We start from the raw sequence: 106,247 nt of genomic DNA on the forward strand, positions 1-106,247 counted from the left end.
TGTGTGTGTTTTTTTTTTTTTTGTTTTGTTAAATACACAATATGATTTGTGGGTGTGGGTTTTTGGGGGGGGGGGGGGGGGGGGGCGCCCCCGGCCCCGCCCCCCCCCCCCCCCCCGACCGGTCATCTTTCAATACCGTTGACGGCGCTAAGGGCCGGGCGTGTTTCGTCACCGGTGGGCTGGATCACGTCAATTTCGATACCGCGCGCCATGGTGGCCATGGGCAGTCCGTGCGGCATGCCCGCAAAAGGTTCCTGCAGGTCCTTGGCGCTTTTATCCAGCACCAGAAACAGGCAGCCCACAAGGGAAGACCCGAGCGGCGTAATCCATTCCAGCGTCTGAACCATGGAAAGCGGCAGGACGATACAGAAGATATTGACCAGAACCCGTGGCAGGACCGAAAACTGTATGGGCAGGGGCGTGTTGCGGATGCGTTCGAGCCCGCCCTGCGCATTGGCGATATCGGACAGGATACGGTCGATCTGCCCATGTACTGCGCCGTCTATGTTTTTCTTGGCGACTTCGGCCGCGACCCCAAGCCCGATCTGGTAGAGAATGGCGTTGGGCTTGTTGCGGTATCGTGCAATGGCCTCCAGCATGTGTGGCGGCAGCAGGCGGGCGATATCGGCTGATGCGTCGTCCTTGCCCAAAGCCATGCGCAACGCATGCGGGTAGGCGGCTATGGCATACATGAGGTCGTGCCGGTCCCCCAGCAGGGTGCCTGCCTGCCGCCCGAAAGACCGGCAGTTGTTGGTAATGGCCCCCCACAGGGTGCGTGCCTCCCACCACCGGTTATAGGCGCTGTTATTGCGAAAGCCCATGAAAAGAGCCAGTGCGGAGCCGATCAGGGATACGGGGAGGCTGGGCTGCTCCATCCATTCCTGATGGAAAACCTGATAGAGAATGACGACGACTATATCCCAGGTCGCCATAAGCAGAATAATGCCTCGGACTTCATAGGCTATCGTGCGTAGACCCACACGCTGGTCAACAATCATATTAGAAATTCTCCAGTTCTGTCAGACCCGTATTGCCCGCGCCCATTCTAACATGACACAAGGGATATGGTTTTGTGTCGTGACAAGTTTTGTGGCCCTCGAATTATTTTAGGGTCACTTCATGGCGAAAGGTTGAAGGATCGGGTGAGCATGGGCGAACAATCTGCACTGAAGCTGAGAGAAGAACATCGCTGTCACGGTGGCGCTGTCCGGTTTTACGAACATCCATCCACCGCCCTGGGGCTTACGGCCCGGTTCGGCCTGTTCCTGCCGCCCGCCGCCCTGGCGGGGGAGAAAGTGCCCGTTGTCTACGTTCTGGCGGGCCTGACCTGCACGGATGAAACATTTCTGATCAAATCCGCCGTGCTGGCCGAAGCGGCAAGGCTGGGTCTGGCCCTGGTCACGCCCGATACCTCGCCGCGCGGTGCGGGTGTCGCGGGGGAAGATACCGACTGGGATATGGGGACGGGTGCGGGTTTCTACCTGGATGCCACACAGGAGCCCTGGCGCACCCATTACCGGATGGAAACCTACATTACCGAAGAACTGCCCGCCCTGGTTGAGGCGACGTTCCCTCTGGACGGGACAAGGCGCGGTATTACGGGGCATTCCATGGGGGGGCATGGGGCGCTCGTTCACGCCCTGCGCGCACCGGATTTCTGGAAATCGGTTTCGGCTTTCGCGCCCATCGTCCACCCCGCTGCCGTGCCGTGGGGCGAAAAGGCGTTTTCCGCCTATCTGGGCCCGGACCGGGCGAGCTGGCGCAAATACGATACGGTCTGCCTGCTTGAAGACGGTTTTCGCCATCCCTCGACCATTCTGGTCGATCAGGGGGATGCGGACCAGTTCCTCGAGCGCGAACTCCAGCCCTGGCATCTTGAAAAAGCGGCCCAGGCGGCAGGGCAGGCCATTACGCTCCGGCGTCATGCCGAATACGATCATTCCTACTGGTTCGTGCAGAGTTTTGCCGCCGATCACCTGCGCCATCACGCGGCGATCCTGGGGCGTGCGGGATAAAGCTGTTATTCTTGGCTGGCGGGGTTGCGTGCCGCCCCCACCAGCGCGCCCAGCCATTTGATGTATTCTTCGGCCAGAATCCGCAGGGATGTCGGCTGGAACGGGTGCCGCATGGCAGGCGGCGTGACCGGGTAGGGGTATAGGGCCACGTCGGGCAGGGTGCGGCTGAGTTCCAGCATGGCCCGGCGCATATGGTAGCCCGCGGTGACAACAATCAGGCTGCCGATATGGTTGTCTGCAACCCAGGTCGCTGTCTCAGCCGCGTTTTCTATGGTGGAGCGTGCCTGGTAGCCCAGCGTCACGCGCGCTGCCAGATCCTGCGGCGCGGCTGCGGGCAGAAGTGCCCGCAGCGAAGTCTGGGTATCCACGCCTGAAATCAGCAGCAGTCTGGCCCGGTTCTGGGCCAGCAGGCGCAGCGATGTTTCAACCCGGCCGGTCCCCCCCGTCAGGGCCACAATGCCATCGGCGGGGGGGAGTGCCCCTGCGGGCCTGAGCGAATCCCACGCGAACCAGACCAGCCCCGCCAGCACCGCGCAGGCGAGCAGGGCCAGCATACGCGCCGCACGCCGCAGCAGGCTGTTCCTGCGGCGCGGGCCGCGCTTTATGGCAGACGACGCAGCCATAACCGGACCATGACCTGTGTTGTCAGCCAGCAGATCAGTGCTGCGGCCACGGGCAATATCGCAAGCCCTGCCAGCAGGCCCCGCGGCACCATGTCGAAACTGGCTAAAACGGTGCCGGTCAAGGTTGCGTCGAGCGGCGTGTTCAGGGCGGCTCCCTCTGCCATGGGGGCGAAGCTTGCGAAGGGCTGCGCCATGCGAAGCAGAAAAAGCAGGGGCGGGCAGGCCAGTACCGTGCCCACAAAACCGCCGCCCAGCGCGAGTGAGGCGGTTCTGCGGGCAAAGCGCCCGGCAATGTAGCCGTCAGGCGCGCCAAGGCTGTGCAGGGTGGCAATAATGTCGCGCCGTGTCGCAAGGCCGGTATGGGCCGCCTGTCCGGTAATCAGGGCGGCAATGCCGCCTACCGTCAGCAGGGCCAGACCGGCGCAGGTCAGCAGGCTGTTGGCCAGGCTGTGCAGGCGTTCGCTCCACAAGGCGTTCTGTTCCACGATCACGCCGGGCACGGTGGCGGAAAGTGTCTGCTCCAGTGTGGCGGGCAGGTGTTCGGCCTGTGGCAGCGTGACGCGGATCACGGCGGGCAGGGGCAGGGCCGAACGGTCGGATGGACCAAGCCACGGAGCAAGAAGGCGGCTGATTTCCTCAGTGCTGAGGCGGTGTACGTCCGTGCCGGGGGGCAGGCTGGCAAGCTGGGCAAGAACAGCCTCGGCCCGGCTTTGCGCGCCCGGGCGCTGTGCGGGTTCAGTCGCAGGGGCATCAGGTGCGGCTACCTGCGTACCGTCAGCCAGCGCAGGAGCCGATGCCGGGGCGGACACCGGCGCAGGGGCAGGCTGGTCTGGGTCGGGCACCTGGATGGTTACCAGTTGTGCGGCCCCGGCCGCCCAGCGCGCGGCCAGGGCCCGCGCGCCGCTTGCCCCCGCAAGGGTCAGGGCCGCCAGAAAGCCCATCATGGCTACAAGCACGAACAGGCTGCGATCGGGCAGCGCCTCGGACAGGGAAAGGCCATCGCGCCGTTTCGAGAACAGGCCGGTCACGTCTGGGGGTGTCCTTCATCCGCGACAAGCTGGCCGTTTTCCAGCACCAGGGCGGGGCGTGCCAGACGGCGGATCAGCGCCTCATTATGGGTTGCGACAATAACGGTCGTTCCCATGGCGCTAAGCTGGGCGAACATGTCCAGCAGGCGGTGGGCTTGGCTTTCCTCCAGCGCGTTGGTGGGTTCATCAGCCAGGATCAGGCCGGGGCGGTGGATGATGGCGCGCGCAATGGCCGTGCGCTGCTGCTCCCCCCCTGACAGATGTGCCGCCGAGACCCCCATGCGCCTGCCCAGCCCCACCCATTTGAGAATGGCCTCCACCTCGGTCCGGATTTCGTCTTCGCCGCGTTTTTGCAGGCGTAGCGGCAGGGCGACGTTATCGGCAACCGACAGGTCGGGCATGAGCCGGTAGTCCTGATGAACCATGCCGATTCTTTGCCGCAGCCGGACAAGGGCCGCGCGCTTGGTCTGTGTGCTGACAGGCTGGGCCAGAATATCCATCCGCCCGGCGGAGGGCAGGGTTTCGACATGCAACAGGCTGAGCAGGCTGCTTTTACCCGCCCCCGAAGGCCCTAAAAGCCAGCGGAACCCTCCCTGCGGTACACTGACCGACAGGTGGGACAGAACCGGCGCATGATCTTTTTTGCCGCGCCGCCACGAAACATGGTCGAGCCGGATCATCGGTTCGGACCTGAATACGGGGGGGCTTGAACAGGCGTGTGGCGCATGGACCGAGTTTAGCGGACAGAGCCCGTCGCTGTCGATTGTCTGTGGTGCTGCGGCAGGGCGGCGAACACGCTCACCGCTTTGCAGGACTTTGCCCCATGGCACGCAAAGGGACGACTGTGCTATGCCCGTGGCAGAAAAGCATATTTCTGCAAGCAAGCCGCAGCCGTATTGTGCATGGTCAGGTCCAGGCCATGTCGACGCGGGCGAAAAGCCGTGCCAAGAGAGTAGTTATGAAGATTGTCTGTCCTTCCTGCGGCGCGGTCTATCAGGTGCCTCAGGCCCTTCTTGCCAGGCGGCATGCGCTGAAATGTTCAGCCTGTGGCGTCAAATGGCGGATCGGCCCGCCAGATCATGACGGAGCGGCACCCGCCAAGGCCGAGCCGGCACCTGTTGCAGCCCCCGTCGTGGCAGGGGCGGCGGCGGTGGCCGACATGCCGCAGCCACACGCTACGCCGCCAGCCGTACCGCCCGAGCCAGAAACGCAGCCCGCGGAGCCTGAACCCGAGCCAGAACAGGCTGCGGTGCATGATGCCGCTCAGCCCGAGGCAGCGGGGTCGCAGGCAGGTGAGCCCGAACAGCCGGAACAGGTTGCTCCGCCAGAACCGGTAGCCTCTGCGCCTCTGTCATCAATCGTCTTTCCGTTGGTGGAGCAGCCCACTCAGGCCGCCCCCACCCCGGAACCTGCTGAACCGGCAGAGACTGTCGCGGTGGTTCCCGCCGAGCCAGAGGCTCGTGCGCAGGAAGAAGAAAACGCTCAGCAGACGGGTGGGGTGGCGCCGCTGGTCGAGGAACCGGAGCCACCTGAACATACCGGGCCTTCGGCCCCTGCCACCCGACAGGAAAGTGCGGCGGAACCGGTGGCGCCTGTCGTGGCTGAAAGCCCGGCCCAGCCTGTAACGCCAGCGTTTACTCCCGTTGCGCGGAGTGTGTCCCCCGCTGCGCCGCAGGCTGCCGCCACCCCGGTTGCGCAGGACACGCCAGCGCGGGAGCCGTTGGATGAAGTGCCGGTTGCAGAGCCCGAGGCGGTTCAGCCCACTAAGCTATACGCGGCCCCCACGGATGAAGCGGAGCCGGTCGCGCCAGCCGAGCCAGCCGTGCGGGAGGGCCCATATCAGCCGACTGTCAGGCCTGATGCTGGGCATGCCGTCATCGAACATGCCCCGGACGGGTCGTCGGTTTCAGATCATCATGCGGATGCGCATGTCGTGGATGAGGCGGATGTGCCGGGTGACGGGGCATGGCCTTTCGATGCGCCGTCCACCAACCGACGCCTTGACGGGGCCAGGCTGGACCTGCGCCAGCTTGTGCAGAGCCCCCGCTTCTGGTGGGGCGCATGGGCGGGTAGCGTTCTGCTCAGCGTGTTCGCACTGTTCCTCATCTGCCACTGGTGGAACGGGGTTGTGCAGATCTGGCCCGCAGCCGGGCGTCTGCATCTGCCCGGTTGACGTAAGGCTGATCCCCGCAGGCAGTACCTGCGGGGAAACCCCTAGAGGTTGCGGGCGGAAAGGGCCGCCAGTGTGGCCCCGGCGGCGGCCAGCGCCATCAGTTCCACGCCATACCAGATCAGCCCGCTGGCGGTCAGCACATGACCGGCTACAACCAGTTGCTGGGGAATGGCTCCTGCGGCGGATGCGATGGCGTCGCGTGCCTGGGGGTCGGCGGAGGCGGCGGAGCGTGACAGCGTTGCGATCAGCGTCGGCAGGGCAGACCAGGCCACCCCGCCAATAAGCAGGAGCGGCGCGAACAGTTCGGCCACCTGCTGGATGAAATAGAACACGAAGTGGCACACCATCCACACGGCCGTGCGTACCAGCTTGAGGCCCGACAGATGCCATGCCTCGGATGACAGGGCCGCCGGTCGGGGGGCGGAAAGGGGAGAACGCTGGTCCATGGGCCTGTTTTTCCTTCGGGCGGGGTCGCATGCGACCGTGCCGGGTGGGGTGGGTCAAAAAATACTTCTGTCTGTCAGGCCCGTTGGCCTTGGCGGCGTAGTCGTTACGGCCCTTATATAGCGCTTGGCGCGCCCGTGCCACACCCCGCGCCGAGGGTGTTTGCCGCGCTGGCGGAAACACGCGGCGATCACGCAGTCGAGAGCAGACGGCTGGCTGCGTGGGTGGCTATGGTGGGTAACAGGACTTTTTGCGAAAGGCAGCCAGTTGTGGCGGTAGTCGGGACATCATGGATTTTCACGCCTGTAATGTAATGTTCGCCGGTGTCGACGCGGCGCTGGAAACCCGCCTGGGCGAGGTACTGGCCCAGACCGGGCTCAAGCTGCGTTCAAGCGTGGATGGCCGTTCGGTGTTCGCAGGTTTCGACGAAGAACTGCCAGACCTGCTGCTGGTGCCCGAAAGACTGCCCGACATGACCGCCGTGCAGCTTTGCCAGCACCTGCGCCTGAACGCCGCCACACGGGGTATTCCCGTAGTGGTGCTGATGCAGGCCGGGCATGAGGGGCATGAGCGCGAGGTGCTGGAACGCGGGGCGGATGTCTGTTTCTGCGTGACCGATGACCCGGCTTTTCTGCTGTTCCGTATCCGCACCCTGCTGCGCGAATACGGCGCCGATTCAGCCGAGCGCGAGGGCGTGGTTTTCCGCCAGCCCATGGTGGCCGTCGTGACGGCGGTGGGGGGCGCATTATGGACATGGCCGGGAGAAAGTGCGGAGCCAGCGTCTGCGGCGTCACTCCAGTCCAATGGGGGTTTGCCCGCAATGGGCGCTGCCCCGGCCCTGGTGGAAATGCTGCGTCGCAACGGCCAGGAGGCGACCTTGGTGGACGACCCCGAGCGCCTGGAACTGACGGGGGGCAACACCGGCTGCGCGCAGGCGGACTGCATGGTGGTGGATCTGGCCTGTCCGGCGTTCGACGGGTTGGCTCTGGTGCGTACGATCGCGGCTTTCAGGCGGCGTACCCGCCAGTGCACCCGCATATTGGGCATGGTGGAAAGAGGGCAGTTGTCCAGCCTGAAAGTGCGGCAGGTGTTCGAAGCCGGAATAGACGATCTGGTGGATACCGATATCAGTCCCGACCTGCTGGTGGCGCGTATTGCAACCCTTGTCCGCCGCAAAAGCCTGCAGGACGAAGTGCGGCGGGAGGAAGCGCATATCGAAAGTGCCCGTGCCCGTATGGCGCTGGCGGATGCCCTGCGCCGCGTGAACGAGGATCTGGCCGCCGCCAACCGCAAGCTGATCGACGCGCAGGCCAAACTTGTCCAGTCCGCCAAAATGGCGTCGCTGGGGGAACTGGCGGCGGGGATCGCGCATGAATTCAACAACCCGCTGGCGTTCGTGCTCGCCCATGAAAACACCGTCAAACGCAGCATGGAACAGGCCCTTCAGGCCGTGCGCGAGGCCGATACGGCCGCGGCGGAAATGGCTCTTTCAAAAGGGTCCGAACGGCTTGCATCCTCGTTGGTGGGGCTTTCGCGGCTGCGGGAACTGGTGGCCAGCCTGCGTCGTTTTTCCCGGCTGGAGGAAGGCGAGTTCCGGCGGCTGGACGTGCCCGAAACCATGGCCATGGTGCTGACCCTGCTGGCCCCCAAGTTCGGGCAGGAAATAGACGTGACATGCGATCTTGCGGCCCCGCCCGAACTGGTGTGCCAGGCGGCTCTGGTCAATCAGGTTGTCATGAACATTGTCAGTAACGCGGCTGACGCCATTGAGGAAAAGCGCGAACGCAGTTTTGGCGGGGGCAGCGGCGCTGGCGGGCGGAACCGCATTCTCATCCAGTCCATGCTGGAACGGCGCGAGGGCGAAGGCGGCATGGATTACGTGGTGCGGGTCAGCGATTCCGGTCCGGGCGTGCCGCCGGACCTGCAGGAACGCGTTTTTGAACCGTTTTTTACCACAAAACCCGTAGGTTCGGGCACCGGACTGGGACTGGCCACCGCTTATGGCGTTGTGCAGGCGCACGGTGGGAGTATTGTTATAACACGGTCGGAGGTCCTCGGTGGGGCCTGTTTCACCATTCGTGTGCCGTATAGAGCAGCAGAGGAGAGGCGCGGTGAGTACGTTGCCTGAAACGGTGGAGCGTCCTGTCGTGCTTGTCGTGGATGACGAGCCTGAAATTCTGGTCGCCCTCGCGGACCTGCTGGAGGGCAGCTACAGCGTTCTGACCGCATCCTCCGGGGAGGAGGGACTGGCTCTGCTGCGTGCCAATCCCGATGTGGCGGTCATGATCTCGGACCAGCGCATGCCGGGCATGACGGGGGATGTGTTCTTTGCCCATGCGCGGGAACTGACCGGTGCGGGCGCGATCCTGCTGACGGGATATGCGGATATTTCGGCAATAGAGGCGGCCCTCAATCGGGGGCAGATTTCCTTTTTCGCCTACAAGCCATGGGATGATGAAACCCTGCTGTCCATGGTGGGGCAGGCGGCGGATCGCTACCGGCTTGAAAACGAACTTGCCCGTGAGCGCCTTCTGCTGCGCGGCCTGCTGGAAAACCTGCCGTTCGGGCTGGCCTTCAAGGATCAGGATGGCTGCTTTATCCGGCTCAACCAGCAGATGGCGCGCCAGTTCGGCCTGTCGGTGGCCGATTGCCTCGGCCGCCGGGAAGAAGACCTGATCGATGGCGCGAGGCTTGAAAGCCTGACCCAGGCCCAGGCCGATCTCGCCGCCTCGGGACGGGACCAGCAGGTGCTCCAGCTTCCGGGGGAAGACGGGCAGACCCGCTGGCATGACCTGACCCGCGTGCGGCTGTACAGCCTGCGCAACGAACCCGTGGACCTGCCGGCCCTGTCCGATTATTCCATCCTGATCGATCGGGATGTGACGGAACTGCTCAGCCTGGAACAGCGGTTGCGGCAGGCGCAGAAAATGCAGGCCATCGGCACGCTGGCCGGCGGTATCGCGCATGATTTCAATAATCTGCTCACCGCGATCCAGGGCTCGCTCGAACTGGTGCAGGATCTCGAACCCCCGCGTGAACCCAACGTGGCCCGGCTTTACCACAACGCGATGGAAGCGGCGCGCAGGGGCGCGGTACTGACCGGCAAGCTGCTGGACTTCAGCCGCCCGCGGCATCTGTCCTGCCAGCGGGTGGATGTGGTCGAGGCCATGGAAAACCTGCAGGGCTTCATGCGGCAGGGCAAGGTGCCAACGGAAATTCGTGGTGCGCTGGATACGGCCATCCCCGAAGGCAACAGCCGCCTGAGCAGCGTGCAGTTCATTCTGCCCCAGGACCCGCTGCCCCCGGTATGGACCGATGCCGTGCAACTTCAGCTTGCGGTGTTCAGCCAGTGCATCAACGCGCTGGATGCCCAGCCGGAAGGTGGCAGCACCAGTGTTATCGTGCGTCTGGCTCCGCGCCTGCTGGGGCGCCATGTCGGCAAGGCCCATGCGGAGGCCTGGGTGGTGGTGCAGGTGCTGGACCGGGGCGTGGGCATGACGGAGGAAATGCAGGCCCGTATTTTCGACCCGTTCTTTACCACCAAGGATGTCGGGCAGGGATCGGGGCTGGGCCTGTCCATGATCTACGGCTTTATCAGCCATTGCGGGGGCGAGGTGCGGGTGGAAAGCGTGCCCGGAGGAGGCACCTCGGTCGAGATGTGGCTGCCGGCCATGGACCAGGCGCTGGCCGAGGCCATTCCGCCGCAGCCGGTCCAGAAGGTGCGGCAGGTGGCGCGGGTTCTGTCTTCGAACGGTGCGGGTGAGGTCATTCTGGTGGTGGATGACGAACCGGGGGTGCGGGCTGTCACGGCCGGGTTCCTCAAACGTGCGGGATATGACGTAGTGGAATCCGCCAGCGGGGCGGACGCGCTGGAGGTGGTGAAGACCCGTGCGGATATCGCCCTTGTGGTGATGGATGTGATGATGCCGGGCATGAACGGGGGCGAAGCCGCCCGCCATATCCATGCCCTGCGGCCCCAGCTACCGGTCCTGTTTGTAACCGGCTACGCGGATTATGGCCTGTTGCCCGACGGAGTTTCCATCCTGCACAAGCCTTACACGCGTGACGCATTGCTGGGCGATGTCAGGGCGATGCTGGCCGCATAGGTGTTTCCCCCTTGTGCTGGCGGCAGGAAGACCTATCTTTCTGGACATCATGGAAAATACACATCTTTCATCACACGACCCTGTTGGCTGGCACGGAACGACCATTCTGTGCGTGCGGCGGGGGGCTCAGGTCGCCATGGCCGGTGACGGTCAGGTCACGCTGGGTGCGACTGTTATCAAGGGCAACGCCCGCAAGGTCAGGCGCATTGGCCCGTCGGGCAGTATTCTGGCCGGGTTCGCGGGGGCTACGGCCGACGCGTTCACCCTGCTTGAACGGCTTGAAGCCAAGCTGGAGCGCTATCCCAACCAGTTGGAACGCGCCTGCGTGGAACTGGCCAAGGACTGGCGCACGGACCGCTACCTGCGCCGGCTGGAAGCCATGATGGCGGTGGCGGACGCCGAACATTCCTATACGCTGACAGGCAATGGCGACGTGCTGGAGCCAGAGGACGGCGTGATCGCCATCGGTTCGGGCGGAAATTACGCGCTGTCGGCTGCCCGGGCGCTGCTGACGGTCGAAGGGCTGGATGCGGAAGAAATTGTCCGCCGCTCCATGAAAATCGCGGGCGATATCTGCGTTTATACCAACCATTCCGTCAGGGTGGAAACGCTGGAAAACTCACGCAGCACGGGAGACGCCTGATGGACGCCGCCAATCTGTCCCCCCGCGAAATTACCGCTGAACTCGACCGCTTCATTGTCGGGCAGGCCGACGCCAAGCGCGCCGTGGCCATCGCCCTGCGCAACCGCTGGCGGCGGGCGCAACTGCCCGAAGGCCTGCGCGAGGAGGTCGTGCCCAAGAACATTCTCATGATCGGGCCAACGGGCTGCGGCAAGACCGAGATTGCGCGCAGGCTGGCAAAGCTCGCGCATGCCCCGTTCCTTAAGGTCGAGGCCACCAAGTTTACCGAAGTCGGCTATGTGGGCCGCGATGTGGACAGCATTGTCCGCGACCTGGTGGATGCGGCTATTGTCATGCTCAAGAACGACCGCCGCAAAGGGGTGGAGGAGCAAGCCGCCCATGCGGCGGAAGAACGTATTATTACCGCGCTGGTGGGGGAGGCATCGTCCGCCGACACCAAAAGCCGGTTCCGTTCCATGCTGCGCAGCGGGCAACTGGAAGACAAGGAAATCGACATCGCGGTTGCCGAAGCGCCGCCAGCCGGTGGCGGTGAAATGCCCGGTGTGGTTCCCGGCCAGGTCATCAATTTCGGGGAGATGATGAAGTCGTTCATGAACCGTGCCCCCCGCCAGCGCAAGCTGACGGTGGCGGCGGCGCGTGAACTGCTCCAGCGCGAGGAAGCGGAAAGACTGCTCGATAACGAGGCCCTCACGCGGGAGGCCGTGGCCATCGCGCAGGATAACGGCATCGTTTTCCTCGACGAGATCGACAAGGTGTGCGCGCGTTCGTCCGAAGGTGGCATAAAAGGCGGCGATGTCTCGCGCGAAGGGGTGCAGCGCGACCTGCTGCCCCTGATCGAGGGCACGACGGTTTCGACCAAACACGGTCCGGTCAAGACCGATCATATCCTCTTTATCGCCTCGGGCGCGTTCCATCTTGCAAAGCCGTCCGACCTGCTGCCGGAATTGCAGGGGCGGCTTCCCATTCGTGTCGAGCTTCAGCCTCTCACACGCGAGGATCTGCGCCGAATCCTGACCGACCCCGAACATTCGCTGATCAAGCAGTATGTCGCCCTGCTCGGGACAGAAGACATTGCGCTGGACTTCACGGATGGCGCGGTGGACGCTCTGGCCGAACTGGCGGCGGATGTGAACGAGCGCGTGGAAAACATAGGCGCGCGCAGGCTGGCCACGGTTCTGGAAAAACTGCTGGAGGACGTGTCCTTCACGGCCAGCGAACGCAAGGGCGAGCGCGTGGAAATTACCGCCGCCATGGTCCATGACAAGGTGGCTCCCCTGGCCCATAAGGGCGATCTGAGCAGGTTTATTCTTTGATGGAAGCACCTTTTATTACCCCGCCCGAAGCAACGGCGGCGGAGGCGATCGATGCCATTCGCGATGAACTGGACGTTTTTGACGACTGGATGGAGCGCTACCAGTACATCATAGAAATGGGTCGCAAGCTCCCGCCTTTTCCGCCGCAATGGTGTAATGACGCCCACCGGGTGCCGGGGTGCCAGAGCCAGGTCTGGCTGGAGGAAAAACAGGAGGGTGACCGCCTGTATTTTGCCGGCCTGTCCGATGCGGCCATTGTCAGCGGGCTGGTGGCGTTGCTGCTGCGGGTCTATTCCGGCCGAACCCGTGCTGAAATCGAGGCTACAGACCCTTCGTTTCTGCGCGAACTGGGGCTGGTGCAGGCTCTGTCCACCAATCGCGGAAACGGGGTGGAGGCCATGGCGCGCGCGATCCGTTCCGCCGCCATGGTGTAAGGCGGGGCAACCAAGCCTGAAAAGGAATAAAAGTTTTTGGTGAAGCTTTTTTCAAAAAGCTTCGAGAAACTTCGCCTTTTAAAAAAGGGGACGCTCGGAAACTTTTCTATGTAGCCGCCCCATTCCATAGGCTGGCGTTTAAAACATAAGCGGCACAAAGAAAAATAACGGCGGCCCGATCTGATCGGGCCGCCCTTTTTCGTATCATGGTGGTGTCGGGCAGCTCAGGTCGTAGCGCCGCCCTTGGCCTGCAACGCCTTGAGCACATCCGCCGGGCGAATGGGCAGGTGACGCAGGCGCACGCCCACGGCATTGAAAATGGCGTTGCCAATGGCCGGGGCAATGGTGGTTACACCCGGTTCGCCAAGGCCCATGGGTTTTTCCGTGCTGGGCAGGAATTCGATCTCCATTTCCGGCACGTCGGCAATGCGCAGCGGTGTGTAGGTGTTCAGGTTCCGGTCGCGCACGTTGCCGTTCTCGATTTCGGTCCCTTCGAACAGCGCCATGCTCAGCCCCCACAGCGCACCGCCTTCGGTCTGGGCAATCGCACCGTCGGGGTCGATGATCGTGCCTGCATCCAGCACCAGCCAGATTTTCTCGCACACTACCACGCCGGTCTTGCGGTCCACCCGTACCCGTGCGGCACCCGCGGTCCAGGTCGGCATGCCGCGTTCCTGGCCGAAGGTGGTGGCAATGCCGATAGCCGTATCCTTGGGCAGTTCCGTCCTGCCGTAGCCGCATTTTTCCGCCAGGTGCCGCAGCACATTGGCCTGGCGGCTTGCCCCGCCCACGGAATCAGGCGCGCTGCCGGCATTGCGACCCGTGCTTTCGAGTATGGACAGCCGCAGGGTAACGGGGTCCTTGCCCGTGGCATGGGCCACTTCGTCCAGAAAGCTTTCATGCGCCCAGGGCGTCCAGCCGGAACTGACCGAACGCAGCCAGCCGGGGCGGAACGTGTCATCCGCCAGATCGTTGTCCAGTGCGCGCACCAGCATGGGGCCGACGGTGTACCAGTGATCCGCCCCGGCAATGGCGAACTGGTCGTAAGGCTTGCCGTCCTCACCTTTCTGCATGAACGGCTCGGCCATGACGCGTGTGGGCCACCCGGCCGAGGCATGGTGTTCCCAGCCGTTGATCGTGCCATCCTTGCCCAGTCCGGCCCGGACTGTCTGGATGGAGGGCGAGCGGATGGAATCGAACTGCGCATCGTCCGAGCGGGTGAAGATCAGCTTGACCGGCTTGCCGCCAATCGCCTTGGAAATCAGCGCCGCAGGTACCGCATAGTCGCCGTTCAGACGCCGCCCGAAGCCCCCGCCCAGCAGGTAGCTGCGCATGACGACCTTCGATTCAGGCACATCGAGCGCCTTGGCGATAACCGGCAGGAACAGGGACTGCCACTGGTTGCCGCAATGCACTTCCCATACGCCGTCATGCAGTCGGGCCAGCGCATTCATGGGTTCAAGCTGGTAATGCAGCACGGATGAGCAGGTGTAGGTCTGCTCGAACACGTGATCGGCCTGCGCCAGCGCCTTGTCCACACCCGGATCGTTGAACACGCGTGTGCCGCCGGTCTTGTCGGCAATCTGCTTGCGACCGTGTTCGATAATGTCACTTTCGGTCACGTTGGCGGTCTTGCCCGCGGTCCACGTGACTTTCAGCGCATCGGTCGCGCGGATGGCGGCCGGGTAGGTGGAGGCCAGCACCGCCACCCAGCCCGGCACCGTGCCCGACGGGTCATGGAGCACAACGTAGCGGATATAGCCCTTGACCTTTTTGGCCTCCGTATCATCGACCGAGACAACTTTGGAGCCATAGCGCGTAGGCGGCAGCTTGGGGCGGGCATAGACCATGCCATCAAGCTTGGCGTCGATCCCGTAAATGGCCGTGCCATCGGTCTTGGAGGGAATGTCCAGCGCCTTGACATCGCGCCCGATCAGCCGTCGTTCGGCTGGGGGCTTAAGCGGCAGCTTGGCCATTTCCTCGGGCGTGAAGCGACGGTCGGGATGCGCGCGGCTGACAATGTCGCCATAGGTAATGGAACGCTCACCCGCGATCACGCTGCCGTTGCGCGCGGTGCAGGCTGTGGGGGACACCCCCAGCAGCTTGGCACCTTCTTCCACCATGACAGTGCGCGCGGCGGCGCCGGCCTGGCGGAACTGGTCCCATGTCATCCACACGGACCACGACCCACCCGTGACCATCAGGCCCCATTTGGGGTCCGTGTCCACGTAGGTAATGCGTACCTTGTTCCAGTCGGCTTCCATTTCATCCGCGATGATCCGGGCCAGTGCCGTGCCGACATGCTGGCCCATTTCCGCGCGGATGATGTTGACGTTCACCCACCCGTCCGGGGCGATGGAACACCAGATGGTGGGTTCGAACACGCCACCGGCGGGCTGGTCGGCCGCCATCTGCGGGAAAACCTGTGCCGCCTGGCCCGGTCGCGCGAACCCGAACAGGAAGGACGTGCCGGCCGCGGTCAGCAGAAAACCGCGGCGGGTGGGGCCCAGCCCCGCCGCGCGGTCCTGGCGCGCGGCCATGCGTTCGAGCTTACCCATGAGACGTCTCCTCCCGCAGGGTGGCGGCTGCTTTCTTGATGGCCTTGCGAATACGGACATAGGTCATGCAACGGCACAGGCTGCCGCCCATGACACCGTCGATCTGCTCGTCCGTCGGGTCCGGGTAGTCCTTGAGCAGGCTGACCACCTGCATGATCTGCCCCGACTGGCAGTACCCGCATTGCGGAACCTGGATGTCTTTCCAGGCTTCCTGCACGGGGTGCTGGCCCTGCGGGTGCAGCCCTTCGATGGTGGTGACGTCCGCCCCTTCTATGGAACTGAGCGGCGTTATGCACGAACGCGTGGCGCGCCCGCCCACCAGCACGGTGCACGCACCGCACTGGCCAACGCCGCAGCCGAACTTGGTGCCGGTCTGGTCCAGCTCGTCCCGCAGGGCCCAGAGCAGGGGGGTGTCTTCTGGCACATCGACGACAACGTCACGGCCGTTGAGTTTGAACTTGGTCATCTCTTGCTCCGCGGTCCGTCTTAATGCGAGGAATTGACAGGAACGGTCTGGACGGTCTTGCGCACGGCCGCCGCCTTTTTCTCCAGGTCGGTCCATGGCGGTAGCGTTGTGCGCGTGCGGCGCAGATAAGCTGCGATACGGGCCATATCCTGATCGGAAAGGGCATTATAGAAACTGGGCATGGCAATGCCCGTCTGGCCTTCCTCGGCGGTGAGACCGCGCAGGATCACCTGGTAGAGGTTCGTGGGTTCATCCAGCCACAGCGCGTTGTTCAGCGCGAGGTCGGGGCGACCCAGAACGGGCATGGGGGCTGCGTTGTAGTGGCAGGCGGCACATGCGCCCTGGTACAGTTTGGCGTCCGGGTCGGTATCGGGGCCGATCAGCCCGGTCTTGGACTGTTCCATGGCCAGGGCAAGGGCAGCCTTGTCATGACCCTGGCGTTCGGCCGCATGGCCAACATCCGCGAAGTAATGGGCGATGGCGTGCACGTCTTCCTCGGGCACGGTGCTCAGGAAGCGGTGCGGCACGGGGGACATGGGGCCGCCGGCCGGTCCATGCAGGGGGGCTACGCCAAAGCGCAGGTACTGGAACAGTTCGTCCTCTGTCCAGGTGGTGGGCGTGGGGTTGTGTTCGTTCAGGGGCGGGGCGATCCAGTTGTCCACCACGGCGCCGTCATAGGCGGAGCCTTTCTTTTCGGCCCCCATGAAGTCACGCGGCGTATGGCACGCGCCGCAATGGGCATTGCCTTCGGCCAGATAGGCGCCACGGTTCCACAGTGCATCATGCTTCGGGTCGGGCTGGTATACGCCGGGGCGGAAATACAGCAGCTTCCAGCCAGCCTGGAGAATACGCAGGCTGAGCGGGAAGGGCAGTTCGTTGGGGCGCTGCGCCATGGACACGGCAGGCCGCGTCATGATGTAGGCATACAGATCGGAAATGTCCTGATCCGTCATTTTGGTGAAATGATCGAACGGGAAGGCGGGAATAAGGTGTTCGCCCTCGCGCGATACGCCAAGGTGCATGGCGCGGTGGAACGCGGCCTCGGACCAGTTGCCGATACCCGTTTTTTCGTCGGGTGTGATGTTGGAGGAATAAATGGCCCCGAACGGGGTCTCCATCTTGTAGTCACCCGCCAGTTCCGGGCCACCGCCCATGTCGGTGCGGGTATGACATTCCGCGCAATAGCCTTCAGCGGCGACAATGCGGCCGCGCTCGATCTGGGCTGCGGAAAAACTGCTGGCCGCCGGGCGGGGTACGGGCGCTATCGCCGGATACCAGGCATAGTACAGGAAGCCCAGCCCCCCCAGGGCGCCGGCTGCCGCCACGCCTGCTAGAATACGTTTGATCACTCGACCCCCAATCCCATTCCCATGCGGCCTGTTTTCATGGCGGGCAGCCATGCATAAGGCCTGCGTCATGAAAAACAGTGTTTGATCAGACTTTTTAAGGCCACGCCAACGGTGGATGAACGCTGCCAGTGGGGTTTTTCGGGGCTGAATGCGCGGGCGTCGTGCCTGCGCGGCAGGGCGGTACCGAAACCGCCTGCCCAACCCCTGAAATGCCCCGCCGGACATGCGCTATCGCGCCGTGATGCAAGCCTCTCAGAATTGATCCAAGTTTTATCCGGGTTTGCGTTATAAATAAACGCATGGATTATAGCTTATTGCCACGAAAAAACGAATAAGATTTATTAGTCCGGTAATGTTGTATCATAGAATTGAACGTCTGGTGTCTAACTATATACGGCCGTATATAGACGAATTTGCTGGAATATACTCTCGGGGTTACTTGGCACGGGGTGCCATATGCGCGTGAGAGGCGGGGCAGGGTGCGTGTTCCCGCGCGCGGTCCGCGGGCTCTGGGGCTTGCATGTCCCGGCACTTTCTTCTAAGGGAGCGCATTCGCGCACGCGTCCAGGCCTGTGGGGCATGCCTGGCCGTGCAGAAAGGTGCCACCTGTTCTTGCAACGGGTGCATCCATGGTAAAGCGTTATGCAGGAGTTATGAAATGCCCAAGATGAAGACCAAGTCGTCGGTCAAGAAGCGGTTCAAGATCACCGCGACCGGCAAGGTGCTCTCCGGCCCGTGCGGCAAGCGTCACGGCCTGATCAAGCGTACGCAGAAGATGAAGCGCACCGCTCGCGGTACGCAGGCTCTGACCCCGCAGGACGGTCGTACGGTAAAACAGTGGGCCCCCTACGGGCTGGCCTAAGGAGCATCTGAAATATGGCACGTGTCAAACGCGGCGTAACAACCCACGCCCGCCACAAAAAAGTTCTGGACCTGGCCAAGGGCTATCGCGGCCGGTCTTCCACGAACTACCGTATCGCTCTTGAGCGCGTCGAAAAGGCACTCCGCTACGCCTATCGCGACCGCCGCAACAAGAAGCGCGATTTCCGCGCCCTGTGGATCCAGCGTATCAACGCAGCAGTGCGCGAACATGGCCTGACCTACAGCCGTTTTATCAACGGTCTGGACAAGGCTGGCATCGAGATCGACCGCAAGGTGCTGGCCGCCATCGCTTATGATGACGCAGCAACCTTCGCCGAAATCGTCAAGCAGGCCCAGGCTGCCCTGGCTGCCTGAACTGCGGTCTGACTGACCCGGTTTGAAAAAGGCCGTCCGGTTCCGGGCGGCCTTTTTTGCATGATGGCACGGGGCTTTCCGGCCTGTGGCCCGTCATGGGGTATTTGTCCCGGCCATATTTGTCCCGGGCAAGGGTTTGGGTGTATTGCCTGCTGGTTCCACCTGTGCCGCGTGCGCGCCTGTCCGGTTGTTTTCGTGTGGCAGGGCTTTTCTCCGCTGGCGGGAAATTGTATCCGCCTGTTAGCATTTTCTCCCGCGTGAGGTTTCATGAGCGACGATCTTGAAGTTCTTCGGCAGGACGTTGTGTCCGAACTGGCAGCCGCCACGGACCTGCGGGCCTGGGACGCCGTGCGTGTCGCAACGTTAGGCAAGTCCGGCAGGCTGACAGGGCTGCTCAAGGCGCTGGGCAAGATGCCGCCCGATGAACGCAAGACGCGCGGCGTGGCCCTGAACCGCCTGCGCGACACCCTGACCCAGGCGGTGGAAGCCCGCGGGCGCGAGCTTGAGGCCGCCGCCCTGCAGGCCCGCCTTGTGGCCGAACGGGTCGATGTCAGCCTGCCCCCGCCTGCCACGGCGCAGGGCTACCTGCACCCCATCAGCCGCACGATCGAGGAAATGACCGCCATTTTCGGGGCCATGGGCTTTGGCGTGGCGCAGGGCCCGGATATCGAGACCGACTGGCATAACTTCTCGGCCCTGAACACGCCGGCCCACCACCCCGCCCGCACGGACCATGACACGTTCTACCTGCCGCCCCAGCCGGGGCTGGATGTGACACGGGTGCTGCGCACCCAGACATCGGGCGTGCAGATTCGCACCATGCTGGGCCAGAAGCCGCCTTTGCGCATTATCGCGCCGGGGCGCACCTACCGGGCCGATCATGACGCCACCCATTCCCCCATGTTCCACCAGTGCGAAGGCCTGGTCGTGGGGCATGACATCACGCTCGGGCACCTCAAGGGCTGCCTGATCGAGTTCCTGCGGGCGTTCTTCGGCAAGCCGGACCTGCCCGTGCGGTTCCGCTCGTCCTATTTCCCGTTCACCGAACCCTCGCTCGAGGTGGATATCGGCTGGTCGCGCAGGACCGGGGAGATCGGCGGGGGTGAAGACTGGCTGGAAGTGCTGGGGGCGGGCATGGTGCATGCGCGCGTGCTGGCCAATTGCGGGCTGGACCCGCGCGAATGGCAGGGCTTTGCCTTCGGCATGGGGATCGAACGCCTGGCAATGCTCAAGAACGGCATTCCCGACCTGCGTTCATTTTACGAAAGCGATATCCGCTGGCTGCGGCATTACGGGGCCGACCCGCTTGCGCCCGCGCTGCTGCACGAGGGGGTGTAAGCAATGAAATTCACGCTATCCTGGCTGTATGACCACCTGGAGACCCAGGCGACACTGGCCGAAATCTGTGCCGCTCTCAACCAGATCGGGCTTGAGGTCGAAAGTGTTGAAAGCCGCGGTGCGGCTCTCCAGCCGTTTTTGACCGCGCGCATCACGCAGGCGGTGCAGCACCCCAATGCCGACCGGCTGCGGGTGTGCACGGTCGATGCCGGGCCGGGTTTCGAAACCGTGCAGGTGGTCTGCGGCGCGCCGAATGCGCGCACGGGGCTTGCGGTCATTTTCGCGCCGCCCGGCACGTATGTTCCGGGGCTGGACATTACCATCAAGGCAGGGGCGATCCGGGGCGAGAGCAGCGGCGGCATGCTGTGTTCCCTGCGTGAACTGGGCATTGGCGAGGAAAGCAACGGCATTGCCGAACTGCCCGAAGACACGTTGCCCGGTGAATCCTACGCCGATTTCGCCGGGCTGGACGACGTGGTGATCGATATCGCCATTACGCCCAACCGGGGCGATGCGCTGGGTGTGCGCGGTATCGCGCGCGATCTGGCCGCAGCCGGTCTGGGCACGCTGCGGCCGTGGCTGGCCGAAACGGTGGAAGGCACGTTTGCCTCTCCCATCGAGTGGGCCATTACCTACCCCGAGGCCTGCCCGTGGATTCTGGGTCGCACCATCCGGGGCGTGCGCAACGGCCCCAGCCCCGAATGGCTGCAACGCAAACTTGAAAGCATCGGGCTGCGTCCGATTTCCGCGCTGGTGGATATCACCAACTATTTCTGCTTCGATCTCGGCCGCCCCCTGCATGTGTTCGACGCGAACAGGATCGCGGGTTCCCGCCTGACGGTCTGCCGCGGTGGCAAGGAAAGTTTTGTCGCCCTGGATGGCAAGACCTACACGGTCACGGCCGATGACTGCGTGATTGCCGACCAGGCGGGCGTGCAGTCTGTTGCCGGTATCATGGGGGGGGAGGCCACGGGCGCTGACGATGCGACGACAGACGTGTTTGTCGAATGCGCGCTGTTCGATCCCGTCAAGGTCGCGCTGAGCGGGCGCAGGCTGGGGCTGTTTTCCGATTCCAGCTATCGCTTCGAACGCGGCGTGGACCCGGCTCTGCCCGTTGCCGCGCTGGAAGCCGCCACGCGCATGATCGTCGATCTGTGCGGGGGGGAGGCAAGCGAGGTTGTTTCCGCCGGTCAGCAGCCGGAGTGGCAGCGCACGGCGTCGCTGCGCTTCGATCGGCTGGAAAGCCTGGGCGGGCTGGCCGTACCGGCGGATGAAAGCGTGGCCCTGCTCGAAAAACTGGGGTTTGAGGTCCGTTCGCGCGATGACCGGAGTGTTGTTGTGGCCGTGCCGTCCTGGCGGAACGATGTCGCCCAGTCTCCGCTTCTGTCCCAGGGGGTGGACCTGCCGGCCGATGTCGCCCGTGTGGCTGCTGAAGGGGTCGCGGCCATAGAGGCCGAGAGCGATCTGGTCGAGGAAGTTCTGCGGCTCAAGGGACTGGATGCGGTTCCCGCCGCCAGCCTGCCGTCGTTCAGCGTGGTGCCCGGTGCCGCGTTGACCCCGCGTCTGGCCCGTACCGAACTGGCCCGGCGCATGCTGGCCGCACGCGGCCTGACCGAGACAGTGGGCTTTTCCTTCGTCTCGAACGAGGCAGCGCGGAGTTTCGGCGGTGCGCCCGAGAGCCTGCGCCTGCTCAACCCCATTGCCTCTGACCTGGACCAGATGCGGCCTACGCCGCTGGTGAACCTGACGGCGGCGGTCAAGGCCAACAGCGCGCGTGGCTGGGCCGATCTGGGGCTGTTTGAAATCGGCCCGGCCTTTGCCGAGGACGGCCAGCAGGCCGTGGCGGCCGGTGTGCGGGCGGGCCATACGCAGCGTTATCCCGGCCTTGCCAGCGAACCGGTTTCGCTCTGGGCGGCCAAGGCCGATGCGCTGGAACTGCTGCGCGCCCTGGGCCTGAACCTTGACGCCATCACGACCACGGCTGACGCACCGGGCTGGTACCATCCCGGTCGTTCAGGTGTCTTGCGGCAGGGGCCAAAACTGGTTGTGGCCCGCTTTGGGGAACTGCACCCCTCGCTGTTGCAGGAGCAGGGCATAGATACGCCTGTGGTGGCGTTCGAGGTGCTGCTTGACGCGGTGCCCGAACCCAAACGGCGTAAAAAGGCGGCGCCCCAGCTTTCCGCCTTCCAGCCGGTGCGGCGCGATTTCGCGTTTGTCGTGGGCGAGGATACCCCCGGTGAGAACGTGCTGCGTGCCGTGCGCGGCGCGGACAGGCAACTGGTTACGGCGGTCAGCCTGTTCGACGTCTATACGGGCCCGCATGTGCCGCAGGGCCAGCGCTCCATAGGGGTGGAGGTCACGCTCCAGCCCACGGAACGCAGCCTGACCGATGCCGAGCTTGAAGCCGTATCCGAGCGGATCGTGGCGGCTGTCACCAAGGCGACGGGTGCGGTTCTGCGCTAGGGGCGCCCGGGCCGTATGCCCGGCGCCCCGGCGCGGCAGGGCCATGCCATGAGAGGGAGCACGATGATGGAGCACACACATCGCACGGCCAGGGCGGGCGGGGCAAAAGTCTGGCTGGCAGTCCTGCTGGGCACGGTGGCCATGGCGCTGCCCGGTTCTGGCCGCGCGGAGGACGACGCGACACGGGTGGACGTAACCGGGGCCGGATCAAGCTTTGCCGCACCGCTTTACGAAGGCTGGTCGGCCAAGGCTGCGGACAAAATCGGCGTGCATGTCAATTACCAGAGCATTGGCTCGGGCGCGGGGCAGAACCAGGTTCTGGCCGGCACGGTCGACTTTGGTGCGTCGGATGCCCCCATGGCGCATGAACGTCTTGTGTCGGGCAGGCTCATCCAGTTTCCCACGGCTATTGGCGGGGTGGTGATTACGGCCAATATCCCCGGTATTGTGGGCAGCGATCTCAAGCTGACTGGCCCGCTGCTGGCCGATATTTTCGCAGGCGTCATCACCCAGTGGAACGACCCGCGCGTGGCCGAGGTCAATCCGGGCCTTGCACTGCCTGACATGCCCATTGCCCCGCTGCACCGGGCGGACGGTTCGGGCACGACATATGTTTTCACGGATTATCTGAGCCGGGTTTCACCCCACTGGCACGAGGCTGTGGGGCATGGCACATCCGTGGCATGGCCCGGTGGGGCCGGTGCGCGCGGGAATGACGGCATTGCCGCCTACGTGACCAACACGGCGGGCAGTATCGGCTATGTGGAATACGCCTATGCCGTTCGTAATCATCTGGCGCTGGTTCAGTTGCGCAACCGGGCGGGTATGTTTGTTGCCCCCACCGTCACCAGTTTCATGCGGACGGCGGAAGCCGCGCAGTGGGACAGCGCGGACATGACCGCATCCCTGTGCGATACGGACGGGGCGGAAAGCTGGCCGATTGTGACCACGACCTACGTGCTGCTGCCCGCACAGGCCACGGTCGACAACAAAGGCCACGCCGCACGTCTGTTCTTTCGCTGGGGGATAACGCAGGGCGATGGCGTGTCACGGGCACTCGATTACGTGCCGCTTCCGCCGTCTGTGCGGGAGAGCGTACTCAAGCGCCTTGGCGGTCCGTAGGGAGCGTTCAGTAACAGGTACCCGGTCCTGTGCGTCAGTCCTGATCGTCAATCACGCACACAAGTCACGGAGCGGCCAGTAGCGGGGCGATCGGTAATGGCCGATCAGGCATTGGGGTGCCAGTCATCCGTTACCCGTTACCCGTTACCCGTTACCTGTCCCCGGTATCGGTCACCCGGTATCAGTCACGGGGCGGCAGTAACCGGGCGGGTATAAGCAGTCTTCCCGTATTGTCCCGGCTTCGTCCTTGAGTTGTCCTGCATTTCATCCACAGATTCTGTGGATAAACCGCTCAGTGCAGCCAGATCAGTGCAGCCAGACCTGCGAGAACAGCAGCCGGTTGACGGGTGTGTAGAAGAAATTTTTCACCCGTGGCGATGTCAGGATCACCGCATCTGTTTCGAAGGCGGGGGCAATGGGCGACAATGCCATGACCCGCATGTTGGCCTGCTGCCACAGGGCGTTACGCTGGGCGGTGGTGAGCGAGGTGTCGGTCTTGGCCCTGTCCATCAGGCTCTGGACGCTGGCATCGCAAAAGCCGGGCATATTGATGGAACTGTCGGAATGAGGATGAAAATTCTCGCAGCCCAGCAGCGCATCCAGGAAATTGGACGGTGACAGGTAGTCCGCCGCCCAGCTTGTCAGGGCGATCTGCATATGGTTGTCGGTGTTCTGGATGTAGGAAAAAGCCAGGCCGGTATTCAGCGGGCGCAGCACAGCATGGTAGCCGATGGCATCGAGCATGTCGCGTGCCCAGTTGCCCATGGCCATTTCAGTGCTTGTATTGCCTGTAATCAGCGTGACTTTCTGGCCCAGCGTTCCACTCTCACGCACGAGGCGGCGCGCGGTCTCCAGATCGGGGGCGTGCCACTGTTCGGCAGGCTGCGTGGGCGATGCGCCCTTGGTGTAGAAGCACTGTGACCCGGCCAGTTCCAGGGATGACGGCACCATGTCGCACAAAGGCCGGGCAATGCCGGGGCCGCCGAACAGAATGACGAGCGCCTTGCGGTTGAGCGCGTAATTGACCGCCTGACGCGCCTTGAGCGAGGTAAAGGGTGCTTCATGCATGTTCATGACCAGGTCATAAAAGGCCGGGTGGCGCATGACATGGGTTTGCGCCGTATAGCGGCTGCCAAGTTCGCCTAGCCGGTCCAGCGGTACGGGGTCGGCCATCCAGTCATACTGGCCGTTTTCCACGGCCGTTACGGCGGCTTCATCGGGTATGCCGAATGTGTAGGTTATGCGATCCGGCAGGCCTTCGGGCTGCGCGTCGGGGTTCCAGACATGAAAATACGGGTTGCGGCTCAGGTCCAGACGGGTGTTGGGATCGTATGTGTCGAGCTTGTAGGGGCCGGTGCCGGGCAGGGGGGTATTGCCGGTGTCGTGGTCGGGGCTGTCGGCTGGCAGGATGACCGCATGCGTGAAAGCCAGCTTGTGCATGAACTCGGTGTCGGGCCGCACGAGGTGGAATGTCACGGTCCGGTTGGCCGGATCGGCCACAAGACCTTGGGCGAGCGTACAGGTGGCGGGTGCGCGCAGGCAGTCATCCGCCCCGGCAATGGCGCCGTAAAAGGCCCCGGCGGTGGGTGAACCCACCCGGAAAATCCGCCTGAAAGACGCTACGACGTCCGACACTGTCACTGGCTGCCCGTTGGAAAAACGAATATCCGGGCGCAGGGTAAAGGTATAGGTCAGCCCGCCATCGGGCGATGTGGGAATGTCCTGTGCAAGATCTGGCACGATTTCGGTGCCGGCCTGCCCGGTGGCTTTGCGGAAACTGACAAGCCCGTCATACACGTTTACGAACAGGTTGATGTATTCGCCCGTATAGTTGATCTGCGGATCGAGCGTGCCGCCGGATGTGGAGGCAACCAGCCTGAGCGTGCCCCCCCGGTGCGGGTTATCAGGCGGCTGGGGGGCTGTGGCAGACGGTGCCGCCTGCTGTGCCAGAAGCGGTTGTGGCGTCAGGCTGCCTGCCAGGAACACGAACAGAAGCAGCGCAGGCAGGCGGGACCGGCGCCATAAGGCTGGACCGGCCTGCGCTGTATTGCGGGTGCGGGCCGTGGCCCTGTTACGGCGTATTATCGGCCGTTCAGTTCGGGGCATGACGGTCAGGAGCCGTCGTCTGGGGCTGGGGGGTGTTCTGGCCCGCAGCGGGGGTGACGGAGACCGCCCGCGTCTGCTCCTGGGCCTGCCCAGGCATCTGGCCGAGCATGAGCGCGCTGAAGCTCTGGTACATGCTGCACAGCATGATGATCCCGACCATGGCGGTGCCCGCGATAATCGCGATACGGATGACCTTGTCAGTATCCCGCATTGTTGCCTGCTCCGCCATAATTCACGCCGTTCACGGCACCCGTGTTCCGGCGCGAATAGGGGTGGTTCCCCTGCTCGGGCGTTGTCGGCGGGCTATACCAGCTCGGCGCTGTCCGCCCACGGTGCGCGTGCGGGTGGTAGTACTGCTGGTGCGGGTCGTCCGCGCAGGCAGCAATGCCCCCGACCAGAGCCAGCAGCACCAGCGCCCCCGGCTGAAAACGGAACATGTTTTTCATGCTTCCAGCATACCCGCAATACGCCTGACCGGGAAGAGCGTTCCTTACGCTCCGCCCACACCATGGCCCACCATGTCGAGCGGGTTGACCAGCCGGTCGAATGTCGGCGCATCCACGTAGCCCGACTTCAGGGCCGCGTCTTTCAGGCTGAGGTCATGTTCCATGGCGATATGGGCGATGCTGGCGGCCTTGTCGTACCCTATGGCCGGGCTCAGGGCTGTGACCAGCATGACGGAGCCGTTCACGTAGCGTTCGATCCGTGCGGCGTTCAGTTGTGTGCCTTCGACCGAAAAGACCCGGAAGTTATGACACCCGTCCGCCAGAATACGGATGCTGTGCAGGCAGTTGGCCAGAATGACCGGGCGCATCACGTTCAGGTCCAGTTGCCCCTGACTTGCCGCGAAGGCGACGGTGTTGTCATGCCCCAGCACCTGCGTCGCGATCATGACCATGGCCTCGCACTGGGTGGGGTTGACCTTGCCGGGCATGATGGAGGAGCCCGGTTCGTTCTCGGGCAGCAGCAATTCGCCCAGCCCGCAGCGGGGGCCGGAGGCCAGCCAGCGCGTGTCGTTGGCGATCTTCATCAGCACAATGGCCAGTGCCCGTAACCCGGAGGATGCACGGGCCATGGCGTCCAGCCCGGCAAGGGCCGCGAACTTGTTGGGTGCGGTTACGAAGGGGCGGCCCGTCAGTTCCGCGATCTTGTCCGCTATGGCCTTGCTGAAGCCCGGCGGCGCATTCAGCCCGGTGCCCACGGCGGTCCCACCAGCCGCCAGTTCGAACAGACCTTCCCGCGCGGTTCTGAGCGTATGCAGGGCGTCGCGGAGCATATGCACCCAGCCCGACCATTCCTGCCCTACCGTCAGCGGAACGGCGTCCTGCAGGTGGGTCCGCCCGATCTTGACCACGTTTTTCCATTCCTGCGTCTTGGCGTCCAGCGCTGCGATCAGTTGCTCGACACGGGGGATCAGCCGGTCCTCGATTTCAAGCAGGGTGACGACATGCATGGCGGTGGGGAAGGAATCGTTGCTCGACTGCCCCATATTCACGTCGTCATTGGGGTGGATGGGCGTTTGCGAGCCGATAACGCCGCCTGCAAGCTGGATAGCGCGGTTTGCAATCACCTCGTTGATGTTCATGTTGGTCTGGGTGCCCGAACCTGTCTGCCAGACGGACAGGGGAAAATGCTCGTCCAGCCGACCTGCCGTGACATCGTCCGCCACCTGCGCGATCAGGTCGGCTTTCCATTGCGGCATGCGTCCTTCGCGCGCATTGACCAGTGCCGCCGCCTTTTTCACGATCCCGTAGGCGTGGTACAGCGCCAGCGGCATGCGATCGGTACCGATGGAAAAATGGACCAGACTGCGCTGGGTCTGCGCCCCCCAGTAACGGTCGGCGGGCACGTCGATCGCCCCCATTGAATCCCGTTCGGCACGGGTGCCCTGGGCTGCAATGCCGATGGGGCAGGGGGTGATACGGGGTGCAGTGCTGTCGGTCATGCTTGGAATCCTTGGCAGTGCCAGCAGGCGGAATGCGGCGGGCTGACAGATGATGTTCTGCAGACATGGGCCTGCCGGGTTGTCTTTGGCAGGCATGCGGGGCTGATAACGCAGTCACGTTCGGGCGATCCGGACCGCATGGCGTGCGTTGCGCGCATGGCATGATGCGTGTCCTGCAAAAAGTGGCAGTGTCGGCGACGCTCTGCTAAAGATAAGAAAAGGTGCCCGCTTGCCATGTCTTTGCCGTACCCGGGCGTTAACACCGCACGATCCGGGTATTGGCCAAATGCCTGCAAGACCAGGAAGACGCACGAACAGGGAGTAAAACGGCATGGCGGTAACGGGTTTGGCTGCGATACTGCTTGTCATTGCACTGCTCCTTGTGGTTGTCAGCGCCGTGCAGCCTCTTGCCCGCAAGATCGAGTTGTCCGAAACCGTGCTGCTGGCTGTCGTGGGCATTATCATCGGCTCTCTGGCCGATTTTGCGTTGCGCAGTTCCTACGCCTCCGCCCTGAGCGGTATTGCCGAAACGCTGCTCGACTTCCCCATCAACAGCGAAGCCTTTCTGCTGATTTTCCTGCCCGCGCTGGTCTTTCAGGGCGCGTTGGCGATCGACGTTCGCCGTCTTGCACATGAAACGGCCACGGTATTGCTGCTGGCCGTGGTGGCGGTGGCGCTGTCGACCGCGCTGATCGGCTTTGCGCTGATGCCGTTCGCGCAGATGCCCCTTGTGGTGTGCCTGCTGCTGGGCTCGATTGTCGCAACGACCGACCCGTCCGCCGTGGCAGGCATTTTCCGAGATATCGGGGCGGCCACCCGTCTGACCCGGCTGGTGGAAGGGGAGGCGCTGCTGAACGATGCGGCGGCAATTTCCATTTTCTCCATCCTGCTGCCGTCGGTCACGCTGCACCGCGCCATCCACCCGGGCGATGCGCTGATTTCCTTTGTCGTATCTTTTGCTGGTGCGCTGGTTGTGGGCGTGGTGTGCGGGCGGCTGACCCTGGCGATGATGTCCGCCATTGGCAGTTCGGCGGCCGAAATCACGCTGACAGTCGCACTGCCTTACGTCGTGTACATTATCTCCGACGAATTTCTGGGGGTGTCGGGCGTGGTGGCCACGGCGGCGGCCGGGCTGACCGTGTCTGTCTATGGCCCGTCGACCGTGCGGCCGCAGACCTGGCTGTTCCTCAACCAGCTCTGGCAGCAGCTTGTGTTCTGGGCGGGGTCTCTGGTGTTCGTGCTGGCGTCCATGCTGGTGCCGCATCTGCTCGTGGGCATGACCCGGTGGGACTGGGTGCTGATCCTGATCGCCAGTGCAGCGGGGCTTGTCGCCCGTGCCGCGGTGGTGTTCGGGCTGCTGCCCCTGCTTGCCCTTACACGGCTGTCGCCCCCTGTGCCTACGCCGTTCAAGGTCACCATGGTCTGGGGCGGGCTGCGCGGGGCCATTACGCTGGCGCTGGCTCTGGCCGTGACGGAGAACGAACATGTCGCAACGCCCATCGCCCATTTTATCGGGATTATTGCAACCGGCTTCGTGCTGATTACGCTGCTGGTCAACGGCACCACGTTGCGCTCGCTCGTGCTGTTCCTCAAGCTCGACCAGCTTTCTCCCATTGATGAGGCCATGCGGCACCAGGTGCTGGGGATCGGCCTTGGCAATGTGCGCGACCGTGCCCGGACCCTGGGCAACGACCTCGGTTTTTGTTCCGATGCGACACGGCCGGTGCTGGACCAGCTTGAACGCCGGTCGGAGGAAGAGCAGGACGCCAACGAGTTCGACCGCGCCCTGTCTGACACGCAGCGCGTCAATCTGGCGCTGATTACCATTGCCAGTCAGGAACGCTCCCTCCTGCTCGACCTGTTCTACATGCAGGGCCTGTCCCGCCGGGTCATGGAAACGCTGCTGCGTTCGGCGGAGTCCGCCATAGACGGGGCACGGCTTGAAGGGCGTCTGGGTTATGTGCGCGCCTTGCGGCGCAGGCTCAGCCCCTCCCTGCGGTTCAGGGCGGCGCAATGGGTGCATAACCACCTGCGCATAGACAAGCCGCTGATGCTGTGTATGGCCGAACGCTTCGAAATGCTCATGGTGGCGCATTTCGTCTCGATTTCCCTGACCCGCTTCATGCGTGAACGGCTGGAGCCCACGCTGGGCAGCCGTATTGGCGATATCGTGGCGGAGGTGCTGTCGCGCCAGCGCAAGCTGCTGGACGAAGCCCTGGCCACGCTGCGCCTGCATTACCATGGCTATGCCGAGGCGCTGGAGAACCGTATTTTCCGCCAGATCACCCTGCGGGTGGAAGGGGAGGAATACGATACCCTGCTGGCGGAATCCCTGATCAGCGACGAACTGAACCGGGAACTGCTCAAGGACCTGGAGCGCCGTCGCCACCGTCTGAACAAGCGCCTGAGCTTCGACCTGCGCAGCGGGATAGAGGAGCGGATCAAGACCGCGACGGTGTTCAAGGGCCTGTCAGGGGCGGAACTGCATGACCTGGCCACAACCACGTCGCTGCGGTTTGTCGCCCCGCAGGAAGTCATCTGCCGCAAGGGGCGGAGAATGCGCTATGTCTACTTCATAAGCGCGGGTCTGGCGGAGGCCCATATTGCCGGGGCGGATGTGCAGTTCGGTGCCGGTGATCTGATCGGCGCGCAGGAAGCAGTGGAAAAATGGCACTGTTCTGGCACGGTCAAGGCCGTGCAGTTCGGCCACCTGATGGCCATTAAAGCCTCGCGCTTCCGCCGTCTGGTCGAGGACTATCCGGTGGTGCTGCGCAATATCCAGGCCAATATGCGCCAGCGCGAGAATGGCGAGCGGCCCATATCCCTGCTGCCGCGCAGCAGGACGCCGGCAGTGGAGCAACCCGGTGTGGCCGCGCAGGCGCTGCTGACGACAGACCCCAAGCGCCTTGCCTTTACGCCGTCTGATACCGAGGCTGAGACAGAATAATAGCCCTGACGTTCGGGCGGGGTAGCGCAGGGGAACAACGGGGCTGCCGTTGCGTGCCCCCGCGCGTGCGGGCTTTTGCTACGCCTGCGGGAAGCCGACGCGGCCCATCCGGCGCAGCGCGAGCCCGAACTGCAACCAGCCAATGCCGCTTGCCATCAGTTCAATGGCCACGAACGTGCCGATCAGCCACAAGGCGGACCAGGGCAGGGTGAAATACAGGCACAGCCCGACAAGCAGGCTGATCAGTCCGCTGCCCAGCACAATCCCCCAGCCCTGGAGTTCACGGTGCTGAAGCGCCATGACCGCGCGGATAACCCCGATCACGACAAAACAGATGGCGGCAAAAAGCGTCAGGGCGACGGACCCGGACACAGGTTCCTTGATCAGCACCACGCCGGCAACAACATACAGGGCCCCGCCAAGCAGGGAAAACAGGAACCCACCCCAGTCCCGCACGGCAAAGGCATGAACTCCCTGCATGATTCCGGCCACGATCAGCAGCGCGCCGATGAAAATGGTGCTGGCCAGGGTGACGAAAACGGCATCGATTGCGGCAATAAAGCCCAGAAGAATAAGCAAAATCCCTATTCCGGTGAACAGGGCCCATTTATTGGCGGATGGCATGGGAGTAATCCTTGTCTGTCATTCAAAATCCGGGCACGGAGCCATGGATCAGTCATAGTCGGTATGGCACCATAAGGAGAAAGAAAAAGTTACGCCTGCTCCGCGCTGGCACGGGTAAGAGAGGTGCCACGGCTTTCTTGACAGGACGGCTGCATTTCCGTAAACGCTGCCACCATTGCCGGGAATGAGGACAGAACGGCTGGCGGGGTTATCCGCCGGTAATGCGTTGTGCGCCCGCTCCGATCCACGGTGGACGGAGACTACCGGTGTAACGACGGAAGACCCTGCGGTTTTCCGCCTGTTGAGAGAAAAGAGCGCCTTATGAGCAAGCGCCTTGAGAGCAAATACAAGATTAACCGTCGCCTTGGCGTGAACCTGTGGGGCCGTGCGAAGTCCCCGGTCAACCGCCGCGAATACGGCCCCGGCCAGCATGGCCAGCGCCGCAAGGGCAAGCCTTCCGACTTCTCCGTGCAGCTGATGGCCAAGCAGAAGCTCAAGGGCTACTACGGCAACATCACGGAAAAGCAGTTCCGCCGCTACTATCAGGAAGCCGTGCGCCGCAAGGGCGATACGTCCGAAAACCTGATCAACCTGCTTGAGCGTCGGCTGGATGCGGTGATCTACCGCATGAAGTTCGCGATCACCCCGTTTGCCGCCCGTCAGTTCATCAGCCACGGCCACATTCTGGTCAATGGCCGCAAGCTGAACGTGCCGTCCTACCTGGTAAAGGATGGTGACGTGATCGAGGTGCGTGAAAAGTCCAAGCAGCTCGCTATCGTGCTGGATGCGACGCAGTCCGCCGAACGCGACGTGCCGGAATACATGGAAGTCGATCATCGCCAGATGAAGGGCACGTTTATGCGTGGCCCGCAGCTTTCCGATGTGCCGTATCCGGTGCAGATGGAACCGAACCTGGTGGTCGAATTCTACTCCCGTTAATCGGGAACTCCGGTTCGATTTATGCTGCGCCGGGTGGAGGGACTGCTCTCCACCCGGCGTTTGCCGTTTTATTCAGGCCAGTTTATTGCTGCCAGTAGTCTCCGAACAGGTTTTTCATGTCTGATACCGTTGCCGCTGAACTGGGTAAGGAAATTGCCCGTCGCCGTACTTTCGCGATCATTTCCCACCCGGATGCCGGTAAGACGACCCTGACGGAACGGATCCTGCGGGCAGGCGGGGCGATCCAGCTTGCCGGCAATGTGCGTGCCAAGGGCGAACGCCGCCGCACCCGTTCGGACTGGATGGCGATCGAGCGCGACCGTGGCATTTCGGTTGTCAGTTCGGTCATGACGTTCGACTACGGCGGTTGCGTGTTCAACCTGCTTGATACACCCGGCCATGAAGACTTCTCCGAAGATACCTACCGCACGCTGACAGCCGTGGATTCAGCCGTAATGGTGATCGACGCCGCCAAGGGGATCGAGGACCGGACACGCAAGCTGTTCGAAATCTGCCGCCTGCGCGATATTCCCATTGTGACGTTCATCAACAAGATGGACCGCGAGGCGCAGGACCCCTTCGCCCTGCTGGACGAAATTGCCTCATCCCTCGCGCTGGACACGGCACCCGCCACATGGCCCGTCGGGCGGGCGGCCACGTTTATCGGCACCTACGATATTCTGAACGCCAAGCTGAACACACTGACCCCGCTGGCAGACAGCGACCCGCGCCTTGAGCAGATGCGCGAGGAACTGGAACTGGCGCAGGCGGCCCTGCCGGAGTTCGATCGTGAGGCATTTGATGCGGGCCACCTTACCCCCGTGTTTTTCGGCAGCGCCATCAAGGAAATAGGGGTGACGGACCTGCTGGACGCGCTGGTGGCCTTTGGGCCATCCCCCCGCGCGCAGGCGGCTGAAAACCGCACCGTCACGGCGGATGAGCCGGGCATGACAGCGCTGGTTTTCAAGATCCAGGCCAACATGGACCCCAACCATCGTGACCGCATTGCCTTTGCCCGTGTATGCTCAGGGCGGCTGACACGTGGCATGAAGCTCAGGCATACCCGCACGGGCAAGAGCTTTGCGGTACACACCCCCCAGTTCTTTTTTGCCCAGGACCGCCACCTGGCGGAGGAAGCTTTCGCGGGAGATGTCGTGGGCATTCCCAACCATGGCACCCTGCGCATTGGGGATACCCTGACCGAGGGGGAAGATATCCAGTTTACGGGTGTGCCGCATTTTGCCCCCGAAATTCTGCGCCGTGTCCGGCTCGATGACGCCATGAAGGCCAAGAAGCTCAAGCAGGCGCTGGTGCAACTGGCCGAGGAAGGCGTGGTGCAGCTTTTCCGCCCGCAGGATGGCGCGCCACCCATTGTGGGTGTTGTGGGGACGCTCCAGCTTGACGTGTTGCAGGCCCGCCTGCAGGCCGAATATGGCGTGGGGATCGGCTTTGATTCCACACCCTATTCTCTGGCCCGCTGGATTACCGGCCCCCGCGCCAAGATCGAAGCGTTTGCCACGGCCAACCGTACCGCCATGGCGGACGATCTGGACGATGACCCCGTGTTCCTGGCGACATCGGGCTTTATGATGCGCCGTACGGAAGAGCAGAACCCCGATATCAAGTTCCACGACATCAAGCAGATCGGGATCGGGGTCGGGTAAGCGCCGCTGGCTTTCTCAGCAAACAGGCGGCTGGCGGTCTTGTGGGCGAACAGGATAACGGCCAGTTGACCTCTGGCGCACCTGAAACTGGGGGCGCAATGAATGAGGCATCCAGACTGAAGTCGTCGTGGTTTGTGGGTGATTCCCCGACTTGCCCGGAAGTCGGGCAGGCTGCTACAGGGGGTGGACATGCCCCTATTTTTTCCTGACCCGGAAGACAAGTATGATAAAAAAAACAATATTAAACTTGGAGGGGAAAAATATTCTCCCTCTGATTGTTGCCGTTGTTATGGGACTGATATCTCTATTTTTGGGTCAGGATATGAATGGAGATATCTGGAACTATCATTTATATAATGCCTACGCTTATTTAAATAACAGGATGTTGTATGATATCGGTCCTGCAGGTGCGCATAGCTACTTCAACCCATATCTGGATACATTCAATTATGAAGTCATCACACATCTGAGGCCAAGATTGGCGGCATTTGTTTTTGGTTTTATTCAAGGTCTTATTGCGTACCCAATATACTTTCTATCCCGCTATTTTATCAAAAATAAACCTGCGTCTTTACTGGTATTTTTTATATGCTGCTTTGGGTCGTCGTTTTTTTTAGGAGAGTTGGGAACGTCGATAAACGATAATATTATATCGATCCCCATTTTATGGTCACTCTACCTTCTGTTGAAATATTTTGACACGCTCGAATTCAGGTTTGTAATTTATTCAGGGTTGTTGGTTGGTATTTCGTTTGGTCTTAAATTAACAGCAGCAACATATATTATAACAATATGGGCTATGATTTTGGTTTTTTCCAAAGCCAGAATCAGAGCGTCATTTTATTTTCTGGTGTCATCAGCATTTTCGGTCATCGCTGTTTCAGGGTACTGGTATTATCAACTTTACGCGGCTTTTAAAAATCCTCTTTTCCCGTTTTTTAATAATATATTCCATTCGCCCTACGCGTCGACAGCCCGAAACGTGACGCGTGACATGCGTTTTTTTCAATTTCACGGTTTGGAAAAAATCTTATATCCGTTTTATTTCGCAGATCATGTTGATAGAGTAGCGGAAGACCCAAAATTATTCCTGATCAATGCTTTGATCTGCTTTGTGTTGTTTCTGGTCTATGTGTCATCCAAAATAACGTCAGGTGGCATTAAATCTCTTGCAGGGACAAAGCTTAATTATCTCATTGTATTTTTCTTTGTATCTTTTTATGTGTGGCAATATAATTTTGGTGTTTATAGGTATTTTATTCCAACAGATATTATTTCACCGATATTGATATATTGCATGATCGGTGAAATTTGCGCGGTTCAAAGGTCGGCTCCGCGCGGTTCTGCCGCGGTGGCAGTGTTTTTAACGTTGGTTATAGTGTCTTTGAATTTCACCAAAGGTATTCCCAACTGGGGCCGTGGACAATACACATTCCCCTATTTTTCCGGAAACGTTCCGCAGGAAATAAAAGAGGCAGATATTATATTTACCGGAAGTTATTTTTCAGCCTGGATCGTGCCGATTATTGATCCGAAAGGACATGTGATACAGATCAACAGGGGGTTGTTTGACTTTGGGACACTCCAGTATTGGAACAGATATTATGAGTTTGCAAAAAATGACTCAAAAAAATACATCATCTTCAGTGATCTGAATGATAGCTGGTCGAAAAACTGGGCTGTCAGCAAACTTCATGATTATTATAAGTTAAAAATAGATTTTTCCAGCTGTAAATCGTTTGATGTCAGGGTTTCCAATGTCAAGGGAACGCAGTTTTATTGCCGTGTAGAAAACGACGAATAATAATATACGTCTTTTAAAGCCATCCGCACTATAAGCCTGCGGGAGAGAGTGTGTGGGTGGCATTGTCATGGCTGACATTGCGGCGTTCAGGACGTTGCGGTCAGCCAGATCTGCCGCGAAGGGAAACACAACGCCTGCATGTGCGTGATGCACATGTCGGTCGGTATGATCGGCTGCCATGACAGCCTGACTCTTTTGCGAACAGGCGTATGGTCATGGCTTCGGCGGCAAGGTTGTGGCAGTCGCATTTCCTCTCATACCGGCTTTATGCGCGGCATGAGGAGGCCGGGAGATGCGGCATCAGCAAGCAGGTTCAGATTACGAACGCGATAGGGATCAGTTTTTACGGGATGCCAGGCGCATGAAGGGGACTTCAATACTGTGATAAGTCAGGATCGAGAGGCCCGTGGCGGGAAGGATAACGAGCAGAAGAGTTTTTAGGGTGTGGTCGAAATGCGTAAAATGGATCCGGTCTCCAAAGTGAGACAGGATAATAATGCCGACAGGGAGATGGAGAAGGTAAAACGAATAGCTGATTTTTCCAAGGTTTGCGATTCCAGTGCCGAGTATTCCTTTTAGACCGCGTAAAATTTGCAGAGAACAAATAATTCCGCCCGAAAGCAATGCTTCTAGAGTAAAGGAAAAAGCGTTGAATGGATAAGAGATCGGGTTGAAAACCTGCATATAGAATACAATGATGGATAGAGTAGCAATCAATATTAACAGAGCTTGGTTTTTATTGATCCTGTTGCCATATCGCATATACAATTCCGCGCAGATGATCCCGATCATGAACTGATCAGCGCGTCCGAGCAGCGTATGGTAGCAGTTATAGTAAGATGCGGCGCCCAGAGACCAGAGCCCCAAGAGAACCCGAAGTATAATAAAAACGGATATAAATAAGATCAGGCGAGGCAGGCGTGTAGTGGGAAGTGCGGCAATAAGGAGTGGGAAAATCAGGTAAAACTGAAACTCTACGCCAATGGTCCATATGGGGCCGATTGGCAGAAAGGCGTGACCAAAGCCCGTCATGGGGTTTCCTGTATTCACCTGCATGAAAAGAAACGTCAGGAAATCGAGAACCGTCCATGTTCCTCGTATCTGCGTCATGAGGAGGAGCATGATGATGATGTACATGGGAAAAATTCTGGCGATGCGTTTCTTGATAAAGACACTGTACTGAATTGGCCTGCGTCCGCCACGACAGTTCATGGTAAAGAGAAAGGCGCTCAAAACCAGGAAAATAGAGACGCCGAAGGATCCCTGTTTTTCTATGTGATAAAAAATGCGTAGAAAAATATTATCGGTGTCGGGAATATTATTGAAGCCACTATAGTGATTCAGGCATACGAGTCCTGCAGCAAAAAAACGCAACTGATCCAGTGCCGGACTGTAGGACCATTTTACCGCTGAAATGTCTGTTTTTTCTATAATCGGGGATGACACATGTGACTCCGGAACAGGCGGCTGGAATTCGTCGAAATCTAAAGATTTTATCCGTCTTGGCAACCGTATGACGAATAAGCCCGAAGATCGTTGGCACCGTCTTTTGTAACCGCAGACGGGCGTGGTAGAGTGGCATGATGGCATTGGTGATTTTGTGAACGGTAATAATACGTGAAATCTATTCCTTCCTCTTCGGCAGCGGCATCCCTACAAGTCGTTGTTCTCATTCCGTGTTATAATGAAGAAGTGGCTATTCCATCCGTTATTCGACAGTTTCGTGCTGCGCTGCCCGATGCGTCTATTTACGTTTACGACAATAACTCCTCAGACCGTACGGTCGCTGTCGCGCGCGAGGCCGGTGCGGTTGTGCGGTCTGAGCCCCTGCAGGGTAAGGGGCATGTTATCCGGCGCATGTTCGCCGATATCGAGGCCGATTTCTATGTTCTGGTCGATGGCGATGCGACGTATGATGCATCCGCCGCGCCGGAAATGGTGAAGCAGGCCTACGAACAGGGGCTGGACATGGTCAATGGTGCGCGCGTGACCGATCGCGAGGCAGCATATCGGCGCGGACATGTTCTGGGCAATCGCGTCTTGACCGGGCTTGTCACCAGTGTGTTCGGGCGTCGGTTATCGGACATGTTATCGGGATATCGTGTTTTTTCGCGCCGATTTGTAAAATCCTTCCCCGCATTGTCGTCCGGTTTCGAGACGGAAACGGAGATGACGGTTCATGCGCTGGAACTGGCAATGCCGATCGGTGAAGTCGCCACAAGCTATGTTGAACGCCCCCCGGGTTCCAGTTCAAAGCTTAGGACATATAGCGACGGGTTCCGAATTCTGCGGATGATAGTCAATCTGGTGAAGCAGGAACGCCCATTGCTGTTTTTTTGCGTTATTGGCGCCATTATCCTGCTGTGCGGGCTTGGTCTGGGCACGCCTGTTGTACTGGAGTTTTTCCGCACAGGCATGGTCCCGCGCCTGCCAACCGCACTGCTGGCGACAGGCCTTGTCATGCTTGCCGCGCTTTCGTTTGTGTGCGGGCTGATTCTGGACAGTGTCGCTTTGGGCCGACGGGAGGCCAAGCGTCTGGTCTATCTCGCTTTGCCGGGTCCACCTCGCCCCTAAAAGGCCTGGACTGGGGGCAGAAACCAGGCGGTTTCAGGTTCATGAAAAGCCCGTGTCGACAAACGTCAAAGGGGGCCGCGTGGGCCCCCTTTGGTCTGTCCGGCTGGGTTGTAGCCGGGCAGGGATCAGACCAGAGCCTGTTTCAGCGCGGCTGTCAGGTCCTTGGTTCCGGCGTTGCCGCCCAGGTCCTTGGTGCGGACCGTACCCTTGGTAATGACCTTGTCGATCGCAGAGTCGATACGGTCGGCCAGGTCGCCACGGCCGACATGGCGCAGCATCATCACTGCTGCCAGCAGCAGGGCCAGCGGGTTGGCAATGCCCTTGCCCGCAATGTCAGGGGCGGAGCCGTGCACGGCTTCGAACACGGCGGCTTTTTCACCGATATTCGCACCCGGTGCCATGCCCAGACCGCCAACCAGACCGGCCGTCAGGTCGGACAGGATGTCACCGAACAGGTTGGTGGTGACAATGACGTCGAACTGCCAGGGGTTGATGACAAGCTGCATGGCGCAGGCATCCACGATGCGTTCGTTGAATGCGATGCGGCCTTTGTATTCCTCGGCAACCTTGCGGCCTTCCTCAAGGAAAAGGCCCGTCAGCAGCTTGAGGATATTCGCCTTGTGAACGATCGTAACCGTCTTGCGGTTGTTCTGGAGCGCATATTCAAAAGCGTATTTGACAATGCGGCGGCATTCCGCGCGCGAGGTAAACCCGGAGCTAAGGGCGATTCCCTTGGGGTCTTCACCCACGGGAATGTAATGCTCCATCGCCGCGTAGTACCCTTCAAGGTTTTCGCGGAACAGAACGAGGTCGATATCCTCGAACTTGCCACCGGGCACGATGGTCTTGGTCGGACGCAGGTTTGCGAACAGGCCGAATTCCTGGCGCAGCGTCACGTTGATGGATTTGAAGCCGCCACCAACAGGCGTGGTCAGAGGACCTTTGAGGGCGAGACCAGTACGGCGAATGCTTTCAATGGTTTGCTTGGGCAGCGGGTCGTTCACGGCATCTACGCCTGCCATGCCGGCCAACTGCGGGTCCCATGCGAACGGGGCGGAAACGGTATCCAGAATTTCGGTGACCGATTCAACAATTTCGGGACCGATGCCATCGCCGGCGATAAGCGTGGCGGGAATGGTCTTGCTATCTGCTGTCATACTGAGAAGCTCCCTTTCACTTCGCTGCCTGTTCTGCGCCTGTTTGCCCCGTGTTGCGATTCCCAATTACGTGACCGGGCCGGGCAGGTGCGTGTTTCACGCCATGTTGAGGGGCAAACATGCCCCTTCAAGCCATTTTCGGGCGTCCTGGGGCAGGTGTGGCCCGATTAGCTGCAAGATACGCGCATGGTAGGTATCCAGTAGGGCGGTATCTTCGGGGCCAAGGGCTGCCGTGTCGATCAGCCGCCGGTCGAACGGCGCCAGGGTCAGGGTCTCGAACTCCAGAAACTGGCGTGTGGAGTCCGGTACCTGCCCCGGTGGTGCGGCAGGTGGGCGGGCCGGGCGGACAAGCAGCAGTGTTTCCAGCCGGATGCCATAGGCCCCCGGCTTGTAGAACCCCGGCTCGTTGGACAGAACCATGCCGTCCTGCAGGGCGACAGCGACAGGGCTTTTGGCAATACGGGCCGGTCCTTCATGCACGGACAGAAAGCTGCCTACGCCGTGGCCTGTTCCATGATCGTAGTCCAGCCCGGCCTGCCACAGGGCGTAGCGGGCCAGCGCATCCAGTGCAAAACCGGCCGTACCCGCGGGAAAACGGGCCTGCCCAAGCCGGATATTGCCTTTGAGCACACGGGTGAAAACTTCCTTCAGGCCAGCCGGGGCGGGCCCCGGGCCGGTCCAGACGGTGCGGGTCACATCGGTCGTGCCTTCGGGGTACTGGCCGCCGCTGTCGATCAGATAGACCTCGTTCTCTTCCAGCCTGCGGTCGCTCTGGGGTGTCACGCGGTAATGGATGATCGCGCCATTTGGCCCGGCCCCTGAAATGGCGGGAAAGGATTCCTCCACATAGCCCGGGTCTTCGGCACGGAACGCATCCAGCGTGGCAGCAGCCTGGAGTTCGGTGGTGTTGCGCCCGTCAGTATCCAGCCAGTGCAGGAAGCGGCACAGGGCCACGCCGTCGCGCAGATGGGCCGAGCGCATGCCTGCCTGTTCCACCTCGTTCTTGCAGGCCTTGGGCAGCAGGCAGGGGTCTGGCGTTTCGCGTACGGTGGCGCCATGGCTGTTCAGGCACTGGGCGAACCAGACCGCATTGCTGGCCGGGTCCACACCCACGGTCCTGCCGCTCAGCCCGGCCAGAATCTGTTCCATGTCCGCAGGGTCATGCTGGCGGATATCAGCCCCCAGCCAGTCACGCACGGGCGGCGGTATCTTGCCCGGGGCAATGAACAGGTCGGCCGAGGCATCGGCGTGGATCAGCGCAAACGCCAGCACGACCGGCGTGCAGGGAATGTCCGACCCGCGAATGTTCAGCAGCCACGCTATGGAGGCGCTGTCGCTCAGCACGGCGGCGTCCTGCCCGCATGCGCGCAGGGCCTGCGCTATGCGCGCGCGCTTGCTGGCGGAACTTTCACCCGCATGGTTCAGCGGGTGGATAAAGGCCGGTCCGTTCGGCAGGGCAGGGCGGTCGGTCCATAAAGTGTCGATCGGGTTGGTTGGGGTCGCAACCAGTGTCACCCCATCCAGTGTTGTAAAAGGCCGCAGTTCCGCCTGGCTCATGACCCGGGGGTCATAACCGATCCGGGCACCGGGCCCTGCTGTGTCCGCAAGCCATGTCGCGGGGGGCGTTTGCTGGCTGTGCAGGCGTTGCCAGCATGCGCCATCCACCTGCTGCTCCAACTGGGTGGTGTAGCGCCCGTCCGAAAAAACGGCTGCATGGTTTTGCAGGACCACCGCACTGCCCGCACTGCCTGTAAAGCCTGTCAGCCAGGCCAGACGTTCGGCGCAGGCGGGGGTGTATTCCCCCAGAAATTCATCGCTGTGGGGAATAATCAGCCCATCAAGCCCCTCATCGGTCAGAAGGGCGCGCAGGGCCTCAAGCCGGGTAGATGATGGGGATGGCATGCGGGTAATCTCCTGCGTGGGGGTCGTGGGACCGGGAACGGGCAGCGGGGCCTGCAAGACGCCCCTTACGGGCGTGGACGGTTGGGGCGGCGGAGGACCAGCGTTGCCCAGTCTCCCTCGGTCAGCAGGTGTTCGAGCACCAGCCCCTGCCGTCTGTGGGCCGAGAGCACCATGCCAACCTGCGTGCGCAGCAGCCCGGCCAGAATGACCGTGCCACCCGGCAGCAGGTTATGCGCAAGGTCCTTGGCCATCAGGCACAGGGGACGCGCCAGAATATTGGCGAATACGAGGTCGAAGGGGGCCGCGCGGCGGATGGCGGGCGTGTTCCAGCCATTGCCCAGCCGGCAGGTCAGCAAAGGGGCAAGCCCGTTACGCTGCGCGTTCCGGGCGGCAACCCGCACGGACCAGGGTTCGATATCCACCGCCAGAACCGGCTGGTGCAAAAGGGCTGCCCCGGCCATGGCCAGAATGCCGGTGCCGCAGCCCAGGTCCAGAATACGGCGTGGCTTGCGGTGGGCAATGCGTTCAAGGGCGCGCAGGCACCCACGGGTCGAGCCATGCTCGCCCGAACCAAAGGCCACGCCCGCGTCAAGCGTCAGCACAATGCGGGTGGCGTCGGGCTGGTCCGGCAGGTGGGTGCCGCGCACCACAAAGCGGCGGCCTACCTGCTGCTCGGGGAATGCCTCGTATGTGCGGGCCAGCCAGCCTTCGGCCTCGGTCGGGGCGCGTTCCAGTGTCGCACTCTCGCCACTGGCCAGTTCCGCCAGCAGCAGGGCCGCTGCCAGTTCGTCCTCACGGTGGCCGGTGTCCTTTACCCCTTCGACACGCCAGAGCGTGCCCTCGGGGTTGGCTTCGAAAAGGCCGATTGTGGTGCAGACACTGCCAATGGCGTTTTCGTAAAATTCGACAGCCGATTCGGGAATGGTAACGGAAATGGTTTCCAGGCTGGTGGCGTGTCGGCGGGCGGGTTGGGCCATTACAGTTTCTCGATAAAGGAGGACAGAAGTCGTTTGGTGCCTGCGTTTTCAAACGCGATTTCGACATGGTGCCGGTCAGCCGCGATCACGATGCCCACGCCGAACCGGGCATGGCGCACGTGGTCACCCAGTTGCAGGCTGGTGGCGTCATCGGCCAGCGGGTCCCGCCTGCGACGGGCCACGACAGGGCCACTGGCAAAGACGGAGTCCGTCATGTGCAGGCCCCGGTGGCGTGTGCCCCCTTCGTCAGCGCGGGTAATATGCTCGTCTGGCAGTTCGTCAAGGAAGCGGCTGGGCATGGATGGCTGCCAGTTGGCATAGATCCGGCGGCTGCCCGCATGGAAAATCAGCGCCTGTTTGCGCGCGCGCGTAATGCCCACATAGGCCAGGCGGCGTTCTTCCTCCAGCCCTTTCTGCCCGCCTTCATCCAGCGTGCGCTGGGACGGGAAAACGCCTTCCTCCCAGCCGGGCAGGAACACGATATCGAATTCCAGCCCCTTGGCGCCATGCAGCGTCATGATGGACAGGCGGGCTTCCTGCGCGTTTTCGTCATGTTCCATGACAAGGGCGACATGTTCGAGAAATTCGCCCAGCGTGCCGAAATCGGCCAGGGCGCGGACAAGTTCCTTCAGGTTTTCAAGCCTGCCCGGTGCCTCGGGCGAGCGGTCCTGACGCCACATGTCGAGATAGCCGCTCTGTTCAAGCAGATGTTCGATCGCGACCACATGCCCGTCACGCGCCAGAATGTCGCGCGTGGTGGAAAGGGCTGCCATGAGCCCGCCAAGCTGTTCGCCCAGCTTGCCCTTGAGCGTTGCGTTGTCCAGCAACTGCGTGGTGGCTACTGCCAGTGGCACGCCCGCGGCCCTGGCGGCGGCATGCAGTTTCTGGAGCGCGGCAGGCCCTACGCCGCGCTTGGGCACGTTGACGATACGTTCGAAGGCCAGATCGTCGGCAGGCTGGTTCAGCGCGCGCATATAGGCCAGGGCGTCACGCACCTCGGCCCGTTCGTAAAAGCGTATGCCACCCACAATCCGGTAGGGCAGGCCGGTCTGCACCAGCCGTTCCTCGAACGCGCGGGTCTGGAAACCCGCACGGACCAGAATGGCCATTTCCGCCAGGGAGTGCCCCTGCGCGCGCAGGTTTTCCGCGGTTTCGCACACCAGTCGGGCTTCGGCGTCCGAATCCCACACGCCGGTCACGTGCACTTTTTCGCCTTCGGCATCTTCCCGGCCAGACCGCAGGGTTTTGCCCAGCCGGTCGGTATTATGGGCGATCAGCCCGGCGGCGGCCCCCAGAATATGCCGGGTGGAGCGGTAATTGCGTTCCAGCCGCACAACCTGCGCGCCGGGAAAATCCTTTTCGAAGCGCAGGATGTTCTCAACCTCCGCCCCGCGCCAGGAATAGATGGACTGGTCGTCATCCCCCACGCAGCAGATATTCGCCGCCCCGTCCGGGTGTTTGGCTAACAATCGCAGCCACAGATACTGAACGGTGTTGGTGTCCTGGTATTCGTCTACCAGAATATAGCGGAACAGGCGGTGGTACTGCGCCAGAACATCGGGCTGGGTGCGCAGGATTTCCGTAACATGCAGCATCAGGTCGCCGAAGTCGCAGGCGTTCAGTTGCAGCAGGCGTGCCTGATAGGCCTCGTAAATGGCGCGGGCATGGCCATTGGCGAAATCCGTGTCCTCGGCCGGGGTGACGCGTGCTGGTGTCAGGCCCCGGTCCTTCCAGCGCTGGATAACACCCAAAAGCCCCGGCGGTGGCCAGCGCTTGGTGTCGATCCGCCACGGCTCCATCACCTGTTTGAGCAGGCGCAACTGGTCGTCCGTGTCGAGAATGGTAAAACCCTGGGTCAGTCCGGCATATTCCGCATGGCGGCGCAGCATGCGCGCGCACAGGGCGTGGAACGTGCCCAGCCACAGCCCGTCGGCCGGGCTGCCCAGCAGCAGGCCCACACGTTCGCGCATTTCGCGCGCGGCCTTGTTGGTAAAGGTGACGGCGAGAATCTGCCATGGCTTGGCGCGACCGGTCAGCAGGATATGGGCGAAACGCGTGGTCAGCACCCGCGTCTTGCCCGTACCCGCCCCGGCCAGCACCAGCAGCGGGCCGTCGGTTGTTTCTATGGCCGCGCGCTGCTCGGGGTTCAGCCGCGCCAGATAGGAGCCATCGCCTGCGGGCATGGCCGAAAAAAGCGATGGGGAAGGGGGTTCGGATGTCGTCACCTCTCCTTTATAGAATAAGCAGGCACGATAGGCCAAGCGGAGCAGCCAAAATGCGGAACAGGGGGGCAGACAGTCACGACGGCGCACAGCAGCCCGATGCTCCCCAAGGTTCAGCCCCCGTTTTCAAAACCACAGGGCCCGCGGGGCACAGGCAGCGCATGCGCGAACGCGTGCTGCATACGGGGGCCGGAGGGCTGGCGGATTACGAGGTGCTGGAAATGCTGCTGTTCGCTGGTGTGCCCCGGCGCGACACCAAGCCGCTGGCCAAAAGCCTGATCAACCGTTTCGGCGGTCTTGCGGCCGTGGTGTCGGCCAGCCCCGATGCGCTGGAGCAGGCCCGGGTGCCGGCTGGTTGCGTGCGGCTGTTCGCGACATTGCACCATATTGCGCACCATGCGGTGCAGGGTGGCGGCGGGGAACGGCTGGCGCTGGACAACTGGGAAAGCATGCTGGCCTATTGCGACGTGCATCTGTCCGACTGCGCGGGGCAGATGCATGCGCTGTTCCTGGACAGCCATAACCATCTGATCGCGGATGAGGACATGACCTTTCCGCCAGACCTGCTCGACTCCAGGCCAGAGATCGGGACTGTCAAACAGGCTGTGGCACGGCTTTTGCAGCGTGCGCTTGCACTGCACGCAACGGGTGTCATGACCGTGTATCTGGCACGCGCGCAGGAACCGCTGGACCCCGCCATGGCGCGTGACACGTCGTTTGCCAAGGCCCTTGCCCGGGCGGGGGTATTGCTGGGTGTGGCGGTGCATGGCCATATGGTGGTGGGGCAGGGGCAATGGCGCAGTTTCAGTTTCGATGAGGCGGCGCGGTGAACACCTCCCGACGTGACGCAGATATTCCGGGCGTGGAAAGGCCGGAGTCCCGGAACAACATCCCGCGACCTCGCCGGGCCGGGCGCAGGCCTGTGGGCAAGGGCGGCCCGGAGACTGCGGGCTCTGGTCCGGGCGCGCGCATGGGTGACGCAAGGCAGGAAACGGCTGGGCGGAACGAACAACTGGCCGATGCGTCGTTCTTTCGGTTCGGGGTGGAGGGGGCGTTACAGCCCGTTGCGGACCGGGCTGCGCAAGCCCACCACACGGCAGAGCCGGAGCATGACGACCTGACCCTTCTGGCCGCTTTGTTGCGCCACGCCCTGCCACGCCTGACCGAGCCCCTTGCTCCTGCCCGCCAGTTGCTGACGGCATACGGAAGCCTGCCAGCCGTTCTGTTCGCGGCCGAACGCGTGACTGCGGTTGCGGCAGCGCAGTCGGACCCCGTGCGGGTCGCGTTGCTTCTGGCGCGCGAGGTGGTGTTGCGCATACACCGGGCCCGGCTGCACGACCGCCCCCTTCTTGCCAGCCGCGAGCAACTCCATGCCTATCTGGGTGCCGTGATGGGATACAGGAAAACAGAGCAGATCAGGGTGCTGTTTCTCGACGCCGAACAGCGCCTGCTCAGGGATGAAGTGACAGGGCACGGAACGGTCGATCATGCCCCGATCTACCCGAGGGAGTTGATGCGGCGTGCCCTGGACCTGGAGGCGAAGGGGCTGCTGCTGGTGCATAATCACCCCAGCGGCAATCCAGCCCCGTCAGACGCCGATATCGTCATGACCCGGCGGATCGTGGCGGCGGCATCCGTGCTGGGGCTGATGGTATGGGACCACGTCATTGTGGGAGAGAGCCGGATTTTCAGCATGAAAGAGGCAGGTCTGCTCTGACTGGCCTGTCTGCCGGATCAAGAGGCGGCGTTGTTACCCCTTAGCTGCATCGGGGGGCCGCGACAGCAGCATCATGGGCGTAAAAACCACCCACGCCGACTATCGCGGGGCTGGAACGTTATCTGTCCATCCCGCCTTTGAGCCTGTCCTGCAACAGGAAGAATGGCCCGCAGGGGTTATGGCATTGCGTCGGCCAGAGCATAGGGCGCGGCGGTTTTGGTCGCCAGTGGCCCCAGTGCCGCCTGTATACCATGCTCGCCCGGCAGGCCGCCAATGGGGAACAGAATGTTGACATGTCCCATCTTGCGGCCTTCGCGCGCTTCCGCCTTGCCGTACAGGTGCGGGATATGCGCGGGTGTTGCCAGAATTTCCGGCCACAGCGCCATGTCTTCCGGCCCGACCAGGTTTTTCATCACGGCATCGGAATGGCGGATGGCGTCTGGCAGCGGCAGGCCGGCTACCGCGCGGATATGCATGTCGAACTGGTCCTGCGGGCAGGCATTCATGGTCCAGTGGCCCGAATTATGGGGGCGTGGAGCAATTTCGTTGACCATGATCCGCCCGTCACGGTCCAGGAACATTTCCACCCCCATAATGCCTTTCAGGCCAAGCTGGCGGGCAACCTTGGCGGCCAGGGTCCGGGCCGTTGCGGCAATGTCGTCCATGACCGGGGCGGGGGCCAGCGTCAGGTCCAGAATGCCGTGCCAGTGCCGGTTCTGCACCGCGTCGAAACAGCGGATGGTGCCATCCACCCCACGTGCGACCATAACGCTGAGTTCGCAGGCGAAATCCACCATGGCTTCGGCCACAAGCGGGTGGGGTGCCAGTTCCGTGAAGGCGTTTTCCAGATCGCTGATGTCATAGACGCGTCTCTGGCCCTTGCCGTCATACCCGTTGCGCGTTGTCTTGAGTATAAGCGGCAGGCCCAGCTTTTCAGCCGCGGCGTAAAGGGAATCCTTGTCCGTGACCGCATGCCACGGGGCAACCGGCACGCCTGCTTCGGTCAGGAAGGTTTTTTCCGCCAGGCGATCCTGGCTTATGCGCAGGATACGCCCGGACGGCCTGACCGGGCAGTAGCTGGCAAGCTGGTCCAGTGCATTGGCGCTGATATTCTCGAACTCGAATGTCACCACATCCACCGCGCAGGCAAACGCCTCCAGCGCTCTGGTGTCGTCATAGGCGCCGATGGTCACGGCATGCGCGACCTGTACTGCCGGGTCCTGCGTCCCCTGGGTGAGAATATGGGCCCTGTAACCCAGCTTGGCCGCTGCAATGGCGGACATGCGGCCCAACTGGCCGCCCCCCACGATGCCGATTACACTATTGGGGGGGAGAACCTTATGCGTCTGTGTCATTCGTTTTCGATCGTGGGAACCGTGGCGACGGAGGCTGTCTGCAAGGCACGCCATGCATCAAGCCGGGCGGCCAGATCCGGGTTCTGAAGGGAAAGAATGGAGGCAGCCAGCAAAGCCGCGTTTTTTGCACCGGCGGCACCAATGGCCAGCGTGCCGACAGGCACGCCGCCAGGCATCTGCACAATGGACAGGAGACTGTCCATGCCTTTGAGCGCACGGGATTCCACAGGCACGCCCAGTACGGGCAGGCGCGTCCATGCCGCACACATGCCAGGCAGATGGGCCGCCCCGCCCGCCCCGGCGATAATGACGCAAAGCCCGCGCGTGGCCGCCGTGCGCGCATAGTCCGCCAGCCGGTCCGGCGTGCGATGGGCCGAGACGATACGGATTTCGTGGGCGATATCCAGTTCGGTCAGAATCGCATCCGCATGGCGCATGGTCTCCCAGTCGGACTGGCTGCCCATAATGACACCCACTTTTGGGGCAGGGTGGGTGGCCATGTCTTCCGTAAAGGTGGAAGGCGAAGGTTTGGGGGCTGCGGTGTTCACGGCGGTGGCATATCCGGTCGGTCTGGCCCGCGCTGCTGGCGGGTGTCAAAATTCAGGGAAATCCGAAGTCAGGCAATATTGTCGGGTATGAGCATGCTTTCAAGCTTTGTTATGCGGTCCTTGAGCAGCAGCTTTCTTTTTTTCAGCCGCTGGAGATAGAGCTGATCCATGAAACTGGCTTCGGACACGATACGGCTTATCACGGTATCCAGGTCGCGGTGTTCGCTGCGGAGTTCATGAAGCTGGCCCAACAGTGAATCGCGGTCTGTCAGCATGATTGGCTCTCCCATTGGCGTTGTGTCCGGCAGGAGCGGATTCGGGCCGCCCGGCAGGTGCCTTGCCTGCCATCATGCCAGTTTTCACCAACCGTGCGCAGGTGGCCAGTCCCGGCGCCATAAAAAGTTCCATGTCCCCAGCGCATACGAGCTTGCATTGGATTATGAAATTAGCATGAAATTTTGAGAGACCAGTACGCTACCGTTGGTGTGTCACACACCGAATGGAGGCAACCATGACACGTCTTGCACGGATCGAAAGTCTCAAGAACCGCCATTTCCGGATTGACCAGAAGATCGTCACCGAAGGGGGCAGACCCCGACCGGATGAACGTGTTCTGATGTGCCTCAAGCTACAGAAGCTGCGGCTCAAGGAAGAAATCGAGAAAATGACGGCCTGACTACACGGCCCGAGGCAAGCCCCTGCCCGCGGGCAGGGGTACATGCCGGGTGGTTTCTCTCAGTCCTCGGACGCGCCAAAGCCCATGACTTCGGGCGAGGGGGTGGGAATATCCGCACCTTCGCGCTCAAGCTTGGCATTGGCTTCGCTTACAGCCGCGTTCAGGTCGGTCTGGCTGCACAGCCCTACCGTAACGGGGTCGCGCGGCTTGATGTTGGGCGTATTCCAGTGCTGCTTGTCGCGCACCTTGGCAATGGTGTCCTTGGTCGTGCCCAGAAGCTTGACAACCTGCTGGTCGCTCAACTGCGGGTAGTTGCGCAGCAGAAAGGCAATGCCATCGGGCCGGTCATGGCGCTTGGCCACCGGTGTGTAACGCGCGCCCTTGGAGCGGCGGCGCACCGGGTTGCCCGAGGTCAGGATTTTCAGCCGTGCGGTGGGCGTTGCCTCACACCTGCGAATTTCATCCAGCGTGAGCTGATGGTTGGCAACCGGGTCGTAACCCACGATACCTTGCGCCACTTCGCCATCTGCAATGGCCTGGACTTCAAGCGGGTGCATGCCACAGAACGCGGCGATCTGTTCGAAGCTGAGGGCCGTTTTTTCGATCAGCCACACAGCAGTCGCTTTGGGCATGAGGGGTAAGGTTGTCATGGCGTCCATCCTGTCATCGGGCCGCGTTTACGCAGGCACCCGAAAGTCGATGGCCTGAGGAGGGTCACCCCCGAAGCCTGCGTGCCTGCAGACGCGCATCTGTGTCACCGATATGGAGGGTGCAGCCTGTGCAGGTCAAGCGGCAAATGCATAATGGGGAAGGAGAAAACCGCAGTTTTTCCCTTCCCCGTTTTTTCGGGCCGTTATGGCGGCGGACTATGCGCCACCCTTACGCCGCCGCAGGCGTGCTGTCTGGTGCTGTCTGGCGGGGTTCAATCCGCGGTGCGTCCGGGCGGGTGGTGTTGATGCTGATATGTCTGGGCTTGAGCGCTTCTGGCATGATCTGGCGCACCGTAATGCGCAAAAGCCCGTTGTTCATGTCAGCCCCGGTGACTTCCACATGATCAGCAAGGGCGAAACGGCGTTCGAACGCGCGCCGTGCAATGCCCCGATGCAGGATTTCTCCTTCATTCTGGGGGGTGCTGACCCGGCCCTGCACCACCAGCGTATTGTCCTGCACCACAAGCTCGATATCTTCCGGGCCAAAGCCTGCCACGGCCATGGTCAGCGCGTAGCTGTCATTGCCGGTCTTGGCGATATCGTATGGCGGATAGCTGGGGGTGGCGGTGTTGCGCGCGGCGGTGTCCATAACCTGAGCCAGACGGTCAAAACCGATGGCGGTGCGGAACAGGGGTGCGAAATCGTATGTCATGTTCAGGAAACCTTCTCTCATGGCAAGGTTCTGCCCTTATGACAGGTCCCGGCAGGCAACCTGTCTGGGCGGCTTTGTTAAGGTGCGAACCCCTCCATGGGGCATTCGCACATCCTGAACGTGGAAAGCCCCACCGCCTTTTTCAAGAGGGTGGGGCCTGCAACACAACCAACTGCGGAAAAGCTCAGCCTTTGGTGCGGCTGCCGATTCCTGCAAAGCGCTTGTTGAACTTGGCAACCTGGCCCCCGGTGTCGAGGATACGCTGCACACCCGTCCACGCCGGGTGGGACTTGGTGTCAACGTCGAGACGGAGCGTATCGCCGGGTTTGCCATAGCAGGAATGCGTCTGATATTCCGTGCCGTCCGTCATGATAACGGTGATTTCGTGGTAGTCGGGGTGAATGCCGGGCTTCATCAAACAGGTCTTTCATCGCAATAAGCTGGCCCGATACCGACCGGGCGTTGGTGCCGTGCATATAACGGCACGGGCGGGCGGGATCAATAGTTCATTTCAGGCACGGCCGAAGGGGCAGGAGCCCTCTTGCGGTACATATACAGACCGGGCGTGGTTCTGCCCTGGGCGTTCACCCGACCGCGCAGTGTGGTGCCAACAGCGCAGGCCCCGAAAAAAGGAGGGTGCGGATCTTTCTTGGCTTGAGACGCCTTTGCGTTATGAGAGATACAAAGACCATGCTGACGTTACTTTCCTTATTATAGAACAGGAATACTTGAATGGCTAAACCTGCCTCTCTTATCCATACCCCGGGCTGGGTGACGGAATTCCGTAAATTCATCATGCGCGGCAATGTCGTCGATCTGGCCGTCGGTGTCATTATCGGCGCGGCCTTTACGGCTATCGTCAACAGCCTGGTGAAGGATCTCTTCAACCCGCTGCTGGGCCTGCTGATTGGCGGTATCGATTTTTCAAACCTGTTCATCACGCTCAAGGGGCCGCATCTTGCAACCTTGGCCGACGCCCAGAAGGCCGGCGCCGTAACCCTGAATATCGGCCTGTTCCTCAACGCCGTTCTTCAGTTCCTGATCGTGGCGTTCGCCATTTTCTGGATGGTCAAGGTGCTGAGCAGCTTCCACAGCCGTCAGGAAGCGCAGGATGCAGCCGATGCACCACCGCCCGTCCCCACCAAGACCGAGGTTCTGCTTGAGCAGATCCGTGATGAACTGGCTGTAGCCAACAAGGGTGCTGACAAGGCCTGATCGGGCCTTTAGTACCGCCTGCCTGCTCTGGTGCCACCCTTATGGCGGCACCTTTCGCGGCTTTGCTGGCCCCTGTTCCGGTGTTCCTTCTCCGACGTCCTTTCTGGAGCGTTGCGTTCCCGGCCGGTTTTTCAGGGCATGGAACACGGAACCGGGTGGGGTGATTACTCCAGTTTGTGCTTCGGTTTGCGCAATGCGGAATATGGGATAGGATTACGGCAATGACCCGTGCCATGTTCCGCCATCTTGCGCGCCTTAAACCTCTGCTGGCCCTGACGGCGGTGTGCGGCCTTGCCGCCGGGTGCCAGTCCGGGCCGCAGGGTCTGGTTCTGCGCCAGACACCCAGCACAGTGCTGTATTCCTACCTTGTAGCCAACGGCATGGCCCGTGGACGGCTGATGAGTGAGCGGGTAACGCCTGCCGAATATCTGCATATCGTGCAGGCCGATCGCAGCGCGCTGATCGCTATTCTGCTCTTCCGTGACAAGCCGACGCAAAATAATCTGGGCAATGCCGGGCAGCGGGTAGAAGATTTTATCGGGGTGATCGACGGTGCGACCGCTCCTGTGTCCGGGCGCCCGCAGCCCCCGGTAGCCGAGCCAGCCCCCCGTTTCATGCGCTGAAAATATCGGTGGCAGGCTGCAAAACCCCGCTATGTTTGGCATTGTATTGCCTGTGCGGCGCACTGGTTGTTTCAAATGCCAGTCAGGGCATGCGCGCAGACTGTGTCCCGCACGGTAGAGTCAGGCCCGGGTAATCCGCTTGTGTTGGCCAGATAGCCATTGCGGGGGTGTACCTGCCATTTCTGGTCGACGTATCCCCCATGATCCGTTCTGACAGCCCGTGCTTTTGCCAGCGCGGCGCTCCATCTGTCGATCGGCGGGCCATCAGGCCGGGAACACCCCGTTCGTCCGGCCTGCCGACTGAATGAAATGGGTTACGAAGCGGAGCCGGCCTTGGCGGCCTTCGCCCCACGTTTGAGACGGCCTTCCCCCATGAACAGCAGCAGCGGTGCCGCAATGAAAATGGAGGAGGATGTGCCGACCACAATGCCGAACAGCATGGTCCAGGCAAAGCCCGACAGCGTGGCGCCACCCCACAGGGCAAGAGGCAACGCCGCCAGAAAGACGGTGGATGACGTGCCCAGCGTACGGTTCAGCGTTTCGTTGATGGAGAGGTTGAGCAGGTCGATCAGGGGCATGGAGCGGTATTTGCGCAGGTTTTCGCGCACGCGGTCGTACACCACCACCTTGTCGTTGGTGGAATAGCCCAGAATGGTGAGGATGGCCGCCACCATGACCAGATCGAACTCAAAGCCGGTCAGTACGAGAAAACCCATGGTCTTGGTCAGGTCCAGCACCAGGGTAATGACCGCGCTCAGCGCGAATTCCCATTCGAAGCGGACCCAGATATAGCCCAAAATCATGGCCAGGCTGAGCCCGAGTGCCAGCATGCCGTTGCGGAACAGTTCGGCCGAAACCGATGCCCCCACCGCGTCCGCCCGCAGGATGGTGGTGCCGGGCAGGGCGTCGGCCACGGTGTGGCGCACCTGATCGACCACGGCCTGCGTGTCCTGTCCTTCGCCCGTGTCCAGGCGGATCAGCACGTCATCGGACGCGCCGAAAGCCTGGAACGCGGCATGGCGAATGCCGTGGGCTGCAAGGGCGTCGCGCAGTTTTGCGAAATCGGCCGGGCCGGTGGTTTTGGCTTCGACCACGATCCCGCCGCGAAAATCCAGCCCCAGCGTCAGCCCGGGGTGGAAGAACAGGATCAGCGAGGCCACGGACAGCACGGCCGAGGTGATCAGCCCCATGAACCGGCCACGCATGAAGTTGATATGGGTGTCTTTGCGAACAAAGCGCAGAAGGGGACGTCCGAACATATGCGCCTCGTTTTTCAGACCGGCAGGCTGGCAGGGCGCGTGAGCGCGTACCAGCGGGCCATGAGCATGCGGGAAAGCAGCAGGGTCGTGAACAGGGTGGTCACGATCCCGATGGTGATGGTCAGCGCGAAACCGCGCACCGGGCCGGTGCCGAACACGAACAGCATCACATGCGCCAGCAGGGCGGTGGCGTTACTGTCTACAATAGTGGAGGTGGCACGTTCGAACCCGGCCTGCATGGCCGCCAGCGGGGTGCGGCCACGGGCCACTTCCTCGCGTATGCGTTCATTGATCAGGATATTGGCGTCAACCGCCATGCCCAGGGTCAGCAGCATGCCGGCCATGCCGGGCAGGGTCAGTGTCGCTTCGAACAGGGACAGGATCGCCACCATCAGGACCAGGTTGGCCAGCAGGGCAATGTCCGCGTACCAGCCGAAGCGGCCGTAGAACAGCACCATGAACACCACAACCAGCACAAAGCCCGCGGCAAGGCTGATGATGCCGGCACGGATGGAATCGGCCCCTAGCGACGGGCCAATGGTGCGCTGTTCCACAACGCTGAGCGGCGCGGGCAGGGCCCCCGCGCGCAGCATAAGGGCGAGATCCGTTGCGCGCTGGGCGTCGAAACCGCCGGTAATCTGGCCGTTACCCCCTGTAATGGGGGTACGGATCACCGGGGCCTCGATCACCTTGTTGTCCAGCACGATGGCGAAACGCTTGCCGACATTGGCCTGGGTTACAGCCGCGAAGGAATGGGTGCCGATCGAGTCAAAGGAAAAACTGACAGCCCATTCGCCGGTCTGCTGGTCTATCGCCGCACCGGCGTTTGTCAGGTCCGAACCGTCCACATCCACATGGTCGAACACGGCCAGCGGGCTGCCATCGGCCGGGTTGGCCATGGGCAGCAGGCTGACGCCCGGCGGCGGATAGGTGGCGTGCAACGGGTTGGAATCGACCAGTTGGAAGGTCATTTTGGCGGTGGTGCCAAGCAGCGCCTTGATCCGGTCCGGATCGCTCACGCCGGGCAGTTCAACCACGATCCGGTCATCGCCCTGGCGGGTGATCTCGGGGTCTACCGCCCCGGTGCCGTCTATACGGCGGCGCACGATCTCGATGGACTGGGTAACCGCCTCACGCGCGCGGATGCGGATGGATTCGGGTGCGAGTGTCAGGGCAATGGCGCCGCCGTCACGCGCGCTTACGCTGAATTCGTTGGGCACGGCGCGGGGCAGGTCGGCCAGGGCCGCGATGTCGGCCTGTGTTTCCGACGGGGTGCGCGGCAGGAAGGTAATTTCCGCGCGGTCCGCATCCACCGTGATGTTCTGGTAGCCCAGGTTGTTTTTCAGCAGCGTGTCGCGCACGGTCTCGGACAGGGTCTGCAATCTGTCATGCGTCAGGCTTTTCAGGTCGACCTGCATCAGCAGGTAAGAGCCGCCCCGCAGGTCCAGCCCGAGATGAATCTGCCTCCACGGCACGGAAGGGAACGGCTTGCGCATGCCGTTGGGCAGGCATAGCAGCAGGCCCAGCAGGCACACGCCCATTACCGAGGCCAGTTTAAGGCGGCTGTAATACATTCTTACCTGATCACTTGCAGTTCTGTTGCCCGGAACATGCCGTCCCCGCAGGTGGGATGCAACCATTCAACTGATCGTGCAGGCATGAAGCTGCGTTCTTGCCGCCCCCGCGTGGCATGGCTGCATCACCTTTTTGGTGCCGAAACTGCCAGATTATGACTGTTTTCAGGCTGTTTTTTTTCGTGGCATGCCGTGTCGGCGCGGGGGCGACGGCGCGGCAGGGGCTCTGTCTTGCATTCGCTGGCAAGCCTGCTACGGCTGGGCAGACGGTCGAGCACGCGCCTGCGGGCGGGGCGGCCAGGACGGCAGGGGCAGGATCAAAGCATGAGCACAGTTTTACGCGTGGGTGTGATCGGGGCAGGGCATTTCGGACGGTACCATGCCCTTAAAATCCGTGACGTGCCGCATGAGGTCCTGTCCGGCCTGTTCGACCCCGACACGGCCCGCGCGGCACAGATCGCGCGCGAGGCTGGCTGCCCGGTCATGCCCGATGTGCAGGCTCTTCTGGCCGTTTCCGATGCCGTGGTCGTGGCCGCTCCGGCCGAATACCATTTCGACCTTGCTGTTCAGGCCCTGCGCGCGGGCAGGCATGTGCTGATCGAAAAACCTGTTGCCGCAACACTCGAACAGGCTGACGACCTGATCGCCCTGGCGCGGGAGAGCGGGCTTGTCTGTCAGGTCGGGCATCTTCTGCGCTATTCGGCCGAACATGCGGCCATTACCCAGCGCATGACCCGCCCCCTTTATATCGAGGCCACGCGCATTGCCCCCTACAAGCAGCGTGGGACGGATGTTTCCGTTATTCTGGACCTGATGATCCATGACCTGGATCTGGTCATGGCGGTGGTGGACAGCCCCATAGCCCAGGTGGACGCGCTGGGGGCGGCGGTCAGTTCCGCGCATGAGGATATCGCCAATGCGCGGGTGCGGTTCGAAAACGGGTGTGTTGCCACCATTACGGCCAGTCGCATTTCCCTCAAGACCGAGCGGCGTATGCGTCTTTTCTCGCAGGAAGGGTACCTGTCCGCCGACTTCGTCAAACGCGAACTCACCATGATCGGGCGCGAGCGCGGTCTGCCCCTGCCTGGCACCGATGGTTTCCGGCGTGAGCACATGACCTGGAAAGAACAGGATTCGCTGTTCGCCGAACATGCGGCCTTCGTGGCGTCGTGCCTGCACGGTGCGCCGGTAGTGGTGGATGCGCAGGCGGGCAGGCGGGCCCTGGCGGCGGCCCTGGCCGTAACCGGCGGCATTGCCGCGGCCCGAGCGCGCATGGAACTGTCGGGCCTGATCCAGCCGGACTGAAGACCCCAGCCGTGACCGGGATACTGCGCAGGCGATGAAATACGGGAGAAAAGGGCCAGTTTTTATGAATGCAAGTGTTTTTTTGCGATAGGACTGCGAAAATTCGCTAGATATGGTGGGAAAGATGGAGCAGAAACACGATATATGGTGTTCTGGCCAAGCCGGACAAACGCCCCCCAATATCTGAGAAACAGCGGAGAGCCTGGTCATGAGTCTGATTGACGTGCATGAGAATGACACCCTTCGCCCCCAAGCGACGGAGCCAGGCGAACCCGATCTTTTCGGCAACGGCGCATTGCCGGACATGGTGCAGCTTCCCGGCCACCATCAGGTCCGGGTGGACCGCACGCGCGACGCGCTGCTGACCCCCTTTGGCAAGGCCACGCTCGATAACCGCTACCTGCTGCCGGACGAGAGCTATCAGGATCTTTTCGGTCGCGTTGCCTCTTATTACGGTGCGGATGCCGCCCATGCCCAGCGGCTGTACGACTATATCAGCCGTCACTGGTTCATGCCCGCGACGCCGGTTCTGTCCAATGGCGGCACCACGCGTGGCCTGCCGATTTCATGCTTCCTGAACGAGGCCAATGACAGCCTCCAGGGCATTGTCGACCTGTGGAACGAGAATGTGTGGCTGGCCAGCAAGGGCGGCGGCATCGGTTCGTACTGGGGCAACCTGCGCTCCATCGGCGAGAATGTGGGCCGCAACGGCAAGACGTCGGGCGTTATTCCGTTCATTCGGGTGATGGACAGCCTGACACTGGCTATCTCCCAGGGGTCGCTTCGGCGCGGGTCGGCGGCGGTGTACCTGCCGGTCTGGCATCCCGAGATCGAGGAATTCATCGAAATCCGTCGCCCCACCGGGGGCGATCCCAACCGCAAGGCGCTGAACCTGCATCACGGCATTCTGGTGTCCGATGCGTTCATGCGCGCGGTTGAGGCGGATGACGAATGGGCGCTGCTTTCCCCCAAGGACAATGCGGTCATCCGCAAGATTTCGGCCCGTGGATTGTGGATTCGTATTCTCACGGCCCGGATGGAGCAGGGCGAGCCCTATATTGTCTATTCAGACCATGTGAACAACGCGCGCCCCGAACACCACAAGCTGGCGGGGCTTGAGGTCAAGACCTCCAACCTGTGCTCGGAAATCACGCTGCCCACGGGTGTGGACCATCATGGCAAGGCGCGCACGGCGGTGTGCTGCCTGTCCTCCCTGAACCTGGAAACCTGGGACGAGTGGTCCGACAATCCGCAGTTCATCGAAGATGTCATGCTGTTCCTCGATAACGTCCTGCAGGACTTTATCGACCGGGCGCCCGATGACATGGAGCGCGCCAAATACGCTGCCATGCGCGAACGTTCGGTGGGGCTGGGGGTCATGGGCTTCCACTCCTTCCTGCAAGGCAAGGACGTGCCGTTCGAGAGCGTGATCGCCAAGGTCTGGAACCGCAAGATTTTCAAGCATATCCGCGAACAGGCCGACGCCGCGTCCCGCAGTCTGGCCGAACAGCGCGGGGCCTGCCCGGATGCGGCGGAATACGGCATCATGGAACGGTTTTCCAACAAGATGGCGATTGCACCGACCGCATCCATTTCCATTATCGCGGGTAATGCCAGCCCCGGGATCGAGCCGATCGCGGCCAATGTGTTCTTGCAGAAAACCCTTTCAGGCTCGTTTACGGTGCGCAACCGCCACCTGCAGAAACTGCTGGAGAAAAAGGGGTACGACACGCCAGAGGTCTGGTCGTCCATCACCACCAGCAAGGGCAGTGTCCAGCATCTGGACTTCCTGACCCAGCAGGAAAAGGATGTGTACAAGACCGCGTTCGAACTGGACCAGCGCTGGGTTGTCGAACATGCGGCCGACCGGCAGCCGTTCATCTGCCAGGCGCAGTCGGTCAATCTGTTCCTGCCGGCCGATGTGCATAAGCGCGACCTGCACCAGATCCATTTCCAGGCCTGGAAAAAGGGGCTTAAATCCTTGTACTACTGCCGCAGCCTGTCCATCCAGCGGGCCGATACGGTCAGTAACGTGCTGACCAAATCCGACGTCATGCAGACCGAACAGGCTGCCGCCGCTCCGGTCGCGGCCCAGAGCGGCAATTACGAGGAATGCCTGGCCTGCCAGTAAGGCCGCGCGGGCATGATGTGCAGCGGGTTCATTCCCGCATGCAGGAAACTTCCATAACATATTGTTTTTAAAATATAATTGGTGGCACAATCGGTGGTGCTGCCCAAGGGGGCGACATGAACGAAAAAACCACAGGGCAAGAGCCGCAGGAGCAGCACTTCGATCTGCTGACCGCCAACCCTGTCTACAAGCCTTTTCGTTATCCATGGGCCTACGACGCGTGGCTGACGCAGCAGCGCCTGCACTGGCTGCCCGAGGAAGTGCCCCTGGCGGATGACGTCAAGGACTGGCACAAGGTTCTCAATGACGGCGAACGCCATCTGGTGACGCAGATTTTCCGCTTCTTCACCCAGTCGGATGTGGAAGTGAACAATTGCTACATGAAGCATTACAGCCGTGTGTTCAAACCCACGGAAGTGCTGATGATGCTTTCGGCGTTTTCAAACATCGAAACCATTCATATCGCGGCGTACAGCTACCTTCTGGACACGCTGGGCATTCCCGAGGCCGAGTATTCCGCATTCCTTAAGTACAAGGAAATGAAGGATAAATACGATTACATGCAGACCTTTTCGGTCGACAGCAAGCATGAGATCGCCAAGACACTGGCAGCATTCGGCGCCTTTACCGAAGGGCTCCAGCTTTTTGCATCCTTCGCCATTCTGCTGAACTTCCCGCGCTTCAACAAGCTCAAGGGCATGGGGCAGATCGTGTCATGGTCGGTGCGTGACGAAACGCTGCACTGCCTGTCCATCATCCGGCTATTCCGCGTATTCATTCAGGAAAATCCGCATATCTGGACCGCTGAACTGCGCGAGGAACTGACCGAAATCTGCCGCACCATTGTCGAGCATGAAGAAGCCTTCATCGATCTGGCCTTTGAAATGGGCGCTGTCGAAGGGCTGGATGCGGCGCAGGTCAAGACCTACATCCATTTCATTGCGGACCGCCGCCTGACCCAGCTCGGCCTTGATCCGATCTACAACAGCACCACCAATCCGCTGCCCTGGCTGGACGATATGCTCAACGCGGTCGAGCATACCAATTTCTTCGAAAACCGCGCTACGGAATACAGCCGTGCCTCCACCCTGGGAACATGGGAAGAGGCGTTTGAAAGCTCCGTCTTCCAGTAACCCGGTATTTCGGTAAACGTCTTATCGGAGGGGCCTGCCCGAAGCAGGCTCCTAAAGCCCCGGCAGGGCCGCGCTGTCTTCCAGCACGGCGCGGGCCGGGGGCGTAAAAGCTCCATCCGCTTCGTGCAGGACAAGCCCGGGCAGAATACGGGCGGGGCTTTTGACCCCGAACCTGGCCTGTAGCAGCATGATCCGTGCCTCCCGCCCGGTTTTGGGCCAGAACGGGTAGACCGTGACCCCGCCAAACCCGCCAGTGGTCAGTTCCGTTACGGCCTGATCCAGCAGGGCCGACGGCAGGGCAAGGGTCAGCGTGCCTTTGTGCTGGAGGATGGCGGCACAGCCCTGTACCCAAAGCCGCAATGCGTCCTGGCCCAGACGACGGGCAAGGTCCCGCCGTGGCACGGGGGATGCAGAGCTTTTGTCCGCGTGCCACGGCGGATTGGCCATGCAGTGATCAAATTTGTGCCCGGCCGCTATATCTTCGGGGAAAGAGGCCGTGAGAACGGTCATGTCGGGCTGGGCGTTCGCGCGCAGGTTCAACCCGGCCAGTGCCGCGGTGTCGGGGTCTTTTTCCACCCCGGTGCCTTTGACGCCAGCGACTCTGTGCCCCAGGCACAGCAGGCCCGCACCCGCGCCACAGCCGATTTCCAGCACGTGCTGGCCTGCGCGGGCGGGCACGGCTGCGGCCATGAGCACGGGTTCCAGCCCCGTGCGATAGCCTTGCTGGAACTGGCTGTAAGACAGGCGGCCGCGTTGCAGCGTGCCGCGTGTGATCTGCTGGGGGGCGGGCGTGGGAACAGATTGCATCTTCGTATCTGGCAGGCTTGAATTTGTTGGCGCTTGACCGTTTTTCTGGTGCCTCGCATATAAGGGAACGTCAACTCATCCCATGGCTGGGGGAATAGCGTTTGAGTGTTGCAGTCGGCCTGTCAGAATCAGGCAGAACCACAAGCCAGGATGGATCTGGAGTTTCCGTGAGCAAACCAGGAGAGGCAGGCCTGAAGGGGCTGGCCGATTATCTCGCAGCAGACATGCAGGCCTGTAACAGGGTTATCGTCGAGCGCATGCAGAGTTCTGTGGCCCTTATTCCGCAACTGGCGGCCCATCTTGTGGCTGCGGGGGGCAAGCGCCTACGCCCGCTGCTGACCCTGGCCGCGGCCCGGCTCTGTGGCTACGACAACCAGGATGGCCGTCTGAGGCATGTTGAAATTGCCGCCTGTGTGGAGTTCATCCATACAGCGACTCTCCTGCATGACGATGTGGTGGACGAAAGCCACCTGCGGCGCGGGCTTGCCAGTGCGAACACCATTTTCGGCAACAAGGCCTCGGTTCTGGTGGGGGACTTCCTGTTCGCCCGGTCTTTCCAGATCCTGACGGCCGATGCCTCGCTCGATGTGATGGCGATTCTCTCCGCCGCGTCGGCAACGCTGGCCGAGGGCGAAGTCATGCAGATGACAACGCAGAACGATCTTTCAACCTCGGTCGAGCAGTATCTGGAAGTCATTTACGGCAAGACCGCAGCCTTGTTTGCTGCCGCATGCGAGTCCGGGGCCGTGATCGGCAATGCCACCGCCCAGCAGCGTGAGGCGCTGCGGCTGTACGGCGCCAATCTGGGCATGGCCTTCCAGCTTGTTGATGACGCGCTGGATTATGCAGCCGATCAGGCCGTGCTGGGCAAGGAAGTGGGCGATGACTTCCGCGAAGGTAAAGTCACCCTGCCGGTGCTGGCCGCCTACGAGGCCGGGAATGAAGATGACCGGGTTTTCTGGCGCCGCGTGATCGAGGACAGCCAGCAGGACGAAAACGATCTCGATGCCGCTCTGGCCCGTATTGCCGCGACAGACGCAATCAAGACCACCCTTGCCCGGGCCGAGGATTACGCTGCCAAGGCGCGTCAGGCTTTGTCCGTATTCGCACCGGGTACGCTCAAAACGCTTATGCTCGATACGGCCAGCTATTCCGTCAGCCGCGAGCACTGAAGCCCGCATAAAACCGACCGACGCGGCCGTGCGCCGCAGGTCTGCGGTCTGTCCTGTGCATCTGTAGCGCCGGACAGGCCGGGTTTTATGGCTGATATCGTCCGTTATACGGGCGGTAGCGTATTGTATCCTGCTGGCGCGCAATGGGGCTGCGCGGGCCACAGGTGAAGCGTGTCAAAGCCGAAAGGCGGCAGATGGGCCACAAGTGCGGGAACATTGTCCGGCAGGGCGGTGAACCATGCACGACCATCCGCAGGGCTGCCCGCATCGCGGTTGCGCAGGGGCGGCAGAGCCTCAAGCACGGTGCATGTGTGCTGCGCCACCGCATGGGCCGGGTCAAGCCAGGTCATGTCCGCCGGGGCAAGCGCTTTCATGCGCTCCAGCACAAAAGTATAATGCGTGCAGCCAAGCCCTACCGTGTCCATCTGGCTGGATAGCGGATGGGCCCACAGGCCCTGAATTTCAGCGTGTAACGTGGCGTCTGTTACTGTTTCACCCCGGAACAGCCGTTCCGCGCAACCGGCAAGACCGGGTGCGGCATGGGTGATCAGCGTGCAGCCCGGTGCGTGCAGCGCCAGCAGACGTGCCAGATAAGGGCGGCGCGTGGTGGCTCTGGTCGCCAGGAGCCCTATAACCCCACTCCGGCTGACCCGTGCTGCCCAGCGAATGGGTGGAACGCAGCCGATAAACGGGGTGGCGGGGCAGCCCGTGCGCAATGCATCAAGCGCCAGCGTGCTGGCCGTGTTGCAGGCGACAACCACGGCCTGTGGCTTAAGTCGCGCCACGGCATCGCGTAGCAGGGAGACGATACGCCCCACCAGAAAGGTATCGTCCTGCTCGCCATAGGGGAAAACGGCGGTATCGGCCAGGTAGTCAACCACCAGTTCAGGGGCCAGCGCGCGCAGGGCGCGCACGATACCCAGCCCCCCGATACCGGAATCGAAAGCAAGAACGCGGTGCGCGCCGGTCAGGGCGGGGCCGACAGGCGCCATCGCGTCTTACTTGTCCTTGCCGGCTTTGAACGCGGCAGCTTCTTCCAGGCTGGCAACACCGCCGTGGCGGGCAGACCAGCCGCACGGATCTTCGAGGAAACGACGGACCTCGGCTGCGGCTTCCTCGGAAAAATAGGGCCGGGTGGAGCAGGCTTCCAGCACGTCCCACCAGGTACACAGCGAATGCAGCGACACATTCATTTCCGACAGCGTGTTCTGGGCGCCGGGGAACACCCCGTAGTAGAAGACGACAAAGGCATGGTTGATCAGGGCACCGGCCTTGCGCAGCGCATTGGCGAACTGGATCTTGGACCCGCCATCGGTCGTCAGGTCTTCGACCAGCAGGGTGCGCATGCCTTCGGGCACATCGCCTTCGATCTGCGCGTTACGGCCGAAACCTTTGGGCTTCTTGCGCACGTAGGCCATGGGCAGCAGCATGCGGTCCGCCATCCAGGCGGCAAAGGGAATGCCTGCGGTTTCGCCGCCCACGACAGCATCCAGGCTTTCATAGCCGACATGACGGCCGATTTTTTCAACACCCAGTTCCACGATCTTGGCGCGTGCGCGGGGGAAGAAAATAATGCGGCGGCAGTCGATATAAACAGGGGACTTCCAGCCCGATGTCAGGGTGTAGGGGTCTTCGGGGCGAAAATTGACAGCCTTGATTTCAAGCAGCAGGCGGGCTGTTGTCAGAGCCGCGTCGCGGTCCCATTCACTGTTTTCTCCACCTATGGGAGAAGAGAGACCTGCGGGTAAGGTCATGGTATGTTCCTTAAAAATGACGACAGTTGATGTCTGCCCGCCAAGCGACGTGCGATGCTGCGAGGAATACTCGCACAGGCGCTGAAAATCCATGCTTCATCTGCTTTTGCGTTCCTGTGTGAAAAATGTCGTTCCCGGGCATGGAATCGGCTCATACACGGGATGGTCATTTTTTCTGACTTGCGCTGGCAGATAATGTGGCGTCTAATCAGCTCAAGTTGAGATTAATTATCAGTTGAGGGTGGACGCCGTGGCTACAGAACCAAGTCGCATCGCACGCAAATGCGAGCGGGCCGTTATTACGGCTTACAAGGAACTGCGCGATGTCGGCACGGCAGACGTGACGGCGTTCAATAGCTGTACCACCCTGTACCGTATCCATCACCCTGAAGCCTCTCTGGATGAGGCGCGGCGTCTTGTGTCCGAATGGATCGATCATCATGTCGTGCGGGAAGCATCCGGCCCGACCAATGGCTGCGCCTGCTAGGGGCTGGACAGGCCTGTTCCAAAGCCGGCCACACAAGGCCGGTGACTTTTTCGGTCTGGTCAAGTCCGGCTGAGGCTTAAACAAAGCCGGGCATTTTTCCAGGCGGCTTCATACCCTGCTTTATCCGCTGATAATTGCCGCGCGCGTCCTTTAAGGGCGCGCGTTTTTTTTTCGCCTGTTCGGCTATGCAGGATCACGTCGCGTAGGGCAGGCGCGCGGGCATGGGGCAGGGCCCAGATATGCGAAGGGCCGGTTCGCATGAACGAACCGGCCCCAGCCATGCTTTTTCGTGCAGGATCAGCGCTTGCTGAATGGCACGAAGTTTCTTTCCGTCTCGCCCAGATAGAGCTGGCGCGGACGGGAAATGCGCTGGCCGGGTTCTTCGATCATTTCCTTCCACTGGCTGACCCAGCCGGTGGTCCGGGCGAGGGCGAACAGCACGGTGAACATGCTGGTGGGAATGCCCATGGCCTTGAGGATGATGCCCGAATAGAAGTCCACATTCGGGTAGAGCTTGCGCTGCACGAAATAGTCGTCGCTCAGGGCAATTTTTTCGAGTTCCACCGCCAGATCGAGCAGCGGATCGTCCTTGATCCCCAGTTCAGACAGCACTTCGTGGCAGGTCTGCTGCATGATCTTGGCGCGCGGGTCAAAGTTCTTGTAGACGCGGTGCCCGAAGCCCATGAGCTTGACGCCGCTGTTCTTGTCCTTCACCTGCGCGATGAAGTTGGGAATGTTTTCTTTCTTGCCGATATGCGAGAGCATTTTCAGCACGGCTTCGTTCGCGCCGCCATGGGCAGGTCCCCACAGGGCGGCAATGCCCGCGGCGATACAGGCAAACGGATTGGCACCGGTGGAGCCGGCCATACGCACGGTCGAGGTCGAGGCGTTCTGCTCGTGATCGGCATGCAGGATCAGGATCCGGTTCATGGCGCGAGCCAGAACGGGGTTGACCTTGTACTGTTCCGACGGGCGGGCGAACAGCATGGACAGAAAGTTTTCCGCGTAGTTCAGGTCATTGCGCGGGTACACAAAGGCTTCGCCCTGCGTGTATTTGTAAGCCCAGGCGGCAATGGTCGGAATTTTGGCGATCAGGCGCATGGCCGCCAGTTCGCGGTGTTCGGGAACGGCAATATCGCTGGCGTCCGGGTAGAAAGCCGACAGGGCCCCCACGGTGCCGCACAGAATGGCCATGGGGTGGGCGTCGCGCCGGAAGCCGTTGAAGAAATTGCGGATCTGTTCATGCAGCAGCGTGTGGTTGGTCAGCGTGCTGGTGAAGGTCGCATACTGCGCGGAAGTCGGCAGTTCGCCGTTCAGCAGCAGGTAGATGACTTCTTCATAGGTGGCGTTTTCCGCCAGTTCCGAAATGGGATAACCACGATGCAGCAGTACACCCTTGTCACCATCGATAAAGGTGATCTTGCTGGTGCAGGATGCGGTCTCTCCGTAGCCCGGATCGAACGTAAAGACATCAAGTTGCGCCGGAAGCTTGCGGATATCGATGACATCCTGACCCAGAGTGCCAGAAAGAACCGGCATCTCGGCGGTTTTGCCACCGATCGAAATGGTAGCGGTGGCCTGCTTACCTTCGTTCTGCGACACGCTCATAGTGTTTCCTTTTACGATATAGGACCCGGTCGCTGCGGCGAGGGCGGCTGCGGCCTTCTGGTTCCCCCTTGTCTCTCATTCGCATCCAAACCGGAAGGTTCATCCTGATAAAGCGCACGTTATCGGCCTTGTCAGCGGCGGAAAACTGCGGTTTTCAGGTTCAGGGTCGCGTGAATGTGTGCAGAATTGCCCCATCGGGCAGGCTGTTTTGCCAGCCCGAAGCATGGTGCGGGGCTGAATTGTCCCAGACTGAAAAAACCGCGATGGAACCCGGGGCGAATCCCTCGTCCAGTTCGGGGGCTGTGCTGTCAAGGCGGCTGGCCAGCAGGGAAATGCCCGGATTATGCCCGACCAGAAGCAGGGTCCGGACCGCAGGCGGTGTCCGGCGAAGGCGCTCGAGCAGGGTCTGTGCTTCCGCCTCATACAGATCGACGCTGAAGTCCGGGGTGGCCGCACTGCCCGGAAAAGCCTGCATGACATTGTGCAGGGTCTGGCGGGTGCGCCGCGCGGTGCTGCACAGGATGGCGTCTGGCGCCAGGTCCTGTTTGCGCAGCCACACCCCGCAGCGCAGGGCGGCGGCCTCACCCACGGGGGTCAGCGGGCGCGCCAGATCTGCCTCGATACTGAAATCCCCCAGCGGTGCGGACTCCGCCTGGGCATGACGCAGCAGGATCAGGCGGCGGGGCATGGTGGGGTTACGCGCCGCTGACTGAGGCCGCGTTCTGGCGGGCTATGGCCTCGTGGTGGCGGATGACTTCATGAATGATGAAGTTGAGAAATTTTTCGGCAAAATCGGGGTCGAGATGAGCATCCTGCGCCAGCTTGCGCAGCCGGGCGATCTGCTCGCCCTCGCGCCGAGGGTCGGCGGCGGGCATTTTGTAACGGGCCTTGAGAGCGCCTACGGCTTTGGTGCAGCGGAATCGTTCGGCCAGCATGGCAACAAGAGCGGCATCGATATTGTCGATGCTGCGGCGCAGGTCGTGAAGGGTTTCCTGGGGGGAAGGCTGCTCTGTCACGGTATCGGATTCTCTGGGTTGGGGTGGGAATGAAGACGCGGGGCTGACTCTGGCGCTTTTTACGCGGATACAGACGTTTCTTCCATAAAGGGTGGGGGCAGGTCCATCCATGCCAGATGTCCGCCCTTGCCGGCCCCGGTATCCATGAAGATCGCGCGCCCGCCCGCCCGGCCGGGCACGCTCAGGGGACACCCGTTGGTGGAACGCTGGTCATGGCCGCAATAGACCGTATAGCCACCCGGAATGTGGTTGACCCAGTTCAGGGTCCGTTCGGGAAAACCGTCGGGCTGCATACGGCTGGTCGTTTCCCCGAACAGGGCGCGCGATAGCAGGAACGTGACACGTTCCAGAGGCGGCGGCGGCGGTTCCATGAGCATGCGTGCGTCGAATGCGCCGTGGATGAAAATATTATGTCCCATGACCAGCCATGCCGGTGCGGTTTCCAGGGCATGCAGGGTGTCTTCGAGTATATCCGCGTTTTCGGGGCGGCAGAGCTGGGTCAGAGTCTCGTCCAGATGAGGGGTTGATCGGAGTTTCTTGCCCAGAAGGGCCCGCCCCAGCTTGCGATCGTGGTTGCCCATGAGAAACATGCCGCGACCTTCATGCATGACCTTGAGCATCAGTCGCAGCGCGCCTGCGCTGTCCGGCCCGTAATCGACCAGATCGCCAAGCTGGATGACAAAACGGTCTGTGGCCACGGCATGGCGGAACGCGTCCAGGTCGCCATGCACGTCACCTACAATGCGGAGTCCGCGCCGCATTGCCTCCTTCACGTTTTCGTCATGCCCGCGGTGTGTAGACATTCCACCTCTACCTGTTTCGTCCCTGTCTTTATGTAGGCTTTCCGCGCCCAAACCGGAACGCCATCGCCAGCTTTTTTTTGAAGGGGGCGTTATACATGCACAAGTATGTGACGCGCCAGAACCCGATGTTTCTGCATAGGTTAAGCAGAAGTTCAGGAACGGCAACGGACCTGAAAAAGACGGACGGGCAGGACGGCTTGAAAATATCTGGGCACGACCATGTTGGCGCGGATATCTACAAACGGATAAAGCCTGTCCGGTATTTGGAACAGTCTGGCAAATAAGAAATAGGAAAGCCTCTCATGACAGAGCGCATTCGGAACGTCGCACTGCGTAGTAAAGTCTGCCCGGCGGAAGCCGCCGCAGAACTGATCCGGAACGGCGACGTTGTCGGGACCAGCGGTTTTACAGGTGCGGGCTATCCCAAGGCCGTGCCCAAGGCTCTGGCCGAACGTATGGCAAGCGCACATGCGGGCGGGCAGGACTACCGTATCAGCCTGATTACGGGCGCCTCCACCGGGCCGCAGCTTGATGGCGAACTGGCCAAGGTCAACGGTGTTTCGTTCCGGTCCCCGTTCAACACCGATGCGGGCATGCGCAACCGCATCAACGCGGGTGAGACGGATTATTTCGATAACCACCTGGGGCAGGTGGCAAGCCGCGCGGCCCAGGGCAACTACGGCGCGTTTAACGTGGCCGTGGTGGAAGCCACCGCCATTACCGAGGACGGCGGCATTGTCCCGACATCCTCGGTCGGCAATTCACAGACCTTTCTCGATCTGGCCGACAAGGTCATCATCGAGGTCAATGAGTGGCAACATCCGGGGCTGGAAGGCACGCACGATATCTGGCACGGCAACACCAGCGGTGTGCCCACGCGTGACATCATTCCCCTCAGCCGCGCGGACCAGCGTATTGGCGATGGCGCGTTAAAAGTCGATCTTTCCAAGATCGCAGCTATCGTCCGCACGAACGACAGCGACCGTAACGCACCGTTCGCCGCCCCCGATCCGACCGCCAAGGCCATTGCGGGCTACCTGCTCGATTTCTTCGAGCATGAAGTCAAGCAGAACCGCCTGCCGCCCTCGCTGCTGCCGTTGCAGTCGGGCGTGGGCAACGTAGCCAACGCGGTGCTGGAAGGGCTGAACGAAGGTCCGTTCGAAAATCTGGTCGGCTTTAGCGAAGTGATCCAGGACGGCATGCTGGCCATGCTGGACAACGGGCGCATGCGTGTGGCCTCGGCCACGTCCTTTTCGCTCAGCCCCGAAGCGGCTGAAGAAATCAACAACCGCATGGATTTCTTCCGCAGCAAGCTCATTCTGCGCCAGCAGGATGTCAGCAACGCGCCGGGGATCATCCGCCAGCTTGGCTGTATTGCCATGAACGGCATGATCGAGGCCGATATCTACGGCAACGTGAACTCCACCCGGGTCATGGGTTCCAAGATGATGAACGGGATCGGCGGTTCGGGCGACTTTGCCCGCAGTTCCTACCTGTCCATCTTCCTGTCTCCGTCCACGGCAAAAGGCGGGAAAATTTCCGCCATTGTGCCTATGGCGGCCCATGTCGACCATATCATGCAGGACACGCAGATTTTCGTGACCGAGCAGGGGCTGGCCGATCTACGTGGTCTTTCCCCTGTCAAGCGGGCGCAGACCATCATCAGCAAATGCGCTCACCCCGATTACCAGCCCATGTTGCAGGATTACTTCGACCGGGCGCTGAAGGATTCCTTCGGCAAGCATACCCCGCACCTGCTGAACGAGGCCCTGTCCTGGCACCAGCGCTTTGTCGAGACTGGCAGCATGCTGCCAGCCTGACCCTTCTTCGGGTATCAGTCTGCTTCAAGCCCTGCTTCCGCTCCTTCGGGCGTGGAAGCAGGGTTTTTTATTGTTCAGCCGTCTGGTGCAGGTGCGGAACTGAGATATTGCTGCACCTGCACCTGCACCTGCACCTGCACCTGCACCTGCACCTGCACCTGATGGCTGAACGCCGGGGCGGAAAGTGTGGTGGCCTCACCTGCGAGCCGGGCGCACTGGTCGTGTCGCGCTTCCATATGGGAGCAGCAGCAGCAGGCCGGGTGTGGGGAGAGGCTGTTTGGGAACTGCCGGTTCCACGGACCCTGACGACCTGCCATATGGCCCGCGCAACAGGCACGTAACCCCGGCCTTGCTGCATGGGCTGAGCGCTGCAAAATTTCTCTATTGGAAGCGTCAGGGCTGACAGGCCAGAGCAGAAAAGCGCGTGCATAATGCGGGTGGGAACGGGTTATGTCCGCCCGCAAAGAACCGTCAGGCCAGCAGGGCTTGATTGCTCAAGCCGGTTTTAGCTGTTGCTGTTGGGGTGCTGCGTGTTGTTGGCCAGATGGGCCGGGTCCTGTGTCACGACGATATCGACCGGGCGTTCAGCCAGAAATTCGTTTTCCGCCGCCTGGGATGTCACCGGATTTTCTGTAATGATGGCTTCGGCATCACGGTGGGCCAGAGCGAACAGGCTAGGGGCCGCAGTGGGGGCAAGATACGCGGCATAGGGGTGCCGTCCTGCCATTTTGTGGGCTGCGTAGGCGTCGCGCTCTGAATGGATGGGAAAAGCGATCATGACCTTGCGGTCGGCCCGCAGGGCGTCTTCCTGGCTCTTGCGATCCGACGCGATCAGTATGACGCGGTCGCGCATGTGGGCGCTGCGGATCAGTTGCGTGACAGTTTTGGGGTCTGTCTGGTTCAGGTCGAGCATCAGCAGGGTGTGGGCGCGGTAGGCGGAATTCAGGACCGATGCCAGTGTGCTGGCCCCCAGCGTGCTGATGTCCGGCCCTACGATAAGCTGCCCATCCGGCTTGCTGGACACTTCCAGCCGCAGCATGGCGGGCATGCCCTCATGCGTGGATGCGGTGAAAGCGTCCGGGCTGGTGCTGGTAGTACACACGATCAGCCCGTGGTGGATGCGGGCCATGATACCGTACGCCTTGGCGTGCTGCACAACCAGCACGGTGCCCGCCACGACGCATAGCGTTACGGCAAGGGCAATCTTTTTAAGGCAGCGCCTGCCCAGGGCAGGATTGGCACGGCTTGATATGTCAGCTCCTTCATCAGGATGCGACATCGGGTGTTTCCTTGTCTTTTTGTCCCACCATGGAGGCTGCACGCGCAAGATCCACTGAAAGAACGCGGCTTACGCCACGTTCCTGCATGGTTACGCCAAACAACTGGTCCATATGGGCCATGGTAAGCTGGTGATGTGTGACCACCAGAAAACGGGTGCCTGCTTCTGTAACCATATCACCGAGCAGCGCGCTGAACCGGCCGACATTGGCGTCGTCCAGTGGCGCATCCACTTCGTCAAGTACGCATATAGGCGCAGGATTACAGCGAAACACGGCAAAAATCAAGGACAGCGCCGTCAGCGCCTGTTCCCCGCCCGACAGCAGCGACAATGTTGCCAGTTTTTTGCCCGGTGGCTGGGCGTAGATTTCCAGCCCTGCTTCCAGCGGATCGTCGCTGCCGACCAGGCCAAGATGCGCCCGCCCGCCGCCGAACATGCGCGTAAACAGCGACTGGAAATGCTGGTCCACCTGCGTGAACACGGCCATCAGCCGCTCGCGGCCTTCCTTGTTCAACCCGCCGATAGACCCCCGCAGACGGGCAATTCCCGCTTCGAGATCGGCCATTTCGCTGGCCAGCGTTTCCGCCTGGGTCGTGGCTTCCTGCGCTTCCAGTTCGGCGCGGAGGTTGACCGGCCCCATATCGTCACGCTCGCGCGTCAGGCGCCCGATCTTGCGGCGCAGGCTGCTTTCGGCTGCTTCCGTCAGGTCGGAGGATGGCGGTCTGGCCGGGGCGGGGCTTTCGGCCAGCAACTGGTCCAGAATGGCCTGGGCCTGTTCGCTCCGGCTTTCCGCTTTCAGGACGGATTCGCGCGCGCTCGCCAGTTCGCCGTCGGCCTTGCGGCGCTGTTCATTGGCGGCATTAAGCGCCAGCTCCCCCGCGTTGCGGGCGGCATCCGCGGCGGCATGCTGTTCCTGTGCATCGGACAGCGCCTGCAGCATCTCGCGCTTTTCACGTTCGGCCGTAGCGGGCAGATCGGCCAGCTTGTCGTGTTCCAGCCGTGCCGTGTCCAGCCTCTGTGCCGCGTCCTGTACCTCTGCCCGCGCCGTGTCGGCCCGGCTGGTCCATTCCTGCATGGCCGTTGCCATGCTGTCCTGCCGGTTGGCCAGGGTGCCGGACTGGGCCTGAAGGCTCATTTTCTGCTCGCGGGCCGCATCCAGGGCGGTTGCGCATTCGCTACGTTTTTGCCGCAGGGCGTCCAGTTGCTCCTGCGCATCGGCGGGCAGTGCGGCTGCGGCATTGTCCCACGCGGCTGTGGCGTCTGCCAGCAAAGCCTCGCTTTCCGACAGTTGAACCTGCAGGTCCTGCAGGCGCGGGGCCAGCCCTTCCAGCAGGCTGCGCACGGTCAGGGCTTCGTCCTGCACCTGCTGGTTATGGCGGGTTGCGGCTTCGGCTTCCTGGCGGCTGCGCTGCACAGCCTCTTCCGCCGCGGCAAGGGCGGTCTGGGCGGCGGATAGCGCGGCCTGGGCCTCCTGCAGCGCCAGTTCCGCCGCCTGCGCGGCCTCGGCGTGGGTCAGGCGCTGTTCCAGTTCGGCCGTCATGGTGTTTTCGGCGGTCAGGATCTGGCGCAGGCGTTCGCGCTCGGGTGTCAGGGTGTCGAGCAGGGTGCTGGCGGAGGCATGCTGCTGTTCCGCCCGGGTGAGCTTTTCGCGCACCCCGGTCATGTGTGCCTGTGCCTGTTTGAGCTGGTTATGGGCGTCGCGCTGCGTTGCTTCCCCACCGGCATTGCGCGCCCGTGCTTCTTCCAGTGCGGTCTGGGCGAGTTCGGCCGCGGGCAGGGCGTCAAGGGCTGCGCGGGCGCGATCGAGGGCGCTCTGGGCCTCTGTCCGGGCGGCTACGACTCTTTCATGTTGGGGCAGCGTGGTGTCCAGCCGGGCGCGGGAGGCGGCAAAACGTCGTTCCAGCCCGGTTTCATGGGCGCGGGCCTGTTGCAGCAGCGCTTCTACCGCGTCACGCCTGCTCCGCAGGGTGTCGATATGCTGTTCGGCGTCCCGCACGGCCTGGGTGGCCTGCGCAAGGGCGTGTTCGTATGTGGGGGCTTCGTCCTGAAGGGCCTGGATACGCGCGCGGGTTTCGCGCAGCACACGGCGCTGGGCCAGTTTGCGGGCCGCAGTGCTGGCCCCGCTGGCCCGGGCGTAAAAACCGTCCCAGCGCCAGATATCGCCTGCGCGTGAGACAAGGATCTGACCGGGGGCAAGCGTGTTCTGCAAGGCCGCGCCATCGGCCTGCTCGGGCAGCAGGCCGGTAAAGGCCAGCACCCGGTCCAGCGCTGGAGGCGCGCTGACACTGGTTGCCAGCGCCACCACGCCTTCGGGCCAGACGGGGGTTGTGCCTGCCGCCAGTTGCCGCCAGCCGCGCGCCGCATGATCGCCCGCAGGGGCATCCAGCCCGTCCGCAAGAGCGCTTGCCAGCGCGGTTTCGTATTCTTCCGCTACCGTGATGTGGACGGATACCGGGTCTTCCGCCGCGGTGTCTTCCGCCCCCAGGGCCTGGTCCAGCCCTTCGGCCTGCGCCTGCAGCCGGGTCAGTTCGGTCTGTACGGCGTTCTGCCTGGTGGTTGCGTCCTGCAGGCTGACACGGCTGGCGGACAGCGTGGCCTGTGTCTGCTCCAGTTCCTGCCCGATCCGGGCCAGCGCGTTTTCGTGCGCTGTGCGTTCGGTCCGGGCCTGTTCCAGAACAGCGGCATCCATGGCTTCTGCCCGGGCCTGGGCCAGTTCGGCGGCCAGGGTGGTTTCTTCCTGCTCAGCGCGGTGTAGCGCGGCCTGTGCCACGCGCAGGGCTTCGGCCGTGCTGCGCTGGTGGGCCTGTGCATCCTGCGCGGCACGGCTGGCTTCGGCAAAGGCCGTGCTGGCCTGCATGCGGTCGTGTTCCGCGCTGTCCAGGGCCTGTGTGCGGGCTTGCAGGGCGCGGGCGGCCTCTGCCTCTTCATCGCGCAGGGCCTGCATGGTGGCAGGGTCGATCAGCGCACTCTGGGCCTGTGCGTGGCGTCTGTCGGCCTGTTCGAGTTCCCGCGTCAATGTTGCCACACGCTGGCGGGCCTGATGCAGGGCCTGGCGCTGTTCGTTCTGTGCTGTGCGGGCGGCCTCGGCCGTATTGCGGGCAATGGTCAGTTCGGCCTGACACTGGGCGCGCAGGCGTTCCGCGCCGTCCAGTGTCGCGCGGGCCGCTTCGGCCTCCTGTATCCGGGTCTCGGCTGTCTTGCGGGCACCTTCCACCGTTTCGGGGCTGGGCAGGCGGGCGCTCAATGCGGCCAGTTCCGCCTGTGCGGCTTCCAGCGCGCCAGATGCACGGTCGTGCCGCAGGCGGGCGGCCTCAAGGGCTTCGGTCGCGCGGTCCTTGCGTTCACGCGCGGTGGCAAGGGCCTGGGTCTGCTCGGCCAGTGCGCGTTCGGTCTCTTCCAGTTCAGCGGTCAGGCGGTCCTGCTGCGCGCTGGCGTCAAGCAGGCGCTGGGGCAGGGTGGCAAGGGCTGCCTGAATTTCGGCCTGTTCCGCCTGCAGCCGTTCAAGGGCTGTCTGCGCATCCGCAAGGCGGGTCGTGGCGGCCTGGGCGTCGGATTCGTGCTGGGACAGGCGTTTGGCCGCGTCCTGCGCCTGGGTGGTGGCGCGTTCTTCTTCCCGCGCCAGGCCCTCGGCCAGCACGCGACAGCGTTCCAGCGCGGTACGGGCGGCATCGGCCTTTTCGCGCAGGGCGGGCAGGGCCTTGTTGGCCTCGAATTCCGCGATGACAGCACTTTCAGCCGCTTCTTCATGCGCGCTCAGCCCGTTGCGGGCCTGCGTGGCCTGAAGCGCCGCGCGCTCCACCGCCTGGCGTGCCCGCGCATGCAGCAGGGCCAGCAGTTCGACTTCAGCCTCGCGCAGGGCGGCGGACAGTTCGCGGTAGCGCGTGGCCTCGCGCGACTGTTCGGCCAGCGAACCCAGCCTGTCGGTCAGTTGCAGTCGCCGGTCTTCGGCGCGGGTCAGGTTGGTTTCTGTCGCGCGCAGTTTCAGTTCGGCTTCGTGCCGGCGGGCGTGCAGGCCGGTAATGCCCGCCGCCTCTTCCAGAATGGTGCGGCGTTCTTCCGGCCGGGCGCCAACCAGCATGGCGACGCGCCCCTGGCTGACCATGGCCGAGGAGCGCGCACCCGACGCCAGATCGGCAAACAGGGTCTGCACGTCGCGCGCACGGGCGGGGCGGCCGTTGATGCGGTAATCGCTGCCGGCCCCGCGTTCGGCCCTGCGGCTGATCTGTAACTCGTCCAGATCGACCACATTGGCCGGGCCAAAGCCCTTTGTGCCTTCGAGCGTAATGGTGACTTCGGCCAGGGACCGGGCCGGGCGGCCCGTCGTGCCCGCGAAAATCAGGTCGTCCATTTCGCCGCCGCGCAGGGACCGGGCGGAAGATTCGCCCATGACCCAGCGCAGGGCTTCGACAACGTTGGATTTGCCGCACCCGTTGGGGCCGACAATACCCGTCAGGCCCGGAAGAATTTCTACCGTTACGGGGTCCGCGAAGCTTTTGAAGCCCGCAATACGGAGACGGGCAAAACGGACGGTCATGCAGGGATACAGTTCAGGCGTGGAAAGATGCGTGCCGAAACCTAGCTGGCCTGCGCCAGATTCTTGACGAACTCGTCATAGGAAATGGCGCTGGACACCTGCACCTTGTCGTTGAACCGGAAGGTGGGTGTGGAATCGAAACCGTATTTGGTCTGGGCCTGGTTCTGCTCGTTCAGGATGAACTGCATGAGCGGCTGGTCCGTAATGGCTTTTTCAAAGACATCGGCGGGCATACCGGCGAAGGCCGCCATGTTCTTGAGTTCGTCATGCGGGTTGCCTTCACGGTTGAAGGCCCAGCGGTCCTGACTGGCCAGCAGGGACGCGCAGAATGCCTCATACCGGTCGACTGGCAGGGTGCGCGCCACCATGGCCGCCACCGTTGCAAGCTGGTCGGTGGGGAAGTCATGGAACACGTAGCGGATCTTGCCGGTATCGATCAGGTTTTTCTTGACCTGCGGATAGGTGTTTTCAGCAAAATGCGCGCAATGGACGCATGTCAGGGAAAACCATTCTTCCACCACGATTTTCGCCGTCGGGCTGCCGACTTCACGCGGGGTAAACCGCGTATCGACCGTGGTGGCTGCCGTCGCGCTACGCTGAACAGCCTGGGCGGTCAGGACCGCGCCTGCGGTAACAAGGAACGAACGGCGTGAAAAAGACATGGAAACCAAGCCTTCCGGACAAGTTGGAACACTGATGGCCGCTGCCCGCTCCGTGCGGGAAAGCCGGTGGAGGTGTGGCGAGCGGCCATCAAGGATGACAGGCATGACGGCAGAAAAGCCGGGCGTCAACCCATTGTTGACCGCCCGGACCCTTTTCAGCCCGCCGGTGACGGCGCGGAGCCCGCGGCTGTTCCGTCCTCTGCCGGCGGGTTGAGGCGACGCACCCGTACCCGGCGGATATGCCGGGCATCCGCATCCAGCACGCGGAACAGAAAGCCGTTTTCGTGGGTCAGGACTTCTCCGCGCGTTGGAACATGCCCCGCCATGCGAAATACCAGCCCGCCTATGGTCTCGATTTCGGCTTCTTTTTCGCTCTCGGTCAGAATCGGGCCGATCTGGCTTTCGAACTCCTCGACCGGGCAGCGGGCGTCGACATCGAACGAACCGTCCTGACGCGGGGTGATCAGGATCGCGGCGGGTTCGTCATGCTCGTCGGAGATGTCGCCCACAATGGTCTCGATCAGGTCCTCGATGGTGACCAGCCCGTCTATGCCGCCATACTCGTCAATGACCAGCGCCAGATGCATCTGGCGCTGGCGCATCTGCAGCAGCAGGTCGAGCACGGGAACCTGCGGTGCGATCAGCAGAGGCTGGCGCAGCAGGGGTTCGAGGTTGAACGCCTCGCTGGTGCCGACATAGGCGATCAGATCCTTGACGTGGATCATGCCCACGATGTCGTCCAGCTGGTCGCGGTAGACCGGCATGCGCGAATGGTTTTCGCGCCGCATCATGGCCAGGGCTTCGTCCAGGCTGATGGAGACCGGCATGGCCACGATATCGGCCCGTGGCACCATGACGTCATCGGCGGAGATGTTGCGCAGCCTCAGCACGTTGGCGATCAGGACGCGTTCCTGCCGGTCCAGTTCGGGCTGTTCGCCATGCGGGGCGACATTGGCCTCGTCCGCCGCCTGCTGCACCAGTGCGGCAATGGAACTGCGCAGGTCAGCAGGCTGTTTGCGGCGGTGAAAGAACGAAAACAGGCCACGCCCGGCCGGTTCCGGCCTGTCTGTGGAGGAGGTGGAATCGGACCCGCTCATGCGTGGGGTTTCCACGGGTTGGGGACGCCCAGCCGGCTGAGCAGGCGTGCTTCGAGCATTTCCATCTCGCAGGCTTCACCGGGGTGGTGATGGTCATATCCGGCCAGATGCAGGCTGCCGTGAATGACCAGGTGGGCAAGGTGGTCGGCCACCGGCCTGCCCGCTCGGCGGGCCTCGCGCAGCACGGTTTCCAGTGCCAGAATGATGTCCCCGCCTTCCAGGCCGGGCGGGGGCTCGAATGTCAGCACATTGGTGGGTTTGTTACGGCCCCTGTGGCGCGCATTGAGCATGCGCACCTCCCGGTCCGTGGACAGAACCACGGTGGAAGGTAGGCCACCGTAATCGGTGCAGGCGGCAAGGGCGCGCCACACCAGTTTTTCGGGGTCATGCACATGGCAGCGCCAGCCGCGATCCCGAATGAAAATTTCGGGGGCGTCTGGCTGCCCGTCCGGCGCCATGGCAACCCGCGCAGGGTTGCCGTCTGGGCCTGCCACATCCTGCTTGCGGATGTGGCCAGTACTACTTGGCGGTTCCATTGTTCTCCTGACGGCCCCTGTGGCGGGGGGTTCCCGTGCTGGCCGTCGCCTTTGCATCATAAGCTTCAATAATGCGGGCGACCAGCCTGTGCCGGACAACATCCGCCGCATTGAAGCGCGAAATCGTGACACCCTTGATATTTTCAAGGGTTTCAACCGCGTCCCGCAGGCCCGATGTGGTGCCTTCGGGCAGGTCGATCTGTGTCAGATCCCCTGTAACCACCATGCGTGAACCCGGTCCCAGCCGTGTCAGGAACATTTTCATCTGCGCGATGGTGGTGTTCTGCGCCTCGTCCAGAATGACGAAGGCGTGGGAGAGGGTGCGTCCGCGCATGAACGCAAGGGGGGCGACCTCGATATCGCCCGCCGCCATGCGGCGTATGACCTGATCGCCGGGCAGCATGTCGTATAGCGCATCGTACAGCGGGCGCAGGTAGGGGTCGATCTTGTCTTTCATGTCGCCGGGCAGGAAGCCCAGCCGTTCACCGGCCTCCACCGCCGGGCGCGACAGGATGATCCGGTCGATGGAACCGGCCTGGAGCATGGCCACGGCCTGTGCTACGGCCAGATAGGTCTTGCCCGTGCCCGCGGGGCCTACGCCAAACACCAGTTCCTTGCGGGCCAGCGCCTTCATGTAGTCTGCCTGCCCGGGAGAGCGGGGCTCTATGGTGCCATGCCGGGTGCGGATGGCGGGCAGGTCCGTATCGGCCAGCACGGTGGGTGCGGGCTGTCCTGCTGCGGGCTGCGTGGGGGTGTTCCTGCTTTCATGCGCTCGTGACATACGGATTGCCGCCTCTACGGTGCTGCTGTCTACAACCTCGCCCGCCGCCAGTTTCTGGTACAGTGCGCTCAGGGCCGTGCGCGCCAGTGACGCCAGAGCGGGAACGCCCCGGATGGAAATGCGGTTGCCGCGCCGGGCCACCTCGACATCGAGCCCTTCTTCCACGAAGCGCAGATGTTTGTCGTGGTCGCCCACAAGCCGCGCGAGAAGGGTGTTGTCTTCGAACTGGAGGGTCAGGAACCCTGGCAGTCCTGCTGGTTCCGACCGAAAAGGTGTGCGCGATGTGTTCAAGCGTAGACCTTCCTTTCTTCCAGAACGCCCCCCAGGGAGTTGGTCAGGCGTTCAGTGACATGCACGGACAGTTCCTGGCCGATCAGGGTTTCTGGGCCGGTGACATGGATCGGCTGCAACCATGGTGAACGCCCGGTGATCTGGCCGGGTTTGCGCCCCCTGGATGTAAAAAGCACAGGTACGCTGCGGCCAACCAGCGTGGCGTTGAACGCATCCTGCTGGGCGCGCAGCACCTGCTGGAGGGCTTGCAGGCGCGCGTCCTTGACGTATTCGGGCACCTGCATGCCAGCCCCCGCGGCGGGCGTGCCCGGACGGGGAGAGTATTTGAAGGAATAGGCCAGCGCGAAGCCAACATCATGGACAAGCTGCATCGTGGCTTCGAAATCGGCATCGGTCTCGCCGGGGTGGCCGACGATGAAATCCGACGACAGCGCCATGTCGGGTCTGGCGTCACGCAGCCTGCGCACGATGTCGCGGTAGTCATCGGCGGTGTGGCCCCGGTTCATGGCCTTGAGAATGCGGTCCGAGCCGGACTGGACCGGCAGGTGCAGAAAGGGCATGAGCTGCGGCAGGTCCCGGTGGGCCGCGATCAGCGTATCATCCATGTCGCGCGGGTGGGACGTGGTGTAGCGGATGCGCGACAGGCCGGGAATATCGGCCAGCGCGTAGGCCAGTTGCGCAAGGCTCCAGATCGTGCCGTCAGGGCCTTCGCCGTGGTAGGCGTTCACGTTCTGGCCCAGCAGGCTGATGTCCTGCACGCCGGTTGCGGCCATGCGCCGGGCTTCCGCCAGGACGGAGGCCACGCTCCGGCTGCTTTCCGCCCCACGGGTGTAAGGCACGACGCAGAACGAGCAGAACTTGTCGCACCCTTCCTGAATGGTCAGGAAAGCCGTGTGGTTGCCCGGTGTCTGCGGCGCCTGCGTGTCGGGCAGGAAGTCGAATTTCTGCTCGGCGGGGAAATCCGTCTCGATCACGGCCCCACCCGCGCGCGCGGCGCGCGCCACCATTTCGGGCAGGCGGTGGTAGGTCTGCGGCCCCAGCACAATGTCCACATACGGGGCGCGGGCGAGAATTTCCTGCCCTTCGGCCTGGGCCACGCAGCCTGCCACGGCAATGACCGTATTCTGCCCGTGGGCCTTGCGCGCTTCCTTGATCAGGCGAAGCCGCCCCAGTTCCGAAAAAACTTTCTCGGCCGCCCTGTCGCGGATGTGACAGGTGTTGAGAATGATCATGTCGGCGTTGTCGGGCGTGTCGACCGGCTGGTAGCCAAGGGGCCGCAGCACATCGCCCATGCGCGCGCTGTCGTACACGTTCATCTGGCAGCCCCAGGTGATGACATGCAGGCCACGGGCGGACGGTGTTGGGGTGGGGGATGTCATGACGGCGGGCACTCCACTGGGCCGCAGGCCCATTCCGTGCGGCAGGAGGAGCAGATCGGGTGTGTAAAGGCGAAGGTCAAGTTTCTTTTCTCACAATCGCACGGATTGTGAGGCGTAAACGAGAAGCAGGATACATTCCGACGCAGGACAGGGGCTGACCTCCATGACCTTGCGGGACCGGTGGGGAAGGGGCTCCCCCGGTTCTGAACCGCCTGCCGTTATGAAGAAAAAAACGAGGCCATTCTGTCAAGTAGGGCTTTTGCTTTTCTGACCCGGGGCGGTAGGAAAGCCACAGGCAACGTCGCGGGGTCGAAGCGGCCGGGCTGGATGCTGGGCGTGCGGTTCTGGCGCAGGTCCGCGGCCCCTTGCGCGACGGCTTTCCATGTCGCCTGCGCCAGCGCCTTGCGGCTGGGGAACAGGTCGGGGTCGAGCGGGTCATGGAGCACCACCGTCGCACGCCCGTGTTTCCACTGCAGTAGCGACCAGACATGCGGACCAAGGTCCATGTCGCCATACCATGAAAAAACAGGACGGCGGAAACGGCCGATCGGCAGGCCTTCAAGCTGGTCGTAGGCGAGGGAGATCGGCTGGATCAGCGGTGTCATGCCGGAGTCGTAGGTTATGGGTAGCGCGCCTTTGTGCTCGTCCTTGAGACGGGGCAGCTTGGCTATGGCGAAAAAGGCGGACATGAACGGCAGCACGCGCGACCCGTCGGAGGACGTGCCCTCGGGGAACAGGACCAGATTGTCCCCCTCCACCATACGGCGGATCATCTCGTCACGTTCGCGGCCTGTCGTGCTGCGCTGGCGGCTGACGAAAATGGTGCGCCCGATCTGCGAGATCAGCCCCATGACAGGCCATTTCTCGATATCGCCCTTGGCCACGAAAACAGATGGCAGCAAGGTGCCCAATACAGGCACATCCAGCCATGACATGTGGTTGGAGACGTAAATGACGGGGCGCTCGCCCCGTTTGCGCGCGGCCACACCGCCAACCGTGCCCGTACGTTGTCCCACGACCCTGATCCGCAGGCCGAGAATTTTGCACAGCACGCCCCAGATCACACGTGTCCAGCGGATCTTGACCGTACCGGGCACCAGCAGCAGGCATGCTTCGAACCCGACGGAAAGCGGAATCCATACCACCAGCGCGCTCAGCCGGCATGCGGCGCGCACCGTCTGTACACGGCGCAGCAGGCCGTCAACCACAGGGGTGGGAGACAGGGCGTCTGGTGTGCCCGAAAGCCGGTCCCGCCCGTCAGGGGTGGGTCTGGTGCGGGTCATGGGCTTGTTGCTGCCGACCGCGTGTCTGCCAGACAATGGCCACGGGCTGCTCTGCGGGAAAAACACACAAACATGTGCCCCCATACCGCGAACCGGGGGGCGCGGACAATCCATGCCACGTAATAAGACGGTGTTTCACGCCCCATGCCGGTGTTCGGGCCGGGTCTTTCCGGGCTGGAACGCCCACGCCATGATGGCCTGCGGCCGGTATCGCGCGGTTGCCACCCGGCCCGGAATCGCACCCTGGCACGATCAGGGCGTGCAGCCGGATGGATGGAGCGAGTGCCTGTACGGTTTTCCGGGGCGGGTTTTTCAGGTGTGTCGGAGATCGGTTTTTTCGCGCGGTGCCGTATTTTGGTCATGGTATGGTATGACACGCGGCAGTAGCATGACGCCCGGACGGCAGGGAGGCATAAAGGCTGGTTTATGCGGCAAATGATAGACGACGCGCAGTGACCGTGAGTAAAAAAACTTTCCTGGGTGTCGTGTCCGGTCGGGTCATGGGTACGACGAATCGTATACTGGCAGGCTTCGTGCTGTGGGGTGTCACGACGCATGGCGGGTGGGCCGCCGACCCGCAGGCCTATACCGCGACCCTGATCAAGACCGGCGAAGCTGATCTGGATACTGCCGTCAGCGCGTCATCCGACCTGCTGGCGCTTCAGGCAACCCATGCCGTGGGGCCTTTCGCGCTGGCCGGGCGCGTGCGCAGCGATTACGAGCGTGTGCGTACGGGCCTGCAGAGCTGCGGGTACTACGCGGGTGTCGTGCATATTACCCTGCGCCGGACCAAAGGCGGCGACAGTGTCAGGATAGACGGGCAGTCCGCCGCGCTGGCCAACTGGATCGAGGCCGTTCCGGCGGGGGAGAAAATCGCTGTCGATATCTCCATCGAAAAAGGACCGCTCTTCCATCTCGGCTCCATCCGGCTGGTGGATCAGGCAACGCATACGACCCCGGTGCTGAGTGCTGCGCAGACAAAGGTGTTCGGTCTGGCGCCCGGTCAGCCTGCCGTGGCCCAGACGGTGCTGGGGGCAGGCGGGCAGTTGCTCGACGCGCTCAAGGAAAGCGGACATGCCCTGGCGCGGGTGGAAAAGCCCACGGCCTATGTCAGGCCGCAGGAGCGGACACTCGATATCGTCTACCCCGTTACCCCCGGTCCCGTGCTCGATATCGGCACCATCAGCCTGGACGGCCTGCGGCGCGTGCATGCAACCTTCATCCGCAGGCGCCTGACGATCAGCCCCGGACAGTTGTACCAGCCGTCCCGGATCGAATCCGCCCGCCAGAACCTGACCGATCTGGGCGTTTTCTCCAACGTTGCGGTCAAGGACGGGTCCGATAAGGCTGTCGACGGGACCATGCCGCTGAACTTCACCTTTCAGGAAAGCAAGCGCCGTTCCGTCGGGGCGGAAGTGGGATATTCGACCGATCTGGGGGCGCGTGCCGGGGCCAACTGGACCCATTACAACCTTCTGGGCAATGCCGAACGCCTGCGCCTGACAGCCCTTGTCACAGGTCTGGGCGGGTCCGCGCAGCAGGGGCTGGGCTACGATGTCTACGCCGATTTTTTCAAACCCGATTTTCTTGAACGCAACCAGAACCTGAGCACGCGTATCGAGGGCCTGCGCCAGCTTTTCTGGTCCTACCGCCAGACCGCCGTGTTGCTGCGTGGGGGCGTGACACGTCCGATCGCGGGGAACTGGAACGGCAATTTCGGGCTTTCCGCGGAGCAGGAAAAAATCGAACAGTTCGGCGTCACGCGCGATTACACGATTCTCGGAGCGCCACTGGCCGCCACATACGACAATACGGGGGTCAGCAACCCGGTCGAACCCGCCCTGCACGGCGTGCGCGCCAATATCAGCATCATGCCATCCGTGTCGTTGGGTAACAAAGGAACGGGAACGTCGTTTTTCGCGATCATGAACGCCTCCGCCTCGACCTATTTCGACCTGCATCACCTCCATATCAGCAAGCCCGGGCGCAGTATTCTGGCCTTTCGTGCCACGGTGGGCAGTATCCGGGGTGCCAGCACGTGGGATATTCCGCCTGACCAGCGCATGTATGCCGGCGGCAGTGCGACAGTGCGCGGCTATCGCTGGCAGGGGGTGGGGCCACAATACGGGCATACACGCTATGCCATCGGCGGCACCTCGGTGGACGCGGCGTCGGTGGAATACCGTCAGAGGCTGTTCCGCAGTTTCGGCATGGCGGTTTTTGCCGATGCGGGGCAGGTCGGCGGTTCGTCCCTGCCATTGACCGGGACCGTGCGCGTGGGCGCGGGTGGCGGGGTGCGGTACTACACCCCCATAGGCCCGGTGCGGCTCGATGTGGCGGTGCCGCTCAACCGTGCCCCGTACGGTGACAGGTGGGATCTTTATATCGGTCTGGGAGAGTCGTTCTGATGGCGCAACACGACGGGACATCCCAGCCCGTATCCGCTGGTCAGCCCCCCCGGAACGGGCGGTGGCGCCGGGTCGCGCGTTTTGCACTGGTCGCGGTGGCGGCCCTGGCCGTTGTGGTGGGGCTGGCGGTGGCCGGGCTGCTGGTCGGGGCCAATACGGGGCCGGGCCGGCGCTTTCTGGTCCGCCAGACCGCCGCCCTTACGGGGGGCACGGTCGTGATAGACGGGCTGTCGGGCCGCTTTCCCGACAGGTTTCGCCTGGCCCGGCTGGATATCAGGGACACGCAGGGCGTTTGGCTGAGCCTGCGCGACATCCACCTTGACTGGTCCCCCCTTGCCCTGCTGGGCCGCACGGCGCGGATCAACGCGTTTACCGCGGCTGAACTGGATATGGCCCGCCTGCCGGTATCGTCCGAGCCGGCCAGGGCGACGTCCAGCCAGGGGAGTTCGTCTTCGCTGAAGCTGGGGGTGGATATCCGGCATCTTGCTGTGGAGCGTATTGCCGTAGGTGCGCCCATTGCTGGGCAGGCCGCCAGTTTTTCAGTTTCGGGTCATGGGCGGATCAGCAATATCGACCCGGTTCTGAACGGGTTGAGCCTGCCCTCGCTCCCGCGTTCGGACATTGCGCTGGCTGTACGCAGGCTGGACAGGGCAGGACAGATCGCCCTGCAAACGGCAACGGGCAAGGGCAATCTTACCCTGCACCTGGATGCGAGCGAAGGCGCGGACGGTTTTCTGGTATCCCGGCTGGCCATGCCGCAACTGGCACCTCTGGCGCTGCGGCTTGATCTCAAGGGCCCCATTGCCGCATCGGCCCTCGCCTTCGATGCCAGGGCAGGGGCCGTTACGGCGCATATGGCCGGCGTTCTGGATCTGCCCTCCAGCAGGATGGCCCGTCTCGATGCGGGGATCGACGCGCCGGCCATGACGCTGACACCCGATATCGGGTGGAAATCGGTGCATTTTCTCGCGCATCTGAGCGGGCAGATGACAGCTCCGCGCGGCACGGCCGATCTCGATGTGTCCCAGCTTGTGGCGGCGGCGGTCAATATCGGCGCGCTCAAGGGCCATTTCACGGGGGATGGCGGCACGACACCAGCCGCCGAACTGCTGCATCTGGTGCTCAGCGCGGATGGACTGCGCCTGCCGGGCAAGGCCCCCACGCTGCTGGCGCAGGCCCCACTGGTGCTGGATGCACGGCTGGCCCCCGCGCAGCCGGGCGCTCCGCTTGACTTCACGCTCAGCCATCCTGTCCTCGGGCTGAACGGTTCGGTACGGACACAGGCCCCGCAGCAGGCCACGCTGGCGCTGAAACTGCCAGACCTGCTGCCGATCGGGGAGGCTGTGGGCGTTGCCCTGCGCGGCCAGGGCGGCATGACCCTGCGCGTCCAGCGTCCCGCACAGCAGGTGGGCGCTACACAGCTTGGTGTGGATGGCACCGTGTCCCTGACCGGGGGGCAGCCGCAGGCGGTCGGCCTGATCGGGACCGAAGGACGCTTTGCTACCACGGCCACGATAACGCCATTGCCAGCCCAGGGGGCCACGGCCTCGGGCCAGCGGATAGATATCAGTACCCTCAGCGTTGACGGGCATGCCCTGCATATCAAGGGGCAGGGGCGTCTGAGCACCGGTCGGGACATGGATCTTTCGCTGTCCCTGGCGCTGCCCGATCTGTCGCGGGCTATGCCGTTCCTGCGTGGGCCGCTGACTATGGCCGTGACCGCAAAAGGCCCGGTGCAGGATTTTGCGGCCAATGTGCATGCGCAGGCCAGCCCCGGCACTGCCACCATGCCCCAGGGCGATCTGGTGCTGGATGCTGCGGCCCAGCATCTGCCGGGCGCGCCCCAGGGCAGTCTTGACCTGCACGGCACGCTGGACCGCAACCCGCTGAAACTGGCGGCCACTTTCAGCCAGAATGCGGCGGGTGAGCGTGCGCTGGCCCTGACGGACCTGTCGTGGAACAGTGTTCAGGGCCATGCCACCCTGACCCAGCATGTGGGTGAGATTCTGCCGCTGGGCACGCTTGACCTGAGCATTGCCCGTCTGGCGGATTTCCGCTCCCTGCTTGGCCAGCCACTTGGTGGCCGGCTTGTGGCGTCGGTACGCACGGCGCAGGACGGTACCGTGCCGGTCGTGAGCCTCAGGCTCGATGGGAACGTGGCCCTGCCTGCGGCCAGTATCGGCAGTCTGGCATTGGCGGGTACGGTGCGTGACCCTTCGGCCCATCCCGATGCCGACCTGACGCTGCGGCTGGGTGGGGTGAACGCCTATGGCGTGAAGGGGCAGGCGCGGCTTGGCGCCAAGGGACCAGAGAACGCCATGGCGCTGAGCATGCAGGTCGGTCCGGCAAGCTGGTCGGGCAGCCCGCTGGCGCTGGATGCCGCGGCCCTGCTCGACCTGCCCGCAAGGCAGGTGCGTGTGCAGAAACTGACAGCAACCGCGCGGGAGGAAACCCTGCGCGTGCTCGCGCCCGCTCTGGTTTCTTTCGGGGATGAGATGGGCGTGGACCGTCTGCGCGCCACTCTTGGTGTAAAGGGCAGCGCGCCTGCGACACTGGATATTGCCGGGCGTATCAAACCTGCTCTGGCCCTTACGGCGGATGTGCGCAATGTCACGCCCGCGCTCGCCCGGCCTTTTGTGCCGGGGCTTGAGGCACAGGGCGTTGTAACCGCATCGGCCAGACTGTCGGGGACATTGGCCCAGCCAGTGGGCAATGTGCAGCTTACGGGGCGCGGCCTGCGCATGAGCGGGAGTTCGGCCGCGGCCTCTGTTCCGGCCCTGACGCTGGATGCCTCTGCCGTGCTCAGCGGCAATGCCGCGAAGGTGCAGGCACAGGCTGCTGGCGGCCCCAAGCTGGCGCTCCAGGTCAATGGCACGGCCCCTCTGGGTGAGGGGGGCGCACTGAACCTGCGCGTTGGCGGGCGCCTCGATCTGAGCATAGCCAACGGCGTGTTGGGCGTGCAGGCCCGGCAGGCCGCCGGTCAGGCACAGATGGACCTGCTGGTGGCGGGCAAGCTTGCCAGTCCGGTCGTGACCGGCACGCTCGACCTGCGCGATGCCGATTTTCAGGATTTTGCGCAGGGCGTCCATCTGGCACAGATCAACGGCCGGGTGGTGGGAGAGCGCGACAGGCTGGTCATCCAGAACCTGACGGCCAGGGCGGGTGAGGGCACGGTGGGCTTAACGGGCTCTGTCGGGGTGTTCGCACCCGGTCTGCCGGTTGACCTGCGTTTGCAGGCCCGCAAGGCGCGGCCTGTTTCCAGCGATCTGCTGACAGCCGTGCTCAATGCCGATGTCAGCGTGACCGGCCAGGCCAGCACGCGCATTGATGTTGCGGGCACGGTCAACCTCAGTCAGGTCGATATCAATATTCCCAATTCCCTGCCGACTTCTGTCGCCAGGCTGGATGTCATCTGGCCGGGCGATGAAAAAAAGAAGGAGGAAGAGGCCCGGGCCGCCAGCACCCACGCCATGGTGGTTGGGCTGAATCTGCGCGTGGTCTCTCCGGGCAAGTTTTTCGTGCGGGGCCACGGGCTGGATGCCGAAATGGCGGGCAGGCTGCTGGTCGGGGGTACGGCGCAGGCGGCACAGGTCAGCGGCGGGTTCGACCTCAAGCGCGGGAACTTCAATCTTGCCGGTATTTCGCTGAACTTTACCAAAGGCCGCGTGGCTTTTACCGGTTCGGGCGTGGACCATCAGCTTGACCCGACCCTGGATTTCGAAGCCGATCGTGTCGTCAATGGCGAGACAGCCATGCTCAAGGTCGGCGGTTATGCCAGTTCGCCGCGCATCACCTTTGAATCCCTGCCACCCCTCCCGCAGGACCAGGTACTGGCGATGCTGATTTTCGGCACGGACGCGCATTCCCTTTCGTCCACCCAGATGATCGAGATCGGGACGGCGGTGGCGACCCTGACCGGGCTGACCCCGTTCGACCCCATGGGCACGCTGCGCAAGACCCTGCATCTGGACCGGCTGTCCATCAGCGGCGGGTCCGGGGTGGGGAATGGCGGTACCAGTGTGGAGGCCGGAAAATACGTGATGAAGGGTGTTTACGTGGGGGCCAAGCAGGCTACATCCGGCTCGGGTACGCAGGCGCAGGTTCAGGTGGACCTGACCCACCAGCTCAAGCTGAACACCACGGTGGGCACAGGAGGCACGGTCACCGGCTTTACAACGCCTGAAAACGATCCGGGCAGCAGCGTGGGGCTGCTCTGGCAGCATCGGTACTGACGGATAGGGGGCCAGGGGGCGCGCATGTGGCGCAGGGGGCATGCAGCGCGCCACATGCCCACCCGGCGTGTCGTGCCGGAGCAGCACGCACGGGCCTGCGTTTACCGCCTTCCTGTGCCGTGCCGGGGTGTGCTGGCTGTGTCAGGCAGGCGAGAGATCGAGCATGACCGGCACATGGTCGGAGGGGGAGACCCAGTCGCGGGCTTCGCGGATGACCATCATGCCCGACAGTTCGGGCACCAGGTCGGGCGTGACCCAGATATGGTCCAGCCTGCGGCCCCGGTCCGACTTCTGCCAGTCGCGATTGCGGTAGGACCACCACGTGTAGAGCTTTTCCTCGGGCGGGACAAAATGCCGCATCGCATCCACAAAGCCGGTGTCCAGCAGGCGGCCCAGCCGCTGTGTTTCCGGCGGGGTGTGGCTGACGATCTTGAGAAGCTGCTTGTGGCTCCACACGTCGTGTTCCAGCGGTGCGATGTTGAGATCGCCCACCAGCACGGTGCGGCGTGAATCCCGCGCGCTGAACCACTCGGTTATCTCGTCCACGAACGCCAGCTTGTGCGCGAATTTGGGGTTGATGTCCGGGTCGGGCTCGTCCCCCCCGGCGGGAATATAAAAATCATGGAGTTCCACGCTGCCCTGCGGGGCGTGGACCATGGTGGCGATATGGCGACAGTCTTCCTTGTCGCACCAGTTGGGCATGTCGGGCAGCGGCTCAAGCGGATGGCGCGAGAGAATGGCAACACCGTTATACCCCTTCATGCCCCTGTAGTGCAGGTGCTCATACCCCAGGGCGCGCAGGGCGTCGGCGGGAAAGAGCGGGTCGGGGACCTTGGTTTCCTGCAGGCACACCACGTCCGGCAGGAGGTGGGTCGTGAGTTTTTCCAGCAGCGGCAGGCGCAGCCGCAGGGAGTTGATGTTCCAGGTCACAAGTCGCATGGCTGTGGGCATGACGCATCGGTGTTTGCAGGGCAAGCAAAAAGCGCGGATAACGGGGGACCGGCGTTCACAAAGCTGCGGCAACAGCCATGGGCTTTGGGCCGTTTCCTTGCAATTTCAGCCAGCAGGGCCATTTTTCAGGCATGACATCTCCTTCCTTCGCCAGTGTGGCGCAGTCCAGCCCCGAACAGGGCTCCGTATCGCCGCAGGACGTACAGGCTCTGCACCGCAGCCTGTTCACGCTCGACAGTCATATCGATATCCCCTGGCCGGATCGGGACGACGCGTTCAGCCTGACATCGGACCGTCATGTCGACCTGCCCAAGATGCAGCGCGGCGGCATGTCGGCCGGGTGCTTCGTGGCTTATATCGGCCAGGGCCCCACGACAGCGGAAGGGCATGCCCAGGCCCGGCAGCAGTGCCTGGACATGCTCGATGCCATCAACCGCATGCAGGGCGAGCATAACGGCGTGACGGCGCGTGTCTGCTCCACCGTGGCGGAGATTGACGCCGCCCGCGCCGCAGGCGCCATCGCGGTCATTCCGGCCGTGGAAAACGGCTACGGCATGGGGGAGGACCTGGCCATGCTGGAGCGGTTCCGTGCAAAGGGGGCCCGCTACGTGACCCTGACCCATAACGGGCACAATGTTCTGGCCGATGCCGCAATCCACCGCCCCAGCCTGGGGGACGAGCCGCAACGGCACGGTGGCCTGTCTGCCCTGGGGCGGGACGCCGTGGCGGAAATGAACCGGCTTGGCCTGCTGGTGGATGTCTCGCACGCTGCAAAAAGCACCATGCTGGCGGCGGTGCAGGTTTCGGCAACGCCGGTGGTGGCCACGCATTCCTGCGTCCGCAGCCTGTGCGACCATCCGCGCAACCTGGATGACGAACAGCTTGACGCCCTGCGTGCCAGCGGCGGCGTAATCCAGATTACGGCCATGCCGGCTTTTCTCAAACCCAAACCCGAGGAGGGGAAGCGCACGGCTGGTGTTGCCGATTTCGTGGACCATATCGATTACGTGGTGCGCCGGATCGGGGTCGAGCATGTGGGCATTTCCTCCGATTTCGATGGCGGTGGCGCGCTGGCCGACTGGCAGGACGCGACACAGGGCGTGAACCTGACGGCGGAGCTTATGCGCCGCGGCTATGACCGCAGCGAAATTGCCGCGTTCTGGGGCGGGAATTTCCTGCGTCTGCTGGACCGGGCCGAACAGGTGGCGCGCGGGTAAAACCCGCAATCAAGGGGGAGGGGTATCGTGCAAAATTTGTCCACTTCTCTCTTGACTCCCTCTGTTTTTCACAAAAAATTCAAAAAGGCCGTTTCGAAAAACGGGGATTTGAAGGAAAATTGTTTTAAAACAAGACATTAATTCTTATGCTTAAAAAATGAGCATTCCGTTGAAAGAACCGAAAATCTGCGGTTTGTGCTGAGTCCGCCCCAGATGTTCCACAGAGTTATCCACACAAACGGTGGATGAAACCCGGAGCCTTAAAAGAGCGCCTGATGACAACTGAATATTCTGCAACGGGTATGGCCCCCGCCACACAGGATACGCCCCCGGGGCACCCTGTCAGGGGGGTGGAGGCCATCCGCCATGCGTTGCAAACCATGCCGCTCTCGCCCGGCGTGTACCGCATGCTGGGGCAGAAGGGGGAAGTGCTGTACGTCGGCAAGGCGCTTGCGCTCAAAAAACGGGTGACATCCTACACCCAGATCGCACGCCTGCCTGAACGGCTCAGGCGCATGGTGTCGGAAACGGTGGCGATGGAGATCGTCACCACCCATACCGAGGCCGAGGCCCTGCTGCTTGAGGCCAACTACATCAAGCGCATGAAGCCGCGTTTCAACATCCTGCTGCGCGACGACAAGAGCTATCCGTGGATGATGCTGACCGACGGCCATCCCTTTCCCCAGATCGCCAAGCACCGGGGCAAGGCCGAAAAAGGGGCGTCACTCTGGGGGCCGTTCGCGTCCGCCTGGGCGGTCAACCAGACGCTCAATCTCATCCAGCGCGTTTTTCTGCTGCGCTCCTGCACCGATGCGGTGTTCAACAGCCGCAGCAGGCCGTGCCTGCTTTACCAGATCAAGCGCTGTTCAGGTCCCTGTGTGGACCGTATCGACCAGCCTGCCTATGCCCATCTGGTGGCCCAGGCGCGGGACTTTCTGTCCGGCAGGGACACAGCCCTGCGCGACACGCTGGGCCGCGAAATGAACGAGGCCGCTGAAGCGCTCGATTTCGAGCGGGCCGCCGTTCTGCGCGACCGGATCAGGGCGCTGGCCCAGATGCAGGAATCGAGCGTGATCAACCCTGCCTCCCTGCAGGATGCGGACGTGCTGGGGTTCTGGCAGGAAGGCGGGCAGGTCTGCATTCAGGTGTTCTTTATCCGTGGGGGGCGCAATAACGGCAGTCGTTCGTTTTTCCCCGCCCACACGCAGGATGAACAGCCCGGCGATATTCTGGGCGCGTTCATCGCGCAGTTCTACGACGACAAGCCCATTCCCGCGCAGATTCTGGTCAATCTCGACCTGCCCGAACAGGCCCTGCTGGCCGAAGCGCTCAGCCTGCACAAGGGCCGCAGGGTCGAAATTCTCAGCCCCCAGCGCGGGGAGAAAAAACATGTGCTGGACCATGCCGTTACCAATGCGCGTGATGCGCTCAAGCGGCGGCTGGCGGAAACGGCGGGGCAGGCCCGCCTGCTCGAAGGCGTGGCCCGGGTTTTGGGGCTGGATGCGCCACCTGAGCGGATCGAGGTTTACGACAACAGCCATATCCAGGGTTCGCATGCCTATGGCGTCATGATCGTGGCCGGAGCGGAAGGATTCAACCGCAAGGCCTATCGCAAATTCCGCATCAAGGGCCCGGTCACGCCGGGGGATGACTTCGCCATGATGCGCGAAGTGCTGGAACGCCGGTTTGGCCGCGCCCTGAAGGAGGCGGAGGAGGGCGATACCTCGAACTGGCCCGATGTGCTGCTGATCGACGGCGGTGCCGGCCAGTATTCGGCCGTACGCGGCGTGCTGGACGATCTGGGGGTCACGGGCGTCAAGCTGGTGGGCATTGCCAAGGGCCCCGACCGTGACGCCGGCCGGGAGTGGTTCCATACCGGCGAGGGAGAGCCTTTCCAGCTCGATCTGCGTGACCCGGTTCTGTATTACCTCCAGCGCCTGCGTGACGAGGCCCACCGTTTTGCCATTACCACCCACCGGGCGGGACGGTCGAAAACGCTTGTCACCTCGGAGCTGGACGACATTCCCGGCGTGGGGCCGGCCCGCAAGAAGATGCTGCTCAACACGTTCGGTTCGGCGCGGGCGGTCAAGCAGGCAGGGCTGGGGGAACTGGAGGCGGCACCGGGTATCAGCCATGAAATGGCGCGGGCGATCTATGGCCATTTCCACCCCGACTGGACACCGGAGTAAGCCGCATGGCAGCCCCGTTATGCGGACGGGCCGTGAAATGGTGCGGGAATTATGAAATTAAGAAAAAACTGACAGGTTTGCGATAGGACTAGCCATTCCAGCCTGCGGGGAAATGCGCTACCATTGCAACCGATGTTGACAGACCTGCCAAACGTTCTGACGTTGTCGCGTATCGTGGCCATTCCCATTGTCGTGGGGTTTGCCGCCTATGGCACCCCGCTGGCCGACGCGACAGCCTGCGTGCTGTTCATTCTTGCAGGCATTACAGATTATTTCGACGGCAGGATCGCGCGCTCCAGGCATCAGCTCTCGGATTTCGGGCGCATGTTCGACTCGATTGCCGACAAGCTTCTGGTCGGGGCCTGCCTTATGGTGCTGGCCGGATACGCGCACCTGCCGTATCAGAGCCTGTGGCCCGCCATTGTCATTCTCTGCCGGGAAATTCTGGTATCGGGCATGCGCGAATATCTGGCCGAGCGTCATGCCATGCTTCCTGTCACACGGCTGGCCAAATGGAAAACCGGTTTCCAGATGACGGCCATAGGCTTCCTGCTCGCGGGGGACGGCACGGGCCTTCTGCTGGGTGCGCCGTGGCTGCATGTTGCGCTGATCGGGGCTGTTCTGCTGTGGATAGCAGCTGTCCTGACCCTGATTACCGGCTGGGATTATCTGACCACGGGCCTGCGCCATGTGGACCTGTAGGGGTGTTCTGCCCCGGTAATCCGTCCGGGTGGGGCGGCGCTGCACCGTCATGACTGCTGGCGGGCTTGTATGCGCAGGGGTGAACGCACGAACAAGCGGAGTAAGGTATGCGCAAGGCCGCCTTTTTGGGTTTGAGCGTGTTGCTGGGCGGATGTTCGGGGTTCGACAAATTCCTGTCTGACACGGTGTCCCTGCCGGGAGCTAACCCGAACGCGCCTGGCGGCTCGGATATGAACATGCGGCGTGTCAGGGGGCTGTATGTCTCCGAACCGCCTGTTCTGCCGCAAGGTGGCAATGTCTGGCCCGGTCCGCCTCCGCCGCTGCCCACCCTGGCCGATGTGGAACGCCAGCGCGACGCCACAGCGGGCACCAACCAGCCGCAACTGCCCGATGGACAGGAAATCAGCATCGGCAGGCAGGAAAAGGCAGCTAATTCCGCGGTTGCGGCCAGTCCCCTGCAACTGCCCAATCCGGTTTACCACGAAACCAGCCGGGCCATGGAAACAGGCAGCAGAGCCCGGGCTTCCACGATTGAAATACCCAATGGCGACGGGACTGTTACAGTCATAGCTCCCGATGGGTCGGTCAGTACCCGCACGCAGGGGCATGCTCCCGCTTCACGCCATACAACGGGTGTCGTTGTCGGCCATTAACAGCGGTTGCGGGCCAGACGTCGGGCATTGGCGGGCTGATGGGGCTTTTCTGCCCTGAAGATACGCGTTTTCTCTACTTCGTGCGTGTCGATTTTGTACCGTGTGGCTTTAAGGTAAAAATGCTCCGCCCGGTCGCCGGGGGATGTCAGTGCGGGCAGGCAGGGCCAGATCTGGGCTGGGCATGATGAGCGGGCATGATGAGTGGGCAGTGGACGGCGAAGCCCTTTATGGCGCATATCCAGCCGACAGACAGACGGAACGGGTCCAGGATCATGACAGGCACGGCAAATATCCTGTATTTTGCGGCCCTGCGCGAGCAGATCGGTCGGGAAAGCCAGCTTGCGGCCATTCCCCCAGGCGGTGTGACGGTCACCGGCCTGCTGGGGCAACTGGGGGCTGCGGACCCGCGCGTGGCCAGTGCGTTCGCGGCGGAACCGCGCTTGCGGGTGGCGGTAAACCAGACGCTGGGCAGTCTGGACCGGATTGTGCAGCCGGGTGACGAAGTTGCCATTTTTCCGCCTATGACCGGGGGCTGATGCCCATGGCCATTCATGTGAGTGTGCAGGACAGCCCGTTCGATACCGCTGGCGAAATCGCGCGCCTTTCAGCCCTGTCGGATCAGATTGGCGGGGTGGGAACCTTCGTGGGCCAGGTACGCGGCGGCAATGGCCTGCTCAGCCTGACGCTGGAGCATTACCCCGGCATGACGGAAAAAATCCTGCATGTGCTGGCGCAGGAGGCCGTGCAGCGTTTTGGTCTGCTTGGCTGCACGCTGGTCCACCGCGTGGGGACAATGCGGGTGGGGGAGGCCATTGTATTCGTCGGAGCCAGCGCGGCCCACCGCGCCGCAGCCCTTGAGGCCACGGCATTCCTGATCGACCGGCTCAAGACCGGTGCTCCGTTCTGGAAAAAAGAAGAATATGCCGATGGTCATGCCTCCTGGGTTGCCGCCCGGGAGGAAGACGAACAGGCTGCCCGCGCCTGGATGCAGCACGCACCACCCCAGACCTGAACGCCCTTTGCACGGCGGCACGGGTGTTACGGGCGGCTATGGCTGCAAGGTGTGCGGGTGGGGCGGATGTTCAGGCGCTCAGCACCGTATGGATCGCCGTGGTCAGCCTGAGGAGTTCCGCCTCTGTGATGGTGAAGGCGGGTGTAAGATAAACGATATTGCGGAAGGGGCGTATCCACGCCCCCTGGGCGACAAAGCGCTGGCGCAGGGCTTCAGGGTTCGCAATGGCCTGCATTTCCACAACGCCTATGGCGCCCAGCGTGCGAACGTCCACCACACCGGGCAGGGTGCGGCAGGGTTCGAGCTGTTCGCGCAGCAGGGCATTGATCGTTGCGACCTGTTGCAGCCGCGGCTGCGTTTCAAACAGGTCGAGCGAGGCATTGGCGCATGCGCAGGCCAGCGGATTGGCCATGAAGGTGGGGCCGTGCATCAGCGCGTGTTCGGGGTTGTCGGACAGAAAGGCCTCGAACACATGGCGGCGCGCGACTGTTGCGGCCAGCGCCATGGTGCCGCCGGTCAGCGCTTTTGACAGGGTGACGATATCGGGCACGATCCCGGCCTGTTCACAGGCGAACAACGTGCCGGTGCGGCCGAAACCTGTAAAAATTTCATCCACGATCAGAAGAATGTCGTAGCGGTCGGCTGCGGCGCGCAGAATACGCAGGACTTCGGCCCCATGGAACAGCATGCCGCCCGCCCCCTGTACCAGCGGCTCGACAAGAATGGCCGCCACCTCGTGGGCGTGGCGTTCAAGCAGGGCATGGAATTCCCTGCTGCTGGCTTCATCCTGCGGGAGCGGGGCTATGACCTGTCGCGCAAGGGTGTTGCCATAGAGATGGTGCATGCCTTCCTCTGGGTCGCATACGGCCATGGTGCCCAGCGTGTCGCCATGGTAGCCACCCTTGAAGGCCAGCATGCGGGTACGTCCTGTCTCTCCTCTGTTCAGCCGGTACTGAATGGCCATTTTCATGGCGACTTCGACAGATACGGACCCCGAATCCGAAAAAAACACCCGTTCCAGATCGCCCGGCAGCAGGGCGCACAGTCTTTGCGCCAGACGCAGGGCCGGTTCATGCACCATGCCGCCAAACATGACATGGGGCATGGTGGCCAACTGGCGGCTTGCGGCTTCGCGAATATGCGGATGGTTATAGCCGTGGCAGGCGGTCCACCACGCGGCAACGCCGTCCACAAGTTCGCGCCCGTCCGCCAGCGTGATCCGGCTGCCCTGCGTGCCTATGGCCGCCAGCGGGGGGGCTGCGGTCTGCATCTGGCTATAGGGCAGCCAGATATGCGAACGTCCTTGCTGGTACCAGTCGGGCATGGGGGAAGCGGACATGTCTGCGCTCTTTCGTGACGGAAAGGCCGGGCGGAACACGGCGGGAACATGGGGAGGTATGGGGGTGATTGACCTGATGCGCAGGCTCCGGCACCAAGTCGGGTCATGATGGGGTTTGACGATCTTTTTCTCAAAGGGCTGGATACCTTGGGCGGGCAGGGCCGTCTACGGTCATGCCGGTCGTGGCATGGGGCTGGCCCTGGGCTTTTGCGCGCCGATGATGGTGCTGTGCTGGTCGATTTCTCGTCCAACGATTATCTGGGGCTGCGCACGCACCCGCTGCTGGCCCAACGCGCCCAGGACTGGGCACGGGAGGAAGGGAGCGGCAGCGGTGCATCGCGGCTGGTGACGGGCACGTCCCCCCAGGTCGCGCGGCTGGAACGGCGCGTGGCGGACCTGAAAGGCATGCAGGCGGCCCGGCTGTTTTCTTCGGGCTGGCAGGCCAATGCGTCCATCGTGCCGGCACTGGCACGGCTTTCCATGCAGGAGACGGGGGCACCGGCCATCGTGATCGTGGACAGGCTGATCCATGCCAGCCTGTACCATGGCTGCGCTGCCGCAGGCCTGCGGCCCAGACGGTTCCGGCATAATGACATGGACCACCTGCGCACGCTGCTGGAACAGGCAAAAGGATCGGGCCTGCGGATAATCTTGACGGAAAGCGTGTTCAGCATGGACGGGGACCGGGCCGATCTGGCCTCCCTGCATGACCTCGCCCGTCGCCATCATGCCTTTCTGTGTGTGGACGAAGCGCATGCCACGGGTGTTCTGGGCGAGTCCGGCAAGGGGCTGGTGGCCGGGCGGGCCGATCTGGTCATAGGCACGTTTTCCAAGGCGCTGGGCAGCATGGGGGCTTTTGTCGCGGCGTCCGACCCGGTCTGCCGCTGGCTGGAAAACGCGGCGTCGGGGTTTGTGTTCTCGACGGCACCGTCACCGCTGGTGCTGGGGGCGGTGGACGCGGCTCTGGATCTTCTGCCCGCCATGGAGGAGGCCCGCAGGCATACCGCCAGTCTGGCTGACGCCTTTCGTAAGGATATGCTCCGGGCCGGGCTGGATGTCGGTCCGTCTTCCACCCAGATCGTGCCGGTGCTGATCGGGGGGGAGGCGGAAACACTCGCCGTTGCGCGCAGGGTGGAGCAGGCTGGTTTTCTGGCGGTTGCCATTCGTCCGCCTACGGTCCCGCCCGGTAGCTGCCGCCTGCGGGTGGTGCTGCACGCACACCACACCCATGCGCAGGTAAATGGGCTGGCCGCAGCCGTGGCGGATGCCTGCAGGGGCCTGGGCTGATGCAGGGCCTGCGCGCGGTTTTCCTGCATGGCTGGGGGTTCGGGCCGGATATCTGGACGCCTGTCATCAGCCGTCTGGGGTGGGATGGGGTGCAAACGCCCGATCTTGGTTTTCTGGGCACGACAGGGGCCAGTGTAGACGAGGTTTTCGAGCGGATCGGGCAGGAGGGGCGGCCCGTACTGGCTGTGGGGCATTCGCTGGGCTTTCTGTGGCTGGCCAGCCAGCAGGGGTGGCCAGCCGGCAGTATCATGGTGGGTGTGAATGCCTTTGGCTGTTTCGCGGCGCGGCCGGACTTTGCACAGGGCGTGTCGGCTCGTATCCTGGCTCGCATGATCAAAGGTCTGGAGACAGATGCGGCAGGGGTCGTGAACACATTTCGCGCCCGTTGCGGTGCGCCTGCCGTGCCGGAGGGCTGCTGCGTGAACGTCGCGCCCCTGCGTGCCGGGCTGGACATGCTGATGCAAGCGGATGTCCGTACCCCTCTGGCCGGCATGGCGGGGCGTATCTGTATTCTGGGCGGGACGGAGGATGCTGTGGTGCCACCTGCCATGCTCGCGGCGTCCGTGCCTGGGGGCGTTACCACCCGGTGGGTTGAAGGAGGGCACATGCTGCCATGGACGAACCCCGAGGCCTGCGCCCGACTGCTGCGGGATGTGGCCGCGAGTGGCGCGGGGCAGCCCGACCTATGACACCGGCCCCCCGCGCGACCCGGATTGGCGCAAGCTTCGACAAGGCTGAAGGTTACGATACGGCAGCCATTGTGCAGCGCCTGTCTGCCCGTGAACTGGCCAGCGACATTGCGCGCCGGGTGGCGGGTGCAGGCCCGGCTTCGGCCCCGGGGCCTGCCCCCCGGCGTATTCTGGAAATCGGCTGCGGCACCGGCCTGCTGACGCGCGAACTGCATGCAATGTGGCCGCAGGCCGAACTGGTGGCCACGGATTATTCCCCCCGTATGCTGGCCCGTGCGCGGACCCGCATGGCGGAATGCGCGCCCTCGTCCCGGCCAGTGACCTTCCGTGTCATGGATGCGAGCCAGCCCGATATTGCCGGGCCGTTCGACGTGATTTGCGGCAACATGGTCCTGCAATGGCTGGAAAACCCGGCGGGCGTGCTGCAAACACTTTCGGCTTTGCTAGCCCCCGGCGGGGTGCTGGCGGTCTCCACCCTGCTGGGCGGCACGTTCGAACAATGGCGTGCGGCATGCGCGGCGGAAGGGGGGCAGGCCGCCACACCCGTCTACCCTGATGCCCGCACCGTTGCGGACTGGGTGCCATACCCCTGCGCGGGCACGTGGCGTGTCGCGCGCTACGAACAGGTGTTTGCAACCGGGCTCGATTTTCTGCGGCACCTCAAGACCACGGGTGCCGCTGTCCCGCGTGAAGGGGCGGAACGCCTGACCCACCGCCAGATCAGGCGAGCGGCGGACAGGCTGAGCGCACATGGCGGCGCCGTAAGTTGGGAACTGGCCTATGGCTGTTTTCAACGTCCCCCGCGTGAGGGCGTTTTTGTAACCGGAACCGATACGGGTGTGGGTAAAACCCTGATCTCGGCCTGTCTGGCCCGGCGCTGGCAGGCAACGTACTGGAAACCCCTGCAAAGTGGCCTGGCGGAAGAGGACGGGGATACAGCGACCCTTACCCGTCTGGTGCCCGGTGTGGAGTGCCTTTCCCCCGTGGGGGCATACCAGGCGCCGCTGTCGCCGCAGGCCGCCGCCCGTGCGGAGGGCGTGCGGATCGACCCGGCCACGCTTGTGCTGCCGCAGGTGGACAGCGCCCGACCTCTGGTCGTGGAAGGGGCGGGGGGGCTGATGGTGCCCGCGACGGATGAGATGATGATGATCGACCTTGCCGCCGCCTGGGGGCTGCCTGTGGTGCTGGTGGCCCGGAGCGGTCTGGGCACGCTCAACCATACGCTGCTCAGTCTTGAGGCCTTGCGCCTGAGGGGGATTGCCATAGCGGGCGTGGTGCTGAACGGCCCGCCCAACCCTGAAAACCGCCGTACGATCGAATGTCTGGGCAAGGTCCGTATTCTGGCTGAAATACCGCTATGCGAACAGGTGACGCCAGATACCCTGCCCGAACTGGCGGCACGGTTTCCGTCATGGGATGCAACATTCGCTCCAGCACCCTCGCGCAACCCCGCAGGGGTCTAAGCGGCCTGCTATTCCGCACGCATGCCGGAGACACATTTAACTGGCGCGACAGGGGGCGGGGCATAAACCCTGCCGGCGCCTGCATGGTCAGGTGTGATGGCGGGGTCTTGCATGCGCCCCATGCCCGGTGTCAGTACTGGCGCATCAGCCCGGCCAGCACGCCCTGAATACGAAGCCTGTCGGCGGGGACGATACGGGTTTCATACTGCATGTTCGCGGGTTCGAGCGCGATCATGCCCCCCTTGCGGCGCAGACGTTTGAGTGTGACTTCGTGTTCATCGATCAGGGCGACGACAATCTGGCCGTTTTCCGCCTGATCGGCTTTGCGGATAATGACCTGATCGCCGTTGAGAATACCGGCATCCGTCATGGAATCACCGCTGACTTCGAGCGCGTAGTAGTCACCATTGCCAAGCATGTCGGTCGGCACGGTCAGGTTTGCCACCGGGTCCGCCAGGGCCTCGATCGGCAGGCCCGCTGCAATGCGCCCGTAAAGCGGTACCCGCACCAGTTCCGGTTTGGGGCGTGTAAAGCTGCCGCGAATGACATTGGGGGGCAGGTCTTCCGTGGATTCGGGCAGTTGCAGGACTTCCAGCGCGCGGGCGCGATGGTGGTGCCGGCGAAGAAAGCCGCGTTCCTCAAGTCCTGAAATCAGCCGGTGAATACCCGACTTCGAACGCAGGCCCATGGCTTCGCGCATTTCGTCGAAGGAAGGGGAAAACCCCGTCTGCTTGAGGTGCGAGTCAATAAAAAGCAGCAGCTTGTGCTGTTTGCGAGTCAGCATTTTCGCACCCCGGCGACACGATTGAACAGTCAGGAAAAACCTGATTTTGTTCTATGTAAGTTCTCCTTTTTTGTCAATGCATTCGCGCGTGGGAATCCGTGTTCAGGGCAGCCGGATCATACGGCATGCAGTACCTGCGTCCTGCGCCGGGGCGTTGGGGGGGCGCACGACAAGTGCCTGGCTTTGCGCCAGAATATTGAGCTGCGCCGAATCCTGCCGGGCGAAAGGAGTGACTTCTGGCAGTCCGCCTAGGGGGGCTTCGATCAGGGTAGCGCGCAGGAAATCCTGTCGTTCATCGTTCTCGCGCACGGCGCAGGCCAGAATCGCGGGCTCTGTCGCGGGCTGTGCGGGAACGCTCAGCCCCATCATGGTATGGATCGCGGGTGCCACGAACACGATGGAGCAGACAAGGGCCGCCACCGGGTTGCCCGGCAGTCCTATGACAGGTGTGTGGCCCAGCCGCCCCGAAAGCAGGGGCTTGCCCGGCCGCATGGCGATTTTCCAGAAATCGAGCTCAAGCCCCACATCATCCAGTGTGCTGCGAACCAGATCGTAAGTGCCCACGCTGGCCCCGCCTATTGTCACCAGCATGTCCAGTTGTCGGGCCTGGGTCAGGCTTCGGGTCAGGCTGGCGGTGGTGTCACGCGCCACGGGCAGCAGAACGGGGTCCGCCCCCGCCTGTTCCAGCAGGGCGCTGACCATGAACGCGGCGGAATTGAACACGCCGCTTTCAGCTATGGGGTCGCCCGGCAGGGTTATTTCATCCCCGGTGGCCAGAATGCCCACGCGCGGCCTGCGTGCGGTAGGCAGCCATACATGCCCGCCCGCTGCCGCAAGCCCGATATCTCTGGGACCGAGTTTGCGGCCTGCATGCAGCAGTACGTCGCCCTGGTTGAAATCCTGCCCACGGGCGCGGATGAACTGGCCTGCCTTGCCCGCCTGTGACAGCGTGACGTATTCGCCCTCACGGGTGACGTTTTCCTGAATGACGATGGTATCGGCCCCGGCAGGCACCTGGCTGCCGGTGAAAATACGCAGGCACTCGCCGCGACCGACCTCAAGCCCGGAAGGGTGACCGGCCGGGGCTTCGCCCACGACATGCAGCACCGCTCCCGGGTGGGTGTCTTCGACGCGGGCGGCGTACCCGTCCATGGCGGAAACCGCAACGGGCGGGTTAGCACGCCTTGCAGGCAGGTCCTGTGCCAGAATACGGCCGCACGCCATGTTGAGCGGTGTGGTTTCCTGCCCGCAGAATGGTATGTTCGCAAGGATTCGGGCGCGTGCGGTTGCCACATCGAGCATAAAATGGTCCCCTTTTGGTGTCCGTGGTGCTGCTTTGATGCAAGAAAGCTTGACCTTTTTCTTTTGTATGCGCATTTTGCGCCGAACTGAACACCGCCGGAGCCGCATGCCCGGCTCCGTAATCCTGTCCTGCTGAGGAAGCCATGGCCAAGACCAATGTTATCAAGATCCGTCTCGTTTCTACGGCGGACACCGGGTATTTCTATGTGACCAAGAAAAACGCCCGCGCGCATACGGGCAAGATGGAACTGAAGAAGTACGACCCGGTGGCGCGCAAGCACGTTGTGTTCCGCGAAGCCAAGATCAAATAAATCTGGTCTTTATCGGGGCGGTGTTGATGCCCGGATCGGAACGGCGCCTTATGGCGCCGTTTTTTGTTACCCGTATGCGTGTATAGGCCGCATAAAAAGGCTGTTTGTGTGTGGCACTCCATAGTGGTGTGCTGACCAGCAGGCAGCATCGGGCCGCGGCTGTTCAGGCGTGCGAATGCTGTCCAAAAGCCCAAAATTCAGTGCAAAGCGGCGGTGCGGGATTATAGCCACTAAAAAGCGGGCTGATGCGCACAGGGCGAGGCATTGGCGCCCAAAACCCCACCCAAGCCAGATCCGGTCAGGTCCGTTGGAATGATTGTTTGACGGAGGGTTGATGCGCGTGTTCGGTCGGCGCGTTGGCGTCAGCCACTCGGGCGGTGGTCAAAGACCTGCGGCTGCTACGGCCAGACCGTATGCAATAGTCGGATGTTAAAAAAGGCGGATCGCGCCGGTCGTAGGGAATGACGATATCATTCCTGTCGGCCATGTTGAGCATGGCGCGCGCGCGCTCATCCAGAATATCGCCATCGAGTGACTGTTCTTTCAGGCCATTTACGCGTCTGCGCCAGGTTGCCTGCTCGGTCAGGGCGTCCTGACGGGCCTGCTGGGCCTGGGCCAGCAGGCCAAGCTGCTGGTGATAGGCATGGATACCATGCTCACCCTGGGTGGCATTCCAGCCGAAATAGCCGGCAATCCCCAAAAACACCATGGGGGGAACAACGGCCCGGATAACACGACGGATGATACGACCGATCTGCACTGCTGGTTCGCCTACGCTAAAAGATCAACCCACTTTATAACGCGGTATCCATTTTAAACCATAGCAGGATGCGCGTACAAGTGAATTCGCAATCCGGGCCAGTAGCCCCCGGGGCTATTGGCCCGGGGGTATGGATTTTTGCGGTATTCAGGCCGTTTTCAGAATGGTGTAGCCAGCATACTGCGCGGCGGTAACCAGTTCCTGCTCGATGCGGATAAGCTGGTTGTATTTTGCCGTGCGGTCCGAGCGGGAGAGCGAACCGGTCTTGATCTGCCCGCAGTTCGTGGCGACGGCCAGATCGGCAATGGTGGAATCTTCCGTCTCGCCCGAACGGTGGCTCATGACCGCCGTATATCCCGCGCGGTGGGCCATATCGACCGCCTGCAGGGTTTCGGTCAGCGTGCCGATCTGGTTGACCTTGACCAGCAGGGAATTGGCGATGCCGGCCTTGATACCACGGCGCAGGCGCTCGGGGTTGGTGACAAACAGATCGTCCCCCACAAGCTGGACCTTCTGGCCCAGTGTCTGGGTCAGCAGTGCCCAGCCTTCCCAGTCATCTTCAGCCATGCCGTCTTCGATGGAGACAATCGGGTAGCGGCCTACAAGATCGGCCAGGTAGGCGGACATGCCTGCGGAATCCAGGGTCTTGCCTTCACCTTCGATCACGTAGCGTCCATCGCGATAGAACTCGGTGCTGGCGCAGTCGAGCGCGAAGGTCACATCCTGGCCGGGGCGATAGCCCGCGGCTTCCACCGCGCGGGTAATGAAGCCCAGTGCCTCGTCAGCCGATTTCAGGGCTGGGGCGAACCCGCCTTCATCCCCGACATTGGTGTTGTGGCCGGCGGCGCTCAGCGCCTTTTTCAGTTCGCTGAAAATTTCCGAACCCCAGCGAATGGCGTCGGCAACGGTGGGCGCGCCCACCGGCTGGATCATGAATTCCTGAATGTCGATGGGGTTGTCCGCGTGCTGGCCGCCATTGACGATGTTCATCATGGGCACAGGCAGGATATGGGCGAACGGACCGCCAATGTAGCGGTAAAGCGGAATTTCCAGTTCGGCCGCCGTGGCCTTGGCAATGGCCAGAGACACGCCGAGAATGGCGTTCGCACCCAGGCGGCTTTTGTTGGGGGTGCCGTCCAGGTCGATCATGGCATTGTCGATGTCGATCTGGTCCGAGGATTCTGCACCCTGCAATGTGGGCAGGATTTCGGTCTCGATGTTTTCAACGGCCTTGAGCACCCCTTTGCCGCCGTAGCGCTTGGGGTCCTTGTCACGCAGTTCCACGGCTTCATGCGCGCCGGTCGACGCACCGGAGGGAACAGCCGCGCGGCCCTTGGCGCCGGACGCCAGTTCGACGTCGACCTCCACAGTGGGGTTGCCCCGGCTGTCCAGAATTTCGCGGGCGATAATGTCGACAATGGCGCTCATGGTATTTCCGTTCCTGATGGCTTACGGGTTGGGGAGGCCCCCAACCGCCTTATTCTTGGTTTCTGACGGAGCAGACCGGACTCGTTATTCCGTGCGGTTGCTAGTGGCCTCCTGTTGGGCTTTGCTGTCAACACCGCGAAGGCGAAAACACCATATTCACGGAGCATGACCCCAAGCAATGAAGAAACTTCCCTTTCTGGCCGTGGTTCTCATGGTGGCGGGTGTGCTGCCCTTCGTGCTGTGTAGCGCCGGTATTGTTTTTTTCGATTCCGGCGTGCCTGTTCCCAATCTTCTGATGATGCTTGTCACCTATGGGGCGGTGTCCCTTTCCTTCATGGGTGCCGTGCATTGGGGGCAGGCCTTGCAGACCGATCGCCTGATCATGACCGCCGGTGCGGACGGAGTGGATAATCTGCGCCTTGCTCTGGGCGTGGTACCCGCCCTGGTCGGGTGGAGTGCGGCCTGCCTGGCGTATGCCTGGGTACCGCTGGCCGGTATTGCACTGCTGATTGCAGCGTTCGCGGCCATGGCGGTTTGCGAACGCGCAGCCTGGCGGCGGGGCTGGTTGCCCGCGGGTTACATGGGGGCGCGCTGGATCGTGACCGCCGTTACCGAATGTTGCCTGATCATGGTGCTGGTTGTCCGCGCGTTCTAGCAGCACGCCCTGTTCGTGGTTTTGTGCCGGGCTTGTCCGGGGTCCGTCTGGGCCATCTGGTGGCGGGGCGTGCAGGTCGGTGACCGGTGGGCTCGTTCGTGGCTATGTCTGTTATGCGGGTATAAAATGACGGCCAGCATCATGACGGACCGATGGTGGCCCCGTGGCGCTGACGGCGCCAGGCAGGTGCCGCGCTGTCAGCCGTGGCGGATATGGTATAACATGCCCCCACAGGCCACGCGGTTTTTTCAAGACGACAGCAGGTGGGATAAAGATCGGGGTTATGAACGCCAAACCAAGCATTCTGGTAAAAGGGGCAGGTGTCGCGGGGATGACCGCCGCCGTCACCCTGGCCGAACGGGGCGGGGATATTACTCTGGTGGACCGCGCGGGGCGTATAGGTGCCGGCGCGTCATGGATGGCCGGTGGCATGCTTGCCCCGTGGTGCGAGGCGGAGTCCGCGCCGGAGGAGGTAACGGCCCAGTCGGTCGATTCGGTCGACTGGTGGACGGCCCATGTCCCCGATGTCACGCGCGAAGGCAGTCTTGTGCTGGCGCCTGCGCGTGACGTGGGCGAAATAGCCCGTTTCGGGCGGCGGACGTCGCATTTCACACAGGTTGGCGGTGCGGAAATCGCGGAACTGGAACCGGATCTGGCCGGACGTTTTCAAAAAGGCCTGTTTTTTGCCGATGAAGGGCATGTGGACCCCCGCCGCGCGTTGGAAGCACTGGGTGACAGGCTGCGCAATCTGGGTGGGCATGCGGTGCTGGACGATACCCCGCCAGATGAGGGCGCGTTCGACTGGGTGGTGGACTGCACGGGGCTGGATGCCCGGCAGGCATTGGACGGCCTGCGTGGCGTGCGGGGCGAGATGCTGCTGCTGCGCTGCCCGGATGTGGTTCTGCACCGACCGGTGCGCATGCTGCACCCGCGTATTCCGGTCTATATCGTACCGCGGGCCGATCATGTGTTCATGGTGGGGGCCACCATGGTGGAAAGCGAGGATACCGGTGGCATGACCGTGCGGTCCATGATGGAACTGCTGAACGCCGCCTGGACCCTGCACCCCGGCTTTGCCGAGGCGGAAATTCTGGAAACCGGCGTGGGTCTGCGCCCGTCCTACCCTGACAACATGCCCCGCGTGCGCCGGGATGGGCGGCATGTTTTCGTTAACGGCATGTACAGGCATGGCTTCCTGCTGTCGCCCGCGCGCGCGCGGGAAGCCGCCGACCTGATTTTTGGCGCTCAGAGTTAAGGAGCAACGCCCCATGAAACTTGTGGTCAATGACGAGACACACGATGTCTCGGCCCACACGCTGGCAGCCCTGATCGATGAACTGGGCTATGGCGGCGCACGGATCGCCACCGCGCTGGACGGCCTGTTCGTGCCTGCCGTGCAGCGCGCGCAGGCGGTGCTGGCGGAGGGGATGCGGGTGGAAATCGTCGCCCCCATGCAGGGTGGATAAGCTATGAGTGCGGAATTTTACGGCTGCGCGCTGTCTTCGCCCCTGATGCTGGGCACCGCGCAGTATCCATCCCCCGATATTCTGCGGGACGCGGTTCTGGCCGCCCGGCCCGGTGTGGTGACCGTCTCGCTCCGGCGCGAGGGGGCCCGCGCCCGTGCCGGGCAGGCGTTCTGGTCGCTCATTCAGGACCTGGGCGTGCCCGTGCTGCCCAATACGGCGGGCTGCCATACCGTGAAAGAGGCCGTGACAACCGCCCACATGGCGCGCGAGGTGTTCGGCACGGACTGGATCAAGCTGGAGGTGATCGGCGAACAGGACACCCTCCAGCCCGATGTGTTCGGTCTGGTCGAGGCTGCGCGTATTCTGGCCGAGGACGGGTTCAGGGTGTTCCCCTACACGACGGAAGATCTTGTCGTGGCCGAACGGCTGATGGCCGCGGGGTGCGAGGTGCTTATGCCCTGGGGGGCGCCGATCGGCTCCGGGCGGGGGCTGAACAATGTTTTTGGCCTGCGTGCCCTGCGCGCCCATTTTCCCGGCGTGCCACTGGTGGTGGATGCGGGGATCGGCGTGCCCTCGCACGCCGCCCATGCTCTTGAACTGGGGTATGACGCGGTACTGATCAACACGGCCGTCGCCAAGGCGGGGGACCCTGTGCAGATGGCGCGGGCCTTTGCTCTGGCGGTAGAGGCCGGAACCCTGGCCCGTGCCGCAGACCCTATGGAAGAACGGGACATGGCGGCCCCGTCCACCCCGCTTGCAGGAAAGGCCTTGCTTGGATGAACACGTCTCTTTCTACCCCTCCCCATGCGTCGGCCGAGGCTCTGGCCCGTGCCATTCCGCAGCCGATCAACCCCGTGGTCGATTCAGCAGACTGGGTGGAACGGCTGGGTCGCGCGGGGGCGCGTTTTATCCAGTTGCGGCTCAAGGACATGTCCGCCGCCGCCCTGCTGGCCGAAATCCGGCGCGCGCGCGACCCAGCCGTTCCACCCAGTCTGCTGAATCGACCACGGGGTTGATCGG

General features: G+C 62.6%; 92 protein-coding genes and 1 pseudogene. 45 read left to right on the forward strand and 48 right to left on the reverse strand.

Features of this window, described 5'->3' with window-relative positions:
- Positions 1-122: 122 nt before the first annotated feature.
- Positions 123-998: a bestrophin family protein gene (locus ABF990_RS00280; RefSeq protein WP_415490950.1), complete on the reverse strand. Its 876-nt coding sequence runs from the start codon at positions 996-998 to the stop codon at positions 123-125.
- A gap of 150 nt (positions 999-1,148) precedes the next feature.
- Between ABF990_RS00280 and fghA the strand changes: the two genes are divergently transcribed.
- The gene (fghA, locus tag ABF990_RS00285; RefSeq protein ID WP_415500930.1) at positions 1,149-2,015 is read left to right on the forward strand and encodes an S-formylglutathione hydrolase; all 867 of its coding nucleotides are present in this window, start codon (positions 1,149-1,151) and stop codon (positions 2,013-2,015) included.
- A gap of 5 nt (positions 2,016-2,020) precedes the next feature.
- On the opposite strand, the gene ABF990_RS00290 is transcribed toward fghA, so the two are convergent.
- From ABF990_RS00290 to ABF990_RS00300, 3 genes are read right to left on the reverse strand one after another with little or no spacing between them, the layout of a single operon-like run.
- Positions 2,021-2,569: a YdcF family protein gene (locus ABF990_RS00290; RefSeq protein ID WP_415490973.1), complete on the reverse strand. Its 549-nt coding sequence runs from the start codon at positions 2,567-2,569 to the stop codon at positions 2,021-2,023.
- Positions 2,570-2,616: 47 nt separating this feature from the next.
- Positions 2,617-3,666 carry a cell division protein FtsX gene (locus tag ABF990_RS00295; protein WP_415490952.1) on the reverse strand — a complete coding sequence of 350 codons (1,050 nt, stop codon included), beginning with the start codon at positions 3,664-3,666 and terminating at the stop codon, positions 2,617-2,619.
- On the reverse strand, positions 3,663-4,346 hold the full coding sequence (locus ABF990_RS00300) for a cell division ATP-binding protein FtsE (protein WP_415490953.1): 684 nt from the start codon (positions 4,344-4,346) through the stop codon (positions 3,663-3,665). The genes ABF990_RS00295 and ABF990_RS00300 overlap by 4 nt, the downstream gene beginning before the upstream one ends.
- Before the next feature lie 278 nt (positions 4,347-4,624).
- Here ABF990_RS00300 and ABF990_RS00305 point away from each other — a divergent pair, with 278 nt between their 5' ends.
- Entirely contained in the window at positions 4,625-5,839 is a 1,215-nt protein-coding gene (locus ABF990_RS00305; protein WP_415500931.1) for a zinc-ribbon domain-containing protein, read from the forward strand.
- A 41-nt stretch (positions 5,840-5,880) separates the two neighbouring features.
- On the opposite strand, the gene ABF990_RS00310 is transcribed toward ABF990_RS00305, so the two are convergent.
- Positions 5,881-6,285, reverse strand: a complete 405-nt coding sequence (locus ABF990_RS00310) for a hypothetical protein (RefSeq protein WP_415490955.1) — start codon at positions 6,283-6,285, stop codon at positions 5,881-5,883.
- 311 nt (positions 6,286-6,596) lie between these two features.
- On the opposite strand from ABF990_RS00310, the gene ABF990_RS00315 reads away from it, so the two are divergent.
- From ABF990_RS00315 to ABF990_RS00335, 5 genes are read left to right on the forward strand one after another with little or no spacing between them, the layout of a single operon-like run.
- A complete protein-coding gene (locus tag ABF990_RS00315) occupies positions 6,597-8,411 on the forward strand; it encodes an ATP-binding protein (protein ID WP_415490956.1) in 1,815 nt (604 codons plus the stop codon).
- On the forward strand, positions 8,395-10,389 hold the full coding sequence (locus tag ABF990_RS00320) for a response regulator (RefSeq protein ID WP_415500932.1): 1,995 nt from the start codon (positions 8,395-8,397) through the stop codon (positions 10,387-10,389). The genes ABF990_RS00315 and ABF990_RS00320 overlap by 17 nt, the downstream gene beginning before the upstream one ends.
- Positions 10,390-10,438: 49 nt before the next feature.
- A complete protein-coding gene (gene hslV / locus ABF990_RS00325; RefSeq protein WP_415490958.1) occupies positions 10,439-11,032 on the forward strand; it encodes an ATP-dependent protease subunit HslV in 594 nt (197 codons plus the stop codon).
- Positions 11,032-12,345, forward strand: a complete 1,314-nt coding sequence (gene hslU / locus ABF990_RS00330) for an ATP-dependent protease ATPase subunit HslU (RefSeq protein WP_415490959.1) — start codon at positions 11,032-11,034, stop codon at positions 12,343-12,345. The genes hslV and hslU overlap by 1 nt, the downstream gene beginning before the upstream one ends.
- Positions 12,345-12,779, forward strand: coding sequence for a SufE family protein (locus tag ABF990_RS00335; RefSeq protein WP_415490960.1), 435 nt, complete (start codon positions 12,345-12,347; stop codon positions 12,777-12,779). The genes hslU and ABF990_RS00335 overlap by 1 nt, the downstream gene beginning before the upstream one ends.
- Before the next feature lie 224 nt (positions 12,780-13,003).
- On the opposite strand, the gene ABF990_RS00340 is transcribed toward ABF990_RS00335, so the two are convergent.
- The 3 genes from ABF990_RS00340 to ABF990_RS00350 are packed head-to-tail and all read right to left on the reverse strand — an operon-like array spanning position 13,004 to position 17,152.
- Positions 13,004-15,337, reverse strand: coding sequence for a molybdopterin cofactor-binding domain-containing protein (locus ABF990_RS00340; RefSeq protein WP_415490961.1), 2,334 nt, complete (start codon positions 15,335-15,337; stop codon positions 13,004-13,006).
- A complete protein-coding gene (locus ABF990_RS00345; protein WP_415490962.1) occupies positions 15,330-15,803 on the reverse strand; it encodes a (2Fe-2S)-binding protein in 474 nt (157 codons plus the stop codon). Before ABF990_RS00345 ends, ABF990_RS00340 begins: the two co-directional genes overlap by 8 nt.
- A gap of 20 nt (positions 15,804-15,823) precedes the next feature.
- On the reverse strand, positions 15,824-17,152 hold the full coding sequence (locus ABF990_RS00350) for a c-type cytochrome (protein WP_415499644.1): 1,329 nt from the start codon (positions 17,150-17,152) through the stop codon (positions 15,824-15,826).
- 658 nt (positions 17,153-17,810) lie between these two features.
- On the opposite strand from ABF990_RS00350, the gene rpmI reads away from it, so the two are divergent.
- The 5 genes from rpmI (at position 17,811) to pstS (ending at position 23,311) form a co-directional block, all read left to right on the forward strand.
- Positions 17,811-18,014 (forward strand): 50S ribosomal protein L35, encoded by a 204-nt coding sequence (gene rpmI, locus ABF990_RS00355; RefSeq protein WP_207844676.1) that lies wholly within the window; start codon positions 17,811-17,813, stop codon positions 18,012-18,014.
- A gap of 14 nt (positions 18,015-18,028) precedes the next feature.
- Positions 18,029-18,388 carry a 50S ribosomal protein L20 gene (rplT, locus tag ABF990_RS00360; RefSeq protein WP_207844677.1) on the forward strand — a complete coding sequence of 120 codons (360 nt, stop codon included), beginning with the start codon at positions 18,029-18,031 and terminating at the stop codon, positions 18,386-18,388.
- 267 nt (positions 18,389-18,655) lie between these two features.
- Positions 18,656-19,726, forward strand: coding sequence for a phenylalanine--tRNA ligase subunit alpha (gene pheS, locus ABF990_RS00365; protein WP_415490964.1), 1,071 nt, complete (start codon positions 18,656-18,658; stop codon positions 19,724-19,726).
- A gap of 3 nt (positions 19,727-19,729) precedes the next feature.
- Positions 19,730-22,189, forward strand: a complete 2,460-nt coding sequence (gene pheT / locus ABF990_RS00370) for a phenylalanine--tRNA ligase subunit beta (protein WP_415490965.1) — start codon at positions 19,730-19,732, stop codon at positions 22,187-22,189.
- A gap of 63 nt (positions 22,190-22,252) precedes the next feature.
- Complete coding sequence (gene pstS / locus ABF990_RS00375) at positions 22,253-23,311, forward strand: phosphate ABC transporter substrate-binding protein PstS (RefSeq protein ID WP_415499649.1); 1,059 nt, start codon at positions 22,253-22,255, stop codon at positions 23,309-23,311.
- A 306-nt stretch (positions 23,312-23,617) separates the two neighbouring features.
- Here pstS and ABF990_RS00380 read toward each other — a convergent pair whose 3' ends face one another.
- From ABF990_RS00380 to fumC, 4 genes are read right to left on the reverse strand one after another with little or no spacing between them, the layout of a single operon-like run.
- Complete coding sequence (locus ABF990_RS00380; protein WP_415499643.1) at positions 23,618-25,417, reverse strand: ABC transporter substrate-binding protein; 1,800 nt, start codon at positions 25,415-25,417, stop codon at positions 23,618-23,620.
- Complete coding sequence (locus ABF990_RS00385) at positions 25,404-25,628, reverse strand: hypothetical protein (protein WP_415499642.1); 225 nt, start codon at positions 25,626-25,628, stop codon at positions 25,404-25,406. Before ABF990_RS00385 ends, ABF990_RS00380 begins: the two co-directional genes overlap by 14 nt.
- Positions 25,615-25,863: a hypothetical protein gene (locus ABF990_RS00390; RefSeq protein WP_415492382.1), complete on the reverse strand. Its 249-nt coding sequence runs from the start codon at positions 25,861-25,863 to the stop codon at positions 25,615-25,617. Before ABF990_RS00390 ends, ABF990_RS00385 begins: the two co-directional genes overlap by 14 nt.
- 44 nt (positions 25,864-25,907) lie before the next feature.
- A complete protein-coding gene (fumC, locus tag ABF990_RS00395; protein WP_415499641.1) occupies positions 25,908-27,362 on the reverse strand; it encodes a class II fumarate hydratase in 1,455 nt (484 codons plus the stop codon).
- Between the two features lie 331 nt (positions 27,363-27,693).
- Here fumC and ABF990_RS00400 point away from each other — a divergent pair, with 331 nt between their 5' ends.
- Complete coding sequence (locus ABF990_RS00400; protein ID WP_415492384.1) at positions 27,694-30,309, forward strand: cation:proton antiporter; 2,616 nt, start codon at positions 27,694-27,696, stop codon at positions 30,307-30,309.
- Positions 30,310-30,387: 78 nt separating this feature from the next.
- On the opposite strand, the gene ABF990_RS00405 is transcribed toward ABF990_RS00400, so the two are convergent.
- Positions 30,388-30,933, reverse strand: a complete 546-nt coding sequence (locus ABF990_RS00405; protein ID WP_415492385.1) for an HdeD family acid-resistance protein — start codon at positions 30,931-30,933, stop codon at positions 30,388-30,390.
- Between the two features lie 321 nt (positions 30,934-31,254).
- On the opposite strand from ABF990_RS00405, the gene rpsD reads away from it, so the two are divergent.
- The 3 genes from rpsD to ABF990_RS00420 all read left to right on the forward strand — a co-directional run bounded on the left by rpsD (position 31,255) and on the right by ABF990_RS00420 (position 35,340).
- Positions 31,255-31,872 carry a 30S ribosomal protein S4 gene (gene rpsD, locus ABF990_RS00410; RefSeq protein ID WP_207844686.1) on the forward strand — a complete coding sequence of 206 codons (618 nt, stop codon included), beginning with the start codon at positions 31,255-31,257 and terminating at the stop codon, positions 31,870-31,872.
- Positions 31,873-31,988: 116 nt separating this feature from the next.
- Complete coding sequence (locus ABF990_RS00415) at positions 31,989-33,536, forward strand: peptide chain release factor 3 (RefSeq protein ID WP_415492386.1); 1,548 nt, start codon at positions 31,989-31,991, stop codon at positions 33,534-33,536.
- A 223-nt stretch (positions 33,537-33,759) separates the two neighbouring features.
- Positions 33,760-35,340, forward strand: coding sequence for a hypothetical protein (locus ABF990_RS00420; RefSeq protein ID WP_415499639.1), 1,581 nt, complete (start codon positions 33,760-33,762; stop codon positions 35,338-35,340).
- A 336-nt stretch (positions 35,341-35,676) separates the two neighbouring features.
- On the opposite strand, the gene ABF990_RS00425 is transcribed toward ABF990_RS00420, so the two are convergent.
- On the reverse strand, positions 35,677-36,786 hold the full coding sequence (locus ABF990_RS00425) for an acyltransferase family protein (RefSeq protein ID WP_415499638.1): 1,110 nt from the start codon (positions 36,784-36,786) through the stop codon (positions 35,677-35,679).
- Positions 36,787-36,966: 180 nt separating this feature from the next.
- Between ABF990_RS00425 and ABF990_RS00430 the strand changes: the two genes are divergently transcribed.
- Positions 36,967-37,914 carry a glycosyltransferase family 2 protein gene (locus ABF990_RS00430; RefSeq protein WP_415506456.1) on the forward strand — a complete coding sequence of 316 codons (948 nt, stop codon included), beginning with the start codon at positions 36,967-36,969 and terminating at the stop codon, positions 37,912-37,914.
- A 125-nt stretch (positions 37,915-38,039) separates the two neighbouring features.
- On the opposite strand, the gene ABF990_RS00435 is transcribed toward ABF990_RS00430, so the two are convergent.
- The 4 genes from ABF990_RS00435 to ABF990_RS00450 form a co-directional block, all read right to left on the reverse strand.
- Positions 38,040-39,071: an isocitrate/isopropylmalate dehydrogenase family protein gene (locus ABF990_RS00435; protein WP_415499636.1), complete on the reverse strand. Its 1,032-nt coding sequence runs from the start codon at positions 39,069-39,071 to the stop codon at positions 38,040-38,042.
- A gap of 96 nt (positions 39,072-39,167) precedes the next feature.
- Positions 39,168-40,973 carry an aminopeptidase P family protein gene (locus ABF990_RS00440; protein WP_415499635.1) on the reverse strand — a complete coding sequence of 602 codons (1,806 nt, stop codon included), beginning with the start codon at positions 40,971-40,973 and terminating at the stop codon, positions 39,168-39,170.
- 65 nt (positions 40,974-41,038) lie between these two features.
- Positions 41,039-41,950 (reverse strand): 50S ribosomal protein L11 methyltransferase, encoded by a 912-nt coding sequence (locus ABF990_RS00445; protein ID WP_415491806.1) that lies wholly within the window; start codon positions 41,948-41,950, stop codon positions 41,039-41,041.
- Positions 41,950-44,133 (reverse strand): ATP-dependent helicase, encoded by a 2,184-nt coding sequence (locus ABF990_RS00450; protein ID WP_415499648.1) that lies wholly within the window; start codon positions 44,131-44,133, stop codon positions 41,950-41,952. Before ABF990_RS00450 ends, ABF990_RS00445 begins: the two co-directional genes overlap by 1 nt.
- Positions 44,134-44,333: 200 nt before the next feature.
- Between ABF990_RS00450 and ABF990_RS00455 the strand changes: the two genes are divergently transcribed.
- On the forward strand, positions 44,334-45,002 hold the full coding sequence (locus tag ABF990_RS00455; RefSeq protein ID WP_415499634.1) for a JAB domain-containing protein: 669 nt from the start codon (positions 44,334-44,336) through the stop codon (positions 45,000-45,002).
- A 140-nt stretch (positions 45,003-45,142) separates the two neighbouring features.
- Positions 45,143-45,889, forward strand: a complete 747-nt coding sequence (locus ABF990_RS00460; protein WP_415499633.1) for a JAB domain-containing protein — start codon at positions 45,143-45,145, stop codon at positions 45,887-45,889.
- A 176-nt stretch (positions 45,890-46,065) separates the two neighbouring features.
- Here the strand turns inward: ABF990_RS00460 and ABF990_RS00465 are convergent, their stop codons facing one another.
- The 3 genes from ABF990_RS00465 to ABF990_RS00475 form a co-directional block, all read right to left on the reverse strand.
- A complete protein-coding gene (locus ABF990_RS00465; protein ID WP_415499632.1) occupies positions 46,066-47,244 on the reverse strand; it encodes a 5-(carboxyamino)imidazole ribonucleotide synthase in 1,179 nt (392 codons plus the stop codon).
- A complete protein-coding gene (gene purE, locus ABF990_RS00470) occupies positions 47,241-47,744 on the reverse strand; it encodes a 5-(carboxyamino)imidazole ribonucleotide mutase (RefSeq protein WP_415491812.1) in 504 nt (167 codons plus the stop codon). The genes ABF990_RS00465 and purE overlap by 4 nt, the downstream gene beginning before the upstream one ends.
- Before the next feature lie 116 nt (positions 47,745-47,860).
- Positions 47,861-48,067 carry a YdcH family protein gene (locus ABF990_RS00475; protein ID WP_415491801.1) on the reverse strand — a complete coding sequence of 69 codons (207 nt, stop codon included), beginning with the start codon at positions 48,065-48,067 and terminating at the stop codon, positions 47,861-47,863.
- A 236-nt stretch (positions 48,068-48,303) separates the two neighbouring features.
- Between ABF990_RS00475 and ABF990_RS00480 the strand changes: the two genes are divergently transcribed.
- Positions 48,304-48,468 (forward strand): YdcH family protein, encoded by a 165-nt coding sequence (locus tag ABF990_RS00480; RefSeq protein ID WP_415491800.1) that lies wholly within the window; start codon positions 48,304-48,306, stop codon positions 48,466-48,468.
- A gap of 59 nt (positions 48,469-48,527) precedes the next feature.
- Here the strand turns inward: ABF990_RS00480 and ABF990_RS00485 are convergent, their stop codons facing one another.
- The 3 genes from ABF990_RS00485 to rpmE all read right to left on the reverse strand — a co-directional run bounded on the left by ABF990_RS00485 (position 48,528) and on the right by rpmE (position 50,245).
- Positions 48,528-49,118, reverse strand: a complete 591-nt coding sequence (locus ABF990_RS00485; RefSeq protein ID WP_415491799.1) for a DUF1013 domain-containing protein — start codon at positions 49,116-49,118, stop codon at positions 48,528-48,530.
- Between the two features lie 229 nt (positions 49,119-49,347).
- The gene (locus tag ABF990_RS00490) at positions 49,348-49,830 is read right to left on the reverse strand and encodes an Hsp20 family protein (protein WP_415491811.1); all 483 of its coding nucleotides are present in this window, start codon (positions 49,828-49,830) and stop codon (positions 49,348-49,350) included.
- Between the two features lie 184 nt (positions 49,831-50,014).
- Positions 50,015-50,245 carry a 50S ribosomal protein L31 gene (rpmE, locus tag ABF990_RS00495; protein ID WP_415491798.1) on the reverse strand — a complete coding sequence of 77 codons (231 nt, stop codon included), beginning with the start codon at positions 50,243-50,245 and terminating at the stop codon, positions 50,015-50,017.
- A gap of 317 nt (positions 50,246-50,562) precedes the next feature.
- Here rpmE and mscL point away from each other — a divergent pair, with 317 nt between their 5' ends.
- Together mscL and ABF990_RS00505 are read left to right on the forward strand one after the other, a co-directional pair.
- Complete coding sequence (gene mscL / locus ABF990_RS00500; RefSeq protein WP_415499631.1) at positions 50,563-51,045, forward strand: large-conductance mechanosensitive channel protein MscL; 483 nt, start codon at positions 50,563-50,565, stop codon at positions 51,043-51,045.
- A gap of 221 nt (positions 51,046-51,266) precedes the next feature.
- On the forward strand, positions 51,267-51,668 hold the full coding sequence (locus tag ABF990_RS00505; RefSeq protein WP_415499630.1) for a hypothetical protein: 402 nt from the start codon (positions 51,267-51,269) through the stop codon (positions 51,666-51,668).
- A gap of 314 nt (positions 51,669-51,982) precedes the next feature.
- Here ABF990_RS00505 and secF read toward each other — a convergent pair whose 3' ends face one another.
- Positions 51,983-52,927: a protein translocase subunit SecF gene (secF, locus tag ABF990_RS00510; RefSeq protein ID WP_415491795.1), complete on the reverse strand. Its 945-nt coding sequence runs from the start codon at positions 52,925-52,927 to the stop codon at positions 51,983-51,985.
- A gap of 14 nt (positions 52,928-52,941) precedes the next feature.
- Complete coding sequence (gene secD, locus ABF990_RS00515) at positions 52,942-54,501, reverse strand: protein translocase subunit SecD (RefSeq protein WP_415491794.1); 1,560 nt, start codon at positions 54,499-54,501, stop codon at positions 52,942-52,944.
- 324 nt (positions 54,502-54,825) lie between these two features.
- Between secD and ABF990_RS00520 the strand changes: the two genes are divergently transcribed.
- The 3 genes from ABF990_RS00520 (at position 54,826) to ABF990_RS00530 (ending at position 59,070) form a co-directional block, all read left to right on the forward strand.
- Positions 54,826-55,806, forward strand: a complete 981-nt coding sequence (locus ABF990_RS00520) for a Gfo/Idh/MocA family protein (RefSeq protein WP_415491793.1) — start codon at positions 54,826-54,828, stop codon at positions 55,804-55,806.
- A 208-nt stretch (positions 55,807-56,014) separates the two neighbouring features.
- On the forward strand, positions 56,015-57,937 hold the full coding sequence (locus ABF990_RS00525) for a ribonucleoside-diphosphate reductase subunit alpha (RefSeq protein ID WP_415491792.1): 1,923 nt from the start codon (positions 56,015-56,017) through the stop codon (positions 57,935-57,937).
- A gap of 116 nt (positions 57,938-58,053) precedes the next feature.
- Positions 58,054-59,070 (forward strand): ribonucleotide-diphosphate reductase subunit beta, encoded by a 1,017-nt coding sequence (locus tag ABF990_RS00530; RefSeq protein ID WP_415491791.1) that lies wholly within the window; start codon positions 58,054-58,056, stop codon positions 59,068-59,070.
- Between the two features lie 51 nt (positions 59,071-59,121).
- Here the strand turns inward: ABF990_RS00530 and ABF990_RS00535 are convergent, their stop codons facing one another.
- Entirely contained in the window at positions 59,122-59,877 is a 756-nt protein-coding gene (locus ABF990_RS00535) for a tRNA1(Val) (adenine(37)-N6)-methyltransferase (protein WP_415491790.1), read from the reverse strand.
- Between the two features lie 101 nt (positions 59,878-59,978).
- Here ABF990_RS00535 and ABF990_RS00540 point away from each other — a divergent pair, with 101 nt between their 5' ends.
- A complete protein-coding gene (locus ABF990_RS00540) occupies positions 59,979-61,049 on the forward strand; it encodes a polyprenyl synthetase family protein (RefSeq protein WP_415491789.1) in 1,071 nt (356 codons plus the stop codon).
- A gap of 104 nt (positions 61,050-61,153) precedes the next feature.
- On the opposite strand, the gene ABF990_RS00545 is transcribed toward ABF990_RS00540, so the two are convergent.
- Positions 61,154-62,041, reverse strand: a complete 888-nt coding sequence (locus ABF990_RS00545) for a glutamate racemase (protein WP_415499629.1) — start codon at positions 62,039-62,041, stop codon at positions 61,154-61,156.
- Between the two features lie 6 nt (positions 62,042-62,047).
- The gene (locus ABF990_RS00550) at positions 62,048-62,803 is read right to left on the reverse strand and encodes an orotate phosphoribosyltransferase (protein WP_415491787.1); all 756 of its coding nucleotides are present in this window, start codon (positions 62,801-62,803) and stop codon (positions 62,048-62,050) included.
- 250 nt (positions 62,804-63,053) lie between these two features.
- On the opposite strand from ABF990_RS00550, the gene ABF990_RS00555 reads away from it, so the two are divergent.
- Positions 63,054-63,290 carry a hypothetical protein gene (locus ABF990_RS00555; protein WP_415491786.1) on the forward strand — a complete coding sequence of 79 codons (237 nt, stop codon included), beginning with the start codon at positions 63,054-63,056 and terminating at the stop codon, positions 63,288-63,290.
- A 297-nt stretch (positions 63,291-63,587) separates the two neighbouring features.
- Here ABF990_RS00555 and ABF990_RS00560 read toward each other — a convergent pair whose 3' ends face one another.
- The 4 genes from ABF990_RS00560 to ABF990_RS00575 all read right to left on the reverse strand — a co-directional run bounded on the left by ABF990_RS00560 (position 63,588) and on the right by ABF990_RS00575 (position 66,717).
- The gene (locus ABF990_RS00560) at positions 63,588-64,898 is read right to left on the reverse strand and encodes a citrate synthase (protein WP_415490639.1); all 1,311 of its coding nucleotides are present in this window, start codon (positions 64,896-64,898) and stop codon (positions 63,588-63,590) included.
- A 160-nt stretch (positions 64,899-65,058) separates the two neighbouring features.
- Positions 65,059-65,586, reverse strand: a complete 528-nt coding sequence (locus ABF990_RS00565; RefSeq protein ID WP_415490638.1) for a SixA phosphatase family protein — start codon at positions 65,584-65,586, stop codon at positions 65,059-65,061.
- A gap of 7 nt (positions 65,587-65,593) precedes the next feature.
- Positions 65,594-65,914 carry a chorismate mutase gene (locus ABF990_RS00570; protein ID WP_415490637.1) on the reverse strand — a complete coding sequence of 107 codons (321 nt, stop codon included), beginning with the start codon at positions 65,912-65,914 and terminating at the stop codon, positions 65,594-65,596.
- Positions 65,915-65,973: 59 nt separating this feature from the next.
- Positions 65,974-66,717, reverse strand: a complete 744-nt coding sequence (locus ABF990_RS00575; protein ID WP_415490636.1) for a metallophosphoesterase — start codon at positions 66,715-66,717, stop codon at positions 65,974-65,976.
- 302 nt (positions 66,718-67,019) lie between these two features.
- Here ABF990_RS00575 and ABF990_RS00580 point away from each other — a divergent pair, with 302 nt between their 5' ends.
- Positions 67,020-68,537, forward strand: coding sequence for an acetyl-CoA hydrolase/transferase family protein (locus ABF990_RS00580; protein WP_415490635.1), 1,518 nt, complete (start codon positions 67,020-67,022; stop codon positions 68,535-68,537).
- A gap of 74 nt (positions 68,538-68,611) precedes the next feature.
- On the opposite strand, the gene ABF990_RS00585 is transcribed toward ABF990_RS00580, so the two are convergent.
- The 9 genes from ABF990_RS00585 to ABF990_RS00625 all read right to left on the reverse strand — a co-directional run bounded on the left by ABF990_RS00585 (position 68,612) and on the right by ABF990_RS00625 (position 80,379).
- Positions 68,612-68,773, reverse strand: a complete 162-nt coding sequence (locus ABF990_RS00585) for a hypothetical protein (protein WP_415499628.1) — start codon at positions 68,771-68,773, stop codon at positions 68,612-68,614.
- 269 nt (positions 68,774-69,042) lie between these two features.
- A complete protein-coding gene (locus tag ABF990_RS00590) occupies positions 69,043-69,816 on the reverse strand; it encodes a hypothetical protein (protein WP_415490633.1) in 774 nt (257 codons plus the stop codon).
- Positions 69,803-74,350, reverse strand: a complete 4,548-nt coding sequence (locus tag ABF990_RS00595; protein WP_415499627.1) for an AAA family ATPase — start codon at positions 74,348-74,350, stop codon at positions 69,803-69,805. Before ABF990_RS00595 ends, ABF990_RS00590 begins: the two co-directional genes overlap by 14 nt.
- A gap of 41 nt (positions 74,351-74,391) precedes the next feature.
- Positions 74,392-75,012, reverse strand: a complete 621-nt coding sequence (locus tag ABF990_RS00600; protein ID WP_415499626.1) for a thioredoxin domain-containing protein — start codon at positions 75,010-75,012, stop codon at positions 74,392-74,394.
- A gap of 155 nt (positions 75,013-75,167) precedes the next feature.
- Positions 75,168-76,109 (reverse strand): hemolysin family protein, encoded by a 942-nt coding sequence (locus tag ABF990_RS00605; RefSeq protein WP_415490630.1) that lies wholly within the window; start codon positions 76,107-76,109, stop codon positions 75,168-75,170.
- Positions 76,106-76,567, reverse strand: coding sequence for an rRNA maturation RNase YbeY (gene ybeY / locus ABF990_RS00610; RefSeq protein ID WP_415490648.1), 462 nt, complete (start codon positions 76,565-76,567; stop codon positions 76,106-76,108). The genes ABF990_RS00605 and ybeY overlap by 4 nt, the downstream gene beginning before the upstream one ends.
- A gap of 61 nt (positions 76,568-76,628) precedes the next feature.
- A complete protein-coding gene (locus ABF990_RS00615; protein WP_415490629.1) occupies positions 76,629-77,717 on the reverse strand; it encodes a PhoH family protein in 1,089 nt (362 codons plus the stop codon).
- Positions 77,714-79,129 (reverse strand): tRNA (N6-isopentenyl adenosine(37)-C2)-methylthiotransferase MiaB, encoded by a 1,416-nt coding sequence (gene miaB / locus ABF990_RS00620; protein WP_415490628.1) that lies wholly within the window; start codon positions 79,127-79,129, stop codon positions 77,714-77,716. Before miaB ends, ABF990_RS00615 begins: the two co-directional genes overlap by 4 nt.
- Positions 79,130-79,314: 185 nt before the next feature.
- The gene (locus ABF990_RS00625; protein ID WP_415490627.1) at positions 79,315-80,379 is read right to left on the reverse strand and encodes a lysophospholipid acyltransferase family protein; all 1,065 of its coding nucleotides are present in this window, start codon (positions 80,377-80,379) and stop codon (positions 79,315-79,317) included.
- 500 nt (positions 80,380-80,879) lie between these two features.
- Here ABF990_RS00625 and ABF990_RS00630 point away from each other — a divergent pair, with 500 nt between their 5' ends.
- Together ABF990_RS00630 and ABF990_RS00635 are read left to right on the forward strand one after the other, a co-directional pair.
- A complete protein-coding gene (locus ABF990_RS00630) occupies positions 80,880-82,787 on the forward strand; it encodes an autotransporter assembly complex protein TamA (protein WP_415499625.1) in 1,908 nt (635 codons plus the stop codon).
- On the forward strand, positions 82,787-87,019 hold the full coding sequence (locus ABF990_RS00635) for a translocation/assembly module TamB domain-containing protein (RefSeq protein WP_415490626.1): 4,233 nt from the start codon (positions 82,787-82,789) through the stop codon (positions 87,017-87,019). The genes ABF990_RS00630 and ABF990_RS00635 overlap by 1 nt, the downstream gene beginning before the upstream one ends.
- A 141-nt stretch (positions 87,020-87,160) precedes the next feature.
- Here the strand turns inward: ABF990_RS00635 and ABF990_RS00640 are convergent, their stop codons facing one another.
- Positions 87,161-87,970 carry an exodeoxyribonuclease III gene (locus tag ABF990_RS00640; RefSeq protein WP_415499624.1) on the reverse strand — a complete coding sequence of 270 codons (810 nt, stop codon included), beginning with the start codon at positions 87,968-87,970 and terminating at the stop codon, positions 87,161-87,163.
- A 131-nt stretch (positions 87,971-88,101) separates the two neighbouring features.
- Here ABF990_RS00640 and ABF990_RS00645 point away from each other — a divergent pair, with 131 nt between their 5' ends.
- The 6 genes from ABF990_RS00645 (at position 88,102) to ABF990_RS00670 (ending at position 93,743) form a co-directional block, all read left to right on the forward strand.
- Positions 88,102-89,187: a dipeptidase gene (locus ABF990_RS00645; RefSeq protein ID WP_415499623.1), complete on the forward strand. Its 1,086-nt coding sequence runs from the start codon at positions 88,102-88,104 to the stop codon at positions 89,185-89,187.
- Between the two features lie 302 nt (positions 89,188-89,489).
- The gene (gene uvrC, locus ABF990_RS00650; RefSeq protein WP_415490646.1) at positions 89,490-91,376 is read left to right on the forward strand and encodes an excinuclease ABC subunit UvrC; all 1,887 of its coding nucleotides are present in this window, start codon (positions 89,490-89,492) and stop codon (positions 91,374-91,376) included.
- 132 nt (positions 91,377-91,508) lie between these two features.
- A complete protein-coding gene (gene pgsA / locus ABF990_RS00655; protein WP_415490645.1) occupies positions 91,509-92,078 on the forward strand; it encodes a CDP-diacylglycerol--glycerol-3-phosphate 3-phosphatidyltransferase in 570 nt (189 codons plus the stop codon).
- 107 nt (positions 92,079-92,185) lie between these two features.
- Positions 92,186-92,731 carry a hypothetical protein gene (locus ABF990_RS00660; protein WP_415499622.1) on the forward strand — a complete coding sequence of 182 codons (546 nt, stop codon included), beginning with the start codon at positions 92,186-92,188 and terminating at the stop codon, positions 92,729-92,731.
- A 272-nt stretch (positions 92,732-93,003) separates the two neighbouring features.
- Positions 93,004-93,267, forward strand: a complete 264-nt coding sequence (locus ABF990_RS00665) for a MoaD/ThiS family protein (protein ID WP_415490622.1) — start codon at positions 93,004-93,006, stop codon at positions 93,265-93,267.
- Positions 93,268-93,272: 5 nt separating this feature from the next.
- Positions 93,273-93,743: a molybdenum cofactor biosynthesis protein MoaE gene (locus ABF990_RS00670; protein WP_415490621.1), complete on the forward strand. Its 471-nt coding sequence runs from the start codon at positions 93,273-93,275 to the stop codon at positions 93,741-93,743.
- A gap of 70 nt (positions 93,744-93,813) precedes the next feature.
- On the opposite strand, the gene ABF990_RS00675 is transcribed toward ABF990_RS00670, so the two are convergent.
- Positions 93,814-95,082 (reverse strand): adenosylmethionine--8-amino-7-oxononanoate transaminase, encoded by a 1,269-nt coding sequence (locus ABF990_RS00675; protein ID WP_415499621.1) that lies wholly within the window; start codon positions 95,080-95,082, stop codon positions 93,814-93,816.
- Positions 95,083-95,187: 105 nt separating this feature from the next.
- Here ABF990_RS00675 and ABF990_RS00680 point away from each other — a divergent pair, with 105 nt between their 5' ends.
- The 3 genes from ABF990_RS00680 to bioD are packed head-to-tail and all read left to right on the forward strand — an operon-like array spanning position 95,188 to position 98,521.
- Positions 95,188-96,369 (forward strand): aminotransferase class I/II-fold pyridoxal phosphate-dependent enzyme, encoded by a 1,182-nt coding sequence (locus ABF990_RS00680; RefSeq protein WP_415499620.1) that lies wholly within the window; start codon positions 95,188-95,190, stop codon positions 96,367-96,369.
- A complete protein-coding gene (locus ABF990_RS00685) occupies positions 96,369-97,058 on the forward strand; it encodes an alpha/beta fold hydrolase (RefSeq protein ID WP_415499619.1) in 690 nt (229 codons plus the stop codon). The genes ABF990_RS00680 and ABF990_RS00685 overlap by 1 nt, the downstream gene beginning before the upstream one ends.
- A complete protein-coding gene (gene bioD, locus ABF990_RS00690) occupies positions 97,055-98,521 on the forward strand; it encodes a dethiobiotin synthase (protein ID WP_415490617.1) in 1,467 nt (488 codons plus the stop codon). Before ABF990_RS00685 ends, bioD begins: the two co-directional genes overlap by 4 nt.
- A gap of 130 nt (positions 98,522-98,651) precedes the next feature.
- Here the strand turns inward: bioD and lexA are convergent, their stop codons facing one another.
- Positions 98,652-99,305: a transcriptional repressor LexA gene (gene lexA / locus ABF990_RS00695; protein ID WP_415490616.1), complete on the reverse strand. Its 654-nt coding sequence runs from the start codon at positions 99,303-99,305 to the stop codon at positions 98,652-98,654.
- A gap of 102 nt (positions 99,306-99,407) precedes the next feature.
- On the reverse strand, positions 99,408-100,682 hold the full coding sequence (gene glp, locus ABF990_RS00700; protein ID WP_415490615.1) for a gephyrin-like molybdotransferase Glp: 1,275 nt from the start codon (positions 100,680-100,682) through the stop codon (positions 99,408-99,410).
- A gap of 68 nt (positions 100,683-100,750) precedes the next feature.
- On the opposite strand from glp, the gene rpmG reads away from it, so the two are divergent.
- Positions 100,751-100,918 (forward strand): 50S ribosomal protein L33, encoded by a 168-nt coding sequence (gene rpmG / locus ABF990_RS00705; RefSeq protein ID WP_003623017.1) that lies wholly within the window; start codon positions 100,751-100,753, stop codon positions 100,916-100,918.
- A gap of 433 nt (positions 100,919-101,351) precedes the next feature.
- Here the strand turns inward: rpmG and ABF990_RS00710 are convergent.
- Both ABF990_RS00710 and eno read right to left on the reverse strand, forming a co-directional pair.
- Positions 101,352-101,678: pseudogene (locus ABF990_RS00710) on the reverse strand (FtsB family cell division protein); the annotation flags it as partial.
- 147 nt (positions 101,679-101,825) lie between these two features.
- Positions 101,826-103,106, reverse strand: a complete 1,281-nt coding sequence (gene eno, locus ABF990_RS00715; RefSeq protein WP_415490613.1) for a phosphopyruvate hydratase — start codon at positions 103,104-103,106, stop codon at positions 101,826-101,828.
- 178 nt (positions 103,107-103,284) lie between these two features.
- On the opposite strand from eno, the gene ABF990_RS00720 reads away from it, so the two are divergent.
- From ABF990_RS00720 to ABF990_RS00740, 5 genes are all read left to right on the forward strand, one after another.
- Positions 103,285-103,761 carry a DUF3429 domain-containing protein gene (locus tag ABF990_RS00720; protein ID WP_415490612.1) on the forward strand — a complete coding sequence of 159 codons (477 nt, stop codon included), beginning with the start codon at positions 103,285-103,287 and terminating at the stop codon, positions 103,759-103,761.
- 283 nt (positions 103,762-104,044) lie between these two features.
- A complete protein-coding gene (thiO, locus tag ABF990_RS00725) occupies positions 104,045-105,016 on the forward strand; it encodes a glycine oxidase ThiO (protein WP_415490611.1) in 972 nt (323 codons plus the stop codon).
- A gap of 13 nt (positions 105,017-105,029) precedes the next feature.
- On the forward strand, positions 105,030-105,227 hold the full coding sequence (gene thiS / locus ABF990_RS00730; protein ID WP_415490610.1) for a sulfur carrier protein ThiS: 198 nt from the start codon (positions 105,030-105,032) through the stop codon (positions 105,225-105,227).
- Between the two features lie 3 nt (positions 105,228-105,230).
- Positions 105,231-106,007, forward strand: a complete 777-nt coding sequence (locus tag ABF990_RS00735; protein WP_415490609.1) for a thiazole synthase — start codon at positions 105,231-105,233, stop codon at positions 106,005-106,007.
- Positions 106,004-106,243 (forward strand): hypothetical protein, encoded by a 240-nt coding sequence (locus ABF990_RS00740; protein WP_415506448.1) that lies wholly within the window; start codon positions 106,004-106,006, stop codon positions 106,241-106,243. Before ABF990_RS00735 ends, ABF990_RS00740 begins: the two co-directional genes overlap by 4 nt.
- The last annotated feature ends 4 nt before the right edge of the window (positions 106,244-106,247 follow it).

This window comes from Acetobacter sp. (assembly GCF_047723915.1).
GTDB lineage: Bacteria > Pseudomonadota > Alphaproteobacteria > Acetobacterales > Acetobacteraceae > Acetobacter.

What these genes read in the sequence shown, in the direction of transcription:
- ABF990_RS00670 (WP_415490621.1), top strand. Translation starts at nt 93,273, where the DNA reads ATGGCCATTCATGTGAGTGTGCAGGACAGCCCGTTCGATACCGCTGGC.
- ABF990_RS00640 (WP_415499624.1), bottom strand. Translation starts at nt 87,970, where the DNA reads ATGCCCACAGCCATGCGACTTGTGACCTGGAACATCAACTCCCTGCGG.
- ABF990_RS00735 (WP_415490609.1), top strand. Translation starts at nt 105,231, where the DNA reads ATGAGTGCGGAATTTTACGGCTGCGCGCTGTCTTCGCCCCTGATGCTG.
- ABF990_RS00480 (WP_415491800.1), top strand. Translation starts at nt 48,304, where the DNA reads ATGACACGTCTTGCACGGATCGAAAGTCTCAAGAACCGCCATTTCCGG.
- ABF990_RS00560 (WP_415490639.1), bottom strand. Translation starts at nt 64,898, where the DNA reads ATGAGCGTGTCGCAGAACGAAGGTAAGCAGGCCACCGCTACCATTTCG.
- pheT (WP_415490965.1), top strand. Translation starts at nt 19,730, where the DNA reads ATGAAATTCACGCTATCCTGGCTGTATGACCACCTGGAGACCCAGGCG.
- secF (WP_415491795.1), bottom strand. Translation starts at nt 52,927, where the DNA reads ATGTTCGGACGTCCCCTTCTGCGCTTTGTTCGCAAAGACACCCATATC.
- fumC (WP_415499641.1), bottom strand. Translation starts at nt 27,362, where the DNA reads ATGACCGACAGCACTGCACCCCGTATCACCCCCTGCCCCATCGGCATT.
- ABF990_RS00635 (WP_415490626.1), top strand. Translation starts at nt 82,787, where the DNA reads ATGGCGCAACACGACGGGACATCCCAGCCCGTATCCGCTGGTCAGCCC.
- ABF990_RS00390 (WP_415492382.1), bottom strand. Translation starts at nt 25,863, where the DNA reads ATGAAAAACATGTTCCGTTTTCAGCCGGGGGCGCTGGTGCTGCTGGCT.
- ABF990_RS00545 (WP_415499629.1), bottom strand. Translation starts at nt 62,041, where the DNA reads ATGGCGCCTGTCGGCCCCGCCCTGACCGGCGCGCACCGCGTTCTTGCT.
- ABF990_RS00505 (WP_415499630.1), top strand. Translation starts at nt 51,267, where the DNA reads ATGACCCGTGCCATGTTCCGCCATCTTGCGCGCCTTAAACCTCTGCTG.
- eno (WP_415490613.1), bottom strand. Translation starts at nt 103,106, where the DNA reads ATGAGCGCCATTGTCGACATTATCGCCCGCGAAATTCTGGACAGCCGG.
- ABF990_RS00445 (WP_415491806.1), bottom strand. Translation starts at nt 41,950, where the DNA reads ATGGCCCAACCCGCCCGCCGACACGCCACCAGCCTGGAAACCATTTCC.
- rpmI (WP_207844676.1), top strand. Translation starts at nt 17,811, where the DNA reads ATGCCCAAGATGAAGACCAAGTCGTCGGTCAAGAAGCGGTTCAAGATC.
- ABF990_RS00440 (WP_415499635.1), bottom strand. Translation starts at nt 40,973, where the DNA reads ATGCCATCCCCATCATCTACCCGGCTTGAGGCCCTGCGCGCCCTTCTG.
- ABF990_RS00415 (WP_415492386.1), top strand. Translation starts at nt 31,989, where the DNA reads ATGTCTGATACCGTTGCCGCTGAACTGGGTAAGGAAATTGCCCGTCGC.
- ABF990_RS00625 (WP_415490627.1), bottom strand. Translation starts at nt 80,379, where the DNA reads ATGACCCGCACCAGACCCACCCCTGACGGGCGGGACCGGCTTTCGGGC.
- ABF990_RS00575 (WP_415490636.1), bottom strand. Translation starts at nt 66,717, where the DNA reads ATGTCTACACACCGCGGGCATGACGAAAACGTGAAGGAGGCAATGCGG.
- ABF990_RS00520 (WP_415491793.1), top strand. Translation starts at nt 54,826, where the DNA reads ATGAGCACAGTTTTACGCGTGGGTGTGATCGGGGCAGGGCATTTCGGA.
- rpsD (WP_207844686.1), top strand. Translation starts at nt 31,255, where the DNA reads ATGAGCAAGCGCCTTGAGAGCAAATACAAGATTAACCGTCGCCTTGGC.
- ABF990_RS00465 (WP_415499632.1), bottom strand. Translation starts at nt 47,244, where the DNA reads ATGACACAGACGCATAAGGTTCTCCCCCCCAATAGTGTAATCGGCATC.
- rplT (WP_207844677.1), top strand. Translation starts at nt 18,029, where the DNA reads ATGGCACGTGTCAAACGCGGCGTAACAACCCACGCCCGCCACAAAAAA.
- ABF990_RS00435 (WP_415499636.1), bottom strand. Translation starts at nt 39,071, where the DNA reads ATGACAGCAGATAGCAAGACCATTCCCGCCACGCTTATCGCCGGCGAT.
- uvrC (WP_415490646.1), top strand. Translation starts at nt 89,490, where the DNA reads ATGGCCCCCGCCACACAGGATACGCCCCCGGGGCACCCTGTCAGGGGG.
- pstS (WP_415499649.1), top strand. Translation starts at nt 22,253, where the DNA reads ATGATGGAGCACACACATCGCACGGCCAGGGCGGGCGGGGCAAAAGTC.
- ABF990_RS00420 (WP_415499639.1), top strand. Translation starts at nt 33,760, where the DNA reads ATGATAAAAAAAACAATATTAAACTTGGAGGGGAAAAATATTCTCCCT.
- ABF990_RS00630 (WP_415499625.1), top strand. Translation starts at nt 80,880, where the DNA reads ATGGGTACGACGAATCGTATACTGGCAGGCTTCGTGCTGTGGGGTGTC.
- ABF990_RS00385 (WP_415499642.1), bottom strand. Translation starts at nt 25,628, where the DNA reads ATGCGGGATACTGACAAGGTCATCCGTATCGCGATTATCGCGGGCACC.
- ABF990_RS00580 (WP_415490635.1), top strand. Translation starts at nt 67,020, where the DNA reads ATGACAGAGCGCATTCGGAACGTCGCACTGCGTAGTAAAGTCTGCCCG.
- bioD (WP_415490617.1), top strand. Translation starts at nt 97,055, where the DNA reads ATGACACCGGCCCCCCGCGCGACCCGGATTGGCGCAAGCTTCGACAAG.
- ABF990_RS00530 (WP_415491791.1), top strand. Translation starts at nt 58,054, where the DNA reads ATGAACGAAAAAACCACAGGGCAAGAGCCGCAGGAGCAGCACTTCGAT.
- purE (WP_415491812.1), bottom strand. Translation starts at nt 47,744, where the DNA reads ATGGCCACCCACCCTGCCCCAAAAGTGGGTGTCATTATGGGCAGCCAG.
- ABF990_RS00595 (WP_415499627.1), bottom strand. Translation starts at nt 74,350, where the DNA reads ATGACCGTCCGTTTTGCCCGTCTCCGTATTGCGGGCTTCAAAAGCTTC.
- ABF990_RS00490 (WP_415491811.1), bottom strand. Translation starts at nt 49,830, where the DNA reads ATGACATACGATTTCGCACCCCTGTTCCGCACCGCCATCGGTTTTGAC.
- hslV (WP_415490958.1), top strand. Translation starts at nt 10,439, where the DNA reads ATGGAAAATACACATCTTTCATCACACGACCCTGTTGGCTGGCACGGA.
- ABF990_RS00525 (WP_415491792.1), top strand. Translation starts at nt 56,015, where the DNA reads ATGAGTCTGATTGACGTGCATGAGAATGACACCCTTCGCCCCCAAGCG.
- ABF990_RS00600 (WP_415499626.1), bottom strand. Translation starts at nt 75,012, where the DNA reads ATGTCTTTTTCACGCCGTTCGTTCCTTGTTACCGCAGGCGCGGTCCTG.
- ABF990_RS00660 (WP_415499622.1), top strand. Translation starts at nt 92,186, where the DNA reads ATGCGCAAGGCCGCCTTTTTGGGTTTGAGCGTGTTGCTGGGCGGATGT.
- ABF990_RS00590 (WP_415490633.1), bottom strand. Translation starts at nt 69,816, where the DNA reads ATGTCGCATCCTGATGAAGGAGCTGACATATCAAGCCGTGCCAATCCT.
- fghA (WP_415500930.1), top strand. Translation starts at nt 1,149, where the DNA reads ATGGGCGAACAATCTGCACTGAAGCTGAGAGAAGAACATCGCTGTCAC.
- pheS (WP_415490964.1), top strand. Translation starts at nt 18,656, where the DNA reads ATGAGCGACGATCTTGAAGTTCTTCGGCAGGACGTTGTGTCCGAACTG.
- secD (WP_415491794.1), bottom strand. Translation starts at nt 54,501, where the DNA reads ATGTATTACAGCCGCCTTAAACTGGCCTCGGTAATGGGCGTGTGCCTG.
- ABF990_RS00485 (WP_415491799.1), bottom strand. Translation starts at nt 49,118, where the DNA reads ATGACAACCTTACCCCTCATGCCCAAAGCGACTGCTGTGTGGCTGATC.
- miaB (WP_415490628.1), bottom strand. Translation starts at nt 79,129, where the DNA reads ATGGGCCTGCGGCCCAGTGGAGTGCCCGCCGTCATGACATCCCCCACC.
- ABF990_RS00300 (WP_415490953.1), bottom strand. Translation starts at nt 4,346, where the DNA reads ATGATCCGGCTCGACCATGTTTCGTGGCGGCGCGGCAAAAAAGATCAT.
- ABF990_RS00645 (WP_415499623.1), top strand. Translation starts at nt 88,102, where the DNA reads ATGACATCTCCTTCCTTCGCCAGTGTGGCGCAGTCCAGCCCCGAACAG.
- ABF990_RS00475 (WP_415491801.1), bottom strand. Translation starts at nt 48,067, where the DNA reads ATGCTGACAGACCGCGATTCACTGTTGGGCCAGCTTCATGAACTCCGC.
- pgsA (WP_415490645.1), top strand. Translation starts at nt 91,509, where the DNA reads ATGTTGACAGACCTGCCAAACGTTCTGACGTTGTCGCGTATCGTGGCC.
- thiS (WP_415490610.1), top strand. Translation starts at nt 105,030, where the DNA reads ATGAAACTTGTGGTCAATGACGAGACACACGATGTCTCGGCCCACACG.
- ABF990_RS00450 (WP_415499648.1), bottom strand. Translation starts at nt 44,133, where the DNA reads ATGCCCGCAGGCGATGGCTCCTATCTGGCGCGGCTGAACCCCGAGCAG.
- ABF990_RS00405 (WP_415492385.1), bottom strand. Translation starts at nt 30,933, where the DNA reads ATGCCATCCGCCAATAAATGGGCCCTGTTCACCGGAATAGGGATTTTG.
- ABF990_RS00675 (WP_415499621.1), bottom strand. Translation starts at nt 95,082, where the DNA reads ATGTCCGCTTCCCCCATGCCCGACTGGTACCAGCAAGGACGTTCGCAT.
- ABF990_RS00585 (WP_415499628.1), bottom strand. Translation starts at nt 68,773, where the DNA reads ATGGAAGCGCGACACGACCAGTGCGCCCGGCTCGCAGGTGAGGCCACC.
- ABF990_RS00535 (WP_415491790.1), bottom strand. Translation starts at nt 59,877, where the DNA reads ATGCAATCTGTTCCCACGCCCGCCCCCCAGCAGATCACACGCGGCACG.
- ABF990_RS00605 (WP_415490630.1), bottom strand. Translation starts at nt 76,109, where the DNA reads ATGAGCGGGTCCGATTCCACCTCCTCCACAGACAGGCCGGAACCGGCC.
- lexA (WP_415490616.1), bottom strand. Translation starts at nt 99,305, where the DNA reads ATGCTGACTCGCAAACAGCACAAGCTGCTGCTTTTTATTGACTCGCAC.
- ABF990_RS00740 (WP_415506448.1), top strand. Translation starts at nt 106,004, where the DNA reads ATGAACACGTCTCTTTCTACCCCTCCCCATGCGTCGGCCGAGGCTCTG.
- rpmG (WP_003623017.1), top strand. Translation starts at nt 100,751, where the DNA reads ATGGCCAAGACCAATGTTATCAAGATCCGTCTCGTTTCTACGGCGGAC.
- rpmE (WP_415491798.1), bottom strand. Translation starts at nt 50,245, where the DNA reads ATGAAGCCCGGCATTCACCCCGACTACCACGAAATCACCGTTATCATG.
- ABF990_RS00380 (WP_415499643.1), bottom strand. Translation starts at nt 25,417, where the DNA reads ATGCCCCGAACTGAACGGCCGATAATACGCCGTAACAGGGCCACGGCC.
- ABF990_RS00550 (WP_415491787.1), bottom strand. Translation starts at nt 62,803, where the DNA reads ATGACCTTACCCGCAGGTCTCTCTTCTCCCATAGGTGGAGAAAACAGT.
- ABF990_RS00345 (WP_415490962.1), bottom strand. Translation starts at nt 15,803, where the DNA reads ATGACCAAGTTCAAACTCAACGGCCGTGACGTTGTCGTCGATGTGCCA.
- ABF990_RS00665 (WP_415490622.1), top strand. Translation starts at nt 93,004, where the DNA reads ATGACAGGCACGGCAAATATCCTGTATTTTGCGGCCCTGCGCGAGCAG.
- ABF990_RS00340 (WP_415490961.1), bottom strand. Translation starts at nt 15,337, where the DNA reads ATGGGTAAGCTCGAACGCATGGCCGCGCGCCAGGACCGCGCGGCGGGG.
- ABF990_RS00565 (WP_415490638.1), bottom strand. Translation starts at nt 65,586, where the DNA reads ATGCCCCGCCGCCTGATCCTGCTGCGTCATGCCCAGGCGGAGTCCGCA.
- thiO (WP_415490611.1), top strand. Translation starts at nt 104,045, where the DNA reads ATGAACGCCAAACCAAGCATTCTGGTAAAAGGGGCAGGTGTCGCGGGG.
- ABF990_RS00310 (WP_415490955.1), bottom strand. Translation starts at nt 6,285, where the DNA reads ATGGACCAGCGTTCTCCCCTTTCCGCCCCCCGACCGGCGGCCCTGTCA.
- ABF990_RS00400 (WP_415492384.1), top strand. Translation starts at nt 27,694, where the DNA reads ATGGCGGTAACGGGTTTGGCTGCGATACTGCTTGTCATTGCACTGCTC.
- hslU (WP_415490959.1), top strand. Translation starts at nt 11,032, where the DNA reads ATGGACGCCGCCAATCTGTCCCCCCGCGAAATTACCGCTGAACTCGAC.
- ABF990_RS00685 (WP_415499619.1), top strand. Translation starts at nt 96,369, where the DNA reads ATGCAGGGCCTGCGCGCGGTTTTCCTGCATGGCTGGGGGTTCGGGCCG.
- glp (WP_415490615.1), bottom strand. Translation starts at nt 100,682, where the DNA reads ATGCGCATACAAAAGAAAAAGGTCAAGCTTTCTTGCATCAAAGCAGCA.
- ABF990_RS00460 (WP_415499633.1), top strand. Translation starts at nt 45,143, where the DNA reads ATGGGTGACGCAAGGCAGGAAACGGCTGGGCGGAACGAACAACTGGCC.
- ABF990_RS00720 (WP_415490612.1), top strand. Translation starts at nt 103,285, where the DNA reads ATGAAGAAACTTCCCTTTCTGGCCGTGGTTCTCATGGTGGCGGGTGTG.
- ABF990_RS00315 (WP_415490956.1), top strand. Translation starts at nt 6,597, where the DNA reads ATGTTCGCCGGTGTCGACGCGGCGCTGGAAACCCGCCTGGGCGAGGTA.
- ABF990_RS00280 (WP_415490950.1), bottom strand. Translation starts at nt 998, where the DNA reads ATGATTGTTGACCAGCGTGTGGGTCTACGCACGATAGCCTATGAAGTC.
- ABF990_RS00305 (WP_415500931.1), top strand. Translation starts at nt 4,625, where the DNA reads ATGAAGATTGTCTGTCCTTCCTGCGGCGCGGTCTATCAGGTGCCTCAG.
- ABF990_RS00335 (WP_415490960.1), top strand. Translation starts at nt 12,345, where the DNA reads ATGGAAGCACCTTTTATTACCCCGCCCGAAGCAACGGCGGCGGAGGCG.
- ybeY (WP_415490648.1), bottom strand. Translation starts at nt 76,567, where the DNA reads ATGGCGCCGGACGGGCAGCCAGACGCCCCCGAAATTTTCATTCGGGAT.
- ABF990_RS00290 (WP_415490973.1), bottom strand. Translation starts at nt 2,569, where the DNA reads ATGCTGGCCCTGCTCGCCTGCGCGGTGCTGGCGGGGCTGGTCTGGTTC.
- mscL (WP_415499631.1), top strand. Translation starts at nt 50,563, where the DNA reads ATGGCTAAACCTGCCTCTCTTATCCATACCCCGGGCTGGGTGACGGAA.
- ABF990_RS00680 (WP_415499620.1), top strand. Translation starts at nt 95,188, where the DNA reads ATGATGGGGTTTGACGATCTTTTTCTCAAAGGGCTGGATACCTTGGGC.
- ABF990_RS00455 (WP_415499634.1), top strand. Translation starts at nt 44,334, where the DNA reads ATGCGCGAACGCGTGCTGCATACGGGGGCCGGAGGGCTGGCGGATTAC.